This window comes from Algoriphagus sp. AK58, assembly GCF_014324365.1.
GTDB lineage: Bacteria > Bacteroidota > Bacteroidia > Cytophagales > Cyclobacteriaceae > Algoriphagus.
In genome coordinates, this window is record NZ_QEIG01000004.1 from 1 (window position 1) to 115,343 (window position 115,343).

The following is a 115,343-nucleotide window of genomic DNA, read 5'->3' on the forward strand; positions in this document are numbered from 1 at the left end:
AGACTACAAAAAAATGGACCATGCCCATCCGAGACTGGGGCATGATCCTAAACCAATTTATGATTATGTTTGAAAACCGTCTAAAACTCTAACTAACCCCAAAATCTATTTACACACTTTTCGGGATAGTGTCAAGAAGAATAATGATCCATTTCCATCCCGGTAGCCTTGGGGATCTACCTAGCGGGAGGAGATCGCCTTATTTGTTACTATCAGTTTTACTTATTCGAATTTGCCGCGGAACATCCACTAAAAATCTTCAGCTTAGGACTTCTTCCTTGGATTACTTTTCAAATCGCAGGTCTGCATGTGAAGACAAGGCCACAATTTTGTGTATAAGACTATCCAAGTTTTTGGATTCTGCTAAAATCATGGTGATAAATTCTTCTCTTTCCTGTTCGGAATCTTGGGAATAATTGATTACCAAATCACATAAGGCTAATATGTTGGCCACATACCTTCTCAATCCATGGGATTGATGCCAGGTTATTTCTTTCAACAGTTCATTCTGTTTAAGAATTCGATCTTCGTTTTCCTTCATCAAGGAAATATCCTTCATGATGTAGGATACTCCTATAATTTCACTTCGTTCACTGTCAAATACTGGCTCCATCAAAATATCCCACCATCTTGAATCCTGAAATTTTTGAAAATTGATTTTAGAACCAGCAATTACTTGCTTGAGGTAAGATGCTACCTCCATGTTGGAATTGAGATGAGGAAAATCCAAAAACGATTCTCCGATGGTCATGGGTCGCCCGAGCAGGGACTGGGTCAGCAGTTTTGCCGCCTTATTACTGGATTTAATCTTCAACTCCTTATCTAGAAAAAACCAGGCCTCAGATGTACTGTTATAGATTGCGTTCAACATCCCCTGGCTTTCCTTGAGTTCGAGTTCGGTCAGTTTCCTGGCGTTGATATCCTTGATATTCATGGCTACTCCCATCAATGAACCAGAAGCGTCTCTAACTGGAAAATAAGATACTTCAAACCAATAGGGCACTCCTCTCAAATAACGGAGTACTTCAATTTGAACCTGATTTCCTTCAAGGGCTCTCGGGAAATTCTCACGAAATCCTTCCAAACTATCCTCAGGTAGAAAATCCTCTATTGAGCTGCCCAATACCAATTCTTTCCCCTTTGTTTTCAGAGAAGTTTCATTGGCTACTCTGTTGAAATTCAATATTTCCCCTTCTAAGCCAATCAGTAGGTTGCTGTCCACCGTGCTATCATAGACCGCTTTCAGCTTGTTTTCAGAAAGCTCTATATGAGCTTTTCTTCTTTTCTCCTCAGTGATATCCCTGATAAAACAGGTGAGGCCGGCATTGGAAGGATAAACAGTAATCAAAACCCATTTTTGGGAGGGAACTAGAAATTCCTCAAAAACAGCCAACTGATTCTCCAGAAGAATGGTGGAGAACTTTTGTAAAAGATTTTCATTAAACCCCTTGTCTTCCAATTCTGGGGCAGATTTGCCGAGGATGTCCTTTCGATCCAATTCAAAAAGCCGCTCAAATTTGGAATTGATCCTTCGAATCTCCATGTTGACTCCAAGGTGTAAAAATCCGTCTGAAATTTCTTCCAAAATAGTTTCCACTCTTTCGGCTAATTCCTGGGCTTTGCGTGTGGCTTTTTCTGCATCGGTTATGTCATGACCAATACACAACACTCCGAGGGGAACCTGATTTTCATCAAGCAGGGTCGAAAACTCCCAATGAGACCAGACATGTTCTTTTTGGCCTTTTATAGGTTTTCTCAAAAAGACCGGAACTATCCTACCCGGATGAGCAAGGCATGATTTGACAGTTTCCAGGCAAATCAGGTGATCATCAGGATGAATCCCGACCATGAATGACTTTCCTATGAAATCTGACCCCAAAAAATCAAACCGCGCCTGAAAACGCTTATTGACGTATTGGTAGACCCCTTCCAAATCTGTCACTATCGCAAAATAGACCGTGGAGTTTTTGATAAAATCCGGTACAAAAATTTCAAAATTCGGACTTGCCATTTTAAACAGTGGCGATGAACTATCATTAATATAAATAAACTGAGGAAAATTAATCTAATTCAAAGAAATGTAAAAGCTGAAATTATCAATTGCAAAAATATGTAAACACAAGGGATTCCAGTTGAGGGCTCCGTTCCAATTTTATCCCCAAATTGATCGAGGCAGGATCTACTTAAAAAAGAATTTGAGGAAGAAAATCCACTTGAGCTAAATAATAAAGTCGGGAAGCCAGAGGATCGTGTTGTATTGGAGAATTGATCAATAACCTGTGCAACTATAACCGCTTCCGGAAATAGAGTCTGAAAACTGAAAGAATGCGGAATTTCGAATAGCTAAAAAATATCGAAGGTCGAATAGCGAATGATGAATATTGAAGTGGGGGGAGGTTGTTTAGCGTTAAGGGTTAAGCGTTAAGGCGTTAAGAAAGTCTGAAAAATGAGTGGAGTTTGGAGGCAGGGATGTCAGGAGGCATGGAAGATTAGGAAACATCGAATGATGAATATTGAAGTGGGGGCAGGTCGTTAAGCGTTAAGGGTTAAGCGTTAAGGAAGTCTGAAAAATAAGTGGAGCTTGGGGGCAGGGATGTCAGGAGGCATGGAAGTTTCGAAAACATCGAATGATGAATATTGAAGTGAGGGGCAGGTCGTTAAGCGTTAATGGTTAAGCGTTAAGGAAGTCTGAAGGATTTGTCAGGAAATCTGAAAACTGAAAGAATAGCGAATTTCGAATAGCGAATGATGATGATCGAAGGGATGGAAAGGGCGGATGGGAAGTGAAGACTTTCCTGTGTCCATCTGGTTAAATTGGATAGAAAAAAGGTCCGGGTAACTTCACCCGGACCTTTATGATCATGAAAGCATTTTGAGTTTACTGTAGTCTTGATCTACCACCAATTGGGAGACGGTAATCAAAACGATACCTCCTGTCAGACAATGCTGAGCCCATGTAAGAAGGATTTCCGGTAATTCCCCGGGGGCAGTTAGTACTGCCGTTCCTACCGCAGCCACCATAAAACCTACTCTCTTCAATTTTTGAAAAAAAGGAGGTGTTGGAGCCTGAGCTCTATATTTAATCTCATCTAAAGTTGACATTGATTTTGAAGTTTGACGTTGATAATTAAACACTTACTTTTTCCTAGTTACCAGACACTTGACCGTGTCACAAAGGGCTGAAATTCAGGATTGGAGCAATGGCTTTCGTTTTCCAGTTTTGTTATACAAAAGGGACTTTATTCGGCTTTGCTCATGTTCCAATCGGATCAAAGACTCTCTGAACACCAGTACTTGGTCTCTCAATTGCCTGAAATCCTGAATCAAAAGTTTTAGGAAATAGGCAATTACCGACAGCAATAGGGAAACCAGTGCCCCCAACCATCCTAATAGAACGAGGCTATCCGGCATGATTCCAACCGATAAGGAACTCCCACAGATACTACCTGCAACTCCACCACCTCTCCCCGCTCCCACCAACAGCCCAATTCATCAAGCAAGCGCTGAAAAGCCAATCGGGTAAAAAGCGGAGTACCATCTGCCCGATAGCTGGTCACAGGTGCCATGATTCTTGAGGTTGGAGGTTGATCCGGGCCCAGGGATTTGATCCCGCCCTGTTCCCCTACCCGAATCATCCAGCCCGCTTCTTCGGTATATTCCGGACTGAGCTCATACACCCCCTCTTCGAGGCAAGAATGCGCTCCGCCGAAACAGGCCTTGGGCGCTTCTCTCACAAAGCAGAGTTGGCGCTGTCCCAGATATAGCCTCCCCAGGGTGGCCCGGGGAGTATATCTTCTTTTAAGGATTAATCTCATCAGCTTGACTTAATGGCACCAAGAATTTTGGCTGCATTGTGAGCCCCATTGTTGATCGCATACTCCACACCGTTGACGATCTGGATAAATTCCACACTCAACAAGAAAACGAAGTGGGTACCGCTGAGCTCTGCCTTATTTACCGAAAGGGATTGGGCTGTGGCTGCATCCAAAACAGACTGAGCACCGGCTGTGGAACTGACCACCGTACGGGTACCCAAATCAAAATCTACCCCAACCCCTGTGGCCGAGATTCTGTAATGGGTAGCCCCCATCGGGATCGCAATCATATCTCCTGGAACAAACGCCGGAAGTTGCACCTGCCAGGCACTTGGAGAATCCAAACTCTGTATCTCAAAAAAAAGCGTACTCCTTAAAGATGATCTTGAGTTCATCTCCATGTCCTTGATCAATTCCCAATTGCCAAGTTTGACTTTTCGATCACCTCTGACACTTTCCTCATCAGACTTCAACACCTGCATCAATACCTGGGTAATCCTCAGATTGAGTCTTCTGTCTCCGATCTTCGAAATCACAGGTCTCAGCGCATCGCGAAGAAGCTTGGATGAGGTCGCATTGTCGGTAAACTCCCGGATATTTTCCCGGGTACGGGCAAATCTGGGATCATTCATGATCCTGGACTTTTCTATCCCGCCTTTTTCCCTGGCGAGGTAACCATTTCGGGTCTTGTAAAAGGACAGTCTCCCGACCGGTCCTTTAAGCGTAATTACTCCTGTTTGCTTTGCCATATTACATGGGGTTTAAGTGAAACATGACACCAAGATCAAAGGCATTGAATTGATTATCAATTGAATGTGCGGTCTGCGCCATCTATGCAAAACTTATCCTAAAAAGATCATCCGTGTATCAAAATGAAGGTTTTCGCAGATTATGCAGATTATGCATAGGCATGCAGGAACTTCCATTTCCTAGACACCTAAGTAGCCCTCATACAACTTTGCTATGCTGAATTACATCAAGGGAAACAAAAAAAGACCTGTCCGAATAGAGCTCTTCTGGACAGGTCATTGCCATGATGGATTTATTCTAAAATTCCGACAAGAGTCGATTAATTATCCAAGGCTTAATCAGTCAATTCATTTTGGATTTGAACTCCAATTGAAGCTATTCTCTTAAGGTCAAAAACCTAGTTTCAAAAAAATCCCAGGCATACAGAATCCGAAAACTCCACTCCATTTTTCTTGATTCTATAAAAGGATAAATAATGGTAAAACTTCCCTTGCAAGGGGCCGCTCCAAGGAAACTCTATCTTTAGGTTACCATTTTTCCTGTACCCCCCTTCCCTCACACTCCATTTTCTTTGGGTTAGGGGATCATAAGCAACATAAAATACGCTATCCGCATCCACCCCGTTTCCTTCAAAAGAATTGGGCCTCCATTGTATAGCAAGAGTGTGGGGAGATTCCCATTCCATCTGGCAATCAACCGGACCGAGCAGATCTCCTGTTGAAGTATAGATAAGTTCGGGATAAAGCTCGGGAACACCTTGTTCGGGAAATACGGCTTTCTTTACGGCCAGAGAAAGTGCTTTTCCAAAGCGTTTGGAGTTCTCTCCCTTGATCCCTGAAAAACCAAATTCAATCTCCTTACGGATAGGGGTCAAAAAGGTAGACACCTTGGCAAATGCCTTTCGCTGATAGATTTGTTTGGGTGATGGCGGGACGTTGATTTTCTCCGGTTTAGACCGTACACACAGCTTTCCGTTTCGCTCATATAAGATGAGTTTACCGAGCTTCCCACTCACACTCCCCAATAAATTTTCCAATCGTATAGCCATACGTATAGTTAAGGTTATTCATCCGGGCACTTTTTCTACTCCGTATTGCCTTTTTTCCGATTCAGGATAGGATTGAACCCAAGCATGATACGGCCTTGAGTCCAAGATGAGTCGAAGATGACCCGAAATTGATAGCCTGTATCCTTGTGCTGGGGTTTACTCTACTCTTTCATTAGGTGAAATGTATCCTTATTTACAGAAAGGCCAAAGGGAGCCAAAACAACCCTCTGTCTATAAAATATAAGGTTCGATTTGCTCGATAGGAATTCCCGAAAAAGCAGAGAATTCATCCAAGGTGACGTATTGATGAGACTCTTTGCGGTAAAACTTTCTGATCTTCTGAATCAGGGAATGACTGTACCGCTCGCTCCTACCTGTGATAATCTGAATGTCTTTAGGATAGATAACACAACGTTTCTTAAGCATGGTCTCCCTCCTTTCATTCTAGATACCTCGATTTACCATTGATCCCACTTGTATATCTAAAGGTCATGTTTGACCAGGCCATACAGCCACCCACCAGATACAGCAGACTATCCACCCACTGTCTGCATTCTTCGGATTTTAAACTCAACAATTCAGAGAGGTAAAAAATCTTCTTTTTGAGCATGTCAAGCTCCTGGTTGACCATGGCATCTGCTTTTTCCCCATAGAACGATCTCAGGAGTAAAAGTTCGTTGTGACGATCATTCATTTCTAATTCTTTTACCCATGATGCCAAATCGTTGGACAGGCAGATAAATCTGGCGATGGTCAGTTCCAATAGCTGGGTATCACATTCTTCTAATACTTGCCTTGGTTTAAGAAGATGGATGGCCAAAAAAACTCCCGAAGAATGGGGTCTCATCATCTGGTATTCGGTGATGGAGGGAGTATTTTTCAAAGACCGGTTGATGGTCTCCCACTGAAGGCCTTCCATGTAAAATTGCCAAACTTCCCTCCAGGACTGGCCGCCAGTAAGACACGGAGCTTGCTGTTCAAGTTGCAATCCAAGAAGAGATATTTCAAAACCCAGTCTCCCTAGCCTGGATTCCAGGTCAAAAGTGGACTGTCCGGGAACCATGAGGGAGTCCAAAAATTCCACCTGATGCTTGCCATATTCCACGTCCAACAGATCATCCAGTAAAAAAAGACATAGGAACAGCTTCATACTTACCTGAAGCTTATCCTCATTGGCTTCAGGAAAAAGAAATCCTGCAAAACTATTGATCTTTTGAGTACGTAGGCGTTCCAGTTCTTCCACATCAGCTACCAGCTTCTTTTCCCAAGCCCATCTCAAGATTTTCTCATCCAACAAATCGGTTGAGGGATTCAATTTGAAAGGGAATTCATGCTTTTTCATCGGGTTGGGATTTATAGTAGTTCCTCTTATATCTCTCAACAGTACTTAGACTAACTCCGAAATAATCAGCCAATTCCCGATTCTTCAGGATCTGATCGATTCCGGGGAAACGCTTTAAAAGCATGGGAAATCCTGTTTCAAACTTTTTAGCCTTGATAATCGACTGTTCAAAGTTTCGGTAATTGATCCGGTGAGCGACTTCTAGAGCTAAAAAAGCAAACTCGGGATTTTGAACCAATAAGGCTTGTTCGGCCTCGATAGGGAATTCAAATAAAATGGTCGGTGAAAGTGTCTTCAGTGAAAAAGAAGAAGGAATTTTCTTCCTAAATGATTGCTCATCAAATACGGTATCGGTGGGTCCATAAAGCAAAACCAGCCTATTTTCATTCTCCTCCGAATAATGAAACATGCCCACATATCCTTCACAGATATATCTGCTTCGGTCATCCGATTTATTGGATTTTTTAAGAACAAAGTTTTTAGGAAGCCTTCTAAACAACAATTTTTGAAATACTGCTCGGTAAGCTTCCTCCGAAAAAGGTCTGATTGAATTGTAATCAGCCATCAACTGGTTAAAATACATTTTCTCCATAGGTATATTTTGGTTTAGTTAAGACTCAAAATCAGATTGAAAAATGGCGCGCTATGGACCTAATATTGGGTTGTATCACAAAATACCCAGTGTTAAATTATTGTTACGAACTAAAAGAACAAATATCGATATCGGCAACTTTAATTTTTTTCAATAAAAACCCGTCAAATAAAGGCTTTTAGGCAAAATACTTTCTTCCAGTATGCAATAAAACCAATGATCTAATTACAGATCCTTTCTTACTGGCTGAAATTATCAGTTTTTTCTCCTTTGGACAGGTGGTTCAGTATCCTTGAAAGCCATGTCATTTGGAGTGGTTAATTGGATGATTTTTTTGGATTCAATGAAGGGATGAAAATTTTTGGCCTAAAAATCCTTCAAATTAAGTCGCCTGATTTAATCTCCTTTAAATGAGGGAATTGTAATTACAGAAGCAATTTAAATTTCATCACACATTTGGCCTGGGTTCTAATTTATAAACTTGGTTAGAACAGGTTTGATTAGCTCTCAGCCGAATTGGAAAAAGTATTAAGTCCATATATAAAACAAGGATTAAGGCATGAAAACAATACAAGGACATATTCCTTATAGCCTATTGATTTTCATTTGGGTCTATACCGGCTTTGAAAAACTGCTTCGATTCGAGCAAAGCCGAAAGGCATTCCATAATCAGACCTTTCCGGCAGAACTGGCAGAAATTCTTTCTTATTCTGTACCCATTACTGAGTTGCTACTCGCCCTACTCCTGCTCTTTTCGGTAACACGATGGTGGGGATACTTGGGCAGTGCTTTACTGCTGACAGTATTCGTCACTTATGTGGGACTGATTTGGGTAGGAGCTTTTCCCCGTGTACCCTGCAACTGTGCCGGGATCATCGAAAGCCTGGGATGGGGAGCACATTTTGTTTTGAATATGGTCTTGATTGGGATTTCTGTGGCCGGAATGAGGCTGGAGATGGGGAGAAAGTCAGAAAGCTGAAGGGAGAAGGCAAAAAGATTGGAATTCGAGTAGCGGGCAAGAAGAGATCTTGAAAAATGAATCTTCGGGATGCAAAATCCTTTAACTGCAATTCACCTTTCCAAAAGGCATGAAACCAGCGGATTAAGATTCTTAAGGTTTTCAGCTCTGAAAGGAAAACCAAAAACCAAAAAATGGAGCGGTGGGTGTCTCAACCGCTCCGCAGCCCTGAATTATTCTAAGGTAAAGGCTGCAAAAAAACAGAAGAGCTTTAAGACCAAAGATTAGATATGCTTCGAGTTATAAGTTAAAAAAACAAAAACATAATTACAAAGAGTCATACCGTCTTCTCCAAGGTTGGTGAGAATGGAGAAACTAACCTATCTCGACGGTGTGGGGAGTACGAACCGACTCCTCAACCGGGGCAACCCGGACGGTTCAGCCTCTGGAATGGTGTCCTTTTGGATGGCGTCCTCACGAAGGACAAAATCCGCGGACCGGATGCCAAACCAGAGGTCCTGAGTACCAATAACCGATGTGTAACCCGAGGAGCCATCCTCACAAACAACACCGTTATGAAACGAATGACAAACCTGCTCTCTGTACTGGCACTGGTACTGGGAGCAACAGCCGCCGTGGCAATGAATTTTGCCAGTCCGACTAACAACAATCCGCAATATGGAACTCCTGACGGAGGCGAAACCTGGGTAGTGGTAAACGATCCGCAAAATCCCGTCAATTACCGATGTGACATCGGCACCGAAGCCTGCCTTTACAGCCAAGAGAGCTTGATGCATCCCATTGGCACAACTGACAAGCAGTTTGTCTTGATTCCATAAATCAATTACTCAGGGCGGAGCACTACCTCCGCCCTGTTTGCTTCATTCAATTCACAAAACTCAATTCCCTGGGAGGAACGGGTAAGACATACGTTCTTGCCTGTGGGCTTATTTCAAATTCCGCTCCTTGAAAGGTTCTCCGCATCGTAATTTGGAATGCAGGTTCCCTATTGAGCCTCCTCAAGTCTGACCACCTGATTCCTCTAAATACCAACTCTTTTCTCCTTTCTTCCAATATTCTTTTCAGAAGTGCCTCTCCTTCCAAATTTTGAAGGGGCTGAAAACCGATAGCATATCTGTTGGAAAGCAAGGTATTCAGATCGACCAAGGCCCTGGTCGTTTGACCTGCTCTTGCCAAACATTCCGCCCGGATCAACAGCATTTCCCCCGTGGTCAATCCGGTAAACAAGGTGTTGCTTCCGTCATAACTTCCCCGAAAATTGAATGGGCCATTAGTTCGCCTCACAAAATACAAGGTCCTCCTGAGGTCTGTGGTTTCATACAGGGAATACAAGCCCGGATCTACCTGAAAAGCGGTCTGCGAAAAAATAAAGTTGTAACTCCCCATTCTACTCTGCCAGATAACTTCTCTGTTAACCAGTTCGAAAGGAAAGGATGCAGTCTGATTCACCATTTTGTAATCAAGCAATTGCCTGTAAGAATTCAGGACGTTTTCTGCGCCCTGCAAAGCCAAGTCATACGCTCCCCGGGCAAGGTACACCCGAGCCTGCAAAGCATAGGCTGCAATTTTTGAAGGCCTAAACAAGTATTGGGACTGGTTTGGCAACAATCCCACTGACTCTTCCAAATCCGTCTTGATCAGTGACAGTATCTCTTCTCTGCCGGCAAATTCAGCACTCAGGCCGATCGCTGTAGTCCTCCGAACCGGAATGGAAAGATTGAGATTCAAACTCTCCAGGTTTGGACCGTCCAAAAACAGGTTATACAGGTTGAAATACGCATGGGCTCTGAAAAACAGGGCTGCACCGCGGATTTCAGACCAACGGGAGTCATTTTTGGGCAACTGCTCCAGTTGCTCAAGAATTACATTGGCGTTCTGAACCTGATTGTACATGTTTCTCCAGTCAAACACCAAATCATCCACCTGAAAGGGTTCGGATTTCCACAGGTATAGGTTTTGCTGCCAAATCGGCAACGCCAGTATTCCCGCATCATCTGATACATATTCTCCTCCCAGAATAAGCGGAAGTGCGGGTTGGAAATTCATGGTGGATGAGTTGTCCAACATCGCTTGCAACGCATCAAAGGAGGTGGGGGTGTCCAATGTTTTGCTGGGTTTCTCGTCCAGAAACCCAGCACAGCCGAAAAGGAACACAAGTATGGGGAAGTAAAGTAAGTTTTTCATTCAGATTTTAGTTTTTAGAAACTTTTGAGATTTCTGTTGGTCATTTTTTGATCCGAATCATGGGACCGGTCCGTGTGGGAAAAAGCCTTTTTTAGAAATCTATTCTTAAACCCACCGCCGCAGTTCGCCGTGGCAATGCAGTCGGAAAATCAGGATCGAGCGGCTGGTCTGTGGCTTTCCAGATCAGACCGAGATTGTTGAGGTAGGTGAAAACCTCCATCCTACTGAAGGGAAATCGAGGATTGGCAGGTTTGGAAAAGGTATAGCCAAACCTCAGGTCCTGAAACCGCACATGATCGCCCCGCTCCACCAATAGGGAGGACCGCTGGTAAAAACTTTGTCGAACGGTATTTAAAGCAGTTGGCTGAGAAGGGACCTGGGTAGTCAATTCATCTCCGGGATTTTGCCATCTGATCCCATAGTCCGCATGTGAAATTTGTCCCCTCGAGAGTGCTGCATAATCCACGCTGCTTCTTCGGAAAAAATACCCCGCACGGAATGTGACATTGAACGAAAGACTGAATCCTTTGTAATCAAAGGTGTTTCTCAACGACCCAAAAACCGTGGGCCGGGCTGATCCGTGAAATCGAATCGATTCCGGTGTGGCTGTGGAAATGATCGCGCTGTAGTTTTCGGAAAGCTCCCCATCCAAAAAGCCTCTCGGATTGCCCGTGTCCGGACTCAGTCCTCCCCAAGGCAGCGAATAGATGGAAAACAAAGGTTTTCCTTCCAGGGGAACCACATTGGAAGAATTGCTTCCAAAGTACTGGGCAACGGTCCTTGACCCTTTAAATTCGGTTACCTCATCCTTCCAGCCGCTAATCAGCGTCTGGGTACTCCAACGAACCGCTTTATTCAGGTTGATGGTGTTAAGGGTAAGGTCAAAACCCCGGGTGAGTGTGGAAGAAAAGTTTCCTCTGTACTGATACAACCCGTTGGAATCCGGCACCTCGGTTTCACCGATCAGGTCCTGCCCGTTTTTGGAATAGAATTCCAAACTGCCTCCCAAGCGCCCGCTTTTGGTATCAAAGTCTACTGCCGCATTTATGATTCTTATCTTTTCCCATCTCAGACCGGGATTCGGAGGATTGGAGATAAACGCATAGCGGAATCCGGGAATGTATTCATGGAAATTGTCATACCTGATGGTCGTGAAGGCGGTTGTACTTTTGTCCACATTGCCGTTTAAGCCGTAGGTCATCCGCAACTTCACATAGGGCATGGCGTCCCATTTGTAAAATGATTCATTGCTCAGGATCCATCCGCCACCCACACTCCACAGCGGAACTCCCTTTTGGTTGGTCTCCACCCCGAAGAGGTTGGACATGTCCTTTCTGGCGCTGGCTGACAACAGGTATTTTTCTTTGTGGATGTAAGAGGCGTTTCCGAAGTAGGAAATGTAGTGGTCACTGATTCCCGTATGGCTTCCTCCGTACGGGATAGTCAGTCTGAGTCCCGGATTGAAGTATTGGGGAAAACGGGTCTGGTAATCCACCGGGGTACTGAGCCCCAACGCGTCGTTGTACCCAAAGTACTGCATGCGGTCTGACCTTGAATTGAGATCCCTCAACTCCCATCCTGCAAGGGCGTTCCATTCCCCTGTTGCTTTTTTGAGCTGATAGTTGAGATTTGCCCGGATATTGTGACTGAATGACACCTCATGGGAAGTGGTAAAGCGCTCTCCTCTGGGAATGGCATAAGTCAAAGTACCGCCCGGTCCCACTTGGGTAAAGCTGTTGATTTGATGCCTGACTTCATAGAGGTCGGGGGTCTCCAAAGACCTGCTTTCGGTGTGGTTGGTCCAATACTGGTACCTGGCTTCCGCTTTCAGTCCCGGTACCAACTGATAGGTCAGTCCGAGGTTTCCCCGAAAGTCCATGCCTGTGATATTCAGGTTTCGCTTTCCGATTTCCTCCAGCGGAATAAATCGCCAATCCAAAAGCCCCGCCTGAGCCGTGCTTTCCACATACCTGTTGCTCAGGGCACCCACTACGGGCAAGGGATTGCCTTCGGAGTCTGCCAGCAACTCGTAGGGTCGCAGGGTGGGAACGGATGTGGTAACGGTATTTTTACTCCGGGATAGGTATAGTCCTGTACTTATCTCCAGCTTGTCTTTCAACAGCTTCCAGTTTTGTCTGGCATTGAGCGTGATCCGATCATTGAGATTACCGACTACCTCTGAAGTATTTCTGTCATATCCGCCGGAAAAGTTGAAGTTATACCTGTCTCCTCCTCCTGAAATCTGAAATGCATGCTGTTGAAGCACCGCTTTTTGATAATAGTAGTTCAACAGGTCTGCTCTGCTGTCCTGATTGCTGTACTCCTGCAGGAGACGATCTCCCTCTGAGGCTGTAAGCTGTCCGTTTCTTACTTTCAGCAGGGTCTCCACCACCGGGGAAAGCGGAGTTCTTGCCGTGGAATTGATCATGGAGTTGTAAAATCCGGAATTGAACAGCCTTCTCTCCTGCTCCACAAAATCCCCAATTGCCATTTGCGGAGCATAAAACAGATCGGGCTTCTCGACCACCGTCACATTGGATTGGACAGACACCCGGATAGGCTGCTTGTATGCCCCCGTTTTCGTAGTCAGGATGATTACGCCGTTTCCTGCCTGTGCTCCCCATATGGATGCCGCTGCTGCATCTTTCAAAATGGTAATCGATGTCACATCGTTGGGATTGATGGCTTCCAGCGGGCCTTCGTAGGGCAGGTTATCAATGACGATCAGCGGCCGGGTATTGCCAAACAACGTGGAACGCCCACGGATACTGATCGGGTCCGCACCTCCTACCGTGCGGTTAAAAATCACCCCGGAGGAGACATCTTCTATCCGGTCCAAAATGGAAGTACTCACCCTCCTATCGACAAGCTGCTGGTCAATCTGCACAAAGGACCCCGTGGCCCGTTCCTTGGGAATCTGCTGGTAGCCGGTAGAAACTACTTCCACGGCACCGAGGTCAAATTCTTCGGTCAGAAGCTTAAACTCCCTGACGGTCTTCTCACCGGTGTTTACCACTTGTTTGAGTGTCTTGAAGCCCACAAAACTGATTGTCAGTTCATGGTCTCCCTCCGGTAGGCTTAAGGAAAAATTACCGAATGCATCTGTCACCGAGGATAGGGAAAGTGAGGATACCAACACCATGGCACCGGGCAGCGGAGCTCCCGTTTCGGATTCGAGAACCACTCCTGTCAGGGTGATCAATTTTGGTCTGTCCTGTGACCAGGAAGTTCCGGTAAACTGGATAAGCAGCACAGCAATCAGAAGCACTGCTTTGGGAATCAGTAGTCTGTTCATAGCTTGGGATGTGTTGGAGAGGGTTGAGGAGTAGCAGTTGAATTTGCGGGCAGGTAAGACTCGATGAGTTGCTTCCAGCCTTCATAGGTTTGGGGAAAATTTCCTGTCTGAAGGATCTTGCCTTCTGTATCGATCAGGATTTGGGCAGGAAAAGCGCGGATTTGGTAGAGTTTGAGCAAGGGGTGTTCCGGTCCTCCGGAAAAGAGGTTAATGCTCTCGGGGTGTGTATAGTTGCCACTTTTTAGGCTGTTCAGCCAAGTCTCTTGTTTGACATCTCCTGAAACGGTGACAAAAAGCAGGTCCGGGTGATCACCGAACTCGCTGAGCAAGGGGAAAAACCGGTCATGGGCAAAGGAAAGGCAAGCGCCGCATCCGGAAAGCCAAAAGTCCACCAGGACGACTTTCCCTTTCCAGGATTCGGGATAGACCGGAGTTCCGGACCGATCTGTCAGGGGCAAGTTGGCAAAAGGCCGCCCGTTCAGGTTGGAACGGTAGAGGTCACTCAGGTAGGTCCCGATGAGCGGCGAGGCGGTCAGGGCCATGGCTCTTTGAAAGAGGTCGGCAGGGTTTGCCAGTTCTTTGTATTCCCTGATGAGGTACAGGGCATTGACTTGGTCCCTCAGCGGTCCGGGAAGTGACTCAGACCAATCCAGAAACTCCAAGGGAATCAGCTTTGCCGTCAGCAAATGGTCCAGGTAAAGGGTTTCTACGAGCTCCTGCGGTGCAAATTCCCATCGGTCGAAACGCCCGAGTTCCTCTTTAGCCATGCTGTTGCTCAGGAGAAGCTCCCCCCAAGCGGGAGAATTGGGATTTGCAATACGGACAAACTCATAGGCTCCTTTTTTGAGTTTTCCTGTCCAGTATGCCTTCAGCCAGTCATAAAACTCCGGGTCCAGGCCCGACTCCGCTTCGCTTAAGGTTTTCCAGATGGGATGAGTCTTACCTGCTTCCAGAAAGAGCCGCTTTGCCCGGTTTAGCTTTTGGGTATCGGTCTGGAGCAATTCCATTTTTCGGGTCCAGGCGGGAAGGTAGTTTTCCAAGGCCTGCTTTCTGGCTGTTTGCTCTTTTTCGGAAGCAAACACGACCGAGGAATCCGACAGGATCATCACCGGATTTCGTTGTACCTGCGCTTCTTCAAATTGGCGCTGAAGGGTCAATTGGAGGTTTATTTTCGCTGCATCCGGGCCCCAGAAGATGGTTTTTCCCGATTTGGCATCGTATCGAAGCGCAAGCGAGTCCCCCTGCTGCAACCATAGGTCTTTGACCACTTGCTTTTCTCCGAGGTTTAGGGAAACCTTGCTGAACTTCTCCTCCGTGGCGAAGCGTGCCAAACCTTTTTTGAAAGCAGGAGATCCCTCCGCCATGGTGCCCGGGTTTAGGTACATGTCCAGCTCCCGAAGGTTTTCAAACCCGAATTTCGGTTCGAGCTGCCTATTGGACAGCAAAAGCGTGGGACGGATGGAATCCTGTGCATTGGTCTCCAAGAGAATCGTAATGCTCAGGTGGTCGGTTAAGGTCCTGCCTGAGTCCAAAGAAACTTGGTCCATAAAGACTGGGACCGAGGTGGAATGGAAGTTTGAGGCTTCCTTTCCTACCTCATTGTCCTGGTCGGGATTTATTAAACCAAAATTTAACTTGATGTCGGATGTCCGATGTCGGATGTCGGATGTCTGAAGAATAGGTCCACCGTCGACGGTCGACAGTCCACTGCAGTGTAGAGGTGGACTGGAGATTTCTGTTCCACTTAAATACTTAAGAAAAGTATCGGAGAGGGTTTCCCCTCCCCGATGGGGGCCGATGGAGGTAGGGAGAGAATCGGCCCCGGGTGACTGAGCAACTAGACTCAGGAAAGGTGATGAACAACATAGAAGTAGCACAATCAAGGAAACGGGACTGAGCAATACTACTTGATCCTTGAGATACGCTTCGCGAAATACACTTCGCTTCGCGAGGTAAAATACGCCTCCGGCGAAATAGGCTAGCGTAGAGTTATTCCTACCTTCGGAAGGCGGACTTAGAAATCCAAGGCGATCCTTTATCGCCTTGCGCTTAATTCTGGCTTTCTGGAAAAGGCATAGCAATGCCAGGAAGCATGTGAGTATGATTTTTTTCATGCTACTAGTGGTTTGTAATGATTGCTTGGATTGGGGAGAGATACCGCTGCACTGAGATATGCTGTGCGAGATACCGCTACGCGAAATACACTCCTCCTGCGTCGGAGTGAAATACACCTCCCTGCGGTCGGTGAAATATTGGGTTCCGAATCGGGTTCAAGTATTTCAGACGCCGAAGGCGTCTTTATTTCAACGATATTTCAATTGTATTTCAGATTAGGAAATAACTTCCCATCCTGACTCCGTATAAGTCAAGCAATCAATGAGTTAATAAATAAGTAGATCCTAGAAGGAAAAAGATACGCTGCAGTCGATCGGCTCCTTCTGGAAGCGGTACACCCTGATGATCAGTAGTAGTTCACCTTGGCGAGGCAATCAGGGGCGAAAAATGATCAGGTGGGGTTTTTGATCAGGTTTTTAAAGAGCAGCTTGGTGCTCTGGATGACTCGGGGAGTCGGGATTGAACGTGCTGACATAATTGAAGAAATTGGAATTTCGGATTGCGGAATTCGGATTTCGGTCCGTCCACTTCTTGATACTTGATACCTACCTTCGGCAGGCAGGCCAGATACTCTTAAGAAATCTTCGATTTCCACCATGCCAGGGAATACCTCTAGCGGCAAAGAATAGGTTTGAGGGAAATACAGCTATTCAGAGATTCGCTTCGCAAAATAGGCTAAAGCGAAATAAGCTCCCTGCGGTCGCGAAATACTGGAGATACTGGTGGAACCAACTATTTCAGACGCCGAAAGCGGCTTTATTTCAATAGTGTTTCCACTGTATTTCTACCATATTTCAACTGTATACCCAAGATCAGAAAAAGGGCAACTCGAATTTTCGATGGTATGTCCTTGCGCGCATAGGAGCAATCCGAGTAGAAAAGTAAATCGTGAGATCCTCAAATCGGGTTTTTCGGCTTCAGGGGATAGAGCCAATCGGAGGCGATGATCCCGGAATACGAAAATCCAAGCTTGGATCGAATAGGTTTGAAAAACAAGAAACAGGTTACCCGAGAGACGCAAGGCACAGGCAGCGATCCCTTCCGGAGAACTCCTCCCGGGAAGTGGCTTAATCCAGAAAAAATCAAGGTCTGTTCCATGATACTTAGGTTATAACTATGTCCAAGTTGAGACCAAGCCTAAAAAGGAGGCGTGGGACTCAAACTACCGCCTTAGAGGTACTGCCATACCAAAGACACGATAAAGTGAGCCCACGCCATAAGGCGTGAGCATTTTCACTTTACTTCTCGTGTCTTTTTTGAAAATTGGCAGTTTTCTAAGACGAGACGATAAAGTGCAAATGCATCGATTTCCTTTCGAAGAATTCGCAAAATAGAGAAATCAAAATTTATTTCTCTTCCCAATTCTACAAACAAAATCAATGCTATACAAATATTTTATCAATTTTTACATCACTTTTTTGATGTAAAACACTATTTAATATTCGAAATTCCTCATTTCCCATTTTTTTATATTTGAAAAAACTGGCAGTTTTCAATGGAAAAAAGGGATTTAAACCGAATTAAGGCAGTTCTAGCCGAAAAAAAGAAGCAAAATAAAGAGCTTGCCGAAAGATTAAATGTTGCTCCTACCACGGTTTCAAATTGGGCAACAAATAAATCTCAGCCTTCCATTGAGACCCTTTTTGAAATCGCTGATTACCTTCAGGTTGATGTGAGGATTTTACTTGTCTCTAATCTTGAAAAATAGGTACCCATTAAAAATTGGCTTCTTCTTAAAAATCAAAATTAATGACTTTTTCGTCCCTTAAACTGTCTAAATTTGGGAGAAGCTTACAAATCCAATCTGGGCTGCACCAGTCAGGAGCAGGATCATTTTGAAGAAGCGGAAAATCAAGAAAACCCTGAAATGCTGGAATCTCTTGGTCAGTCAAGGATTGGCAATTGACTAACTGTCAATTAGATTCTCAAGAAATGAAAAAATCTGGAACTAAAAAATACCAAAACTGGGTATTTTTAAGGTGAATCGGAAAAAGTTATCCACAAACTCACCTATTCCTCTTTTACCTAAGTAGCCCCGGAGATCCACGCGAAAGTCAAGCTTTAGGGGGTCAATATGCTCCGGAACATCCAGGGCCAATTTAGGAATAATTACTCCCAGGATTAAGGTACTTTCATCCTTTGGAAGAGTAATCGTTTTGAGCTATATTCAGAGTTCAAGGCAGACACAGAGCTTTCCTTTTTCACGCTTCGCACGCAATGAAAGCCTAGTTGTTAGCACCAGTACTTATTTGACAAGTCGCCTATATTCTAACGAATAGTTTGTCGCTTGTTCAGGGTTGTGTTCTACAGTAACATTTTCATCGTTTCTAAACTCTGCGTTATTTGACCAATTGTAGGATCCTGTTATGACTACTTGATTGTCTATTACGCAAAATTTATGATGCATTATACCACCTTTAGTTCCTTTTAGAAAATAATGATTGTAAAACATGGTTATGTCAACACCATATTTTGCGTTTATTGAATCATCAAAAATTGCAACTCTAACGTCTAGACCTTCATTTTGCTTATCAAGTAATTTTGCATAAAGTGTCTTATTTGTCAACCAGGCAGAAACAACCCAAATAGAAATTTTAGCCTTGTCTAAAGCTGTCAATATTCTATTCTGAATTTCTTGAAAATGGGCCTCATTGATTACTGGTTTAGCTTTCATTATTACTCCGCCTTGAATATTGTAAGTCCCGTCATTTTGTTCAATTACATAACCTTCATCATTTAGAAGACCTTGTATGTTGTCAATTATTTCCGGCATTTTATTAATTACAATGTTTAGTAATTCTCGTAACGAACCATCATTTTTACTTGAAAGTCGATTTAGTCTGTCTTTAACATACTCTGTTTTGCTTGGTGGTTGCCCATTCTTTTTACCGATGTAAGGAAGTCCTCCTTTGTCGGATGAGTAGATGTCTTTAAAACCGAACTGGTTGAAAAGTTTAACTAAGTCTTTTCCTTTTCCATATCCGATTATATGAGGAGAAATGTTATCAATAAAATATTCTGTCACTTTCATTGGATGTCTTTATAGTATTGGTGCTAATTGGGTCAGGCGAGGGAATTTCATCCTTACCTTCCCAAAGAACTCCGGTAAAAACGGGACTGGCTGTGCGTGAGACTCTCATCTCACACAACCTGTCACGATCCTTATCGGGAGCTCTTTATGTTTGTAAATGGCTTCGTACGAGAAGTACCTAAGGTTGAATCAATTTCAAATGTTCGAATAAGCATAGACTTATCATGCAAAAGATTGCTGCCGAAATCTAAGCCTATCACTTGCTTGGCTTCGTAGCGTTACCTCCGCGCTTAAGGGACTTTCACCCGTTGGAACGGTCATCGTTATGACCTATATCCACCATTCAAGGCACACACAGCGGTTTCATTGTTCGTGCTGCGCACGCAACGGAAACCTAGTTGTTACAAGCTGGGCTTCTCATTTAATTTCTTCAGACCTTTCATTATTAAGAAAATTATCTCATGTATATTTTGACTTTCAAACAAAACGAGATTTTCATCAACTGATAAACCATTCAAATCAGAGAACACTTCTAGATTAAATTGCTTCAAAAAGTGAATTAGTTTATCGTAGTCCATTGGGACACTTGCCTTATCTTGGAATTCCTTTTTGAAATTTTGAAGGATTTCATTATTGTACTGAAATTCATTTGTCAACTCTTTCGGAAGTTCACCGCAAATAACTTTTGATAGTGATTTTGCAGCACCGCCAAAACCTCCAATGATGTAAACTGGTTTATTCGCTTTTAATGAATAGTAAGCTTCTTCAACTATTCCTGGCATATAGCCAAGAAATTTACTTTGCTTACCACCTACTACAATTCTTGCATGGCTGTTCTTAGCCATTATGTTTCTCATGTCTGAGAAGCATTCTGAGAAAATAAATTTATCTTCAATGTTTTTAAATGGGTCATATTGACGTTGCTTGTCAATTGCACCCAAATGTTCTGGTATTTCTATAATAATTGGCTCCACTTGTTGCTTAACAAAGTCTGCTTTTATTTCTATTGTTAGGCTGATACTGTTCGGGAAAGGAAAGTAGTTTACAAAACGAAATGAAGTATCATTTAGAAATTTATATTGATAAGACAGTTCTGCAAATAGCCTAGTATATCCTTCGTTCTTCAAATGACCACCATACAAAAGAGTTCCACCATTTGCCATTAAGTAACGTGCTACCTCTATCATTATATCTTTCAGGTGCTGCTTTGACAGACCTAATTGCTCTAATTCTTCATTTTCTGAAACGGATACAGCTATTCTTATTCCATCCAGAATTCCTTTTTTTCTAGATTGGTTTTCCAGTTCTTTTTGTTCGACTATTGACTCAGCTAAATTCTCTGAAATGCCAGAAATGTTTTTTTCTGTTTCCATCTTTATAACGTTGGTAAATAAATAGGTGTGATGAACTTTATATCCTTATCTAAATCATTCAATATCCTTAGTTCTTCTGCACCTAATGGCGGTTCTGGATATAGTACTATAAGTTTCTTCTTTTCAGTCAACTTCATTTTATACAAATCGATGTAATTGAAAAGTTCTGGTGGTGATGTGATTGTAACAAACTCGACTTTAACATTTTTAAATTTTTCTTCAAATGATTTTAAAAGCTCACGTTGATAGAGAATGTTTAATACTTGATATAGAGTTAAAGTCAAAATCTCAGTAAAGCTTAAATTTTCTTCTTGCTTTAAGGTTATGGTAGGGGTATTTCCCATGTAAGGAAATGCTCTTTTTTCACCATTTTTAATATCATTTACTACAACGATTGAACATTTATTCCTTTTAGCAACTAGTACTTCAATTCTGCACCATTCTCTTGAAGAGTATTCATCCGTATGGAAAACTACTAACGCTGCATTTTCAATATTGGCTTCTATTTGCTTTTCAAACTCATAGCCATCAGCAATATCTACTGTGTCAAAGAATATATCTAGTTTTGTTTCTGATTCAACAAATACTTTAAATTTCTTAGTTGTTTCTTCACCGTCTTTTTTGGCATGGCTTAGAAATAATTTTACTGGCGATGGAATTTTGGTACCCTTCTTGTCCATCCACATAGGTTGGAAATTCATCAGCAATCTTGCACAATCATGAAGTAATTCTGATTTAATTTTTTTTAATCCTCTATCAAATTCCTCCCGAATATTGATATATCCATCGTGATACCTGATAAACTGAATTGAGTCAAGACCACAGCCAATTCCGGTAGCTTGTTTGCATAATGCAATTGGATAAACTCGGGTGTTATCATCTGTAAGTCCTACAAGTTGTTTCGTATAATCTTGAAAACCATTATCAACCATATAGTTTTCATCAATGAGCAAAATAATTGCATTACGAGTTGCAATATTTTTGTCGATAGGAATTAATGAAACACTTCTATAGTAAACTTGTATTCCGAGACCTCTAGATAATGGTTCTTCAATATCTCTGCAAAATGTGCTATACAAATCATTAGCAATTTGTTTCCCCTCAGCAAAGGAATGATGCCAAACCACGAAAAGTGATAACGGGTATTTCAGTCTGTCTTTCATTTGCAAGTGTCTTCGTGCATTTGAATACGTGAATTGGTTCTTTTATCAGTCATCGAAGACCGCTTTTCAAAAGCTTCTTCTATATAGGATTGCATTTTCACTCTATCATTCGTCCAATCTCTTATAATGGCATAACCTGATTTAAAATTGTCGGCTAGTCGGGCAGGCATTAAGTTATATGTTGCTTGACCTGTGCCGTAATCAGGATGTGATGGAAGAAGGATACCTAATAATCCTGCATTGCGGTCACCTACTTTCAAATTCAAAGCCCCAGAAATTTCCCAATCCACATGCATTCTGCATTTGGTTTTAGGTCCAATTAAAACCACTAAAACAGTTGTGTCAGATAAGTATTCTTTCTGAATCAACTGCTTGATGTATTCATCACTGTTATCGGAATCTATATCATCTTTTTCAACAGATTTACTTATAATTAAATCTCCGAATAGGTTCTCGAATTTTTCTCTGAAGGATTGATCATCATGATGATAGTAACTAACAAAAGTTTTTCTTCTAGATATATTCTTAGGGACAATAAACCAGCTAAATATTTGTCCATCGTAGCTTAAGTCGCCTATTTTGTTCCACTTTCCTAAATCGTTTCTTCTAATTGAGCAAAAGGTTTTTCCATTTTCAACTTGTTGAACCATCCAATTTCTATTTCTTTCTAATGCTTCATTGTGTAAAGATTCTCCTAAATCTTTATATATAAGTACATTGTTGATTAACCCATTTTCAGTTAATGATAGCTTTGAAATACAATAGTCTGCCCATTTCATGTCGTTAAATTTTATTGATTCCAGTCTAAATAATTATCCAACGGATGGCTACTCATAGTATGACTTTTGATTAAGTCAATACTTTCCATCATTGATTGAATTCGACCAGTTATAGAAGCAATGTATGCATTGAGAGATTTTGTTCCCCTAATAATTGTGGTAGTTTTAAGATAATCTGGTAAGGATTCGTCCTTAATCCCTTTTAAGGTGAGCACACCCAAATGGGTGTTATCATAACCATATCCAACTTCCCAAGGTACCCAACTTGAGTAAAGTGTATTAGGAGAAACCACAACCAGCATGTGGCTACTATAGTTGATTCCTTTCTTAATGCTATCAACAACTCCCTGAGGTCTGTTGGTTTGCCGATATGCTTTTAAGTCCTCATCATCTTCGTCAAAGTACACATCAATATCTGCCGCAGTTAAATAATCGGAAATTTTTCTGCAAACATCTTTATCCTTTTGTTGATGGCTTAGAAAAACACATTTTACTCCTGTCGCTTTCCTTGATTCGGAAAACATTCGAAAGTTTTTCGCTGCTCTGTTAATACCTGCCATAATTCTTAAATTCTAAATCCAAATAAATCCCAATAATCTTCTTCCATCCGTTCTCTGCTATTATCAATTTTTCTTGTGACATTAGTTCTATTCCAATAAGCATAGTTTACCTTACTTTCAAAGTCTCTTTCTAAATTTTCCCATTTCATACTTAGAGCATATCCAGATTTGATATTGTCGGTTAATCTGTTAGGCACAGAGTGACTGTCGGTTGGAAGGTAGATTGCTAAAAGTCCATTCGGTTTAAATGATTTTAATGGGTCATATGGATGTGTATAACTTCTTAGTGAAGCCCAGATTTCCCAGTCAATCCATTTACGATGTCCAGTTCGTGAACCAACTAAAACAACGGTCACCGAACAGTTCCGCATTTTCTCACGGACTTTCTTGTAAATGGTTTCATCGGTTAAGTGTCCAATGTCGTCTTTGAGTGAATAGTCGGCAACCCTCATATTTGTAATTTTCTTGCGGAGGGAGTTTTGCCAAATATTTTTGGTCGTTGTCGTGATGGTAACTCCCTCTGAGAGTAGCCAAATCATCGAGGGTGCTGGGTGGGATTTGCAATCCCACCCTAGTATCCTTACCAATTTTCAATTGGCCCCTTATTCTACCCCGAAAGCTGCCAGCGATAACGACTTCCAGCCGATACTTTTCGGGAGCATCGAGAACCTTGGTCTACCTCACCCCTCTCCCGACACACTGCGCGTCACGGGACACGCTCTCTCCTTGAGGAGAAGGCATTCATGCAGCGGAAAACTCAAGGCTAGAATCCATAGGGGCTTATCCCACAATCGATTTGGCTGATTATCAAAATCTTCGTTGTGCTAAGAAAGGGGATTTTACGGAGGAAAAAATACCCACAATTGGGTATTTTTAGGCTGAGTCGTAAAAAGTTATCCACGATCTCAGCTCTCATAGGCCATCCTGCAAGCTAAACTAAGCTTAAAGCAACCCGCTGGGCTATTTCTTAACTGGTTGTTTTGGTACTGGGTATTTTTGGTGGGAAAGTGAGAAAAGTGAGGGGGAAGAGAAGACTACAGGCTGTCGATTTTCCAAGACAACAAAAAAAAATCAAACTTCCCTAAATGGTATTTCGGAAGCTCTTATTTGAATTTTTCTAATCTTCGGATCATGCCTTATGAATTCTTCGACTCCCAATTTATGTAGTTCGCCATTTAGGGGATGTGTAGTTATATCTAAAATACATTCAGGCGCTTTTAAGCTTAGACAAACATAACTTACAAAAACTCCCGAAGATGAGATTTTAAAACTCACCCTTTCTCCTTCTTTTAGCCCAGAAGCTTCGGAAATTATCAAGCGAACTTCCTCCTCCCTAGCATATGCGGGATGTTTGAATCCAATTCTTAGTTTTTCAAGATCATCAATATATTTTTCTTGAATTCCGTCAGTCTTACTAAAAAAGTAATCATGTACCCCTTCAGTAGAATCACTTTCTAGTCTCTCTAACTCTTCGTTAAAAAATTGGGCATGTTCTTTATGTTTAAAAAACAACTCCTCTAATTGTTCAAGTTGATAGACTTTGTCATAATTGATCTCAACTTGCTGGATCGAAAAGTCAGTAGAACGATTTAAGTCCATAATTTTCTGAATATCAATTCCAAAATTATAACCATTGCCTTTAGAGTAATAATTCCACATAGATAACGAATCTCCATTCTTACTGAACGACGCAACAAATTTCTCAGTTGGGCTTAAGACTGCTTGCCGATATGATTTATTATAGAGCGTATCATGAATAAATTTGAACTCTTCATTTGCACTACATAACTCTTCAATGAGCTGTTCGAAATATGATTCCTCTGAAGGATCATTCATAAACCTTAGGTTTGAGCACTGAAGTGACTGTGAATTCAAAATACTAAAGAGACCTTGTCCTGAGGTATAATGATATACTTTCATAGCTCCGATTTATTCAATACCCCCACTATTCCCCTAAACCCATCCAAGGCAGCCTCCACGTCTTCGATAATTTCTTCAGCCAATTCATCCGGATCGGGTAGGTTGTCTAGGTCTGCTAGGCTTTTATCCTTGAGCCAGAAAATATCCAGATTGGTCTTGTCTCGGGCGATGATCTCCTCATAGGTAAACTTTCTCCATCTACCTTCTGGATTGGACTCCGAATACGTTTCAGATCGCTTGTGTCGGTTGGAAGGATTGTAGCAGGTGATGAAGTCCTGCAAATCCTCCAGCTTCATGGTACCCTTTTTCAGGGTATGGTGGATATTGGTTCGGTAATCGTAGATCCACACTTCCTTAGTCCAAGCTTCCTTGGAGGCGGGCTTGTTGTCGAAGAAGAGCACATTTGCCTTAACTCCATGGGCGTAGAAGATCCCGGTGGGCAAACGCAAGATGGTATGCAATTCGGTCGTTTTGAGCAATTCCTTGCGAACTGTCTCTCCCGCACCGCCTTCAAAGAGCACATTGTCTGGAAGGACCACTGCTGCTTCACCATTGACTTTGAGCAGAGTGCGGATATGCTGTAGGAAATTCAGCTGCTTGTTGGAGGTGGTGGCCCAGAAGTCCTGTCGGTTGTAGCTGAGGTCCTGCTTTTCCTGTTCACCTTCCTCGTTGGTGATGGTCATGGAGCTTTTCTTCCCAAAGGGAGGATTAGCCAGGACGTAATCCACTCGGTTTCCCTCATCTGAAATCAGGGCATCATTGGGCGAAATAAAGGTCTCTCCATCGATCTCTCCGATATTGTGGAGGAACATATTCATCAGGCAAAGCCTGCGTGTACTGGCCACGATCTCGTTTCCGGAAAAGGTTTTGTTCTTCAGGAAATGCTTTTGATCCCTATCCAGCTGATGGTGGGAAGTGATGTAATCGTAGGCCGCTAAGAAAAACCCTCCTGTACCGCAACTCGGGTCATGGATGGTCTTGCCCGGAACAGGCGCCAAGCATTCCACCATGGCTCTGATCAAGGCTCTAGGAGTGAAGTATTGCCCTGCACCGGACTTGGTATCGGCAGCGTTCTTTTCCAGCAATCCTTCGTAGATATCACCCTTTACATCTGCACCTACCAAGGTCCAGTTTTCCTTGTCGATCATGTCGATCACCCGAAGCAACTTGGCTGGGTCTTGGATTTTGTTCTGCGACTTGGTGAAGATCTGGCCAAGTATTCCTTTTTCCGTACCAAGGGACCGCAGCATTTGGGAATAGTAGGCTTCCAACTCGGCTCCTCGTTTCTTGGACAAGGTTTCCCAATTGCAGAATTCCCCATTGGAAATTTCACGACCTTCGGTGTCCTTGATACGTGGGAACTGAATGTTTTTGGAATAGGGAGGCTTGGACATCTCGTCAGCCATCTTGAGGAAAAGCAGGTAGGTAATCTGCTCCAGGTAATCCCCATAGCCAACACCATCATCCCGGAGTACATTGGCAAAATTCCAGACTTTTGATATTAGGGCGGATTCGGTCATATTTTGGCTTTGATTGCTTCTTTAATTAGCTCTTCTCTGCGAGTTAAAAACATGTTGAAGTTCGCCTCAACATCCTCTGAAGAACTTTCAGAGTCAACACTTTTCATTATTGAGTACATACCAGGACTTATGAAGTGTTTTTGAAGAAGTTCAACCACTTTATCTTCTCCTCCAAGTTTGTTCTCCATCACCTTCAGATATTCTCCGGGTGACTTTTTGCTAATGCTTCTATTGGTAGAATTATGGATAAGGGTTCTGTTTAAAACAGAATTGACATTGGACTTAACACCCTTCTCTTCCAAAAAAGCCTTGGGGAAAATATGATGATCATCCAATTCCATACGGGTGAATTTGATCTTATCATCCTCGTAAAAATCTTTCGCGTCATTGATAAATAGAAGGTTGAAAACTCCTTTGTAAATGGAATTTCCTGCATTCTCCTTATCTATCAATTTAAAAGTCTTGTCAAGGCTGTTTCGGAAATCAGAAATCACTTCCGGGATAGAAGCTTCATCTGTAAACCAAGTTTGAACCTCCCTAAAGTCCTTCGAAACCTTGCTTTCCACAGATCCGGCATATCGCTCACTAAACACAGAGCTCCAATACCATTTATTGATTTTTGAAACACTGAAATTTCCTTTTAGGAAAAAGGCCAGATATGGGATCAGCATTGGCGAATAAGGTAGCCACTTGTCAACTCTTGCAACACCATACTCATTGACATCTAGTAATCTTGCAAAAACGCTCGACTCTGCAACCTGAGCAAGTTTATTCCAATTCTCCTCATTCAAAATGGAATCATCTACGCCCAGCATGTCTCGTGCTTTGATGCTTTTTCCGTTTGCTAAAACAAGTGCTTGAATGAAATAGTAGGCTACAGCGGTGTCCCGCTTATTATTAAGCACATACTTTCTTATGTTTTCAGATTCATCAAAAGCAGATTCCCAAAGCATCCTCAAGTTGAGGAACTTGTACATTCTCGCCACCAATAAATCAAACACAGATAGCTTTATTCCTGTCCGGTTAATGCGCTCAAAAAGGACCGCTATGTTTTCAGCCTTCTCATTGATTGGAACATCAAGAGTTAATGCTTGATAGCCGGTAATGTTATCTATGTAATTCTGAATCAATTCACTTTCATCAGAATTGAAATGGGAATCATATTTCGAATACCAAATTTTCGAAAAATTACCAGACATGAATGTCATGGGGATTAGCTTTTGCTGAATCAACTTTTCAAAATTGAACTCTCCATCAGGGAGCAGGAGACTTGTATATTCCCGGTAAGCCTTGGATCTACTTATAACACTGTTTTCCAAATCCCCTTCTAAAAGAGCTGCAATGGAGATGAAAAATGCATAAGGTGTAGTTGCGTTTTTAAGAGGGAAATTTGGAGAGTAAATGGCATAGAAAAATGAGCTTAATCGCTGCTGTCCATCCAACACTAAAATCGAAGGTTTTTCTTGAAAATTTGGATTTAATTCCCTTGCTCCTTCGATAGGGATAGGTTTAAATGGAGGATCTAACGGGTTTACATTGTGGATCAAAAAGTTACCAATGAACATTTTCTCAAGCATAGACTTGATCAGCTCCTCGATATCTTGTCTGGCCCAAACAAAGTTTCGCTGAAAATCTGGAAGCATAATTTCTCCTTTGAATGCTCCTTTTGCCAAGTCCATTAGACTTTTATTTCCTTGGGATAATTCCATTATTTCTTGACTTTACTTTTCTCACTCTTTATCCTCTCCAACAACCTCTCCGCCGGTTCCCAATCGGCTTCCTTGCGACAGGCTTCCACTTCAACTTCCCTGAGTAGGCTGCCTTCAAATGCCTTTTTCAGGATACTCTGACGTAGGGCTTCGGATTTTTGGAGATTGGTTTGGATGGTCTCTGCCAACTTATCCGCTACCGAAAGCCGGGATTCCATTTCTTGGACGATTTGGATCTGTTCCCTTATTTCAGGAAGTTCAATTTCAAGGTCTAAAAGACGATTCTGAGTTAAATTAACTCCACTATCATTTCCTCCTGTTTTTATAGACTCAATCTTATTTATGAATTCCGCCGAATTCATTTTCAACATGAAAAATGAAAGGTTGACCGATTTCTTAAGCCTTATCCTGTAGACCTTATCACAGTTAATTAGTCTTGGTCTTACTTTCTTGACTTCACAACATACACCAACCCGTTCTCTAGGGCCGGCACGAGTTATCAGTATATCACCAATCTTGATTTCATGCTGGCTTCGAGGAACAAGTTCTTTTGGCAGAATCTTGTTCTCTTCTTCAATAAACTTTCCGTGCTGAATAGCCGAGGTTTTTATGACAGCCCACTCATTTGGATCAATTGAAGCTTGATTAATGCATTTTGGACTCCAACCTTGGGAAAGATTGTCTACAATTTCTTCAAGCTTAAATACTCTCCATTCTTCCGGAAGAGAATTTTCCGATCTGAACTCCTCAGTAAATCCCCCCTCAAACGCCTTTTTCAGCACGGCTTGGCGGTAGATTTCGAGTTTGGCTTTGGCAGACTTGAGATTGGAAACCGCATGGTCCAACTCGCTAAACAGTTCCTCGATCCGGGCGACAATGGCCCGCTGTTCGGGGAGGGGGGGAAGGGGAATGTGGTAATTTTCAAGAAATTGCTTGGGTACTCTTCTTAATCCCACTGCTCCGGTCATTTCATGTTGGGCCTCATTTCTGAATTTTGACCGAACTAGAAAGTAGAAAAGAAAGCTTTCATGAATGGCTTTTGAAGGTCTCAATACATGAAATTCAGAAGATCCAAATCCAATTTGATTCTTCAGACCCTTTGCAATGGCAATCTTTCCATTTTCCATACAAGGTGTCACTTTTGCAAAAAGAACATCACCTTCAGCAAAATAGGTATAGTTCTTCTGTTGTACCTCAGAAAACTTTCTTGTCTCAGTAAGGTGAATTTTATTGGCCACTTCTTCTACCAACGCCATTGGAAGAAATTGAACCTCCAATTCGGCTGAAATGGATTCCTTGTTTTTAAGCCTAGGATTCAGCTCACACAATTCGGCTATTTCAACTTCAATCCAATCCGCTTTCATCCTGTAATTTGTTGTAATTCATGGTATTTCTGATCTCCATGCCGATAAATAAAAACCCGGTCGAATGTTGATTGAATTTCAGGTAACCCTCTGTCAAAATTGAAATCCATGGTGATGTTAAAGGGGCTAGCAACAAAAACAAGCCAGATTTGAGAATAATCTCGCTTGTAGTTTTTGGGACGTCTATTCTTCTTTTTAATCTTCTCAATAAGCTGGGAAAATTCCAAAGAAGGAACCAAATGTGCAGAAACGGGAAAAAATGAAGCGGAATCTAACTCCTTTGAATTCCCAATATTGATAGAACTTATGAGTGGTGTTAGGAAATAGCTTCCTGTATAGGGGTCAGGGTTTTCGAAGTATTTATATTCTCCAAGGCTTGGCAAATTTTCTAAAACAAAGGATGCAATTTGTTGAGCGAGAGTAGTTTTTGAGACTTTTTTCAAGCTTGGTGGATTTTCTAATTTTCGATAAAAACTCATTGTCGAGTAAAAAGAGGCAGAAACGTGAGCTTTAAGATTGGACTTGCTCTTAAAGATATCTTCCGCTTTTTGCATGATATCATTAGCCAATCCTTCTTCCTCGACAGGATTTATTCCATTTTCATCCACCTTTTTAAACAATCGGGTGTGCTCTATTCCAATCAAGCCTAAATTGGTTTCCGCCCAAAAATCAGGCTCCGGAGGACATTGGCGATCAGATTCATAAACTTCCAGGCCTTCTACCAAGGTCAGAAATTCATCGATGTGGATTTTTTCAATTGGGGAATCTGCCATTACAAATCAGTCGTCCATACTTTCCAAACCAGAGGATTTGGAGGTGATCTTATACGAGAAGGGGCGGGATTTTTTGGAGACTACCTTGATGATTTCTTCCCAATGTTTGACCAAGAGCTTAACCATCTCCCAATAGGAAAAGCCTGATTTGGAAGGTGGGCGAAAATAAAACATGCCTAAGCCGTGCTTTTCACACAAATCCCTCTGGTGCCTGATTCTTTGGATATTGTAGTCTTGAGTCAAAACGCAGGAGTTTTCCTCGCCTGCAATCGGAATCCATTCCTCATCGGGAGTTCCTTCCCCAAATACTTCTTTGATAGATTTTATCTCAATGGGGTCTTTAATTCCCATTTGAAAATTAAGTGGGGCTTGAAGCAGGTTAAAGCCTCTTGCAAGGACTGGAGCCATATTTTCATCTACATAGATGATCATGCAGCTTCACAGAAATCAATTGCGTCTTGAACCTCTTTCTCTGTAATCTCAAAAATGTAGGCAATAAAGGGTATCGTATCGCCAGCTTTGAAGTATCCATGCAAGGTTTCGGGATAGATGTTTCTTCCGTCCAAAATCGGGTGACCGAACTTGCGCTGAGGATCTACTACGATGGAGTTTTCCTTCCCTCTTGGCCAGAACTTGGCTGCCATGTCCGATTGATCGAAGTCCAGTCGTTTAAGCAGAAGTTTGATGAAAGGAATATTCAATTGCTTTGTTCCATTGAGATTTACCGGAGTTCCGTGATCATCCCAATAGATTTTTTTAGTCTTTGGATCAAAGCTTATTCCTTCGATCACACTCTTTAGAGCAAATGGAAACTTGGTATTAAATGCCTTAGACATTTCCTGATGAGCCAACAACACATCTTTTGATTTGACTCCAGCCTCATGAAACTGCCCCATTACAAATAATTCGATTAAGGTATGGAAGCTAATGGCTCTTGAATCTTCAATCTCCCAAGAATACTTTTCTTGAAAATGCTTTCCCAGCTTACCGTCCCAAAAGTTTGTAATCCACCGATTAGCCTTTTCATAGCTAATATTCAGAATCTTAGCCACATCCCGTGTGACGTAGATTCCTTTTCCTATTTCAGGTTTGTTTTCGAAAGCGATCATTGTTTAAGCGGTTAAAAAGTTTTACAAATTAAGAATTTTAGTTTATGCTCAAATGCATTAGCTCAACCTTATTGTCAGTCATTTTGATCAAAGACTCAGCCAGATGCTTCCGATGGCATTGGCAGATATTCGCTTCAAAACAGGTTATAGCCACCCGATCGTGGGTCTTGATCAGATTCAGAATCTCCTCCTGCTGACTCAGGGTCTGAGGCAAAACGGTGTTTTTGTAATCTTCAAAAAGGATGTCGTAGTCACGCTGTGTGTGGAGTTCTCTCCGCTTGTCAGAGACAATCCCGACCTCGGGGATATGGATAAAACGGATCCCTACCCCATCGCAGGCCATCTGCAGTTGGGATTTATTGAAGCCATACTTCATGCTGTAGGAGTTCTTTCGCACATCGCAGAGCACCTTGACATCTGCTGCCAACAGCTTGTTAATGTATTCTTCCAAACTGAGTCCTTCATAGCCAATGGTAAAAAGGGCCTTTTTATTGGATCTCGGTTTCGTTGACGCAACAATTGACTTCTCCAGCGCATTCAAATACCTGTCCGCTACGGTGCTGTTGATGGCAAAGTATGGATAGTGCATATAGGTGAATCGGATCAGTTCCTCCGAAGAATGGCCTTGAAATTTTGTTTTCAATCTGGCGATAGCTTTTCTATCCTCCGGCTTCAGAGTTGACCAGTAGGCAGTTGGATCGGTCTTTTTCCAAGTTCTTTCTCCTTCCTCCACCTGAGCATATTTCTTCATGGTCGAAAGATCCGCATTGGCCTGAAAGGAAAAGCAACCGAACTTATAAGGAACAAAATGATAACTCTTATCCTCTTGGTAGGTGGTAAACAGCATCAGCAGCTTTTGTAGCTGAAGCTTTTCCAGCTCACCTCCAAAGGCTTCCAAAAGTGCGAGTACTATTTTTCTTCGGTAATACATCATAATCAGGTGCAAAGGTACACTTACCCAAGGCTAGGCAGAAAGTTCTTTATTCAATTCCTCGATAATCGAGACCATTTCTGTCCCAAAAAGATTCCACATTCCTCCTCTTCCTCCAAATTTGTCAAACGGTGTGTAATCCAAATCCTCCACATCGATATGGAAACTACTGGAGATATGATCTTTGATCATCCGCAGCCAATCCACTTGCTCCTCGGTAAAGCGGTTGTGCTGTCCGGCATTTTGCTGGAAGATCCATTTCTGGAAATTCTGATTGACCGTGCGGTCATACGGAGTCAGTTGGGTATCGATCCCGGTTACCTTGCGCACGAGTGATACCAAAGCAATCAGTTCGCTTTTGGGTGAGTTTTCCTTGACTTGATCGAGTTGCTGATAGGCTTCCCAGACATAGGTAGGAGCCAAAAGCGGTCGATCAAGTTTGAGTTGATCGAGCAGATCTTTGATCATTTTCAGGGTCAGTTCCCGTCTGCGATACGGCTGATCGTAGAAGATGCTCAGAGCAGTAATCTCATCCTTGTGCGTCTCGATGTATTCGGCAAACTCTTGCACGACTTGCTGTGCTTTGTCTTGGGTAAAAGTGTCCCACTCGGCCTTGAGGAGTAGATCGGTATTCACATGGTCAATGACCTGATCATGGGCTTTGCGCACTTTCTCCACGTATTCTGTCAGTTCTCCGGTGAATACTTGAGCAACGGAATTCCGAAGTCCCTCCACTTCCTGGGCAATGGTTTTGGAGATCTGATCAGGGGCCTGTCCAACCAAGTCCTGAGCAACTTTTGCCTCGATGCTTTCGATCACATCAGGATTGTAGGCATTCAGCAGGCCTTTGATGACAGTTTGCAGGCTCTTTCCTTGGGCCAGTTCGGAAAACTTCTCTTTCTCGGGTTCCGTCAGTTCTTTTTCCAATCGTAGAAGTCGGTTGGCCAAGGAGAGAAACAAATCCTCATCCTGAGCCCCCATTTTCACCGCTCCGAGTAGATCCTTCAGAGGAACAGAAGGCTTTCGCTCCAGAGGTCGGCTGTCTGTCTTTTTGGATTTTATCGCACCGATCGCATCCACGATCACAAAGTGTGTTTTGGTATGCTTGGCGGTACGGGTCACCTTTTGCAAGTCGTCAAACTTGATCGTGCGGGTACCCCGGCCTTTCATCTGCTCGAAGTAGTTAATGCTTTTCACATCCCGCATAAATAGCAGGACCTCCAAGGGCTTCACATCTGTGCCTGTGGCAATCATATCCACCGTCACGGCAATTCGTGGAGCCCAGGAATTACGAAAGCGGTTCAGTACCGACTTGGGATCTTCCTCGATCTTGTAGGTGACTTTCTTGCAAAAGTCATTTCCCTCGTTGAATTCCTCCCGGACAATTTGAATAATGTCATCCGCATGGCTGTCCGTCTTGGCGAAAATCAGGGTTTTCGGTACTTCAAATTCTCCCTTTTCATCAAATCGGTCGGGAAAAATAGTAGGCAAGGCTTCTTTGAAAGCTCGGATCACAGTCCGTATTTGATTGGGATTGACAATGTCCTTATCGAGTTGGCTAGGTTTGTATTCCAAGTCTTCCTCCAATTGCTCCCAGCGTTTACGACGGGTGAGTTTTTCACGCTTGTCCACAAACTCCTTTGCCTTGATAATGGATCCAGCTTTGGTGATTTCGGTCTCGATGGTAAAGACATCATAAGGCACATTCACCCCGTCCAGCACCGACTCTTCGTAAGTGTATTCGCTGACCACGTTTTGATTGAAAAATCCAAAGGTGCGCTTGTCAGGTGTCGCTGTTAGGCCCACCAAGAAGGCATCGTAGTAATCCAGCACCTGCTTCCAGAGGTTGTAAATCGAGCGGTGGCATTCGTCTACGATGATAAAATCAAACTGCTCGATGGGATTCTTGGGATTGTAGGCCACAGGAAGTGGTTCTTTTTTCTGCCAAGTCCAAGCTGATTCGTTTGGGTTTTCTTCCTCGGCTGATTCATCGAGTTCCTTTCCTTGAAGGATGGAATACAAGCGTTGAATCGTGGAAATACAGACTTGCGCATCCGAAGCGATGTATGCCGAACTCAATCGCTGCACATTGTACAATTCGGTGAATTTGCGGTTATCATCCGTAGGCTGAAACTTCAAAAATTCCTGCTCTGCCTGTTCGCCCAGGTTTTTGGTATCAACCAGAAACAAGACACGCTTTGCCTTGGCAAACTTGAGCAAGCGATAGATAAAAGTGCAAGCAGTAAATGTTTTTCCGGCACCCGTAGCCATTTGAATGAGGGCTTTGGGGCGATTTTCTTTGAAAGAATGTTCGAGGTTTCGGATTGCCCGGATTTGTGCTGGCCGAAGTCCGTCCTCATCCAGATGGGGAATATCCTGCACCCTTGCCCGAAGCGGCTTGGATTGGCCTTGCCACTCGGAAAATGTCTCGGGTCGATGGAACGTGAATACAGGTCTTGAACGAGGCTTGGGATCACGGTAGTCTGTAAATCGGGTCAAGGCTCCAGTACTTTCATACACAAAAGGAAGATCCCCGTGATTCAGGTATTTCAGTTTGCTTGTCGCATACTCAAAAGATTGATCCTCCACTGTTGTCAATCTTTCACCTTCTTCTTCACGCTTTGCTTCGATGATTCCTAGCGGTTTTCGATCTACAAAAAGAACATAGTCGGCAGGACCTGAAGAAGTTTGATATTCCCGAACAGCAATTCCCCTACCTGCTGCAAGATTGACTTCATTTTTGGATTGCACCACCCATCCTGCCTGAGCCAATTGATCATCGATCAAGTCTCTTGCGATTTGCTCTGGATTTTGGTTGGGTTGAGGAGTCATGAAAAAGTGATTTCAAAGGGTTCAAATTATGGATTTAATTTGGGAAAATTAAAAACTACCTCGCATTTTACCATTTGGAATTTGTAATCAAACCCAGTCTAAGAGTAATACCATCATCGTTAGGACTGGTTGGGATTTACCTACCCCCTCTGGGAATCTACCCGCCCTGCATCCCGGCCCAAGGCTAATATCTTTTACATAAAGATTTTTTTCCTTGTCCTACCTCGTGTCCTAGCCATCTTTCAATTGGTTTTTATCCCTTCCCGATACGCTACGCTTTTCGGTGCAGGCTGATTAAGTCAAGACGATCATGAAGTGGAAAGCTCAAGGCTAGAAATCCATATGAGCTTATTCCCGCTGGGATTTCCAAACCGAGAAGGTGGACACTGTCCTAAGGAAGCCGTATTGCCGCCAATGCCCACTCTGGGAGTAGTCAAATCATTGTTAGGACTAGGTGGAATTTGCAATACCACCTCACCCCAGCCCTTCCCGAAATCGCTGAGCTCATCGGGACAGGCTTCCTTGAGGAGAGGGCGATCGTCCGGTAGAAAATCCAAGATTAGTAATCCTTTAGCACTTCTCCCGGTTACTCTCGCTGGTTATCAAAAGCTTCGTTGTGCTGAGAAAGGGGATTTGAGGGGATTTCCTAGCCTTACAGTCTGGCCCTGAGCTAAATTCCTCCTTGCAGCCCAGCCTCCTGATCTGCTATGCTACTCAGGACAGACTTTCGCTAGATTAACCCTTAATGGGTTAATCCTTCAGGCTCACTCCCATTTCTTTGGCGCAAAAACCTGATATTCCACCCTAAAAAAAAAGCTGATCTTAAAAATCATTACTTTTTTCTTCCAAGAACCGAAGTGCAGGGTAGGCAAACTACCTTGCATCACTCATTTTATCTTTTCAAGACAACTTTCTTTCCATAGCAAACGGAACAGGTCTCCTGTCCCTCGTACGAGGACGGGGTAGTATAGCTGGTTGTTTTGATGTAATCACCCGAAACCGTGGAGCCTGATACCAATTCGGGTTTGGAATATACCGTGATTGGAGTCATTTTGAAGGTCTTGGTTACTTTTCCCGAACCCGCGCAAGCATAACAAGAGGTCATAAATTGATCTGAACTTTCATTGAGAACCTTGTAATCAGTTTCTGTCAATGGCAGATAAGTTCCATTACTCAATTCCACTCCCTTTTGAGTTCCGTGCAAAACCATGAATTTTTCACCCTTATAAAGAATTACTTGTCCATATTTCAGATTTGTAGCCAAGTTCATTTCAGACAGCTCCTCCAGTTTGTATTCGGGCAATGGACTTTGATTTGCCGAGGCCGCTCTTTTGGCAGCATTCAAATGTTCTGCTGCTAAAGTCTTGTTCCCCTCCCGAAAGGCCATTTTAGCCAGCTCAATATGGGCCCCGACCCGTGTATAGCTGGTTTGAGGGGTAGTTTTCACTACTTCTTCATAGTAAAATCTGGCGCTGTCAGGTTGGTTTTCCCAACGGAAATATTCAGCAAGTTCTAATAGGTAGGATGGGGACTGTTTTCCCGCAAGTCGATAGAGGCTACTGAGATTTAAGCCCTCTTGAGCCTGAAGGAATTCAGGATTACTACGAAGAAACTCCGCCAGTTTCACCAGTGCATATTGAGAGTCAGGAGCTTCCTGCCAACCTTGATAGAGCCAGTTAAAGGCCTCAGCGGGATTATTGTATTCTCGACTGGTGGAATAATAAGTAGTTCCCAACAGCGTTTTTTCAACCCCTTTGAGTTTTCCGGATTGCTCTAAGAGCATGAGTCTTTTACCTACCACCTGCTGATTACCCATAACGAAACAGCATGAGTTGGCAGTAGCACCAAGGTCCACCTCATTGGACAGATTGATATAAAAAGGTTCGGAATTTCTGGAAGAGGCTCTAAAAAGATGGGCCACAGGATAGAGAATACCGTTCATTTCTCCCCCACCATAGTCAAGACTGAGGTATTGAGGGGGAATCTGAACAGTTCCATCGATATGGATTATTCCCCAATTGAAATTTTCATCCTTAACCAAGAGGCTGGACCTTACACCATCGGGATTTTTAATTTCCCGGTAACCTTCTTTAGTGATCTTTTTGAGCTCAAAGTCATACACATAGTAGTTACCGTTTTGGATCAATATTAGAAAGGTATTGCCTCGAGATAAAAACAGTGGAGCCTTAAGGCCACTTTCTTGAGGCACTTTTTCTCCTGTCTGAACATCAAATAGCTCAAAGGTATAGTCCTCTTTGACCCCTATGATATGCTTTCCTTCGTTAAGGATTTCGACAGCTCGGAGATTTTTCATGACCGTTTTTCCTTTGGCATTCACTATTTCATAGCTACCCATGCTAAACCCACTTTTGGTTAGGTTTTGGGAAAAGCAAGGATTAGAAAAAAACAAACTAGCAGCCAAAAGGCTCCAAAAAACGATGGTGTTAACTTGTTTCATTGAACTAGGAAAAGGATGCAAGAAAATAGGGAACTGATTCCTGCCAAATCACTGAACAGGATGAGAAATAGCAGTTGAATTTATGTTTTTTGTTTGCTTAATCACTAGGCAACTGGAAGATTTTCAAATAGAAGGCTTCAAAACAATACCGTCCTCCATAAATATAGAGTTTCACCCTCCAAGCGTAGTCTTTCCTCAGCATCTCCGAAGTTCAGTTCGGGGCTGGGTGGAATTTGCCTTCCCCTCATCCTGGCCCAAGGCTAATTCCGATCATAATCGGAATCACATAAAGATTTCTTTACACCTAGACCTACCCTCGTATCCTAACCAATTTTCAATTGGCTTTTTTACCTCACTCTGTAAGCATCCGCAAAAATCCGGAGCAATTGATCAAGCGATCCCGATCGCATGGGGGTGGGTATAGGAGTTAAAAGGAAGAGGTCAGAAGGCTGAGGTACTCAGGCCTATAAATGCAACTGAAATTCCGATTCAATACTTGTAAGAACCTTGCCGATTTTCCCTAAATAATCGGGACAGGCAGTGCAAAAGTGCTTTCATTTTTTCCTTGTTGTCATCGGAAAGGGTTGTACCCCACACGCAATTCCTTATGACCCTGTAGGGGTCGACCTGTGAATACCTGTGCGCCGTGGCGTAGCCCCGGGTTGCACCCGGGGTTGAGAATCAAGGTTTTGAGTGAGGCGCTGGTGTAAGGTCTTGATTTGAAATACAATCCTTGGTACCAGCGCAATGGAAAAAAGGTATGGTCTAAGGAAGGATTGGGGTTGGGAAGTGGAGCTCAACCATTTGGAATTACAACTCCCTAAAATACTTGGGTCGAATTGCGTCCTGATAGCATTCGGGATCGACCCAGCGGGGTAATGGGAAGTAGTAAAGATCCTGCTTCTGGAGAAGCAGGACAACAGGAACATGCCTTGGTACCAGCGCAATAGAAAAAAGGCATGGCCCAAGGGAGGATTGAGGTTGGGATGTGGGGCTCTACCATTTGGAATTACAAATTCCTATATTCCTGTTTAAAACCCTTATTTAAGCTTTTTTGAGGGGTTTTTGCTTGCTTTTTAGGGGTATTTATTACACCTTTGATTACACCAAAGGACAAAGGAATATTAACCTGAAACTAAGCAAATAATTATGAAATCCTTATTCTACCTGAAAAATGCAGCTGCTAAAGCTTCTGATTCAAATTCAATCCTTCTAAGGTATTACCTCAAATCAACCAAGAAATATAAGGTAAAAGGACTTGGAATCACCTGCACAAAGGATCAATGGAATCAACAGGATCAAAAGGTTAAACGGTCTAATACTAGTCATACCCTATTCAATAGGCGATTGAATAAGATTGCTGAATTGATTGATGAACTTGAAGAAAAGAAAGGATCTGAAAATATCACATCAGAAGATATTGATTTGATTGTTGAAGCTGCAATCAAGAATGTTGAAGTAAAGGAAGTAATTAATCAATCAGAACATATTAATCAGGCCATTGAGATTAAGGTAAAAAGCTTAGTAGTTAATGGAAAATCTGAAGATATGCTATACAGATACAGAAGATTGAAGGATATAATGGGAGCTATAGAAAAGAAATATTCTATTAATATCAATATGGATTACATTGATAAGAATAATCTTCAAATGAAAGAATTAATTATTGAATATGGAAAATCATTAGGCTGGTCAGATACAAATGTTAAGAATATTCTTAATTATACCAATATGGCTATTAATAAGTATAATGAACTTAAAAACAAATCCATTAAGACTTTTAATATTAAATCATTTGAGATCAACCGAGAAGAAGAAAAAGATGCTGTATATATTACTCTAAATGAAATCAAAATTTTTTACAAATTTATTTTTGAACCAACTGAAGAACAATTAAAAGTTCAAAGGATTGATTTGGATTATTTAAAATATTACTTAGTAAGATGTTTTTCAGGTGTAAGATTACAAGATATGAATTCAGACAATTTCAATAATACTAGAATGCAAGATTTTTTTACCAAGAAATCTTTACTTCTATACACGAACAAAAGAAAGAAAACTGTAAATATTCCATTTATCGGTAATTATCTATTTGATCTATGTGAATCTTTAAGCTGGAATTTTCCAGAATTTTCAACAAGTAGTCAAGTTTCACATTTTGGAAGTAAAGAATCCGTTGCAGTCAAATATTATTATGAATCTTTAATCAAGCCTATTAGAACCATTCAGGTTAAGCGGAAAAAGAAAATTGTATATCCACCTATCACAGAATACTTAACAAGTCATACAGCCCGTAAAAGCTTTGCAATGCTAGTATATGATCTTACTAAATCAGTGCTTCAAGTATCAAAGATGCTTGGTCATTCAAGTACAGAAGTAACCCAAAGATATTTAGGGCTTCCTGATGATTTTGAAAAGTTTGAAATGATTGATTTGAAATTTTGATTAGTGATTAATTAACTATATTAAGTATTCCATATTAATTTTTTAAATCCTGCTGGTTCTACTGCTAGGATTTTTTTATTCGTAGTACCTAATTTTTTAAATAAAAATATTTTTTCCAGTATTTATAATTAAAAAAATAATATGGAAAAAAATTTCAAAATGTATGAGCAAAATGAATTTTCAATTGCTGATACCTTAACTAGGCTTTATCCTGTGAAGGATATTAAAATTAACCCTACAATCAATCCTTTTGAAAGAATTGATCTTTTCTTTACAAATCAAAAGGATATCAAATATGCTTGTGAAATCAAGTGTAGGAACAAATTAAGTCTTGGAATGATGATAGAACAAACCAAATTAATTGAATTGGTGAAGTACTGGAAACTGGGAAATAATTGTAAGTATGTCAATTACATTGAATCAAATGATCAATTGATAATCTTTGACCTAAATTCCAGATTTGAGAGGCTTGATTTAAAGGATATAGCTGATGATCCTTACAATTCAAACCTATATTCATCTATAATTTCAAAAGCTGCAACTGCTGAAGATCGGGGTGAATCGGTTAAGCTGATTAAATTGCTGTATTTCGATCCTAATGGAACCAATGACTTTGCGATTTCCAATTATAGTTCAACTTTAGCCAAAGAAGGAATTAAATTTAATTACAACGGAAAAATCATCAATGAAGACTTTATTTAATCTTGGGCTTATAGGGCTTTCCCTTCTTTGCGTACTATTGGGGTTAATGGCCTGGAACTTCTTCACCGTTTATTTCTTTGGGCTTGCTGTGATTCCATTGATAATCTTTTACGATTTCAGGAAAAGAATAAGTATCCAATAGAACCGATTAAATTTTCACTAAATGAGGATTTTTTATTTGTGGAGGTCATGGATTAAGGATTTTTCCTATATTGAAGAAAAAAGGGAAAGAAAATGGAAAATGAGTTTTTTAAGCCAATTTTAAAGGAAGGTTCCAAAGAGGTAATTGATCACTATCTTTTTCAAGATAATCGATTGACAAAAAATATTCCAGAAGGAATATATGAAGGATTAGATGATTCTATAAAAAAATTTAAGTTTTTTTCAATTGGATTTGATTCTTTACAGAAATTTAAATCAGTAATTAAGGAAGGAAAATTCTTAGAATTTAGTGATTGTTCTTTTGGAGAATTTGATTTAGCAGAAATATCAAATTGTCGAATAACATTTTCAAATTCAATTAGGAAAACCTCAGGTTCTTTAACTTTTTTACATTGTAAAAATCTAGAAATTTTTATCTCAGTATCTAGTAGTTTCCCAAACTTAAATTTTTTAAATTGTATTAAAAATACACTTAGAACTTTTTATACTCCAAAAATATTATTAACAACTTATTACTCTGATTGTGAGGATTGTATAATTGACGTTAATCTATTTTCAACATTTCAATTTTCATTAGATTCACGAAAATCCACTTTTGGGAAAATTAAAGTATCAAAGTGTAAAATATCCAAATTTCAGTTTGATACTGATAGCTCTTTTAATGAACTACAATTAAACAATATTTTATCAGACACAAGTTTAAATCTTGATATTTCAAATTTTGGATGCGAATTAATACAAATATATAGTTGTAAATTTAAATATATTGAAGTACATGGTAGATATTATGGTTCCTTTGAGCCTGATGATATATTGATAGAAAATAGTTATATTAGAAAGATATCAATATTGAATTCCTCTCCCTTAAAGATAAACAATCTAAAAATTTTCTTACTTACTATCGAAGGTACTGATTCAAAAGATATCAGTATATCACAATCAATTTTTAGTAATATTACCCTTAAGAATTTTAGTATTGCTGAAAATGTAAAATTTAATTCAAATTTTGAAATTGATATGGATAAATTAAAACTTGAGAATTCAATTTTAAATGGGTTAGAGATTAACCCTTCATTTCTCCATCACTTTAGCCAATTTGAATTTAAAAATAGTAGTTTAGAAGGTATTAAAATTGTCAATTTTAATCCAATATCTCAGAATTCAATTGAACGTTCTAAAGATATGACAATTAATCAAAAAATTGATTTTACTAGAGAATTAGCTGAATTAATGGTTAAACAAGGAAATAGATACCTTGCAACGGTTTATAAAGCATTAGAGCAGGATTTTAGACTTCAATCCAATAATTTCACCACTAAATCAGATAAAATCATTCTTACTCTTAATTCTCTTTCCAACGCACACGGGACAAAGCCTGAAAAAGCATTTATTCTAATGCTTGGATTGATATTAATTCATTTTCTGGCAATGAGAGTTGAATTTGCTTGGTTTAATGAAAATCTTTTAGCTTTTGATTTTTTCTGGACTAATCTTTCTTACTATATTAAACCTATTACTTTTATTTCTGACATTAATTATAAAGAATATTCTTTTAGCAAGCCTTTTGTTGTATTGGATTTCTTTTATAAGATTTCATTTGGTTATCTTCTCTATCAGTTTATTGCAGCTTTTAGGAAGTTTAATAAATAAAAATTATTTATAGTTAGACAAAAAGGTAATTGCATCTTCTTTGTTTTTAAAAATTGCATCAATTTTATCACCAGTATTATATCTTATTATCACTTCATATTTTACAAATGGATTTATGGATTCTTTTTCCTCATAAAATTCTAAATATTTTATAGCATCTATTATTGATGAATATTCTGAAGAAATCCCATGAAGACAGAATATACTAATACTTTCAATTTCTCGCTTTATTGATTTTGCTAGTTCTTTAAAAAACGTGTTAAATTCAGCTTTGTTTTCTAACAATAATTCTTGTGCAATTTCATTTTTATGCTTAAAAGTTTCCCATTGATTAATTTTTCTTTCAAATTCTTCCAATGAAGTTTCCTCATCAAAAGAAGCATCTATTCCAAACTTTGAAAAAACTTTAATGAAACTTTGGTAAGGAATATATAGAACATTAAATCCAAGTGATCTTAATTGTGTTAATGCTCCGCTAGTAAATTCTCCTGCTAAAACAACACCTATAAATGGGGAAAATTCTTTATACTTCTCAAACAAAGGAATTATAGCCCCTTGTATTTCCTGTGCTTTATTCCTAGAATGTTTAGTGTATCTCCTCCAAGCAGTTTCAATAAATGCTACTGGTTCACCAATATTTTCTTGACTCCCATTCTTTTCTAAAACAAAATCCAAATCGTGTTTATTTGCTTTTAGATCATACCAACTTACCTTTTTTCCTTTCCTACATAGTCTATCTCCTTGCTTATCTAGGAAAAGATTGTTTTGCTTTGCAAAAGTGTTTAGATGTGGGTACAATGCGATTTCTAATAAATCCCCTAAAATTTGTCCCCATTTGTGTGAATCTGATTTTGCCATATCCTAACCATTAATCCAAAGTCTTCCTTCTTTAAGAGGGACTCGATGTTTTCTGTTTTTCCATTTAACATTTCTATCTCTAAGTTTCTCAAAGGTATAGTCTGTAAATCCTGCTGAAATAGCCAATTCTCCTAACCATATATCTACTGGAACGTAAATTCCATATGGTGCTGAATCACCTATTACAAAACACATTTTACTTCCATTCCTCATTATTCTTCTTAAAGATTGAAATACTTTTGCCATATCATAAAAATAGGCTACAATCATAAAGTGATAGTTCTTTTTTCCTCCATGACTTAACCTTTCCACTTTCAATGTTTCATATACCTCCTTTAATTCTTCCCTAATAGAGTTCAATATTGGATCATCTAGAAATTCATTAACCTCTTTTTGCATACTTGAAACGTGTTGAGTGCAAGCACGTATTAATCTTTTTCGGACCTTATCCTGTAAATCAGACCATCCTTCAATATCACCCCAAAAAGTCATTTCTAATCTCGTTGCATCCGCATAATCATAATTATTTGCATAAGGAGGAGAAGTTATCACTAAATCACCCCAATTTTCGGGAATTGATTCAATGTTTCTTGCATCTTCATTATATATATTTACAACTATATCATTGTTATAGTTTTTGCTTTGCATAATTTCCATATCTTTTGCCATTTGAATTACTTTTAATTCATATGCTTGATATGGATCTAACACCTTTCCTTTTGATTTATTAGGTTGAATATATTGCCATTGGGCTGTTCCAACTGGCGATGTTGTTCTTAATATTGATGTTATTATGAACCAAGTAAAATTTTTTATTTCTTCATTATCCTTAGATTGATTCCAAGCAAACTTCAAAGATTCAAGTTTCTCTATTGTCTCAAGTGGATAACATTTTTCTATAAGTTTAGGGTATTTTTTTTCTTTGATTTCAAGACCTTCTGCAACTTTTAAAAGTTCTAAAGCTGCATCTTTGAATTCTTTTATATTATAATTCCATTGTAATTTTGTTTTGGCTATCCTGTAAATATATGGATGTGATTCAACTCCCATTGAATTAACACCTGCAAATTCTGCTTCCAAAAGTACCGTTCCAGAACCTACAAAAGGTTCAACTATATTTATTCCATCAATTTTTTTTGATTCTAAAATTAAATCTTTTACCCATTCGGCGGAAAATCCTGCTGTGTATCTATACCATCCGTGAATCGGGATACTCATATTTCCTGAAAATGTTGATGAATAGTCCTGATTATCAGCTTCTTCTAAAGGAATTAAACTTAATTGATTTTTGTTTTTGTTTCTTGCCATTCTGCAATTTAAGTCTAAAATCCTTTTTCTAAAAAAAAAGAAAATTTTACTCCAAGTATTTATATTAAAATAATTAATATGAATACTGAAGTTTACAATTACGTTTATTCTATTGCTAATAAAATAAAAAATAAATCGGACAAAGAGGATGTTGCACAAGAAGTACTTTTAATCCTTTGCAGAAAGAATCTTGTAGAAACTGAATTAACTGAAGGTCTTAAAAATTACATTAAAGGGATTGTTTGGAATTATTCGACTACTTTATATAATCAATTCAATCAAGATACTTTTTATATTAATTCTACCTTTGATCAAATTGATTCAACTGAAGATGAAATAAATGAATCTAATTTTTCTAATGAAGTTTTAAGAAAGGTGAAAAATTATGTTTATCAGAATTATTTTATTAAAGGGAGAAATCTTAACCGTTGGAGGGTTTTTTATCTTTGGTATAGAGGTTATAATTATGATTATATTTCTAACAGGCTTAAGATAAATAGAAGAAGTTGTGTTGAATATACTTATTTGAACTTGAAGGAATTGAAACAAAATTTATTGTGTCAGTAAATTTTTTTAGGGGTACGGGATCTTATAATCTATTTATGATCGATTACCTACCGACTACTGGGAGAAAAGCTTATGCATATCCAATTTCCTTTAGGGGTGGGTAATTGACCTTTTTATAATTATTGGTATAAATACAGATTATGCCAAATATTTTTATTCCAGATGAAATCAAGGCCAAAAAAGGTACACTTAGAAAATGTAGGGTTAACAAATCTAAACCCCAATTTCAAAAGCTGGATTCAGATTCATTGAAAGTTCCGTCTCACTTGAATAGGTGGGGAAAATCCTTTTATAAAAAGATTTTTGAAATACTTGTTGAATCCGATGTACTCAGTATTTCAGATTTGGATTCATTGGAAATTTTAGCTTCAGAGTATGGAAAGTATCTGGAAGCACAAAATCACCTTAAATCTGAAGGTTATGTGATTCAGGGAATCAATAAAAATGGATCATCTTATTTGATGTCTTCACCTTGGGTAAATATTGCCAATAACGCTTTTAAGAATTATCAATCCTTAATGGGAAAATTTGGGCTTAGTCCTTCTGAAAGATCCAAGATTTCAATTAATCCCAACAAACCTGAAAATGATCCATTGCAAGAATTTTTTAATAATTGAAAACCACAATAGACTTTTTAAAAATTGATACCAAGAAATATTACTTTGATGAATATGCAGCCGACAAGGTGGTTAGATTCATTGAAACTTTTTGCACTCACGTCAAAGGCAAATTGGCTGGTTCACCTTATATCCTTCAGGACTGGGAAAGGGATTTTGTAAGGAATTTATTTGGGTGGAAAATCAAATCAACTGGTTTAAGGAAATTCAGAGAATCCTATTTACAGATTCCTAGAAAAAACAGTAAAACAACTTTATCAGCTGGAATTAGCCTTTATATGATTTTAGCTGATGGGGAAAAGGGAGGTGAAGGATTTTTTGGAGCTTCTTCAAGGGATCAAGCTAGGATTGCTTTTGAAATCATTTCAGGGATGATCCGAAACAATCAGACCTTATCGAAACACTTACAAGTTTATAGGAACTCCATTGAATTCAGTCAGGAAAATTCCTTTTTCAAAGTGGTAAGTTCTGAAGCTGGAACTTCTCACGGTGCCAATCTTTCATTTGCTTTGGTCGATGAATTTCACACCCATAGAAATTCTGAATTATACGATGTCTTCAAAACTTCGATGGGTGCCAGAGAGCAACCTTTATTGTTGACCATTTCCACGGCTGGAAGTGATAAAAATTCAGCTTGCTTTGATTTGTACGACTATTCCAGAAAAATCATTGATGGAATAATTGAAGATGAATCTTTCTTACCTGTGATTTATGAAGGAATTGATTCAAGTGACTTGGATAAGGTTCTTTCCATGGAGAACGTCAAACGGGCAAATCCAAGTTTTGGAAAATCCATTAGGGAAGATTACATCATTGATCAAATAAATAAGGCTAAACAAATGCCTTCTTACCTGAATACCTTCAAACAGTTGCATTTGAATATTTGGGTGGATAGTGCTGAATCTTGGATTTCCAATTCTGATTGGATGGCCAATTCCATTGATTACGGTGAAGAAGATTTGATTGGGCAAGAATGTTGGGCAGGTCTGGATTTGGCCAATAATCGGGACTTAAATGCCTTTATTTTAGCTTTTCCCCAATCCAACGGAAAAATCAAAACTCTTTCTTATACCTTTTTACCCCTTGAAGCTGCTGAAAAAAAGGATAATATAAGTGCTGGTAAAGCTTTTTTAGGTTGGGCAAGACAGAAGAACAATCATCTTTATTTGACGGATAAGAGATCAAGGGATGACGATTTCATTTTTGAAAAGATCAAAGAACTATCCCAAAAATTTATCATCAAGAAAACTGCTTATGATCGGTGGGGAGCTGATCAACTGGTAAGCAGGATTGAAACTGAATTGGGTTTAGAATTTACTTCATTTGGACAGGGGTATAAATCAATGTCACCTGCAATCAAAAAAATGGAATCCTTGGTAATTGAGAACAAATTACTTCATAACAACAATCCTGTATTAAAATGGTGCCTATCAAATACCAAGATTGTTAAAGATGATGCTGGAAACGTCAAAGTAAGTAAGGAAAGAAGCAAAGAAAAAATTGATGCCATAGTTGCTTTGATAATGGCGGTTGGACAATATCAACTTGATTTAGCTGAAGAAATGGCCAATCAAAGTATAAATAAAAGTCCATATGATGACAGAGGTTTTTTCTTTGTTTAAATTGATTTTTTAGTAATTATGGCTAAAAGATATAATGTTTGGATTTCAAAGTTTTGGTGATTTTTTTAATGCAATTTTTAAAAATATTGATACCAATTTTATAATAAAGTATTTGGTTCCTTTCGGAATTGTAATAGATGCAGTATTCAATTTTCTATTTCAGAATAATAATGCAATCTACTTTTTGATCACTCTTTATCTAATAGATTTTTTAACAGGTATAATCAAAGCTATTTATATCAGCTTAGAAATTAAAAGGTTCAAAAATCTGAATAAACCTATCCCTGAATCTTTTCATAGTAAGAAGCTTGTAAGTAAAAAATTTCCAAGATTTTTAATGACAATGCTTGCAGCATTATTAATTCTTACTTTGGTTAAATTTGCTGGAATCCATTCAGTAATATTTTTACCACTTTATTCTTTATCCTATTCTATATTTTTAGGACAGCAATTAATAAGTATTGCGGAAAATTTAAGCGAATTGAAATTACTTCCATTTAACATAGTAAAGAAACTGAAATCAAAACTATCAGATTTTTCCAAAGGTTAAAGAATTGATTATTTTTTAATTATTCAAAAAAAGAATGGATTTCAAATCAATTTTTAGGGTTCCTTCCATGGTAATTCCAAATGTTATTACTGTTGATGATATAGTTTCAAATAATGTTGTCAATGGAAATACGGCTTTACAGATTGCCAGTTTTTATCAGGGTATTTCAGCTATTGCCAACACCATTTCTTCAATGCCTTTGAAGATTTTCCAGAATAAAACGATTGCCAAAGATCATCCTGTTTTCTACCTGCTAAAGGAAAAACCAAATCCTTTCCAGACTGCTTTTGAATTCATTAATACAATGATTCTGATTATGCTGGTAAAGGGTAATTCCTTTGCCAAAATCATTAGAGACAATCAAGGGAATCCAAAAGAATTAAGGATTATAGTCTTTACTAGCGTTCAGGCTGTTTTTTACGGGGATAAGCTTTATTTCAAATTTGACGGGCAAAAGAACAATTTAATTGCCAATGAAGATTTGATTCACTTCAAAAATATTGGGACTGGATACCTGGGAATTGATCCTGTTACCAACTTTAAAAGAAACCTTGAAATCAACTTAAACGGGATCGATTACACCAACAATATTTACAATGGTGAAGGTGGTTCAATCAGGGGTACAATTCATTACGATAAGCCTTTGAATGATAAGCAGAGGGAATTTTTAAGGGGTGAATTAACCAACAATTTTTCAGGCAGAAAGGGAAAAAGGATTTTATTCCTAGAAGATGGAATGAAGCTGAACCCAATCCAGCTTGATCCTAGCCAAACCAAATTTTTGGAATCCAGACAATTTGAGAAAGAAGAAATTGCTTCAATGCTGAATTTACCATTATTCATTTTAAATGGTAATGCCAATGAAACTAATCAGAATATTGAATTCAATAATATTAGATTCTATCAAATGACTTTACTTCCAATCATTACTAAGATTGAATCAGAGTTCAAACATAAGCTTTTGACCAAAGATGAAATCCTAAGTGATAATTATATCAGGTTTAGTATTGAAGGAATATTAAGAGGTGATTCAAAAACTAGAGGTCAATTTTATAAAGATCTATTTTATTTAGGTGCTATCAGTCCTGAAGAAATAAGGGATCTTGAAGATATGAATCCTGAAGTAAAAGGTGAATCATTTATTCAAGCTAATCTAATTCCAAAAAATATTGTGAATAGATTTTGGGATTCAAAAGCTAGGGAAACTTACAGTAAAGCAGAATTAAATGAAAATGAATTAAACAATTTAGAATAATGGAAAAAAGATATATAAATAATAGTGAATTTAGATTTACTGAAGAAGGTGATAAAAAGTATATTGAAGGATATGCTTTAGTATTTGATTCAGAATCTAAAGATCTTGGTGGTTTTATTGAAGTAATTGATAGAAGTTCAATTAATGAATCAACTGATTTATCTGATGTAGTTGCTTTGATAAACCACGATTCAAATTTTGTACTTGCAAGAAAGAATGAAGAAGCTAATACTTTATTTCTTCAGGTAGATGAAAAGGGGTTAAAATATAGATTTGAAATTGATGAAGAAATTTCATATCAGAAGGATCTTTATAGAAATGTAATGAAAGGCAATTTATCTAAATCATCTTTTGCATTTACATTACCTAGAAATGGAAGTGGTGAAAAATGGGAAAAAAGAACTGATGGTAAGTATATCAGGACAATCAAACAATTTGCTTCTATTCAAGATGTAAGTGTTGTTACTAATCCTGCTTATCACAATACAGTAAGTTTATCAAGATCATTTGAAGAAATCAAAAAGGAATTTGAAGAATCTAAGAATGAATCAAACCTTAATGAATATATGTATAAATATATTTCATTGAATACGAAATAAATTATTGATTACTTTTTAATTATTGAAAAATAAATATTGATATAAAATTTTTTAAAATATATGAAACTATCTGTTGAATTAAGAAAAAAATTAGCTGCTATTGATGCTGAATTGAAAGGAATTTTGGATTCTGCAAAAACTGAAAATAGAAGCTTGAATGATACTGAACAAAATACCTTTAATACAAAATTTGCTGAAGCTGAAGGATTGAAGAAATCTATTGAAGATGCTGAAAAAATTGAAGCTTTTGAAGTAAGAATGGCTTCTGAAAAAGGTGTTGAAGTTCCTAATGTGATTAATACTCACAAAGAAAAATATTCTATCCTTGGCCATATTAACGCTGTAAGAAGTGGTAAAGTGGAAGGAATTTTTGCTGAAGCTCAGGCAGAAGGTGAAAAAGAACTTAGAAGTGCTGGTGTTGCTGTTAATGCCAATGCTGTTTACATCCCTACTAACTACAGAGATTTTTCAGTAGGTGGTGATTCAGGTACTAAAGGTGGTAAAATGGTTGCAACTGAAAAAGGTGGAATTATTGAATCATTGTGGGAAGGTTCACTTTTGAATAAACTTGGTGCTACTTCTTTCCTTGGTCTAACTTCTAACTTGGATCTTCCAAAAGGTGGTAAAGTTACTTCAACTTGGTTGGGTGAAAATGCTGAAAATACTGCTTCTGATCATACCATTGGACAAATTGAGTTAAGACCAAACAGACTTGCAACTAGAATGAATGTAAGTAATTTGTTAATGACTCAATCAAATGAATCTGTAGAAGCTTATTTGAGATCTGAAATCGAAAAATCAATCCAGAAGGCTTTAGATGAAAAATACATTGAATTCTTGTTGGCTTCTTCTGATGTTCAAGCGGTTGAAATGGGCTTATCTGGTGGTACTTTGACCTATGAGAAAGTTCAGGAATTTATTGAGAAGGTTGGAAAAGCTGAAGCAGATGTTGCAGCTTCTAAATTCTTGATTAATTATGATGTTCATTCAGCTTTAAAGGCACTTCCAAAAGTTGTTGGTTCTGATAAGTTTGTACTTTCTGATGGAAGATTAGACGGGTTTGAATTTGTGGTATCTAATCGAGTACCTTCTAACCTTACTAAAGCAGGAGTAAATAACCTATCTGCAATGATGTTCGGAAATTGGGCAGATGCAATTGTTGCTGGATTTGGGGCAATTGAGATACTTTTAGATCCTTATTCCAGAGGTCAATTTGGACAAACAGTTCTTCAGCTTGGATCTTACTGGGATATCAAAGATATGTATGCAGAAGGTAAAGCGGTTGCAAAAGATATTGTTGCTTAATAATAAATTTGGTTTAAATAATCAAAGGTGGTTGATTAATTTCAATCACCTTTTTTATTTGATTATTTTTTAATTATTAATATGAAAATTTACAAGATTCAAATACTTAAATCCCGTACAGGTTCAGGATATTTTACAGGTAGAATTATTGAAGTTGATGAAGAATCATTAGATAATATAAAAAAATATAATGATGTATTGATTCTGGAAGAACCTGAAGTAAAGAAAAAATCTAAGAATAAATGATAGCCAAAGTTGTTAAGAAATCAAATCAAACATTAATTAGCCTAGAAGAAGCCAAAGATCATTTGAGGATATTAAATTCTTTTGAAGATATTTATATCAATACATTACTTTCAGTTGTAACAGAATCAATTGAAAATGAATTGGAAAGGGATTTGGTAGATACAACCTATGAATTTTCAATCTTTGAAAAGATTGATCTTAATGAGTTTATCTATTTTCCAAATGCACCTATTTATAATGTTACTGATGTAAAAGTATATAGTGGTACAACTGAAGTAAATTCTAATCAGGTTGAATATTCCTTTTCTGATGAATATATTTCTTTTTCAATTTTACCTGAAACTTATACTTCAATAAAAATTACCTACAAAAAAGGAATCGAAGATTCTGATGATTTACCTGAAGGAATCAAACAGGCTGCTAAAATAATGCTAACTGATTTATATCAATTCAGAGGTACAATTATTCTAGGTAAGTCAGTTGTTAATTTAGATAAGGTTGTTCAAAGATTATTGCAGCCTTATAAGAATATTAAATTTTTATAAGATGTATATCAGGTTAGAAGATTCAAGGTATTTAATCAAGGTTAATAAATTAACCAAGACCAAAGATAAATTTGGACACGAAAAAGAATCTTATTCTTATTATGCTTCCTTTTGGGCTTCAAAGTATGAATGGCAAAACAGAGAAATATTTGAAGGAAAAAATCTAATTGATAGTAATATCTTCATCTTTAAGATCTATTATGATCCAAATATTACCACTGATGATCAAATTGAATTTGAAGAAAAAACTTTCAAGATTACTGGTATCAAGGAATTAGGATATAAAGAAGGATTAGAAATTACTTCACAGTATAAATCAAATAAGTAATGGGTAAGACTGCAATTTCATTAGATATAAAAAAACTACTTGGACAATTGAAACATTTACCTGATGATATTCAAGATAAGGTGATAAAAAGGTCAGTTAGAAAAGGTGCTAATGAAATTAAAAAAGATGCTGTATCAAATGTACCTGTAGATACTGGATTTATGAAATCAAGGGTAAAGGTTAGGCAAGCAAGAAAATCCAGTGAAGCAGGACAATTTGTATTTATTGTTAATGTAAAATCACCTGCACATCATTTGATTGAATTGGGTACAGAAGATAGAGAACCAACAAAGAAAAGGGTATTGGTATTTGAAAATAAAAATGGTGAATTGATCTATGTACAGCAAGTGAAAGGTGTAAAAGCTAATCCTTTTTTAGGAAGATCTTATGAAACAAATAAGGATAAGGTATTTGATATTTTTAGAACTGAATTAATCAGGCAATTAAATAAGTTATGACAATAGAGGAAACAATTTTTGAAGTGTTGAGTGGATCAACCGAACTACAGGAAATTTTTAATAATAATATTTTTCCCTTAACTGGTAAGAAATCAAAACTACCTGCTTTGATGTACCAAGTATATCAAACTGATACAGAACATACCAAATTAACTTCAAGCCTGAAAGACCTGTATTTATTGAAGCTTCATTTGTTTTCTGAAGATTATTCTGATGTGGTTAATTCAATTGGTATTTTAAAGGATCTTTTGGATAATAAAGAATTTACTGATCAAGATGATAATATCATTATTGATCTAATTAGGTTTGAAGGTTTTACTGATGATTTTGAAGAAAAATCAGGATTGTTTTACAGAACAATGACTTTTGCAATGCACATTTATAATTGATATACTTTTAATTACTATAAATAAAATTGACTTTTTAAAATTGATATAAATATGACAAATCAAGATTCAAATAAAATATTAATCCAGCTTAAAGAAGAATCTGTTTCAGGGACAACTTTAACAACTTTGGCTGGTCAAACTTCAGCAAGTATTGAAATCACTAAAGAAATGATTGAATATACTAGCAAAACAACTGTAGAAGGTGGAGTTCCTGTAAGAAAGTATATTCCAACAAGATCTACTTCAACAATCAGTATTGAAGCTTTATATGATCCAACTGGAACTTTAACAAGTGCTGATATATTAGAAATCTGCTATAATGGTGCAAAGGTTCAATTTGCTTTGGGTGATAATACAAATGGTAATAAAGTAATTAAAGGATTTGGATATCTTTCAGCTGGATCTAATACTTATGATATGGATAGTGTTGCAGCTGGATCATTTACACTTCAGGTTGATGGTGGACTTACTTTTGAAACAGTCAGCTAATTTTTAGACTTATTTTTTTATGGACTGTTTAAGGGGTAGAAATACCCCTTTTTTATTTGATTAAATTCTAATTATAAAAAATAAGTTATATGATCGAGTATATAGAACTAAACGAAAAACAAATTCCAGTTAGAATTAATAGAAAAGTAATTATCAAATTTGAAAAGATGTTTAAGGTTGGACTTCAGGATTTAGCCAATGTTGATACTGAAGGTTTATCTAATCTTTTATATTTTGGTGTTATTGAAGGTTATTCATTTTTAAATGAAAAGAATCCATATAAGAAATATGAAGATTTTGAAGTTGAATTGGATAGTATTTCAATTAGTGAATTCTTTGAAGTTGCTACTAAAGCAATATCAAGTTTTTTTACAAACGAGAAGAAGAAATAAAATCTTCTTCTCAAATTAATGAAACTGATGTAAATGATTCTGATATTTCTTTATCATTAGCTTTTGAAGCTGGATTAGGTTTAAATGATTTTTATAATCTAACTCCAAAGGAATTTGGAGATTTTTTAAAAGGTTATAACAATAGAAGAAAAAAAGAATATGAGTTAGCAAGATTCATAAGTTATTTTGTAATTAAACCACATTTAGAAAAAAATGCTCAATCAAAAAACCTTACTGATCTAATTCCTTTTGAATGGGAAAAGAAGGTAAATAAGATTAAAAAACTTTCTGAAGATGAATTTAAAGACCTTCAAAGAAAGTGGAATTTTTTATAATATTTTTTAAATGTCAAGATTCACAGGTCTATTAAATATTCTTATTGGTGGTAATGCAGAAAACTTTTATCAGGCAATAGGTGGTGTTCAAAAGAAGTTACAAGTTTTTCAAAAAGACTTAGACCGTATTAGTAAAGATATATCAATGAATATATCCTTACCACTATCTATAATGGGTGGTGTTGCAACTAATACATTTGCTTCATTTGAAGATTCAATGTTATTGGTTAAAGCTGCAACCAATGCAACTGAAGATGAATTTAAGAAACTAAGTGAAACGGCTAAATTACTTGGTATCAATACCAAATTTTCAGCAAGTCAGGTTGGGCAAGGGATGGCAGAACTTGCAAAAGCTGGATGGAATACAACACAAATATTATCAGGGGTTGAAGGGGTTCTTAGTCTTGCTGCTGCTTCAGGTGAAGAATTAAATACAGTTACAACAATTCTTGTTGATACACTTGCTTCTTTTGGTGATGCTTCTGATAGGGCTGCTTATTATTCCGATATACTAGCTAATACAGCTAATCTAAGTACAACTGATGTAAGAGAACTTGGGGAGGGTCTAAAATTCGTTGCTCCAGTTGCAGGGGCTTTAGGCTTCAAAATTGAAGATGTTGCTTTGGCAATGGGTTTGATGGCTTCCAATGGTATCAAAGGAAGTCAGGCAGGAACGGCACTTAGAGCCACATTATCAAGGCTGGTTAAACCTACAGCTGAGAGCCAAGAAGCCTTATCTAAGCTTGGATTTTCTGCTTTGAATACAGATGGATCAATCAAGCCATTAACCCAAATAATCGAAGAATTAAGGGGTAAATTCAAAGATTTATCACCTGCACAAAAAGCTTCAACGGCTGGAATGCTTGCAGGGCAAGAAGCAATGTCAGGTTTACTATCCTTGATGAATGCTTCTGATCAATCCTTCAATGATTTTAAATCTAATCTGGAATTATCTGAAGGATCTGCAAAAACATTTGGTGATTTACTTGAATCTGGTTTGGGTGGATCTTTGCGAAGATTAAGATCTTCCTTAGAAGGTATTATGATTACCATAGGTGAAAATCTTGCACCTTACATCAAATTAGCTACTGATTTTGTAAACGATTTTTCCAATGCATTTAATAATCTGAATCCAACTGTAATTAAAATCATTACGGGATTTGGAGTATTATTAACTGTTATACCACCTTTGATAGTGGGTATAGGTGGAATAATTAAAATAATTACTTCTTCTATTGCTTCAATCAAAGTTCTTATTCCTTTATTAAGTGGTATTTCTGCACCTGTATTAGGTATTGCAGTTGCCGTTGGTGCTGCTGTATTTTTGATCATTAAATATTGGGATGAAATTAAAGCTTATTTTACTTCAGGTGAAGGAACTGTATTTATTACTGCTATTAAGGAATTATGGGAAACAGTATTAAATAATATTAAATCTTTGATATCTGAATTTACTTCATATGGCAAAAAGGTTTGGTCAGATTATGGAAGTCAGATTACAAATATTTTTAAATCACTATTTCAGGTTGTTAAAGGATCATTTGATAATATTGTTAAAATAATTGCTTTAGGCATTAGATTTATTACAACCAATATCCAAGTTTTATTGAAGTTTATCCAAGGTGATTTTAAAGGTGGTTTTGGGCTGTTAAAAAATTACGTTGTAGATGTATTTAAAACTATTGCAGGTGTTGTAATTAATTCAGTTAAATCAATTCTTGGTGTTGCAGGATCTATTGCAGATAGTTTAGGATTTGATACTATCAGTAATGGAATTGATAAAGCTGTAAAAAAATTAGAAAGCTTTAATTCAAAGATTGAAGAAACAAAAAAATTAAATGAAGCTATTGCACAACCTTTAACCGTTACATCTGCTTCAACTGTATTGCCTGATTTAAATTTAGATACAAATAATACTAAAGGTGGTGCAAAGAAATCAATAAGAGAAACTATTGATTCAATCAAGTTCGTTAAAGAAGAATTTAACAGAACAACCGATTTAATGGGTAAGAAGATAGAAGAAATTACCACTAAAGCTTTTAATGTATCGATCAAGGCAAAGGAAGTAACCAAAAATATCCAATGGAGTTTGGGCGAGTATATGGATTACTTCTATCAGTATAACCAATCCTTATTCCTATTTGGTGAAGGGGTATTGGTATTGGGTGCTTCACTTCAAAATCAATTAATGAATCTGTTTGAAACTGGAAAATTCAGCTTCAAAGGACTTATAAAAGAAGTAGGTGGATTTATTGCCAAACTTGTTTCTGCTGTTGCAATAGCTGCAATCCTATCAACTTTGGTTGGTGCTATCTTTGGCGGTGCTTCTGCAATCGGATCTGCTTTAAGCTTTGGAAATATTGCTAAACAACTTTCAGGAGGTCTATTAAATTTTGGAGGTTCAAGGGCAATGGGTGGAAGTGTTGATATTGGAAATGCTTATAGGGTAGGTGAATTTGGGGCTGAATTATTTGTGCCAAATCAATCAGGAACTATTATATCTTCTAATGATCTTCAATCAGGTTTAAATCAATCAATCCTATTGGATGGAAAATTCAGAATAGAAGGATCTGATTTGGTTTATTTGGTAAATAAAGAGAATCAAAAAAGGGGTAGAATTTGATAAATAATTAATTATTGGTAATATAAATACTTATGTATAATACCAAATATATAATTGATTATCCAAATGTAAATAATCAAAATACCCAAATATTTATTAAGGAAGTAAATTTTACAGGTCAACCAATTGTAATTCAAAAGTTTGGTTATTCACCTTTGATATTAAAATATTACGGTGAAGGAAAAGAAAAATTTCAACCAATAAAAACAAGTGAAGCAAGAATTAATTTATTATCAGAAGTTGATTTTGAATGGTTTGAATTTGCTTCATTTGAAGAAAAACAATTTCTAATTGAAATTACATTTGATCAAATTATCTTTTGGTCTGGTTATTTGGTTGCAGATAATTATAGTGAAAATTACACCTTTCCACCTTATGAAGTTACTATTGTAGCAATTGATTATTTAACTACCTTAAAAGATATTCCATTTTTAGATGAAGGAAATTTTATCTATGAAAATAAAACTGCTTTAGAAATCATCCTTTTTATTCTGAATAAATTGGAATTAGGATTAGAAGTTTGGGATGCTACAGATGTTTATCCTTTAAGCGGTAATACAAATTTTGGTGCTTTATCACAGGTTTATATTGATTGCAAAAAGTACATCAACAATATCAGAGAAGAAAATCAAGAAGCTTTTAATTGCTTTGATGTTTTAAATGATATTCTTCTATCTTATGGTTTAACCTTATCACAAAATAAAAACCGTTGGGAAATCAAACATTTTGATTCATTTGTGAAAAGATATTACAAATATAATTCAGTTGGTACTTTCATTGAATTAGAAGAAGTTGATCAAATCAGAAATCTTGATTCAATTGATTTATTCCTTTTGGAAGGATCTGGAAATATTGAAGTTGAAGGATCTTATAAAACTGTAATTCTAAACCACGATTTAGGGAGAAAAAATATAAGTGTAAGAGGTGGTGATTTTTATCCTGATTCTTGGACTGGTATATCTGTAATGCTAAACCAACATAAGTATTTTAATTTTGTTAGTGGTGGTGGTTTATTTTTCCCTAATGGAAATAGAGCTGTTTTTTCTAAGCAAAATGATAATAAAATTTATACTACACTTCCAAATAATGAGACAATAATTAATGCTGCTAAGGATAGTTATATTTATTTTGATGTACCTTTTTCAAAGTTACCTATTCCAGATAAAACCATTGATTATCATTTGGACTTTAATTTCTTTACCCAATTAATTGCCCAATATGATTTACCACCTTTATATGATGATCCAAGCTTTGATAGGGTTATATTTGAAAACTTCTTAGAACAACAATTAAATCAACTTTTTGGAAATTTGGTATTTAACCACCTTTGGAAATTGGAAATACATAATCAAACAACCAATACAACTTGGTATTTAAGTTATAATCCTTTGTTTGATAATGGTGGTGATACTGAGAAAATTGATGATAGGTATGGTTGGACTACAACGGATACAAATGATTGGGAGGAATTCACGGGTGAAGAACTTGAAGAAACTGGAAATATTGATCCTTTATTGAATAAGAAAAAATATAGACCAAATAGACGGGCGGGAAACGCAATTACTTGGACTGATCCAACTTATGAATTTAAACAAAGAATTCAGCTTTATGAATTAACTTCAAATACAAATAAATTAATCAATAAAAATGATGAAGGATTTTTAAGGGTCTATATTTCTTCACCGTACTTTTTTCAGGTTAATGATTATCATTCAGGGGTTCCAACTGATTACAGGGTAAATTTTCAAAGAGTTAATTCCTATATCCGTTTGATGGATTTTACAAATGATAATTTCAATGTTTCAAATAATGAAACTTATATTGGTGATGCAGATAAGAATATCAGAAATCTTGCAACTATTGATGTTAGGTTAGGTGGTGGTAATTCAGTTTCTCAAAATAGTTTATTTGATGCTTCTGGAAATACCTTTACCAATTTTGTCAAAGGTTTAGAAGAAGGTGATTTTTTACAGTTCACAGCAAATAGAATAATTAATCAATATGAAAATCCTAGTGTAAGATTTAGAGGTAGAATATTTACTAAAGGTGATAAGCTTGATCTAAGTCAATTAATATATATTGAAGAAATTGATAAGTTCTTTGTGATTCACGGATTAACTTATGAAGATATAGAAAATTTTTATGATGTAGAATTAATTGAACTTGCTGGATTTAGTGGATTTGGAAATAGACAATTAAGCTGGATTAAAAGTATGGCGGTTACAATAGTGAATAATGAAGAAGGTTATTCAATTGAGATTATAGAAGAAGAAAATTAAAAAATATGGCAATAACATTAAAACAATTATATGCAGGTGGTACAGAAGGTAATTCAACCAAAATAAAAGCTAGGCTTGATTTAGGTGCTGTAAACACTATAGAGAACAATATTAAAGTATATACGATTCAATACAAATGGCCAACAAGTCCAGGAAAGTTAAGGCTTTGGATAAACAATGAATTAATTCAAGAAGTGGATTCAACGGGTGTTCAACCCTATTTTGAAAACCTTTTGATCGGTGGTGATGAAGAAAATCTGGAAGGGTATATTTATGAAATTGTAGCTTTAAAGACTGGTTTTAATTCCGTTCTGGATACTGAATTACAGGCTTATAATAATTGGCTTGCTGATAAATGGCTTCCTACAGGATCAAATTTTAATGGTTATACTGTTAATTCTACTGCTGGAACTGAACCAACGTTTACAACGGGTTCAAATAGATTTTTAGCTAAATGGCTTCATTTGGATGAATCAACTATTGTTGATGATGGATCTGGATTAGTAAATCAATGGAATGATAAAGCAGGATTTTCAGGAGTTAATAAAGTTTCTTCCTATTACAATTTCCCGACTTCCAACAAATTACCACTTGAAACAACTGGTAAAGGTGGTAAAAGGGTTGTAAGGTTTAATAGGGATAACTTCTTTAAACTTGATGTACAGAATGCAGGGGTAAATGATCCTGCTGATCCTGATTATATCACCTTCTTCATTGTGGCCAAATTTGATGATTTTGATAGGTCAGGTGGATTTTCAGAATCTCAAACCCTATTGGGTTCAATTACTGATGCTGGTGCTTTTAATACTGCTATACGGTTAAAAAAATACCCTACTGATAATTTTCTATCACTAAGAATGCAAATTGGGGGAACCTTCAGAAATGGACAATTTCCAAGGAATAAGGTTTTAGATATTACCACAATTGAAGGTGCTGAATCTGCAAATCTCAGATTGGCTTATACTAAAGATGAAACCTTTTCCACTGGTATTACCTATACTTCAGGTGTTACGATCACAGAAACAAATAAAGGTGCTGCAATTTTTAATCTAACTGGATTAGATTATGATACATATTATGTAAGAGCTGAAATTGATTCAGTACTTAATCCACATACTGCAAAATTCAAAACCTTCAGAAAATCTAATCCTGAAGGGTTCAGTTTTATTTTTGGTAGCTGTAATAACACCAATTCAAACCATATAATTTGGGATGCAATGAAGGAAAAGAATCCTGATCTATTCTTTCATTTAGGTGATTTACATTACGAAGATATTGCAACACCTGATACAGATTTATTCAGAGATGCTTATAATTCTACAGTTGAACAACCTAGGCAAAAGGATTTTTATTCTAATCAATCTAATTACTATATATGGGATGATCACGATTACGGGCCAAATAACAGTGATAAAGATTCACCAAGTAGGGCTAATGCAATTGAATTTTATTTAAGTAATATCCCATATCAAAATATAATTACTGATCCTATAACTAATGGAATATCTCAATATTATGATATTGGAAGATGTAGGTTTGTAATGACTGATTTAAGAGCAAATAGAGATGATTGGATGATTGAACCTTATACTGATCCAAATAAAACTGTATTAGGTACTGCAACAAAAAACTGGTTTAAAAATTTACTTCTGGATTATAAGAATAATAATAATCTTGATGTTCTATTTTGGATGAATCCTTTTGGTTGGACGGGTGATGAAACTGATCCTTACAGCTGGTCTTATAATGTAACTACTGAAACTTGGTCTGTATATTTGTCAGAACGTCAGGAATTAGCAAATTATATGTATTATAATAATATATCCAATGTGGTTATCTGTAATGGTGATACCCATATGATTGCAATAGATGATGGAAGAAATAATTTTTATGCAACTGATAATAGTGGTAATAGAATCAAGGCTTCCAACGTTCCTGCAAATCTTCAACATTTAATAATTGAATCTTCTCCATTTGATAGGGATGGTGATAAGCAAGGTGGATTATTTCAAATTGATGATCTTGATAATAGTGGTGGGCCTTTTCCAGTGGGTAACAACAATTTCAGCTTCATTACTGTAAATGATCTTGGAAGTAATTGGATTGAAGTTATCATTCAGCAATACGGGTATTTTCAATTTTTTGAAGGTGGTAATGAATTATATCTAATTAGAGAATTTAAAAAACAATACAGAACAAAAAGAAGTATTAATTCAATTCCACCACCACCACCATTTGTATCTTCAAATAAGGTTGGTTTTGGGGTTGTTACACTACCTGAAGAAGATCATCCTATTCAGAATAGCCTAATTCAAATAGATTCACCTATACCCCTTCTAAACACTTATAAAGGGGTGATTACAGGAAGGGTAATTAATTTTGATGTTAGTGGTGGTGGAATTGTAGCTGAATTATACAGAAGATCCGATCAAGACTATTTTGTCACTTTAGGTGCTGTTAATTCCACTACAGGTACATTTACTTTAACACCACCAAATAATCAAAGTGGTACTATTATTATCAAATTAAAAGATACTGAATTCAATTTTACATTTTTTGAATTTGTAAATGATGAAAACAATCCAAACTATCACAATAATTTATCTATTGAAAGATGGGTAACAACTGATATTGATTATTTCAGTGGTCAGGCAATTAATGTACCTGAAGGAAAAGAATTTAAATTACCTTTTTCACTTACTGAAGGTAAGGTGAAATTTAAATTGAAACGTACAACGGATAATGTTTATGTTGCTGAATCACCTTTTAAAACGGATTTGGCAAGATCATTTTTAATTGATGATAATGATCCTGAAGTAATTTCTTCACCATTTCCTTCAAGATCTTATTTATATGATATGGCTTTAGTATTGATAAGCAGTACGGGATTAAAGGATTTTAAATTTGCAGATAGGATTGTAAGTGGAATCATTGAAAGTCAGTATGCAAATGGTGCTTTTGCTTTTTCGGTAAATCATATTAATCCACGGCCTGAATTACAAGATCCTTATTTTCGTACAGGTGCAATCGGTTGGGTTGCTTATGCTTTAGGGTATTACCTGCAATACAGAAGGAATTCCCCTTTGAAATCTGAAGCTGAAAATGCTTTGGTAAAGGTGCTGGATTACATTGAATCTTTAGAATCAAATCCAATCGGACTTCCTACAGGTGGAAAAGGAAGATATTACTTAGAAGGTGGTTTAGAATTATTCGATCCTGATTATATCATTCCTTGGATAAGTACAGAACATTGTATTGATTACTTCTTTGCCTTAAAACAGGCTGGAAGGGTTCTAAATGATTCAACCTATACAGCTAAATCAAATCAGGTTAAAAACCTAATGATCAATCAATTATGGGATTCAACCAATAATAGATTTTTCCAAGGTATAAGTAATGCTGCAACCAATACTAAAGATACTGCTGATGCTTTGGATTGCAATAGTTGGGGTGCTTTGATGCTATTTTCGGCAGGTGAAACCGAAAAGGCTAATCAACTTCTTCCAAGACTTGAAAATTTTTACTATGTTGAAGATACAATTACAGGGGCAAAAGGATATAAGCCTTATTCTGATCAATGGGGATATCCTGGGGCTGCTGCAACTGTCTGGTTTGAAGGATCTTTTGGGGTTGCTTTGGCCTATTGGAGGGCGAAACAGTATGAAAAATATTCTGAAATAATGAATGATCTGAAGGAATTTGAAGAACCTGATGGATCTTACAGATATGCAGCTTTACGGGATGAAGTCTATCAGATATCAAACTATCCTTCAACCTGTTCAACTAGCTGGTATATCATTGCAGCTAGATTAAAAAATTCTGTTTGGATTTAATTTTGAAAAAATTAACTGTTTAATAATTATACCTATATGTTAGTTGAAAAAGTTGTTATTAGAAAAAGGAAGAAACTGATTTTATTAGTGGTTTCAATACTTGTGATTTTAATTAATTCAATTTATTTCATCTATAAATATTATCCAGTTGATAAGGATGTACCTGATGTAACTCAAAAAACATTTGAAAATTTTCTTGTGTCGGGTTATATTGATGAAATTACTATTATCACTAATGATCCTCTAGTATTTGTTACACTGAAACAAGAATCTAAAGAATACTTTTTTGAAAACTTTAAAGAAAAAATGATTGAGGATGGGCCACACTTTAAACTTCAGGTAACACATCAAGATTCTTTTAGGAGAAATTTGGAGGATATTCTGAATAAAATAAAAATTGATGAAAATCCAAGTGTAAAGGAAGAATATAAAATTTTTGCAAGATCTTTTTTTATAATGGAATTTTTTATTGTAGAGGTAATAATAATCACATTGATTATTTTTTTAATTTTTACACCTTCTTTTATTGCATCAAAAAAAACTTTTTTCAACCAAATATTTGCTTTAAACTTTTTCTTAGGATGGACTGGTTTAGGCTGGGTAATAGCTTTAGTTTGGAGTTTAAAAAATGAATGATTTTAAAATTCTCAATAATTACAAACACATTTATTTAAGCAAATTATGAAATCATCAATTCTAGTAACACCTACTGATTCAGTCAAAGGATTGGAAATAGAGCGATATATCGAATTTATTTCAACAAATGTTGTTGTAGGCACAAATTTATTTTCTGATGCAGGTGCTTCACTTATTGACTTTTTTGGAGGAATGTCTAATTCATATCAAGAAAAATTAGATAAGATACAAAAGGTTGGTATTGACAAATTAAAACATAAGGCACAAAATCTTGGGGCTAATGGAATAATAAGCCTCAGAACTGATTTTGATGAAATATCAGGTAAGGGAAAATCAATGTTTATGGTATCAATTTCAGGTATGGCAGTAAGATTTACCCAAAATCAAAGTATAGATTCAAAAGTTGAAATTGCTTTACCTGATGATTTGGATATTGAAATTTCAAAAATAAAAATTTCAGAAGTTATAAGAAATGGAAGTTTACCTTCAGAGGAGGAATGGACTTTTTTACTTTCAAATCCAATTCCTGAAATCATTCCAGATTTACTTAATTCCTACTTGAAACGGTTTGAACATTATTCTTCCCCAATAAATGATATTGAAAAAACTGCAAGAAATTTCTTCCCATTAATTCTTAAAAATCTTGATGAAGAATTTGTTTCAGATATCCTTTATTCAAAACTTATTGAAATAACTGATCTAAAAAAGAAGGAAAATATAATTGTTATTAAAACACTTATAGAAGAATCACAAACATTTGCGGTAAAATGGATCATCAAAATGATAGCAGATGGGAAAAAATCAAGTGCGATCCTAACGTTAAATTCAAATAAAAGAAGCTTTAAAAAATCCGATAGTGAGGAATTTAAAAAGGTTCTGAACATCCTAGATAATTTGCCAGATACAGGAAAAATTGAAATGGTCAAATCATTACTTGGAACAAAGGAGAAATATATCTGTGAATCTAATCATACTAGTGATTCAAGTTCCAAGTACTGTAATAATGTAGATTGTGGAAAGAATATTAAAGGCTTAATATCCTCAGAGATTGCAATAATTGAAGAATTCAGAATTAAGGTTAAAGCTTTAGAAAATATCTTTAATTAATTCCTGTTTCTTAGAAGTTCCAGCAATCTAATCTTCTTTTCTTCAGTACAGATACTTTGAAGTTTTCCAAATTCCAAATGGTAAAGGAATTCATCTAAGGTATTTATACCCCTTGTTTGGGCTGTTTTCTGTTGGTGGTTAAGAAAATCCAAGGATTGAAGATTAAATTCTTCCAATTCAAATTCCTTGGTAATGGATCTTGGAATAATATGATCTACAATTACGGCAGGTGAAACAATTCCAAATTGAAGTTTTAATTCATCCAAGGGGTATAAATCAATATGTTTCTTCCTTAAACTTCTCCAAGATGCTGAATAGTAGAAAGGATCTGTTTCACCTTTCCAGCCTGTTTTGATTTTCATAAACTTTAAATATAATTATCCTTAAATCAATCATATGGAAGAGCAAATAAATAAAATCAAGGAATTACCAAGTATTCTTGGTGAATTGAAGGAATTAGTATTTGAAAGAATCAGAAATCCCTTCTTAGCTTCATTTTCATTTTTTTGGATTATTATAAACTGGAAAATCCCGTTCTACTTAATTGCTTCAAATAAAGAAGTTGAAGAAAGATTTGAATTTGTGTCTTTAAATTATAGCAGTATATATTATACTCTTTTAATGCCTTTAGTTTTAGCTATTGGATATTTATATTTAAAGGATATTATTTTCAATTTCCTTGAAAAAACAACCAATAATTTTTTCATCAAAAGGAAAGAGACCGAAACAGATAAAGCTGTAGAACTTATAAAATTAGAAGTAAGAAAAGTTGATGCGCTAAATGAACTTAAGGATGCTCAGGAAAGAAATAAACTGGCGCAATCTTTAAAGGATTGTGAAAGTAAATATAATGAATTAAAAAAGACAGTTTCAAAATTAACCACGGATAAAGTCAATTCAGAAAAAATGGTTGATTCACTTAGAAAAACTATAGAATATGATTTTCAATTTGATCTTATAGATGAAAAGATTCAGCGTTTTCTTAATGAAAAAAGTGAAACTGAAATTCAAACTCTTGGAATTAAATTAAGTCAATTATTAACAGAATTTGAAATGTTTGCAAATGAGGAAATTAAAAGTATTATAAATGAACTTACCAAAGAAGAATTAGGATATTTTAGACTGAATTCAGATGGTAAATTGGTAGATGTTGAATTATTTTCTACTGGAAAATTTGCCTTAAGATATTACATTTATTCTAATAGTAATTTTATTCCATTAAAACTTAACCTTAAAAAACGAGAAAATAGAATATGAACTGGAAGGAATCAATCAAAGAAGCTTTAGGAATGCTTGAAAAATCTGATCGAGGAATTATTTTCTTAGATATGTACAATAAGGTAATTCATCCTGCTGATGCTGCATTCTATAAGCAGGAAGTTTACCCAAAGGATCTGGTAAAAACCTTGGAGGATCATTTTACATCAATGGGATTACCCCTTAAAGATCCTGAAGTAAGAAAGGATCTGATTGATCTAATCCAGAAGTACGAAGAAGCCAAATTAAGAAGGCCAAAAAAACTTTTATAAATTTAGAAGGATTCTAAATAGGTTGTAAAATAATGAATATCAACCGATTGACTATTTCAAATGAATTCAATTAACTTACTTAACTTTATTGCTTGCAGGGTTTTCAGGCTTGATCTACCTTTGATGCAAGCAAACGGGAAAAGAATCAGTAAACCCATACTAAGTACTATAAATAATTTTAAATCAGTCAGTTATGAAATTCATTAGAACTTGGAATCAAAAATTTGAAGGTGCAAAAGAACACGCAAAAGTTAAACCTGCTATTCTAGCTTTATTTGAACCTGATGGATTGATTGGATCTTCAAGATTATCAAGATATGATGAAGCAAGAAATGAACTTTGTGTAACTGATACAGCTGGTAAGGATATTTTTGAAATCGTTAATCTTGGTAACGGTAATTTTGATATGATAATTACAGATAGAATTTTAAAACATTTAGATCTTGAAAAACCATTGAGTTTTAGAGATAGAATTAATGGTAGGAAAAGAGAAGTAAAAAATGATTACCAAATATTCTTGGTTTTGATGAACCTATTTTTAAGTGAGAAGAATGAAGATTATGTTTTTAACTTTACTAATTTAGATCAAAATGAATATTTTGAAATTTGTTCCAAGATTTGGGATATGGACAAAATGAATGAGATATTAGAAAAAACTTCATAATAATTTGTATTAAGGTTAAACATTGATTAATTAAGTCCTACTGGTAATGCTGGTAGGATTTTTTATTTGGTTACTGTATAGTCATATAAGAGTATTAGTAACTGTATAGTGATATAAGGGTTTTAATTACTGTATAGCCATATAAGAGTACAAGTAACTGTATAGTGATATAAGACTAAGGTGATTTTTTCAAACTGTATAGCCATAAGGTAGTATTATTCTATTTGTTTATTATTGTATTTATAGTAGTTTATGAGTATAGTAAGAATATAAAGAAATATAATAGATATAATAGTAAATGTAATGCATATTAATACTTATATTTATCATATTATTACAAGATATTAACAAATATCATTAGATTATAAGATATTCAATAAGATATCTGTATTACTTGTTTTGGCAATGTTACAGCTATTATCTAGGTTTAATTGATATCTTCATATCATTTCAATAGAAAACTTCTGTAATGGCTTAAAAATAGGTTTATTTCTAATACAGTATTTTAATTACAGATGTAAATTCTACAGTGGTTTTAAATTCAAATAAATTAATTTGAATAATTAACAATTATTTAACACAAAAACCTGTACTTTTTTATTTTATTGAGTATTTATATTTGCAGATTGAAAATATACTGTTTAAATTTGCAGATTGATAATTTCATTATTGGTTATTTAAGTGTTAAGTGGTGTTGGAGTGTTGCAAAACTTCAACACCATATTTAAATGAATCAAATGAGATTATTAAATAACACTTAAATAAAATACTTATAACCATTAATGAAGAAGCACAATGATTCAATTAAACTATTCAGTACAATTACCCCTGATGATCTAACCCAAAGATTATTAGAACTTGGAATAGAAGAAAAGCACATCAAAAACCACCTAGTAAAGTATATTTACATCATTGATAAGATTTATACCAATGATGTCATTAATAAGAATGCTGAAGTTTGCAGATTAAATTTTGATCTACTGGTTAAACTGTTTGGTGCTAGATATACCAAACCAATTATCAAAAACCTGATTGATACAGGTATTATTCAATTAGTCAGCAAACATTATGCAGGGGTTCAATCAAACGGGTATATCCTTACAGAACCAAGGGGTGCAAAGGAATATACCTTTGAAAATCAGAGGTTTGTAACAAAGATCATTGAAGAAAGAACTTCTAGGATTGAAATAGATAGCCAAACTTTGGCTAGGCTTTTTAGGGCTATGTCAAACCTGCAACTTGATCATATTGATTTAAACCAATTGACTGAAGATGAATTTAAATTTGTTCGGATGCTTCAGCACAACCCATTTCAAAAAGTAGGAAAAAAGGGTAAACGGGTTTACAACAACTTCTGCAATCTTCCTAAATCGGTTAGATCAATGGTGAAGCTTCAAAATCAGGATCTTGGTTTTGTTGATATTGTGAATAGTCAAATGGTTTTTTTGGCTGGGGTCATATCTGACTACCTTTTTAACAATGGGTTTGAATTTTCTGAATCAACCAATGATTTTATCAGATTATCCACTTCAGGTAAGCTTTATAATAGGCTAATGGAATTATCTGGTATTGAAGATAGATCTGAGGTAAAGGAATTAACCTTTCAAATCATCTTTTCAGAAAAATCCTATTCAGATATCAAATGGGTATTTGAAAAGGAATTCAATCAGGTTTATCAGGTTATCAAACAACTGAAGAAAGATGATCATAATGTATTATCTCACCTGATGCAGCAAAAGGAAGCTAAGATTGTTTTTAGGGCTTTAGATTCAATCCCGTATCAAAAAGAGATCCTTACTATCCACGATTCATTATATGCACCTGAAAGCGAATTAAACACCATTAAGGAAGCTTTGATCAATTCCTTCAAGTTTGAAAGGATTAATGCAACCATAAATGTTAATGATGAATATAATCTTACAGTATTTGACTATTCACCAAATCAAATTGAAAATATAATGAAAGAACCTACTTTACCATTATCTGAAAAGGTACAGGAAATTGAAGAATCATTTATTAATGAAAGTTCAAACCAGATTGAAGAACCTGTAAAAGAACTACCTATCAACAAATCAGAAGTATATTCATTTGATGAATATGATGAAGATTTAGCTGAAATAGATTTTATAGTATCTAAAATTAAAATGAATTAATCATTAAATATATGAACTATAATACATACAAATACATAAGGGAAATTACAGATAGATTTAAAGAAAAAATTATAGGTGCATTTACTTCACCAAGATTCAAAAATAATCCTGAATTTATGGCAGCTTTACAGGTTATTCTGAAGAACTGGGAAAGAAAGGTATTTCAAGAATATTTGAACCTTAGAAGGGGTTCCAGTACCTTCAAGGATCTGGAATTTATCAGGGTGTTTTCTGAAGATCTGATCTTCAGGATATCAGTAAAGATTGTTGGATTGGTGTAATATGGGTTGAGATAAAATTAAATTTAATATCCAATCTATTACACCAAACAATATAATCTACTGATAATCAGTATATAAAAAAGAATTACAAATCCCTAAGACACCTTGGTGGAATTGCATCCTGATAGCATTCGGAATCGACCCAGCGGGGTAATGGGAAGTGGTAAAGATCCTGCTTCTGGAGAAGCAGGACAACAAGACCCTGTAGGGGTCGACCTGTGAATACCTGTGCGCCGTGGCGTAGCCCCGGGTTGCACCCGGGGTTGAGAATCAAGGTTTTGAGTGAGGCGCTGGTGTAGGGTCTTGATTTGAAATACAATCCTTGGTACCAGCGCAATGGAAAAAAGGTATGGTCTAAGGGAGGATTGGGGTTGGGAAGCGTGGCTCAACCATTTGGAATTACAACTCCCTGAGATACCTGGGTCGAATTGCGTCCTGATAGCATTCAGGATCTACCCATCAGAGTATTGGGAAGTAGTTAAAATCCTGCTTCTGGAGAAGCAGGACAACAGAAATTATTGGATTCAATTAATGCTGCCTCGGTCACCTATCGATTTGAAAAAGTGGAAAGTTCAAGCCAAAACCCTTGAATTCTTTTTACTCCATCCATGAAGTCATCCATATTCATCGACTTTTTGACATAGCTATTGCAATGATTATCGTAAGCAAGATCAATATCCTTTTGATTTGAGGACGTAGTAAGGACCACTACCGGAATACTTTTCAAAATAGGATCTGCCTTAACTTGCCTCAAAACTTCATGGCCATTGAATATTGGAATATTAATGTCCAAAAGAACCATATCAGGCCTTTCTACTTCGGAAAAGGCACCCCTTCTAAATAAAAAATCAAGCGCCTCCTGCCCATTCCTGGCTATACTTATTTTTGTTTTTACACTGCCTTCCTCAAATGCTTCAAGCAAAAGGAAAATATCCCCTTCATTATCTTCCACAAGCAGAATGTGGTATATCCTTTCCATTATTTAGTTTTTGGTTTCATTAGGATTCTGGATTTAGGGTATTAGCCTAAACTTCTAAAATTTTGGCGGTACTTGATTCAATCAAACGTATCTCCTGCATGTAGTTTAAGGTTAATAATTCATTCAGACATTTCTTTTCTCGCTTTTCTGTAGGAGTTGAAGTAGAATATTAAAATTTTGATACACCAAATCAACCTTTAGGCAAGGTAAAATGGAAGATTGAACCCTCTCCCGGAGTTGATTCCAGCCAAATCCTGCCTCCTAAAAATTCAACGTTCTTTTTAGCAATGGATAAGCCTATTCCAGTCCCCTCAAATTCGTCCTGGTTATGTAATCGTTGAAAAATCACAAAAATCTTTTCGTGAAACTGCGGAGCAATTCCTATCCCATTGTCTTTAATTGAAAATTTCCATTCGTTTTCAATAGTTTCAAAGCCAACTTCAATACTTGGACTGACTCCAGGCTTGGAATACTTTATTGCGTTATCCAATAATGAATGAAAAACTTGGACAATACCGGCTTTATAGGTGTAAACAGTAGGCAATTCTTGGGAATGAATGGTAGCGGACTTCTCTGAAATAATTTTCTTTCGTAGCAAAAGATATTCTTGAATTACTTTATCCAATTGAATATTTTCTTTGGATACTGTTGGCTTACTGGCCCTGGAATACTCCAACAAATCTAAAACAATGTTTTTCATTCGTTTTGCTCCATCAGTTGCAAAGTGAATGTATTGATGAGCCCTCTCATCCAGTTTACTTCCATACTTCCTTTCAAGGAGCTGCATAAAGCTTGATATCATCCTTAAAGGTTCTTGCAAATCATGCGAGGCTACGTAAGCAAATTGTTCCAACTCCTCATTTGAACGCTCCAGGTCTTGAGTATATCGTTTAAGCAAATACTGATTTTCCCGTTCTGAGGAAATATCCGAAGAGATACTGATAATTCCCGAAAGTAGGTCATTCTCATCATAGATAGGGGCTCTGGAGCCCCTTACTGGAATCCACTTTTTAGCCTTATTTTGAATTTGAAATTCTCCAGACCAAGTTTTTCCACTTTTCAAAAGGTCCATGATTTCATCTTTCTGTTCTTCATTCAGGTCATTTGGACATATCCTGTCAATTTCTTGCCCGATAGTTTCATCTTCTGACCAACCGAAAATAGATTCTGCGGCCTTATTCCAAAAGCTAATCACTCCGTTAAGATCAGTTGCTATTGCAGCCTGACCTACCGTTTTTAGTAAACTTGCTTTAAACCTATTCTCCTTTTCTGATATCTTTTGTTCTGTGATATCAGTCATTGCTCCCACCATCCGTAGCGCTTTGCCATATTGATCTCTTACGATCACTCCTTGATCTACGACAAATCTAATTTCTCCCTCCGGATTGATTATCCGGTACTCGGTTTTCCATTTTTTGATAGCCGGATCACTTAGTGCATTTAAAACACTTTCTTTAATTCGTACTACATCATCGGGATGAAAAGGGTCTTTCCAAAAATTAGAACTTGAAAAATACTTCAGTGCATTTTTCCCGAAAAAACGTTCAATCATATTAGACCTATAAAACTTATCATTTTGGATATCCCAATCCCAAATTGCATCGTCAGTGGCCTCTGTTACTTTTTCAAACCGCTCATTAGCACGCAAAATTTCAAATTCTGTATTTTTTCGATCAGTGATGTCAATATTTCCTCCAATCATCCTAACAGGCTTCCCATTGATATCTCGGGATACTATCGCATTTCCCTCAATGTACCGAATGCTCTTATCAGGCCATACTACTCTGAATATGGAATTAAACTCTCGTTTTCCTTCAAGGGCATCATTTAAATCCTTATTCGCTTGTTCAAAATCGTCAGGATGTAACACCTTTTGCCATGCGCTAACTGCACCTTCGAAATCCTCTTTTTGAATTCTGTACATTTCGTACATTCTATCGTCCCATATCAATTGATTTTTTGGGATATCCCAGTCCCATATTCCCATTTTAGCAGAAGAAGTGGCAAGGCGCAGGCGTTCTGATGTGGAAATTAAATCTTGCTCTGCTTTTTTGCGCTCTGTTATATCCAGTATGATTGCCACAAAGCTTTTGGTCTTAGAGTATGTCACTAATTTAAGGTGAACTTCAACAGGATAAAGGCTTCCATCCTTACGTTTGTGATGCGTGAAAAAAATGACCTTGTCTTTTTCATTCCGTTTTAAGGGAGAAACTAATTGACCAAATGTCTGTTCGGTGAATTCAGGTTTGAGGTCAAGGGGAGTCAATTTTAATAATTCATCCAAGGTATACCCCAAATTCAGGATCGCTCCTTTATTAACATAGGTAAACAGGAGTGTCTCAGCATCAAACATATAGATTTCATTCAGACTATTCTCCAATGTTTCCTGAAATCTATTCTTGGCTAGTTCGGCCTGTTTGCGATGATCTATGTCCTGAAACCCGCCATATAGTCTAATACATTTACCATTGACTATCTCGGCATTCCCAATAGAACGAATCCAAAGTTCATTTTTCTTTGCTGTTACAATTACTGCTTCAAAATCCCAGCCCTCTCCAGTTTCGATGGTATTTACTACCGCCAAACGAACCATTTCACGGAAATCATTTCGAAAAAAATTGATTCCATCTTCCAAATTAGGCACATAGGTTTTGGGGTCAGTTTCATGCAATTGATGGATTTGTTCCGACCAAAAAACTTTATTCTCTGTCAAATCGATACTCCAACTCCCAATTTTTACCATTCTTGCAACTTCCCGGTTCAGGTCTTGCAAATACTTCTCAGCAGTAACATTTTGCAGTACCCCAGATTCCCCTATTACTTGCTGATTGGAATCATAAACAGGCTGCATGAGCATCCTGATATGGATATCTTCATTTTTAGAATTAATTAATTTCAATTCTAGATCATAAGCCTCTCCATTTAATAGTAACTCCTGTGTTGCCTGGAGAATTTTTTCTTGGGAAGGTTTATCAAAAAAGCTGATTGCTTCATTATATGTTAAGACGGGGTCATTTGGGTCCAATCCATAAATGCTAAATACGAAATCAGACCAATTGAGACGGTCTGTTTTAAAATTGTAATCCCAATATCCGATTTTCGCCAATTTACTGGCCTGAGCCATAGTCAACTGGCTTTTTTCTGCTTTTTCCTTAGCTTTTTTTAGTTCATTCTCAATTATGATTCGCTCTGAAATGTCTTGGGTTGTGCCTTTGAAGGCTATCACCTTCTTATTATTATCAAAAATCGGAGCTCCAATGGTATTAACTGTTTTGTAAGTTCCATCAGGACGAAGAAGGTCTAATTCCATCTTATATGAAATCCCATTCTCAATCGCATGATTGATCACTTCATTGAATCGATTCCAATCCTTGGGATGAACCAGTTTTTCATGATCCTTAAGATTGACAGAGGCAATGGAAGGATCCAAACCCCAGATATTGTAGGTTTCCTCTGACCATTCCGAAACCTGATTGATTACATCATAATACCAACTCCCCAAATGCGCAAGCTTCTGAGCTTCTTTCATTTTCCGCTCATTTTCTTCCGCTATCTCCTTGGCTTTTATTAGATTTTCTTCAACACCTTTTAATTCAGTAATATCCTTTTGAATGGCTATCCAATTGGTAATAATTTGCTCTTCATTTTTTACCGGAAATAACTTGAAGTGGATCAAAAACTCCTCTCCACTTTTTTTATAATTAACTGTGGTTATGGTGGACTCATTTCCATTAATTACAGCTTGTTTAAGCTTAGCCAATTCTTGGTAATTTGAATTTGGTCCTTGCAAGAATTTGGGGGACTTTCCCAATACTTCCGAAGCGGAATAACCCGTCATTCTGGAAAAGGAATCATTGACGTAAACAATTTTTAGTCCTTCCTTATGAAATGGATCTGCATCGGTAATTAAGACAGAATCATTTGTATTAGAAGCTATTTTATAAAGTAATTGTAGTTGATTTTGATCGCTTTTTTCTTTAGTAATATCTCGACAAATCGCTAAAACACACGGGTTGCCCTCTACCTCTACTTTTGCTGCATGGATTTCAAAATAAAGTGAGTTTCCATTTTTATCATTTAAAAGGAAGTTTCCTAAAAAGACACTTTCCTCTCCAAATTCGAGTGGTTTTATGGCATTTAAAAATCTATCTACCTCATTCGATGGCATTAAGTCCTCCAAACAAAGTACTTGAACATGCTTTTGTGTATTTCCCCAAACTTTCAAACCTAAGCTATTGAAGCTCAGAATAGACTTTGAGTTTTCACTATAAATCCATGATGGAAAAGGGGATAACTTAAAGAAATCAGAAGTGGCGAGATTAATTTTCATGTTAGGCACATTCAATTACAACACTACTGATAAAAAATAATTTTCTAAAAAACTTTACCACTTCATTTCCTAAATATTTTAATATGATTGTCCGCAATAGTACCACCAGCCAACTACTCTTCAATTAATGGGGCGGAAGACCGATGACCGAAGACCGAAGCATTCCGGATTTCAACCTTTTCTAGAAATTTTTTAAGCTCGCTAAGCCTTCTGATAAAAAAGCGGATATACAGAATATTTTAATATGATTGTCCGCAATAGTACCACCAGCCAACTACTCTTCGATTAATGGGGTTGGGGCCTTTCCTTTGTCAGGTAGAACCAAAGACGGATCCTGAAAAAAATCTTGACCTTAACTTACACTTTAGCACTTAGAGATATCTTTCTGTTAATGTACTTATATCCATCTATTTTTAATGAATATTAGGAACTCTGAAAGAATCCAAATCATACACTGACAAGTTTGTGAATGTCGATTGGGTATCTGTCTAAAGTTAGGTTGTTTAGTTAAAACAAAGGTATTGAATATGAATATTTTGAGGTTTGAGGAGGGTTTCCCAGATAAAAAAATCCTCGTCTGGGAGAAGTAAAAAAACGTTTGGTCTGGGTGGGAGTCGATCATGCAGTTAGAAATCCGGGGTTTGAAATCCGCGGGTATTTGAATGCTTATTTTGGCAGAGTATCAAAATCTTCGTTTTTTCAAGAAAAGGGTTATTGGGAAATAAAAATACTTGGTTTTGGAAGACAGACCCATTAACAAGAAACCAAATTTTAATCTAATCAAGCCATAACTGCAAGGATTTTAAGGAAGTGGAGCGCCAATTCTCGATTTCCATTTACTTCCAAAGATTGTTCTGCGCGAGCCGAGGGAATCCCTTTGGTGAAAATCCTCCAAGCTATCTGGTCTGGGATGGTTAGCTGAGCTTTTGGCTCAAGTTTAGAAAAGGGCACCAGTTGCCAAGCCGATTCTGTACGCTTTATCCACCAAGAATGAGCAAACTGTCCGGTGATTGTGATTTTGACCAGTGTGCCCTTGGGACTTTCTATAGATCGATAGTGGTAAGGAAGAGCCCTTAGGGAAGTTTCCAAATAGGGTAGGTAAAGGCGCTTGCTCAACAGAGATCGGTCTTCTGGATCCACCGCATGGAAAATCTGTTGGGTATGGTGCCATTTCTCGGTATACTCTCTGGCAATATGAAACCAATTTTGAGACTCCTCTTCCCCTGCCCAAGCCACACTGAACAAGGCTTTTTCAAAAGGCTTTAAACTGTTGATCAGGGTCCTATATTCCTTTCCACTTGTTTCCAATAAAGCAATCAAAACCTGGGGACTCAGTCTGTTGGTGGCAGTCACCCATTCCGCATTGAGTCGATTGAGAAATCTGACCAAATCCTGATAGGAAGATAGGGGGCCGGGATTCTCTCCAAAAAAACCATCCCGAATCATGGAAATAGCTCTTAAATTTCCATCCAACAAATGGGCAGTGATATGCTTGATGGTCCATTGCCCAGCCAAAGTTGGTAAACTCCATTGTTTTGGTGAAAGAGATTTAAGCTTGGTGATTAAAAGTTCATCCAGTTCCTGGAAAAGATGCCGAGTCCGAATAGGGATAGAAGTGTTCATGAAAAGGGTAATTTCTCCGAAATAATGCCAAACTCCAACAAAATCAAAGTCTTTGTCCATGGTCTTTCTACCTCAGTCCTCCTTTTAATCTCTTCCATCCCACCTTATTGTGCGGCCCAAGTCTACAATCCCAACTCACATTGCCACTTACCGCTATTCCTCTACCTGCTAGCTCGACTATTTCTTAATGATCTATCCTCAGCTAGTGGGTATTTTTGGGGGCAAAAGTGGGACAAGAGAGATTGGAATTTGGGTAGCTGAGAATTCAGATGAGCTCATAAAACCCCGAAAACTTGGTTCCTTTCGATGCTGGCAATGGTGTTCAGTATTGAAAGAGGGAACCCCCAAACTCCCGAAGCATACCAAGTGGATCGGTTTTTTTTCCAACTATGTCTTTGTAGTGGACAGGGCTATGGTACTTTCCAGCAAATGCCTTTCCCTGTTTTGAATCGATTTGTTTTTCCAGGCCTTCCCTTCCGAATAAGGAGGATTGCCAAACTTGTTTCTATCAGTCCTATCTATTCGAATTTGCTGTGGACCATCCACTAAAAATCTTCAGCTTAGGACTTCTTCCTTGGATTACTTTTCAAATCTCAGGTCTGCATGTGAAGACAAGGCCACGATTTTGTGAATAAGGCTATCCAAGTTTTTGGATTCTGCTAAAATCATGCTGATAAACTCTTCTCTTTCCTGTTCGGAATCTTGGGAATAATTGATTACCAAATCACATAAGGCTAATATGTTGGCCACATACCTTCTCAATCCATGGGATTGATACCAGGTTATTTCTTTCAACAGTTCATTCTGTTTAAGAATTCGATCTTCATTTTCCTTCATCAAGGAAATATCCTTCATGATGTAGGATACTCCTATAATTTCACTTCGTTCACTGTCAAATACTGGCTCCATCAAAATATCCCACCATCTTGAATCCTGAAATTTTTGAAAATTGATTTTAGAACCAGCAATTACTTGCTTGAGGTAAGATGCTACCTCCTTGGTGGAATTGAGATGAGGAAAATCCAAAAACGATTCTCCGATGGTCATGGGTCGCCCGAGCAGGGACTGGGTCAGCAGTTTTGCCGCCTTATTACTGGATTTAATCTTCAACTCCTTATCAAGAAAAAACCAGGCCTCAGATGTACTGTTATAGATTGCATTCAACATCCCCTGGCTTTCCTTGAGTTCGAGTTCGGTCAGTTTCCTGGCGTTGATATCCTTGATATTCATGGCTACTCCCATCAATGAACCAGAAGCATCCCTAACTGGAAAATAAGAGACTTCAAACCAATAGGGCACTCCTCTCAAATAACGGAGTACTTCAATTTGGACCTGATTTCCTTCAAGGGCTCTCGGGAAATTCTCACGAAATCCTTCCAAACTATCCTCAGGTAGAAAATCCTCTATTGAGCTGCCCAATGTCAATTCTTTCCCCTTTGTTCTCAGAGACGTTTCATTGGCTACTCTGTTGAAATTCAATATTTCCCCTTCTAAGCCAATCAGTAGGTTGCTGTCCACGGTGCTATCATAGACCGCTTTCAGCTTGTTTTCAGAAAGCTCTATATGAGCTTTTCTTCTTTTCTCCTCGGTGATGTCCCTGATAAAACAGGTGAGGCCGGCATTGGAAGGATAAACAGTGATCAAAACCCATTTTTTGGAGGGAACTAGAAATTCCTCAAAAACAGCCAACTGATTCTCCAGAAAAATGGTGGAGAGCTTTTGTAAAAGATTTTCATTAAACCCCTTGCCTTCCAATTCTGGGGCAGATTTGCCTAGGATGTCCTTTCGATCCAGTTCAAAAAGACGCTCAAATTTGGAATTGATCCTTCGAATCTCCATGTTGACTCCAAGGTGTAAAAATCCGTCTGAAATTTCTTCCAAAATAGTTTCCACTCTTTCTGCTAATTCCTGGGCTTTGCGTGTGGCTTTTTCTGCATCGGTTATGTCATGACCAATACACAACACTCCGAGGGGAACCTGATTTTCATCAAGCAGGGTCGAAAACTCCCAATGAGACCAGACATGTTCTTTTTGGCCTTTTACAGGTTTTCTCAAAAAGACCGGAACTATCCTGCCCGGATGAGCAAGGCATGATTTGACAGTTTCCAGGCAAATCAGGTGATCATCAGGATGAATCCCGACCATAAATGACTTTCCAATGAAATCTGACCCCAAAAAATCAAACCGCGCCTGAAAACGCTTATTGACGTATTGGTAGACCCCTTCCAAATCTGTCACTATCGCAAAATAGACCGTGGAGTTTTTGATAAAATCCGGTACAAAAATTTCAAAATTCGGACTTGCCATTTTAAACAGTGGCGATGAACTACCATTAATATAAATAAACTGAGGAAAATTAATCTAATTCAAAGAAATGTAAAAGCTGAAATTATCAATTGTAAAAATATGTAAACACAAGGGATTCCAGTTGTGGGCTCCGCTCCAATTTTACCCCCAACTTGATCGAAGTGGGATCTACTTGATAAAGAATTCGAGGAAGAAAATACACTTCGGCTAAGTAATGCTGCCCGGAAACAAGAAGACTGCGTTTTATTAAAGAATTGTCCAATCGCCCATATAACATTGCCCGGCAAAGGAGTCTGAAAACTGAAAGAATACGGAATTTCGAAAAGCTAAAAAATATCGAGTGATGAACACCGAATGATGAATATTGAAGTGGGGGGAAGTGGTTAAGCGTTAATGGTTAAACGTTAAAGTGGTAAGGAAGCCAGGAGGATTGGTCAGGAAATCTGAAAACCGAAAGGATAGCGAATTTCGAATAGTGAATGATGATTATCGAAGCCTATTCCTCGGATTTAACCCATTGCCTTTGCCAACTCAAGTCCCCAAACCAATGTCTTGGAACTGCTTAAAACTAAATCAATCTCAGGCTATTCCACCCCTAGCTTAAGGCTATAGAAAATTCTTCTTTTCAATCGGTCGATCGCGTATTTTCTCTTTCTTGGCAGCATCCCCAATTTTATCCACCTACATCCCGACTAGATTGGGTTCAGTTCTTCCTTCAAAACCCGACGCCTTTGGGTCTGGTTTGGTAAGGGGTTGGGAAAGCTATCGTATAGACAAGATTAGTGCTTCCCTTTTGAAAGCACTTTTTGTTAAGTCCCAGGTTCAAATACAGCAACTGCGCGTACCGGTGAGCCTGTTCCACCTCTGATTTTCAAAGGTAAGGCAATAAAGCGAAAACGCCCTCTATTGATTAATCGGTAGAGATTGATCATATTTTCATAGTGCGTAAACCCCAATTCCCCGCAAATTTGATGAACTTCTTTATTTTAAACTTTTGGAACACCCGGAGACATGGTTTCTACTCCAAAGGCTGAAATTTTCCTCTCTCCTAACCAACGCGCGGCGGCGGCTGATATTCCGGGACCATTACTCCAGTGTTCTGTACCGAAATATTTCCTGTAATGGTCCGTGTATATCAAAACGGTATCTCCTTTTTTAATTCCGACTTTGGCTTTGTGGCAAGCCTCTTCCATATCAGCGGGTTCTATCAGCTCTTTCAAGTTTTATGTGAAAAATCCAAACAGATCCCTTCGGTATAAAACATGGAAAGAGGCATCGTATCAATGGATTGTCCTGCAAAGGATCTCCCCATGTGACTTAGTGCATCCACGTGAGTTCCTGTGTGTTCGCTTAACTCCAAGCGATAGACGCTTGGGGTCATGGTAGTCGGATTGGGGATCTTGTCCCACTGTTCATGCGTGGCATGGATACTCATTTGAACTTCCGGAAGTCCATGATACACGGGCATTCCTACAAATATTTCCTGGCTGAGGTCAATTATTTCTACCATATTATCTATTTCTCAAGCTTACCAAAACCTTTCCGAAGTGCGGTACTGGACGGGCATCTCATTTCACACTAGCCCTTAGGATCCCTACCGGGTGGAGCTGTTGCAAAAAATCTTTATCGAGCTAAATGTACTACCGATTTCACCAAACTCCAATGTATAAGTCTGGGGAAGTCTTGCATGATTCTTATAGACCACACCCATGCTTTAGCCCTATTCTTAAAAGACAAGTGGGAAAATTTCATGCTACAAACCTTGGCTCTCATTTCTGCACATGGTACGAGTAAATATCAAACCCAAAAGACATAGGAGTAGAGCCTTGTCCTGTTTGGAATATCAAAACCTAAAGCCTTATCTTAAAAAACAAACATGAAGACCTGTCCCTTATAATATTAAAATACAAATCATCAAAAAATAATTATATTTCAAGTTTTAAAAAATTGAAAAAATAAAACAAAAATAAATAAAACAATGAAACATCCTTGTTAAAATTAAACATTAAAAAAATATAAACAAAAGTATTGAAATAAGGTTTTTTTGAAAACATTATCATTAATAACAAGGTAATTTAACCCTATATTTAAGCACAATTGATCCTATATTATTTTACTTGATTTTTGAATTTTATATACAAAAAAATGAAATCTGCTATTGACGACATTAATTTGTTGCTTTCGGCAAAGACCGAACAAGATCAATTACTGGATGAAATCACCAATCTGGCCGCTTATACCTGTGATTGCCGGGTAGGTCTGATTGTTTTGTTGGGATCTGAAAAGCAGGTTTTCAAATCTTCGTATGGCTTTGACCTCAAGGAAACACCACTTGAATATTCGGTTTGTCAAAAAATAAAACAGGAGAAATTGGATTTTTTACTGATTGAAGACCTTCATGCTGATCAGGAATTTCAAGGCCACCCCGCTTATCAGGAGCTAGGTATCAGGTTTTACGCAGGGTATCCTCTAAAATCAGAAAGTGGGGAAATTTTCGGGACATGCTGTGTATTGGACTATGAACCCAAAACATTAACCACCTATCAAATAAAAAACTTGGGGATACTAACCAAGCAGGTATCTAATCTTATTGAAATCCATAAACAAAATTACCAGGTCAAAAAAGAAAAAGAGAAACTGGAAATATGGAAAGATACAATTTATGACATAGCTAAAGTTGCTAAAATAGGAGCTATCATTATTGATTATACCAAAGAAAAAATAGTTATCAGCGACTATACCAGAAAATTTCTGGAGATTGAGGAAACCAAGTCGTATACTTTTGAATGGTTTTTACAATTAGAGCATACTTTCTCCAATGCATTTGAAGAATTACTTGTAGAAGTAAAAAGAAATATAAGGGAGCATAACTCCGGGAATGGAGTATTCAATTACCAATTGAATCGTCAGAATCGGAGCTTTCAAGTAAACTATTCCTTCAACGAAACCAACCTAACCATAACCTTTAAAGACATCTCCAGTATCAGCAAGCTTGAGCATGATTTGCTTCGGTACAAATCCTTGATGGAAGAAGTAGAGCGGCAAAGGATGATTGGTGCATGGGAGTTTAATATTAAAGAGAACTCTATCTTTTGGACTCAAAACACCTACAAAATTTATGGGATCAGTACGGATACTCCTCTTACCCTGGATTTTGTTAAAAGCTTTTATCCGGATGACAGCTACATCCAAATGGAGAATGACTTCTCAGCCTGTATTGCCACGGGAAATCCCTACAGCAATATTTATCGATTTAAGTCTTACCAAGGGGAGTTAAAATGGGTGAAGGTAGTCGCCAATCCCCTTATGGAAAATGGCGTCGTTCAAAAGGTAATTGGGAGTTTCCAGGATGTAACAGAGGATACGGAGCTGAAAATCCATCTAAACGGTACAAATGTATTGTTGGAAAAACGAACACTTCTACTGGAAAGTCTGGTAAATAATAATACCTTTTTCATCTTTAGAATGACCTCTTCCAGGGAAATTGTATTTGTAAATGAGTATTACAAAACCCACTTTGGCTTTGAGGACAATTTTGAGGCAGGTCAGATGGTTGATACTTCGGTTTTAGACGAAATCAGTCTGAAGGAATCTGAAAAAATGGCAGTCGATGCGATCAATAATCCAGGAAACATTTACCGGGCAATTCTCAAACAATACACTAAAAAGGGAAAAGAAATTTATTGCGAGTGGGATGTGGTGTTTCTTGGAGACCAAATCTCCGAAGGCTTGCTCTGGATTGGGCGTGACATTACGGAACAAATCAAGCAGAAGAAGGAACTATCCCGTATTACCAACCTCACTTCCTTTCTAAACGCAAAGTTGGTTGAGTTTAACAATATCACTTCCCATTTATTCAGAGGACAAATCGCTAACCTGGCAGGAATATACCGTCTGATTGAGCTTTCCCATTCCTACGAGGAAAAGATCAAGTTTCTGAATTTATCCAAAAGCTGTCTGGATAAAATAGAAGAAATAATTACTGACTTGGATGCTATTACGAGAATAGATTTACCTCAATCCGCGGAATACGAACCGATCGATGTCAGGTTTATGGTATTGGAGGTGATCAATAAGTACTTTCCATATTTCAACAATGAATTCAATACGTTAAAGGTATTGATCCCGGATGATTTTCTCATCTTATCTGCCCCTTACTATATTCGGCTTGCGCTCAATCAAATCTTTTCTTTTTCCTATAAAAATCGAAACAAAGAGCTTCCCTTCGATATCACGATAAAAGCTTTTCAAGAAAGTAACGACTACGCCACACTGGAGTTGAGAGTTTATTTACCTCTACTCAAAGAAGGGTTTGAAGATCAAGATTTGGGTAGCTTGCCTGAACTAGAAGCTTGGAAGCTTAAATCCTCATCCACCTTGATGGAATTAATCAACGGTCACCTTTCTATATCCTCTTTAACCCAAGGTTATATACTCTTTAAATTAACTATACCCAATGTTTTGTAAAAGTATCACTATCATTGACGATGATCCTATAAGCATTATTTTAAGCAAAAAGTTGTTAGAAAAATACAATGTATTAACTGATGGTATTCAGTTCAATTCCTTTACCTCTCCCATCGCTGGCCTTGATTTCATCAAGGCACATAAAAATGAAGAAACTTTAAACATACTTTTACTGGACATTAATATGCCGGAGATGAGCGGGTTTGAAGTGCTTAATGAACTTAGCAAGCTTAATCTGAAAAATTTTAACGTATTCATGCTTACCTCCTCAATTTCCGATTCTCATAGGGATACTGCTTATGAGTACGAACTGGTAAAAAAATTCTTTAGGAAACCTTTGCTGGAGGAGGCTATTCTTGAAATAAATAGGTACCTGGGTTTTAAGGAATGAGTGGTCATCCTGCTTCCGTAGAAGCAGGACAACCTAAGACTCGAAGAATCAGCTTTTCCTTCTTAACGCCCGTTTCCACCAAGGAAGCTGCACCTCGTCGTGATAACCGTAGGAATTGCTGCCGTAGCCATAACCATACCCATATCCGTAACCATAACCATATCCTTTGTCGATATGCAGGTCGTTCAGGATTCCATAGATTTTGGTCACTCCGCCTTTTTCTACCAGGTTGTTCAAAATCTGAGAATTACCCTTCATCGAATATCCTTGTCTAAACACGTAGAAATTGACATCCGAATACGAGAAAAGTTCCTTGGTTTCAGACACCAGACCTACCGGAGGACAGTCGAATACCACTACATCGTATTGTTCTTTGATCTCTTTGACGATTTTACCAAACTTTTCCTGAAGCAATAATTCGGCAGGGTTTGGTGGGATGGGGCCGGAAAGGATCACATCCAAATTCTCATATCCGGAAGGTTTGATCACTTCTTTCCAAGAGACCGAGCTACTTAAGCAAGTACTCATCCCCTTATCATTGACCAATCCGAAATCTTGGGCGATTCGAGGTTTGCGCAAATCCAATCCGATCAGGATAGTCTTTTTCCCCATCAGGGCAAAAACCGAGGCCACGTTCATGGATACGAAGGTTTTTCCCTCACCTGAAATCGAAGAGGTAAACAAAAGCGTAAGCTTGTCTTTTTGAGGACTCAGGTAGGTAAGATCTGCTCTTAGGGAACGGAACGATTCCGTAACGGTTGACCTTGGATTATTCAATACCGGAAGAGCATCTCCTGAATTATTTCTGCCGATCATCCCGATCAGAGGAACTTTGATTTGCTTCTCCAGTTCTTTTGGATCCTCGATTTTGGTATTCAGGAAGTCCTTCACCGTGATGAATCCTATGGGCAGGATCAATCCCAAAATCAAGCCTATCAGCAAGTTGAGCGACTTTTTAGGAGCAACGGGCAATTGCCCGGACTTGGCATAGTCCAAGATCATATTGCTCGGCATATTGGAGGCTTTGGTGATTTCTGCCTCTGCCTTCTTCTGAAGAAAATAGATGTAAATATTTTCGTTGATGGTAAACTGACGCGTGTAGCTAAGGAGGTTACGCTCCGTTTCAGGCAGTTGATTGATGTCCCGCTCGATCATCCGGATCTGAGAAGTCAAATTGGAGATCAGATTTTGGGTATTTGTGATTGCCGAATTTACGTTTTCCTGCAAGGCTTTGGACGTACTTTGAATTCGGGCATTGATGTCTCTTACCTGTGGAGTTTGGTCTGAGAAATTGGCAGTCAATCTCACCCGGTCTGCCTGCAATTCGGAAAGATTTTGTACCAATGCATTTAACAAGGGATCTGTAGTACCCACAATGGAGGGAGCGATCAAATCCCCTGTCTGACTGTTTTTCAAATAATCATTTAAGGTCTGCAGGTATTTGAGATTAATCTCATTCAGGCTTTTATCTTTCTCCAATTCCTGAAGTCTGGCAAAAATGACCGATCCCTCTTGGGAAAGGTTGAAAATCTTGTTTTCAGAGCGATACTGCTGCAGTTTGGTTTCCGAAAAGCGAAGGGAGTCCGTGATCCCGCTCAATTGCTGATCGATAAATCGAATGGTATTTTCAGCTGTCCGGTTTTTATCATCCAATTCCCGCTGAAGATAGGTTTCCATCAGCTTGTTCAGGTAATCTACTCCCATTCGGCGGAGTGGTGTTTCCAAACCCAAAGTCAGGATTGAACTCTGCTTATTGGTGGGAGCAACAGAAATATTCTGAGTCAATTGCAGCGCCAAAGAAGGAGTATCCACCAATCTGAAAAACAGGATTTCACCTGGCAGAGCGGAAACTTTTTCCACCGTAAACTCAAAAAATTCATTGCTTACCGGCTTCCCGAATTCAAACACAGACTGAACCAATTCGAGGGATTCCAGCTGGGATTTATAATTTGGGTCCTTTGGGTTAAAAAGCTGAAATTCATTTTCTTCCACACTTAATTCAAAGGTAGTTTCGTCAATTACCTCCAGACGAAATAAGCCTCCCACAGCCTGATCTTTTGTCCAGTCCACCTTGACAAAAATCGGCACATTCCCATAGACCTGCTGTTTGGAAAAAATCCCATCCCGGAAATATTGGACGTTCATCTCCAGTTGGCTAAGCGTAGATTGGGCAAGAGAATATGACTTCAGGACTCCTATCTCATTTTCAATATTACTTTTTCCCTGCAAGCCCATTAGACCCGCTGTAGCGAATAGGTCAGCTCCCAAGGAAGTGTTTTCGTCCTTGATGATCACCGTGGACTCTACCTTATAGATTGGGGTAGCAAAACGGTTGAAGAGAAAGGCCGAAACAATTCCCAAAAAGGCAAAAAGAATAATCCAGGGCCAATACTGTAGGTAGTTGAATAGAATGACTTTCAAATCAATCTCATCATCTTGGTGAATTACGAATGGATTGGAAGAATTCGTGGGATTTTGAGGAGTATTCGGATACATTTTTAATTGGTAAACAAATTAATAACCAACAAGACAGCCGTTAAAACAGAGCTAAACAAAAGAAGGGACTGGGCCGCATTTTCACCTGCGCCGACCTCTCTCACCTTCATGGGCTCGGCATAGAGTTGGTCATTGGGTTGAATAAAATAAAAAGGGGATTTAATCAAATTTCTATCGTTGAGGTTGATCCGGTGGAGCTTGGTGCCTTCCGGATACTGGCGGATAAGCATTATTTCATCCCTCTTCGCCACTACATTCAAGTCACCGGCATTGGCGATGGCTTCAAAAATGGTCATTCTGTCCTGAAGCACCACAAATTTTCCCGGTCTCCGAAACTCTCCCAAGGCCGAGTAACGAATCCCTCCAAGTTTGACTTTGACATACACTTCGGTGACCACATATTCCTTCAGGCGTTTTTCAATTTCAATTCTGGCTTCCTCGATGGTCTTGTCTTTGACATTTACTTCTCCGATGATGGGCAGACGGATATTTCCGTTTCTATCTACCGTGTAACCCGTCATGTAATAGATGTCCCCTCCGCCTTGGGCCATTTGCATTCGCATGGCATTGACATTTTCAGTAGAGGTATTGAATCCATTTTTCAAAAGATCATCCACGGTCTGCACATTCACATCGATGATATCGTTGTATTGTAGTTTGTATTCGGGAATTTCGTAGGAAATCAATTCACCCTCAGAAATCTGTTCTTTGTCTTCTAAATTTTGAAGGTAGATGATTTTTTCATTGGAAACACAGGAGATCACCAGGCCGCACAACAGGATCCACAACCCTCCTTTCAAAAGATTTTTCATAGAAATTTACTAGTCAAAACGATCAAAAACCCGACAAACATACAGGAAAAAGCTCAAATTTTCTTTGATTCCCCCAATCGGGGAAGCATTTTTTTATTGAAGGTACGAGACTTGGGATACCAGGATCTTGGGATTTGGGAACGAGTTGGAATAGGCAAGTCGGATTTTTCCTGCTTCTTCCGACATAGGTCTTCGGTAAAGTTGACTACTCTAGGATCTGTTTTCTCTCGGCCCGCTTTGGCGGGAGATTCAAGGATTCAAAGGGGAGAGGAAGTTGGCTTGGAATAGTCCATGTTTAATGAACACCTACCAAAAACCCTAAAGAATTGCTCATTCCTCCATTACCCAATCCCCTCTCCAATCCACTTCCTTCCGGAAAAAATCAAGAAGTCTATCCAGAAGTACAGAGACTTCTCTTCTGTTCAACTTTTTATCCATGGTAAACTGTCCCGGTAAACCGGTCTCTTTCCAAGTCTGGGCTACCAGGGATTCACTCAAATCCGGTCGAATGGGACTTAGAAGTTTGATCAGTCGGTCTCCGATCAGGTAATCCCCTGAGGCTCCCCAGAAATCTTTCAGCTCGGGATAAAAAGGTCTCAGACCATCTACTACCTCAAATTCTGTAGCCAGTCGCTCAGGATAATACCAGGTTTGGTTGGCCCAAAGATAGGGCACTCCCTCTCCTTTGAAGATCCCTGTGGCTCCTGCCTTTTGCATGGCCTGAAAATGGGGATCAGCAGGATTCATATCCAGGAAAGGCATAATGTAGGCCTTTTGATCCAAGAGAACTTGTTGCACTTCACGAATGGAAACCTCGGAAAGGGGCTTTTTATTTCTTAAGGCCACTGTAGCCAATACACCTGCCGCATGCCCTATGCCCAACACCACCGGTTGAAGCCGGGTAGCTCCATTCACAATATTGGATACAGAAATGCTCTTTTCGGCAAGAATCAAGGCGGGGTGATTTTGAGGAATCAGGGCACCTAGAGGAACATTGTAGGAAGGAACCCGGATTTTAATAAAATCAATGGCAGGGGCTTCGAGATTTTTCTTATGGTGGTGGTCTATGGTATAATCTCCAACGGCCACGCCGGTGCGATACAGTGGGCTGGGTGCCGAGTAAGGGTTTCGTACGTAAGGAAGTGTAAAATCCACCAATCCCCGGTATCTTCTGGATTCCCGATGGTAGGGAATCATAGGGAGATCATCCTGGGTGGGGTATTCCTCTTCGGCCAATCCTAAGTGCCTGAATCCCAATTCATGTTGAATGTAGTAGACAAAGCGAAGGGTGGTCTGTTTCGCTTTTTCGAGTTCTTTCTCCCTTTCTTCCGGACTCATTTCCACCAGATTGACATAATGGTCATTGCCGCAATTGGGCCAGTTGATCATGTATTTGCCATTGGGAAGCTTACCGTAATCCAGCATTTTACCACAGTCTAGGGTCGGCGCATCGTCAGTGGTTGGATCTGCATGGGCACAGGCACAGGCAAATTCAGCCGGATCGTAGTTGGCAGGCTTTGGGATGGTTTTATTCGCTCCCTGACCATAATCCTGAAGGGTGGCCACATAGGTCAGGTCTTGGACAATGTCATTTGCCTGTTCGGGAGCAAACTCCTCCCCTATTTCAGCTCGGGCATCCATTCCCAATCGGTAAGGCAAACCTTGGGCAGCAGCTACGTCTCCCAGCTCGGTAGCATCGATGAGCATGGGCGCTGTGATTTGGAATTCCTTGCCATTTTGCACATACACTACGGTCCAGATGCCATTGGAGTAGCTGGCTGATTTCCAATGACTTTGGAATTTCACCTGGAGGCTAGGCACGGAGGCGGCCATTTTCTGAAGGATTTGATTTCCTACTTTGGGTTCGAAAAGCGTATTGCTCACCCAACCGGTGGAGAGTTTTTCCGGTCCACCGTAATAGGTTTCCAGCTCTTTTCGGAACTCTCCCCAAATCCCCGAGGGTAATCGGTGATTGCCATCGATAGCCGAGACTCCGGCAGCTGTGAGCATTCCTCCCAGCCAAGGGGTGGGTTCGAGAATGAGCGTTTGGGTTCCCAATCGACCGGCGGCGATTCCCGCAGCGGTTCCACTCGCTCCTCCGCCGACAATGATTAACTCTACCTGCTGTTGGGCTTGGAGGTGGGTGAAGAAGAAGAAAAGAAAAAGGTAAATGAGGAGTTTTTTCATTTTAGGTTTGATTAATTACTAAGTTAAAAAAGGAGAAACGGCTCCGATCAGCGCAGCTTTCTCTCCCAACGCTGAAACTTGAATAGGAACCTTAATCCCGAATTTTTCTAAATAGCCTTGGGTAAAGGGAACAAACCGATCCCCTACAAGGGAGATTTTCCCACCCAAAATCACCTTTTGAATCTGTAGGCGAACCACATAAGGCAGAAGAAACTCCCCCAAGGTGGCTCCGAATTCCCGAAAAATCGCCTGAGCTACCCGGGGATCCCTATCGGGCTGGAGGAGATCCTTTACCCCTTTGATTTGCAAGCCATAATCGGTGTTGGCTTTTTGGACAAACCAAGCCGTACCCAGGTAATCTTCCGCGATTCCATCGCGGAATGGTGCTGTCCAAAGTTTAGCGTCCTTGGTGACGTCCTGGATTTTGATTGCCGAACCCAAGCCTGTGCCCAGTGTGATTCCGATCAGATTTTCCATACCCATCCCCGCTCCGGCCAGATTTTCACCTATCAGAAAGGCCTCTGCATCATTGGTGAAGCGGATTTTCTCAGCCGGTACGCCTAAAGAAGAAGCCAAAAGTTCTTTTACAGATAAGCCATACAGGGCTCTCATTTTGCCTTGAGTTTGGATCAGGGAAATTCCCCTTTCGTAGTCAAAAGGTCCGGGCATGGAGATTCCGAGATAGAAATCCTTTTCCCCTTGGGACACCTCCGCAATCAATTCAGCCCAGGAAGAAATAATGGAGTCTGCATCCTGAGAGGTATCTACATCCCGTTGTAAAGGAAAATCCACCCCTAAGCCTCCACTTTCCGATCTGAGCTCAGCCACGGAAATATGCGTTCCCCCAATATCTGCACCGATCAGTTTCAATTTTCTTAGTTATTTAATTCCTTGTCCATCGTTTCCAAAAGGGTTCCATCGGGATCTTCAGACAGTTCCCAAAACATGGCTCCTGCCAATCCCTTTTCTTTGATGTATTTCATCTTGATTGCCATGGAGCGCTCATCCTCATAGGTCACCCAATGTTTGTTCGCAGGCGAATATAAAAATGGAGTTTGCGAAGTAGAGTCCCAATACTTTTCATAGGAAGGATCCAATAGCAATTCCTTGATCCTAGCATAAGGCATGGACTGATCAAACTCAGCAGGCTGATACCTGCCTAGGGTCTGCCCTGCCTCCACGTTTTTCCAGCGTTTCCCATAAAATGGAACCCCTACAACCAATTTCTCGGCAGGAACTCCAAATTCTATGTGGTCCAATACTGCCGAGTGAGCCGATCTCCCTTTTTTCATTTCAGGCACCAATTCAGGTTCTCCGTCAAACAGGTTGGCATGGTGTCCGGTAAACGGATCTCCTGCCCCAAAAAAGTCATAGGCCATGATGTTAATGAAGTCTAGGTAGTGCTGTGCGCTTCTAAGATCATTGACCTCCAGGTATTGTCTGAATCCCCCGGATGCGATGGTGCTGAGGTAATGTTTCCCGTGAAGGCTGCCCAAGGAGTCCAATGCCTCACGGAAACTTTTGAGCATGGCCACGAAATTCTCTCTGTCCTCAGGTCTGACCGGATTATTGTCTCCCGGCCAGGCAGGATATTCCCAGTCAAAGTCCAATCCATCCAATCGGTGTTTAATTAAAAAATCGATGCCGGATTTTGTGAGTTTGGTAAGGCCCTCTGCTGTCAAGACTGCATCTGAGAATCCTTTGGACCAAGTCCATCCACCTATGGACACCAGGATTTTGAGGTCGGGATTTCTTTGTTTGAGTTGTTGGAGCAGGATGAAATTCAGACTATCCCGCTCGGCCAGTCCTTTGCCGGAGGTCACGATTCCATCTTCCACATTGGCAAAGGCATAGTTGAGATGGGTGAGTTTTTCAGCGGGAATTTGGTCAGGATCCACGCCCTTCCAGGAGGCAACATATCCGACGATGTAGGGTTTTTGTGCCAAAGAAGAAAAGGGAAAAGTGATGACCAAAGTCAAGGAGAATACTACGTTCCTAAACAGAGATTGATTCATGCAAAATGGGTTTTGGTTCAAAAAAACAGAGGTCTTGGACGAATCCAAAACCTCTGGAATAAAAATTATAGTTATTTGGAACTTTGCATTCAATGAGCATTTAAGGGCATAAAGCTAAAATTCCCTTACCTCCCTTTAGAAAGGGGAATTCTCTTAATCAGCACTTCAATTCCAATTTAAAACTGGTGAAATACAAACTCAGGGAACCCCATTGTACAATCTGAGGGAATTAATTACCTCCGTCCCACCAAGTTCTGGTGATCCAGTCATCGCCTCCCATTCTGGAAATAGCCCCATTCAAGGCATCCGCATTCAGAGAAGTTTCACCATTTGGAAAAGGCTGTCTTCTTGGAATCTGTCCTGAAGAGAAGTTTCCGGGGAAATTTACCGGAGTAAGGTTAGGAAAACCAGACCTCTTCCAGTTGTTCCAGGCTTCTACAAAGTTGGCAAAGAGACTGGTGGTCGCCCAGATTTGTTCATTGATCATTTTCATAGAAGCATCCATAGAACTAACGTCCAATGGATTGGCTGCCACATACGAGGCGATCGAATTGGCAGAAATGCTTGCTCCGCCAAATTTAGCCATTGAAGTAAATGCTGCAGTCACACCATTTCGGTAATAGTCTGCAGGAGAGCCGGTGGTCCAGCCTCTCAACGCAGCCTCAGCAAGTAACAACTGCACTTCGGCATAAGTCAACGCAAAAACGGGAGCATTTCTGTTTCGATAAAGTGAAGTAGGACGTGAATAGGCTCCAATAGGTGCGATGTCATTTCCTGTGCCAGTACCTCCCGGAAAATCAGGATGTCTGGAGATATCAAATTGTCCACCACGAAGGTCAAAACCATTAGGAAGGCCGATTTGAACGTTCGGGTTGCTATTACCTGGGTCACCGCTACGATTAGCCGCGAGTCCTGGGTTGGGAACTTCGGCTACCAAAGGAAGGCGAGGATCGTTGGTTGCCTTCAGGTAGTCGATCATTTTCTTTGACCATCTTACCTCATAGATATCGTCAGGTACATTTAGAGCATTGGCGCTGGAATTTGAGTATCCATTTGCTTCATCGCCCGGAATCAACGCATCATCAGCTGTGGAAGAAAATACCCCCCCTGCTACAGCCTTTTGAACCCAGGTTCTACCGGCTGCTGCATCTTTTTTCACCAGGCGCATGGCCATTTTGAGCATTAAAGAGTACCCAAATCTTCTCCATTTAGCAATATCACCTTTATAGATCACATCATTTCGGATGGCATCTCCTGTTGGGCTAAGGGCTACCAGAGAAGCCTCCAATTCGGTAAGCATTGCAATGTAAGCTTGGGATTGGCTATCATATTTAGGCTGAGTAATTCCTTCGTCACCTTTAAGTGCGTCAGAATAAGGAATATCACCATAGATATCCGAAACAAATGACAGAGTAAGAACTTTGAAGATACCTCCTACTGCCACCAGGTTATTCATTCCTTTTGTTCTGGCCAATTTTTGCATTTGCTGAATTCTCGAAGCTGTGCTGTAGCCATTATTCCAGACGTTGGCAATGTAGGAATTGGTACTTCCAGATATGACATACTTATCTGCGTTTGAATAATAGTTGGCACCACCTGTAGAAGTAGAAGCCATAGCCTGAATCCACATACTCTGAAACAAAATAGCTCCTGAGTAACCTGATATCATTCCCCCATACCCATTAGCTGCGATCGGTAAAATAAGATTGGGGTCAAAAACTGTAGCATCTGCCCTGTTAGGGTCTGTGTTAAGCTCCTCAAAATTCGAATCACATGAGGTCACCCCCAGAAAACCCGCTAAAAGAAAAGCACTGATATATTTTTTCATAGTTAATTCAATTTGAAGTTTAAGTTGAATCCAATGGATCTGGTACTTGGAAGGCTTGTTCCTTCAATTCCCAAGTAGCTGATATTAGAACCAAAAGTGGCTTCCGGATCGATGTTTTCCGCCTTTCGCATCAAAATAGCCAAGTTTCTGGCAACAATAGAAGCTGTCAAACCTTTCAGCACCGGAACTGAATTAAACATTTCACGTGGGAAAGTATAGCCAAAGGTAAGTTGACGGAGCTTTATGAAATCACCATCTACCACGCTGGTTCTGGTTACGTTTTGAACTAGACCTCTGTAGTAATTTTCTGCTGTGGCAGTGATCTCATTGGTGGTGACACCACCTTCACGACCCACCAGTGTATTTTGGTGCAAGCCTCTGAAGTGAGAATAAAATTCGGTTGCTGACAACACTTTATTTCCAAAGCTGTAATCTATCAAAACGCCGAAAGTGAAGCTTTTAAATGTGAAATCGTTATTCCAGCCACCATACACGGTAGGAAGGACAGATCCCCAGTTTTTAAGTTCACCTCTTTCAGGGATACCTGCGCTGTTGACTACGATATTGCCATTGGCATCATACTTATAGTCATAAGCACGGATTTGAGGTCCAGGAAGTCCAACCACATAGGCAGTAACTGCGTTGCCTAAGGTTGCTCTATTTTGTCCAAGGTTGATCGGATTGTTGTTTGGATCAGTACTCAATACCTCATTTTTCACATTAGTAAAGTTGAGAGAAGACTTCCAGGAGAAATTGGCAGTTTGCACTGGGATACCAGTCACCAACACTTCTATACCTTTGTTACGAGTAGAACCTGTCGCAACCACCCCCGAATTAAAGCCTGAAGAAATGGAATAGTTGGCATTCATGATCTCATTGTTGGTGGTTTTGGTAAAATAGGCCATGTCAAAGGAGAGTCTTGTCTTGAAGAAGCTAAGGTCAAAGCCAACTTCGATTTCATCGGTGGTAAAGGGCTTCAAGGAGAGATTAGGAAGGCCCAAAGGTGAAGAACCTGCTGGAACACCTGCATATGAATTGGCGGAGTTGTAATAAAACTGGGTTTGATATGCTGCAAAAGGTTCACCGCTGGTCACTGCATAAGATGCTCTCAACTTACCGAAATCCAAAGCTGGCATATTCAAAAACTTATCGAACAAAAACGCACCCGTCACCGATGGGGAGAAGATGTTGTTGTTATTGACAGGCAAAGTACTGTACACATCATATCTACCTGTGGTAGTCAAGGTCAAGAAATCCTTGTATCCAAAGCCGAGAGAATAGAAACCAGAATGTACCTCACGTTCTTCAAAGCCATAGGATCGACCAAAGTTTACTACGTTGAATGGAGAGTATAGACCTGGAATTACAAAGCGCGAACCGCTTACTCCCACTGTTTCGAAGCTATTTTTTCGGATAGTACCACCAACCAAGGCGTCTAGGGAAATATCATCTGAAAGCTTAAAATCTCCTCCTAACAATGCATCCACGTTTAGTTCGGTACGGGTAGAAAGCCCTCTACCTCCAAGGTTCCCCTGCAAGTTTGCAGTGTAAGCCAATCCTGTAGGTTCGACATTGTAGAAGTCATCGTTGGAAACGTCATTACCGACGCGAAGCATGGCATAGATCTTAGGAGTAAAGCTATACTTTGCCGAAAGAGCAGAAATAGTCCGCTTTCTTCCAAGGTTATTGATGTTTTTGTTGGCTACGAAATATGGGTTAGTTACGAAAATATCATCACTGAAGACGATTTCATTTCCTGCTTCATCATAACCGGGAGCAAAGATGCTTGGTCGAATATTCGGAGCCAAAAACAGAAAGTTGTTTGGGTTTCTAGGCCCATCACTTAGGGAAGGAATGTTGGTCTGCTCTTGATCTATATAGTTGATCATGGCAGTAATATTTAGCTTTTCTGTGATATTTTGATCGATATTGAGGTTGATATTGAGTCGATCTACACCACTATTTGGAACGATAGAATTCGATTTTAAATTAGAAAGTGACAGTCGGAAGGCGCCGTCTTTTCCCAATCCCTTAGATATAGCCACCGAATTGGTAGTATTTGTACCAGTTCGGTAGAAATCAATATATCCTTCACTAGAAGGGGCATAAGGATATTGATTTCCATCGTAGCCGATTACATTTCCACCCATTCTTTCACCCCAGGCAAATCGGCCAGAAGTTCTCGCATCAGTTGCGGTAATGGGACGTTGACCTCCTGTACCTTGACCATATTCTCTTTGGAAATTGGTGAAATCCACAGCGTTTTCAGTCATCACGTTAAGGTTGTAAGTCAAGGACCAGTCTCCTCCTTTTTGAGCACCTTTGGTCGTGATAAGGATGACACCGTTTGAAGCACGGGCACCATATAGGGCTGAGGCAGCCTGACCTTTCAATACGGTCATGGTCTCGATATCGTCAGGGCTTAGGTTACCGATACCATCCCCATTGTCACTACCACCCCACTGTCCGGCAGAACCACGCTGGGTGTTGTCCATAGGAACCCCATTGATTACAAATAGAGGTGAACCTGTACCTGAAATACTTGGGAGACCGCGAAGGACGATATTGGATGAACCTCCAGGGCCACCATTGGTACCTTTTACCACCAAACCGGCTACCTGACCTGCCAGGGAATTTGCCACGTTGGTTTCTCTGGCTTTATCAAGGACTTCACTACTGACGGTTGAAACTGAATACCCGACTTTTTCCTTTTCCTTGGTAAGACCTAGTGCTACTACCACTACTTCTCCCAATACTCTTGAATCTTCCTCAAGAACCACATCCAATTGGGTCATGTTGCCCACGGTGTATTCTTTGCTGGCATAGCCGATAAAGGAAAAAACCAAAACGGACTTATCCGTTACCGAAATCGAATACTGTCCGTCTACATCGGTAGTAGTACCCGTCTGATTACTCTTGTCCAGGATTGTAACTCCCGGCATGGGAAGACCATCTGTCGAAGCAGTGACCTTTCCCTTCAACACTCTTCTCTGGTCCTGTGCCGAGACAGAAAAGCTCAGCAATAGCACCAATGCGAAAGTAATTGATAGAAACTTTCTCATAGCTGGTAATAAAAGGTTAGAAATAAATTGATTGGATTACCCGGATTCCCGGATGCTTTGGAGGAGAAAGGATTAAGTAAACCCTGCACCATATAATGACAATTAAAACCTACCACACAATTGAAAAGATCTGAAAATGAGAGAAAAACCACAGAAAATAGTTCGATTAAACAGTCTCACCTTAGTCTATAAGTTCTAAAGCTAAATAAATTAAAAATCCCTCAAAAGAATTTTATGAGTTTTTTTTGAAAAAAGTCATAAAATTTTCTCAATTTTTTTAAAAAAGTAAAGAATTAAGACCGTCATTTTTTAGGTTTATAGCTTTACTTTTTAAACATTTCTAAAAGAATTCATCAAGAAACACAAAAAACGAAATAATTAAAATATAACTTCTTTAAACTTGGCCCTAAAAGTCATTCAAAAATGACTAGAAACTGGAAAGATTTATTAGTTTCTGTTTTAAGATTTATAAAAATTTTTAAAAATGCCTTTATAAAAAAAGCCATCCTGATTCAGGATGGCTTTTCGACGACAATCACAAAGATTATCGGATAAAGAGCATTTCACGATATTTCACCAAAGGCCAGCTTTCGTCATCCACCAGCAGCTCAAGCTTGTCAACTGCATAGCGAATTTTGTCGAAATAAGCCTCTTTTACTTCCTTCTGATAGCCTTTTGCCCGCTTAATCACATCTTCTTCTTTGTTGAGCTTCTTCCGAGCTTCTGTCATCTCGTTGACAAAGGTTCTCAAGTTTGCAATGTGCTTAGACACTTCTTTGATCGTCTCCACAGGCGCGGAATTGTCCAGTCCCAGACCTTTCAAACCGTTTGCATTTTCGATCAGTTTGTTTTGATACAAAATCGCAGTAGGAATGATGTGATTCAAAGCCAAATCACCCATCACACGGCTTTCGATCTGTACTTTTTTGATGTAGGCTTCCAATTCGATCTCATGACGGGCATGCACCTCGATGTGGTTGAGTACGTTGTGACGTTCGAAAAGCTCTTTGGTCCCTTTCTTAGTATACACGTCCAAAGCTTCAGGAGTGGATTTGAAGTTATTCAAGCCTCTCTTCTCAGCTTCTTTTGCCCACTCTTCTGAGTAGCCATCCCCTTCAAAGCGGATCTTTTTAGATTCCTTGATGTATTTTCTGAGGACATTGACGATGGCTATTTTCTTCTCTTTGCCAGCGTTCATTTCCTTCTCGATGTCCTTATAAAGCTGCTTCAGCACCTCAGCCACGATCACGTTGAGGGTCATCATCGGACCTCCACAGTTGGCAGAAGAACCTACTGCACGGAATTCGAATTTGTTTCCGGTAAATGCAAATGGAGAGGTTCTGTTTCGGTCAGTATTGTCCAGGATGATTTCAGGGATCTTAGAGATGCCCAACTTCATATACATGTTGTCACCCTTCTCGATTTTCACGTTTCCGTTTTTCTCCAACTCATCCAAGAGTTCGGAAAGCGTTGCCCCTAAGAACACGGACATAATTGCCGGAGGTGCTTCGTTTGCTCCCAATCGGAAGTCGTTGGATGCAGAAGCAATACTTGCTCTCAACAAATCGGCATGGTCGTACACTGCCTTTACCGTTGCTACAAGGAATACCAAGAACTGAAGATTTTCTCTTGCAGAATTGCTTGGCTGGAACAAGTTGACCCCGGTATCAGTGATCAATGACCAGTTGTTGTGCTTACCGCTACCGTTTACGCCTGCAAATGGCTTTTCGTGAAAAAGAACTTTCAAACTGTGCTTCTCAGCTACTTTATCCATCAAGTCCATCAACAACTGATTGTGATCGATGGCTTTGTTGATCTCTTCGAAAATCGGAGCAACTTCAAACTGTCCGGGAGCTACCTCATTGTGACGGGTGGAAACCGGAATGCCCAACTTGTGCGCCTCCACTTCAAAGTCCATCATGAAATCTTTCACGCGGGTAGGGATAGAACCAAAATAGTGGTCTTCCAACTGCTGACCTCTTGCCGGAGTATGTCCATAAACAGATCTACCTGCCATCACCAAGTCTGGACGAGCTGCAAAGAGTGCTTTATCTACCACGAAGTATTCCTGCTCAATACCCAAGGATGGAGTCACTTTTCTCACATTACGGTCAAAGAGCTGACAGATCGCAACTGCGGCCTCGTTGATCGCCTCCATGGATTTCAATAAAGGAGTTTTGTAATCCAAAGCCTCTCCTGTGTAAGACACGAAGATGGTGGGAATACAAAGGGTCTTGTCAAACACGAAAATCGGAGAAGATGGGTCCCAAGCGGTATATCCTCTTGCCTCAAACGTAGAACGGATACCTCCGTGAGGGAAAGAAGATGCGTCTGGCTCTTGCTGAACAAGAGCTGAACCCTTGAATTTCTCCATACCGGCATACATGTCAAAGAAGGAATCATGCTTCTCTGCCGTAGAACCGGTCAATGGCTGAAACCAGTGGGTGTAGTGGGTTACCCCTTTAGATATGGCCCAAATTTTCACCGCGGATGCCACTTCTTCAGCGGTTGACGGATCGATTTTAGTTCCTTTGTCGATCGCTTCCATTACTTTTTTGTAAACGGAAGGAGCGAGAGACTGCTTCATTTGCGCAGGTCCAAACACATTGGTACCGAAGTAGTCTGAAATTTTGGTGGAAGGCGGGGTTACGCCGACACGAGGTCTTGCCTGAACCATTGCCAAGGCTGATTGTCTCAATGTTGCCATATCTACGATTTGTGGTTTAAGATTACACCCACAAAAATAGAAAAATATGTTTCTGAAAAAGAGAATGGCTCATTTTTGAGGTGATTTTTCAAAAAATTTCCACTTTTTTCAAAAAATCATGGTGATTTTATAGCCTTAAGCTGAAAAAAAGTGTGTTTTCGGGCCACAATTTCGAAAATTGTAAAAAGCTGGGGATTACTTACCTTTGCAAATCCATTATCTGAAGGAGAAAATTGAAAAAAGTTGCCTTTTATACACTCGGTTGCAAGCTAAATTTCTCAGAAACGTCTACAATCAGCAGACAATTTGAAGAAAAAGGCTACCTGAAAGTCGATTTTCAGGAAAATCCCGACATTTTCATCATCAACACCTGTTCGGTGACCGAGAATGCCGATAAAAAGTGTAAAAAGATTGTCAAGGAGGCCAAAAAGATATCTCCCAACTCTTATGTAGCCATCATCGGCTGCTATGCGCAACTCAAACCCACCGAAATTTCCGAAATCGAAGGAGTAGACGCGGTACTTGGTGCTGCCGAAAAATTCCGACTACACGAACTTCTGGGCGACTTTGCCAAAGAACAGGAAGCCAAAGTTCTCGCAAGCGAAATCACCGAAGCCAAATCCTTTAATAACGCCTACTCAATTAATGACCGCACTCGGACTTTTCTGAAAGTTCAGGACGGATGCAATTACGGCTGTGCTTTCTGCACTATTCCTTTGGCCAGAGGAAAAAGCCGAAGCAATACCATCGAGTCTGTGTTGGCTTCAGCCCGGGAAATCGCCGCTACCGATGTGAAGGAAATCGTCTTGACCGGTGTCAATATAGGAGACTTCGGCATCGTGGAAGGAAAACGAGTGGAGCGATTTGCGGATTTAGTGGTGGCACTGGATGAGGTAGAAGGGATCGACCGATTCCGAATCTCTTCCATCGAACCCAACCTCCTGACCAACGAGATCATCGAGTTTGTCTCCCGATCCAAGCGATTTGTTCCCCACTTCCATATTCCTCTTCAGTCAGGCTCCAACACTATATTAAGGAGAATGGGTCGCCGTTACCTTCGTGAACTTTACGAAGACCGTGTCAGCAAAATCAAAACCCTGATGCCGAATGCCTGCATCGGTGTGGATGTGATCGTGGGCTTTCCGGGGGAGACAGATGAACTTTTCCTTGAAACTTACAACTTCCTCAACGAGCTGAATATTTCTTACCTCCACGTATTTACCTATTCCGAGCGGGCTAATACCCGAGCTGTGGAGATGGATGGCATTGTGCCCTTGAAAAAGCGAAACGAGCGATCCAAGATGCTGAGAATCCTTTCTGAGAAAAAGAGAAGAAAGTTTTATGAGGAAAATCTGGGGCAGACCTTTACCGTTCTTTTTGAAGAAGACGTGGAAGATGGCAAGATGCATGGCTTCACCGAAAACTACATCCGAGTGGCTGCCAAGTACGACCCCATGCTCGTCAACGAACTCAAGCAAGTCACCCTGGATGCTATCAACGCTGCCGGAAACGTAGAGGTAAGGGAGCCGGAGATGGTATTCGAAAAGCATTAATTCCCAAACCATTTCAAATTTCACCCCTTCGAGACTCCAAGTCTGTGATATTTTTTTACCTCGGCACATGGGTATTGGGAGAAGTTGGATTTTATTGCTGAGGTAAGGAAATGGTGTTTTTCTTGGTCGGATTAGAAATCCTATCATATGACCTCGGAATTTCAAATTCCGAGGACCGCAAGGAAAGTAAAGCCTTACCGGGAATTCAAACCTCTTTCCTACTCGACAAACGTGAAATAATACCAAAAGGGCCTGGTCAAAGGGTTTGGTGGAACCCTAATTGTACAACTTTCTCATCTCCTGATTATTGGGCTTTTGTAATGGCCGGAGGAGCCCAAGAACCATCCATGGCTGCTTGCTCAGGACCATACACCCTCAGCACCAGATAAAACGGTTCCTTTGGGGCGGGCAGCCAGTTTGCTTTTTGCTCTGAACCGGCAGGCATATCAGGTTGGATGTAAATTGTAAACCCACCGTCCTTGTCATAAACCAAGCCTTCTGTAGTTGAATTTATCAGAAACCGATTGATCGGGTTTTTGACCATGTATCCGGCCACACCATCCGCTTGCTTATTGTACATGGTGATCGACCAGAAATACTTAGCTGGAGGGATATCCGACTTGTTGAAGTGGACCTTGTAGTTATGTTTGCTTCCGTCCAGAACTTCATTATCTGCATCCACATAGGCTATCGGATAGAACGCTTCCGCCTTATCGTTGGCATAGATACCCACCATCACTGCTGCTGCACGCAACAACCAATCTCCTTTGTAAAATTCCCTTGGCCCAAAGGCTTCCATCATATTCCAGCCATTTACCCGCTGGGCAATATTTTCGGCCTTATCCTGAATGTCCGTAATGGCAGCCTTTATCCCTTTATCAATGGCTGCAAGTACTTCTGGGGAATACTTGGTTGAATCGAAATCAGCACCAGGTGTTATGCCTATTTTCTCAAAGCGCTGAAGCGCCTCGCTGTCTTCGGCATGAAAAGGCTGTACCATGCTCAGGTAAAAATTGACATATTTAATAAATCTGGCGTCTCCAAATTCTTCAGGATTGAGTGGCACCCAATCTATTTTGGGAACCGGTAAAGGCTCCTTGCCATTGAATTCGTTTAGAGATTGAAGTTTGTATCCTTTTTGGATCTGCAGCACATTCGGAAGGTCGTCATTTCCTTTGAGCTGGGTCCTTCCTATAATGGTGACGAACTGGCTCTCACTGTAAAAAACAGCCTTAAACTTATCTGTTGGTATTTCACCCGTGTAACCCGGTCCCACAAACAGGTAATCCCCAGCTTCTGTGCCCGTGGTACGGGTGCCTATGAATGCAAAATTGTGGGTAAAAAGGTCTATGCATTGAAACACATAGTATCTATCCTTTATTTCCGGGATGGAGAGTACCATGGGTTCAGCCCTTAAATCCAGACCGAAGGGAGTATAAGGTGTATCTCCATTCATGGTGACCACATCCTTTCGGGTATCATCTGCAGGAATGGTATCATTCGTAATCCGGTTGAGGGGTCCGCGATAACCCGGGCTTTGGGGAGCTGCGGAAAAGTATTGGGCCTGGTACCCCATCAGCAATGGATAGGAGAAAATATAGGCTTCTTTGGCAATCGATTCAGCCTCATCGATATCTGTGGTAAGGATGGACTGTTTTTCGGGAAAGCATGATTGAAACATCCATACCAAACCCAAACAAAGGGTAAGAGAAAACTTTTTCATTGCGTGCTTTTATTAATTGTTGGCAATCATTTTCGGGTTCACCCATTTTCCCTGCAATACCTCTTCCTTAGGCCCATAAAGCCTCATCACAGCATAAAAAGGACCTGAGGGAGCAGGCAGCCAATTTGATTCAAGCGCCTTACCCGGCGATTCATCCTGAATGTAGAAGGTGATAGAGCCGTCTTGGTTTTTGACAAAACTATTGGCATGGGTAGAGCTGATCAGGTATTTGTTTAAGGGGTTGTCGACCAACAGTTGAGTTTTCCCGTCGTACATGGTCAGTGACCAAAACGATTGCACGGGTGGCAATTGACCCGGTTCAAATGTGAGGGTATACTTATGTTTGGAGGCATCGAGGGACTCCCCAAGGTGATCGGTTAGATACATGGGATAAGTCGCCTCCTGGGCTGAATTCCCATAAATCCCCAAAAAAGCCCCGACAGCCCTGAGCAAATAGAAATCGTCGAATCCGTAATTTTCTTTTGCACTTTTTTCCAGGAATTCCCGGGTTCCAAATATTTTGGAGCTTCCCAATGGATCGGATGACTGGGATTTAATAAAGGCATTCATCTCCTCAAATCCTTCGCTCACGCCCTTCTTGATTGCCTCCTGTATTTCCGGATTGAAAGAAGTCAGCTCAAATCCCTGCTTAGTTCCAATCCCCAATTTTGCAAACTCCGCAAATAAAGAATCCTCCTTTTCAATAGGTTCAATAAACTGGACAATGGCATCAAAGTAGCGGAATGAGGCTTCGGTAAATTGATCTCCCTCTACCCATTCTGGAAACACATTCTGGAATTTATTTTCCACAGCTGCTTTGCCCAGATACTCGTTGAGCGTCTGTACCTGATAGTCATTCTGCAGTTTTTTTACATTATCCAGATCGTTGGCATCAAAGAGCTGGGTACGGATAATCGTAAAAAAAAGCCCTGTTTCGCAGCGCACTACCTGGGTAATCCCTTTCGGAATTTCACCCTCCCAATCCTGGTTTGCGATCAGGTAGTTTCCGGCTTTGTGGCCCGTGGTTAAAGAACCGATGTAGAAAAAGTTGTGGGTATATAAATCGATCAACTGGAAGCTATAGTATCGGTCCGGGTCAACTTCAGGAACAGACAAAACGAGGGGCTCATTTCGAATGTCACTCCAAAACATACAATAGGGGGTGTCGGAATTTGGGGTCACGATTGCTTTATCCTGTGGGGAGAATAGTCGCGCTTCACAAGACTTTTCATTGAACTCCCCCTTGTAATCGCCGGAATTTTTATCGATGGTATTCGCATAGAGCGCCTTATAATTCATGACCATGGGAAATCCATAAATAAATGCTTTTTTGGCTATTTCCCGGGCTTCGGAAGGATTAAGTTCTCTGTTTTTTTGGCATTGGGTAAAAAGAAGGATGCCCAAAATCAGGAAAAGGAAAAATCTGGATGTATGTACCATTTAGTTCGTGTTGGTTGAATTGAAAAACTGATTTCAAAAAGAACTTGACTAAAGGAAGAATTAAAAAAAACCTCCTCAAAAACATGCAACCTAAGACCTGACAAGCATGGCTGAAATAGCTAAAACTAAGCTAGAAAGAGCCGATTTCAGGAATATTGATCCACCGTAAATGGTTTCAATGACTTAATTAACTTATCTTTTTGATTTTATTCAAGAAAAAATGTAATTATTGTGCCTATCAATTTATCGTTTCTTTATTAAACTGATTTTTATTTTTCCTTTAATGCTATTGAAAATAGGTTTTGGTTGTAAGTTTTCAAACTAGAAAACGCTTGGCTAAATCCCAGCAATTCTTCTACCCTTTCTGAATAGGAATTAGATATAAGTGAGGGGTTGATGAGTAATTTTTTAAGAATTTAAAGGGTAAGGATTCCGGCTTAGTCAGATCGTCGAGTCTCGGGTTAAAGTAGCCGAATTTAGCTTAAGCCATGAGAGGGGATTTTGAGGGAAGGTTTCTCAACAGAAATGATCAAGGGAGAATTTGGATACCGGGGTATAGAACTGATTTTTTGGTCGGATTGAAAATCCTACCAAAGATGGCCCAAACACCAAATGTCTAGTATTAGGAAATCACTTTACACCCTCTTTAAAATGACTCCGAGTAGAAGGGCATTTTGTGAGTCCTTAAAAATCCAGTCCAAATTTTCAACATTCGAGTAACAAGGGCTTTTGAAAATATCCAAAGACCTCTTTGAAGGTGGAGGCCCTTTCTTCCCCTTTGGGGTCCAGGCTCAACCCCCTTAAATATCCTCAGCTCCAGCGGAGGTCATGAAGAATCACGATCCTTCGGATCTCCTTTAAAGACAATTCCTCTATCCTAACCAGTGAAATCTTGGAACACGCAACTCCCAAGAAGCAACGATATCCATCACCGCAGGCGGGAGCCCGTGGTTGCCACATCCCTTCCAACTTTAGCCACGCAGTGGTGAAACTTTTCTTCCCCACTTCCATTCCTAACATTTTTTTTTAATTTCATCCTAGGCAAAAAACCATTTTTTGTGAAAGACCCAATGCAATTACCACTGATCGCCGACGAACCCTGGCTCAAACCTTTTGAAGCCGTAATCAAAAAGCGATACGACAATTTCCAATCCGCCATCCGTACTATCAACGATTTCTCCGGTAACATCCTGGAGTTTGCCCGAATGCATGAGTACTATGGAATCCAATTCGATAAAATCCGCAATGGCTGGATCTATCGGGAATGGGCACCGGCTGCCAAGGCCCTTTTCCTCATGGGCGATTTCAACTGGTGGGACCGCAATTCCCATCCCCTTCGCCGCAATCACCGGGGAGATTGGGAGATCTTCCTGCCTTTAGAGCAATACAAGCATACGTTTGTCCATGGAAGCCGAATCAAAGTCCGTGTCATCGGTGCCAATGAAACCGATCTGGACCGTATTCCGGCCTATATACGTCGGGTGATTCAGGACGAGTCCACCCATGACTTTGCCGGGCAACTCTGGTTTCCAGAAAGCGAATTTGGCTGGACCGATCAGGAATTTTCCCTGAAAGAAGCTGCCCAAATGCCCTTGATCTACGAATGCCATGTGGGCATGGCCCAGGAAAAACTCGGGGTCGGCACCTATAAAGAATTCGAGGAACTCATCCTCCCCCGCATCAAAGCCGGGGGCTACAATGCCATACAAATGATGGCGGTCATGGAACACCCCTATTACGGTTCCTTCGGCTATCATGTCTCCAATTTCTTTGCGCCTTCCTCCCGATTTGGGACACCGGAAGAATTGAAAAGCCTGATCAATACTGCCCACCGCATGGGCATCGCCGTCATCATGGACATCGTGCATTCCCATGCGGTGAAAAACGTGCTCGAAGGCCTCAATGAATTTGACGGAAGTGCCGATCAATACTTTCATCCCGGACCCAGAGGGTATCACGAGGGCTGGGACTCCAAGCTTTTCAACTATGGCAAGTGGGAAGTGCAACAGTTTCTCCTCTCCAATATCCGCTACTGGCTGGAGGAGTTTCACTTTGACGGATTCCGCTTCGACGGGGCCACTTCCATGCTCTACCATCACCACGGACATGTGTCTTTTGATTCGGCGGAGAAGTACTTCGATGCAGGAGTGGACGAAGAGGCCGTACTCTATTTTCAGCTGGCCAATACGCTGATTCATGGACTCAAGCCCCAGGCGATTTCCATAGCCGAAGAGGTCAGCGGCATGCCGGGACTGAGTCGAAAAGTGGAAGATGGAGGTCTTGGTTTCAATTTCCGTCTGGCCATGGGGATTCCTGATTTCTGGATCAAGACACTGAAGCACAAGCTGGATGAGCAGTGGGACATGTTTGAGCTATGGCACGAGTTGACCAACCGACCGCTTCGGGAAAAATCCATCGCCTATGCCGAGAGTCACGATCAGGCGCTGGTCGGGGACAAAAGCATTGCCTTCTGGCTGATGGACAAGGAGATGTACTTCTCCATGTCCGTCTTGGAGCAAAACTTGGTGGTGGATCGGGGCATCGCCCTGCACAAACTGATCCGCATGATCACGCTCACGCTGGGCGGTGAGGGCTACCTCAACTTTATCGGCAATGAATTCGGGCATCCCGAGTGGGTGGACTTCCCCCGACTGGGCAACGACTGGAGCTACCAATACGCCCGTCGGCAGTGGTCACTCGTGGATACGCCTCACCTACGCTACCGCCAACTCGACGCCTGGGATAAGGTCATGATCCAACTCGCCACCGAACACCGACTCCTCTCCACCCCTCCTGCCGAGCAACTCTTCCTCGATCCCGACAAGAAGATCCTAGCCTATACCCGTGGGGGATTGATCTTTGTATTTTCTTTCCATCCTACCGAGTCCTTTTTCGGTTTCCCGATCCGTATGCCCGAGGCAGGAACTTATCATATCCTGCTCAATTCCGATGAAAAAATCTACGGGGGCTTCGAGCGCCTTGAAAAGTCCATCGCCTACCCTACGGACAAAGACCAACAGGTGCATTTGTATGTGCCGAACCGGGTGGTGATGGTGATGGAGAGGAAAAAATAAAGGAATAAAAGTGGATTAATTGATCCAAATCTGAATCGAAATTACTTTTGAAGTACTTTAAAATAAAAGTTAAGGAAAGTTGCGTCTAGATTAAACTTCTCTTTTTATAGTCGAGGTTTGTGACCACACCTCCGTATTCCTTCAAATTTTTAATTTGCTTTCCTTAGAAATCACGGTTTTATGGAAGAACGACATACAAAAGTACTTGGGAAAATTTTTGATGCAGGTCCTGAGGGTTTCCAAGGCAGCATGAGTGCAAAAAAATACATGTCCATCACCCAAGTTTCCAATGCAACAACTACCAGATACCTGCAATACCTCTATGAGCGGGGTATGCTGACCAAATCGGGGCAGGGTGTCGGTGCGGTATGCGTTGAACTTTTCTTTGTAAAAAACAATAATGAGAAGCATTTCTGGTTGGCTTCTAAGAGGTGGGTGAGTATCAGCTTCGGTTCAGGATTTCATATTTGAATCACTTTTCCATAATAAATAAGCATGTAGTCCTATCCAAAAAAAGTACATCCCAAAACCAATTCGCTGACCAACTCCTGGAATTTCAGGAAAAATAAAAGTCCAATTGCCACAAACAATGCTAAGCCAAGTAATGATTAATCCAATCCATCGGCCATTATTCCAATAGCTGATTTTATTCATTAATCGTGGGAAGGTGAAGGCACCTATCAGAAAGAAAATGTAAGAACCAACGCTTCCAATACTGTGCAAAATCATAGTGGTGGAATTCCTATCTTCAAAATCTCCCGGAAAAATCCCTGCCAAAGCCATGAATAATCCGCTCCCGACAATGCCTATAAGAGGCCATTTGTTGGAATTGTTTTCTTTCAGGTATTGGAAAAGTCCATAACCAAACAGAGAAATCATCAAACCGGGCAGTATATAGCCAAACAAATTAAATACCCAGCGGTTGGCCACATCCATTGACCCCAATTCACTGACAGCTTTGGTCAGATGACTGTATTCTGGTCTACCACTGCTAATTGACAGGTAGGTCATGACAAATAAAGCAGGTGCCAGAAGTCCCAACAAAGCATATACTTTTTGTGGATGCTTCATAATGCAAAAAGTCGATAGATGAAGCTCAATGGATTGTAGTACTTATGAGTTTGTTGCCTTTTTTGATGGTAGTGGTTTCTTTCGACTTTAAACTTTTCTTTTATTGACTTTTTCGGAATAACTGCTGAATCAATCTTTTGCAAGACCGTGTCTACTTTTACTGAGTTTTGCTCTAGATCATTGCCAGGCAAATTGTTAGCCTGTTGTGCTTGGATTGGCAGGCAAGATATCCAACAAATAGAGAAAATGAGGATTAGTTTTGTTAGCATATTGAATGAAATTCTGTGATTTGCTTGCAAAACTTGTGTAGGGTTTTCAATAAAAATTTGATCTATATCAAAAAGGGTCTTTTTCAGCCCTTATACGACTCAGGGTTTCTTGTGTTATCCCTAAGTAGGAAGCGAGCATCCCTAAGGGAACTCTTGAAACTTTGCTCTTAGAGGTCTTATTAAAGTACAGGTAGCGTTCCTTTGCACTAAAAAATTTAAAAGAGAGCGAACGCTCAGAATGTTCTAAGAAATAAGAAGAAATTAGGTTCCTTCCAAATCGCTCCATTTCATGGTAGGTGGCAAAACAGTTTTCAAGGTCTTCAACCCTTATGGCAATAAGTTCGCAAGGTTCGAGCGCTTGGATGAAAAAGTTATCTGGAATATTTCTCATGAAGCTATACACGGAGGTAATCCATTCTCCCTCAGCTGCAAAGTTGTCCGTGATTTCCTTATCGTCTTTTTGGTAATAAATACGAAGGAGTCCGGTATGGATAAAATAGGTGTGAGTACAAATTTTCCCCGGCTGATGCAGAAATGTTCCCTTAGGTACAATGATTTCTTTGCATATTTTTTGGATAGACTCCCGCAATGAATCTGAGACAGGTATATACCTTTCTAAGTGTTGGATAAGATGAGTGAGCATAGGAATCCTTGTTAAAATTGAACAGTTGGGTATTAGAAAGAAATTTTTTTTTAGGGAAAGATAGTTTTTTAGGTTTTAAAAAAAACCAAAGGCAACTATTACCAAATGGTAATTGAAATCATCTAGCCTTGCGCTTTTTTTGATACTCATATTCTACAGAAAATATTATATGTATATCCGCAATGACACCAGTAGCCAAATAAGTTCTTACTGACAGTTAGTGACAATTGCTTTAGTTGGGTTTCAACTTGCTTTTAATTAGGTCAAAATAGACGGTTTTGACCATGAACATTATCAATTTCATTAATCGGTTTCCGGACGAAGCTTCCTGTGTTGAATTCATCAAAGAACAAAGAATCCGGCAAGGGATCATTTGTAAGAAGTGCACTGGTCTCAAACACTATTGGCTTGAAAACAAGCTTTCTTTCCAGTGTGCCGCCTGTGGGTTCAGAACCAGCATCAAGAGCGGTACAGTCATGGAGAGCAGCAACTTACCGATTAGGATCTGGATGATGGCTATCACATTCATTACCGCTACCAAGAAGGGATTCAGTGCGGCTGAACTCCAAAGACAACTGGGGATGAAGCGTTATGAACCGATTTTCAGAATGTATCACAAGCTCAGGGCAGTCATGGGAAAACGTGATGACCGCTACAGACTTGAAGACATGGTTGAATACGATGAAGCTTTTGTGGGAAAGTCCACCAAAGTCCAAGTCCGAAGCAAACTCAAGCGAGGCCGAGGTACTCAAAAACAGTCAAAAGTGGCTGTGATGGCCGAATCGACTGTTTTAGAAGACCCTGAGTCGGGAAAGTTTGCTAAGAGCTGTAGGTACTTCAAAATGAAGAAAATAAAGAACTTGGAGGCAAAAACAGCACAGACTTTAATCAAGGAATACATTGATTCAAACGCTGTACTTCAAACAGATAAGAGTACCACCTTCTCAGATCTGAGTGATTGTATAGATGTCCATGTCAGAGAAATCTCTGGAACCAAAGAGGGCAATTTTAACCTCAAGTGGGTTCATATTGCCATCAGTAACTTAAAGAAACACCTGCAGACATACCATATGATAAGCGAACGAATGATGCAGAACTACCTGGATGAGTTTTGCTACAAGCTCAACAGAAGATACTTTGGTCAAAAACTCTTTGACCGACTCATCATTGCTTCGATTTACCCTTACTGGTATGATTGCGGATAATCATAAAATATTAAAAAATGACTTAAGCTTGGTTCTTTGGTAGTATTGGATTTTCCAAAAAAAAAAAAAATAAAAATGTTTATGTCATATTCAAGAATTACCATGACCTCCTCAGCTGCTTTTTTAGTTATCATGGGAATGGTTTTTTCATTTTTCCCACAGGAAATTTTATCAGATTTGGTTCAAGAACCAACCACTGCCTTAATACTCATATTCCAACTTCTCGGAGCTGTTTATATAGGATTTGGAGTAATGAACTGGATGTTGAAAAATACCAAAATCGGGGGAATTTATGCCAGACCCTTAATACTGGGAAATTTTGCGCATTTTTTTATTGGAGGATTGTCTATTCTTCGGGTGATTATGACAGGAGAAGTCGGTTCCAATATCTTCTTCCTAATCCTTGGGCTTTATATACTCTTCATATCATTGTTTGGCAGATTAATTTTTGTTGAGAGTAATTAGAGAATAACTTACCTATTTTATTAAAAAATGGTAATGAAAAAGATTTGGTTGTGCCTAATCTTGGCTTCCGGTAACAGCAACCATCCGATTGGAGCAAATATTTTTTTTAAGAAAGCCTAACATTGATGTTGATTCTTCACGATAATTAAAAAATTGGTAAGCTTAAAACTTCCCAAGACTAAGGCCCTTTCAATAAAACAAATTTTGCTATTTTCGATAAATCGGAGCTTTATTCATCATTAAAATAAAGGATACTGATAATGAAAGGTTCAGATTTGCTCTTGGTCTTGATGAGTGGATTGGGAGTCCTACATGGGATATTTTGTGTGATTTATCTCCTGTTTTCTACCAAATCAAGAGGTTTTTCTTCCCAAAAGATTTTAGCTATTTTGGTGTTATTCCTTTCATTGAGGGTAGGAAAATCCCTTTGGTTATACTTTGCTGACTTCATTCCACTGAAGGTCATTTTTGTAGGACTAACTTTTATGCTTACCATCGGTCCATTATACGTTATGTATATGGATAAACTTATTCATGGGAACGAGTGGAGGACTAAGGAAAGCTTCCATTTTATTCCCTTTATTATGTTCTTTTTGTTTGGAATCAGTATGGAAGAAGCTTTTCTAAAAGCACTTCCTACAGCGGGTGTCCTTTTATTTTTTATAATTTTTTACGGTCATTATATTGGCTATATAATCTTTGGATTATTCAGGGTAAAATCATCAAGTTCTACTGCTGTAAAAAAAGAGTGGTTAAACCTGATTGGGATTGCGCTTGTCTGTATTTGGTTTGTCTATGTCTTGAATCTTTTTGAAGAAAAAGTCCCTTATGTCATTGGGCCTATAGTGTATTCGGCCGTAGTTTACAGTACGACACTGATAGCTATCAAGAAATCTTACCTGACCTCAATCGCCCATCAAAAATATAAGAGTACCCCATTGGGAGATCCTGAGATTTCTTCATTGTATCAGGCAATTCTTGCCTATTTAACTACCCATGACGCATATACTAACCCTGATTTGACTTTAGATAAATTGAGCGAGGCCGTCCATGCCACTCCACAAAAAGTTTCAATGGTAATTAATCATCAATCAGGGAAAAATTTCAATCAGTTTATCAATGGATTCAGGGTTGAACAGGCAAAAAAACTCTTAAAGAGTTCAAACCATTCCCATTTTACGGTTGCAGCCATCGGTATGGAAGCTGGATTTAACAGTATCAATACCTTTAATCAGGCATTTAAAAAAGAAACGGGAATTACTCCATCTGAATTCAGAAAACAGCAAGATTAAATTTCAGGTTTTATTTTTTATTTCAACTGAATGACCATTTGGTATAGCGGAATGACCATTTTGACAGCTTTGGGTTATTGAATTTCAGTCATTTGCAGAAAAAAAAGCAAATGAAAACATTATTCTTTTTCTTTCTTACAGTATGTGTAGTTGGGACAGTCCAAGCACAGGTAAAAGGTGTCAAAGTTGAAGACGAGCGGAGGAGGTACCTGGTTTACCTTCCAAAGGCTTATCATGAAAACCCCGAACAGTCTTTCCCATTAGTGTTCAATTTCCATGGCGGGGGGATGACTGCGGCCGAGCAGATGTTCTATACCGGGATGAATAATACAGCCGATAAATATGGGTTTATCGTGGTATATCCTACCGGAATCAACCAAGATTGGAATGTTGGTTTTGATATGTCCTATCAGCATGGGCATAAGGATGTTGAATTTGTACAAGCGATGCTGACGTCTTTGAAAAAAGAATACTCCATTGATGAGAAGGCTATTTTTGCCTGCGGATTATCCAGAGGAGGCTTTTTCACCCATAGGCTAGCATCCGAATTGCCAGATACCTTTGCGGCTATTGCCTCCATATCTGGTCCTTTACCGGATTCTGTTCAATTTTTTCATAAACAGGCAAATCCTATCAGTGTCATGCAGGTTCATGGAACCGAAGATAGGGTAGTCAACTTTGACGGGAAACCCAACGCCTATGCATCTGCCCAAGATACCTTTCATTTTTGGTTAAAAAACAACGGTTTAAATCCAACAGGGGCAATTTCACAGGTGTTTGATAAACATCAGGAAGATTCAACTTCACTTGAGTGGATTCAAGTTAAGGGAAAGGTTGTGTCCGTACATTTGCTTTCGATCACAGGAGGAGGACATACATGGCCGGGTGCGGACCCTTTTAATATTGGTTTTCCACTAGGGAAAACCTCCAAGGAATTGGATATGAATGAAGTGCTCTGGGATTTTTTCAGTAAAAATAAAAAGCCTTAAGGGTTTTATAGAGGCTTTGTAAGAAAAGCACATTCATAAGAATTTAAAAAGAGCTCATATGTTCCAAGTTAGAAAAATTCTTGCTGTGATAGCTGTCATTATTGGTGGTAGCGTGTTGCTTTTAGCCCTATTGGTGGTATTGCCCGTTCGCCCAATCCAGCTAGACTATCCAAAGGGAGAACACCTGTTGATAAAAAACATTGCCGTAGTAGATGTTAAAAATGACACGATTCTTCCAGAGAGAAATGTATGGATTGTTGGAAATAAAATTCAGTCAATTGATACAAATGAAATTGCTGTCCCCAATGATACCAAAATCCTAAACGGCTCCGGGAAATTTCTGATGCCTGCCTTATGGGATATGCATGTTCACTTGATGCAATTATCTCCAGCCATAGGATACCCTCAGTTTATGGCTCATGGAGTAATGCATGTACGGGATATGAGGGGAGCACTGAACAATCGGGATGTATTTGCGAGTAGGAAAGCAAGTCTTGAGAAATGGAACCGACAAGTACAAAAAGGAGAATGGGTTGGACCTTTGGTCCATTCCTATTCTACCCCCGCATTAGACGGGCCTCATCGCATGTATAGGTCATTACCGGATTACTTCAATTGTGCTACCCCTGAGGATGCCATCAGGCTTGTTAAGCATGTCGTGGAAGCAGGCTATAACCAAATCAAAATTTACAACAACCTATCCCGCGAGTCTTTTTTTGCCCTAGCAAAGGAAGCCCAAGCACAAGGAATAACTATAGCGGGCCATAAACCATATAGGGTTACAGCCATAGAGGCATCCAATGCCGGTATGAAAAGCTTGGAACATGGCAAGTTTTTGCTATGGGAAAGCACCGACCGGAGAGATAACATCATCAGGCATGAGAATCCCGAGCGTCTGGATAATACAAATTTCCGAAGGCACCTGATTGATGACCACGATACGGTTTTGGTAAAGGATATTTTCAAAACCATGGTGAACAATGGTACCTATTACTGTCCAACTCTTTTGACGCGCAAGGCAGATGCCTTTGCAGATGATGATCAGTTCAGAAGCCGTTATGATAAAATCAACCCGATTTTTCGTTTTCTTTCCTTTGAAGATTTGGACCAAACGATTTCAGAAGACACATCCAAACTTGGGAGAAAAACCTATAGGGACTTTTATTTCAAAAGCAGAGAGGTAACCTATCAAGCTTACAGAAATGGGGTAAAAATATTGGCAGGCACGGATGTGCCTGAATTGCCGGGCTCTACTTTGCACGAGGAACTGCAGGAATTATCCGATTCAGGAATTCCTGCAGGGGAGGTTTTACGTACGGCAACTCTTTATCCGGCACAGTACTTCAAACTTGAACATCTCCACGGAAGTGTAGAAGAAGGAAAGCTTGCAGATTTAGTGATTTTGCATGCCAATCCTCTGGAAAATATATCCCATACCCAACAAATTCAGTCGTTAATTGTACAGGGAAGGTATATCAATGAACCTCAAAGGAAGGATTTATTAGAGCAATCGGTCAAAAAATCAAAGAGTATCCAAGTCACAATCAAATTGATTTGGGGAATGCTGTTATTTCTTACTGTCTAATCAACTGGGATGTTAACTTTCTGCAATTAAGGTAAAATCTCCCCTAACTCGTAAAAAAGAGCAGGCCAAGAAAGCGTAGCAGGCGTAAACAATCCATATTCGAACCCAAGCCTTACAATAACAAGGTTCTTGGAAGGTATGATGTAAATGTATTGCCCTTTATTGCCCATTGCAAAGAAATCAGATGACGCAGTGGGCCTTTTTTTACCCCACCACAGATACTGATAATAAAGATTGTTTTTTACAAAGAAATCGCCTTCGGGTTTGTTATCCATACTTGGCTGTGTGGAAAATTCAACCCAATTAGGAGAAATGATTCTTCTATTATCAACAAAGCCTTGATTCAGCATCATCAATCCTAATCTGGCATAATCCATAGGAATCGCATTGAATCCACTTTCCATTTTTTCGAACCCCTCCTCATCCAAACTCCAGCTTGCATCGGATTCACCTATGAAATCCCATAATGAATACTTTAAAAAATCAGATACATTCTTTCCGGTAGCACGCTCCAAAATCATACCCAAAAGAATCAGGTTATAATTATTGTATTTCCAAGTTTTTCCAGGGGATTCAACGAGTTCAATCTTTTCCAAAGTGATGCTTCGAAGGTCAGGAGCTATATAGGTATAATCATCATCAGAAGGAAACCCACTATCGTCGTAGCGTAGCCCAGAGCGCATGGTCAATAAATCTTTGAGGGAAATTGTATTGAACTTCGGATCTTTTTCGGCTAATTCCGGAATATAGTCAGTTAATTTATCATCCAAACTTTTAATTGAGCCTTCCTGAACGGCCAAACCTACCAGGATACTTGTAATTGATTTAGCAACAGAAAAAGAAGTAACCACTGAGTCTTTGTTATAGCCATTGTAGTAACGCTCCAAGAGTACAGTATCTTTATGCAGAACTATTAAAGCGGTAGTCTGACTTCGCTCCATTAAGTTATCAAAGCTGTGAACTTTTGGATAGTAGGTCTTCAGAAAATTGGTATTCATAAAAGCTTTCTCAGTTCGAATAGCTCCATTGACTGAGTAATTCAGTGGATTTTTAGAAATATCAGATTTAGGAATCGTTCGTTTCTTGAATAGGTAGTAATCCATGATGGAAGCATCACCCCCTTGGGCTCTTCCAACTAATGTAGAAAAATCCTGAATTTTATCTTTTTTGTAGGCCAGGCGTTTGGATATATCTATACCAGAAGTAGAAGTAATCGGTTTAGGTTCCAACCCAATCAATTCGATGGGATGGAACTGGTCTA

The 115,343-nt window shown here is 39.0% G+C and carries 92 protein-coding genes (1 of these 92 running past the window's edge); 41 read left to right on the top strand and 51 right to left on the bottom strand.

The genetic code is table 11. The features are described from left to right. Positions 1-283: 283 nt before the first annotated feature. From DDT91_RS02970 to DDT91_RS03010, 9 genes are all read right to left on the bottom strand, one after another. Positions 284-2,011, bottom strand: coding sequence for a PAS domain-containing protein (locus DDT91_RS02970; RefSeq protein ID WP_187174648.1), 1,728 nt, complete (start codon positions 2,009-2,011; stop codon positions 284-286). 848 nt (positions 2,012-2,859) lie between these two features. After that, a complete protein-coding gene (locus DDT91_RS02975; protein WP_187174649.1) occupies positions 2,860-3,102 on the bottom strand; it encodes a hypothetical protein in 243 nt (80 codons plus the stop codon). Between the two features lie 84 nt (positions 3,103-3,186). Then, positions 3,187-3,411 carry a hypothetical protein gene (locus tag DDT91_RS02980; RefSeq protein WP_187174650.1) on the bottom strand — a complete coding sequence of 75 codons (225 nt, stop codon included), beginning with the start codon at positions 3,409-3,411 and terminating at the stop codon, positions 3,187-3,189. Further along, positions 3,387-3,815 carry a DUF5675 family protein gene (locus tag DDT91_RS02985; RefSeq protein WP_187174651.1) on the bottom strand — a complete coding sequence of 143 codons (429 nt, stop codon included), beginning with the start codon at positions 3,813-3,815 and terminating at the stop codon, positions 3,387-3,389. Before DDT91_RS02985 ends, DDT91_RS02980 begins: the two co-directional genes overlap by 25 nt. Beyond that, positions 3,815-4,564 (bottom strand): hypothetical protein, encoded by a 750-nt coding sequence (locus DDT91_RS02990; protein ID WP_187174652.1) that lies wholly within the window; start codon positions 4,562-4,564, stop codon positions 3,815-3,817. The genes DDT91_RS02985 and DDT91_RS02990 overlap by 1 nt, the downstream gene beginning before the upstream one ends. 404 nt (positions 4,565-4,968) lie before the next feature. After that, positions 4,969-5,613 (bottom strand): DUF6266 family protein, encoded by a 645-nt coding sequence (locus tag DDT91_RS02995; RefSeq protein ID WP_187174653.1) that lies wholly within the window; start codon positions 5,611-5,613, stop codon positions 4,969-4,971. A 231-nt stretch (positions 5,614-5,844) separates the two neighbouring features. Further along, positions 5,845-6,039, bottom strand: a complete 195-nt coding sequence (locus tag DDT91_RS03000; RefSeq protein WP_187174654.1) for a hypothetical protein — start codon at positions 6,037-6,039, stop codon at positions 5,845-5,847. A gap of 13 nt (positions 6,040-6,052) precedes the next feature. Next, complete coding sequence (locus DDT91_RS03005) at positions 6,053-6,955, bottom strand: terpene synthase family protein (RefSeq protein WP_187174655.1); 903 nt, start codon at positions 6,953-6,955, stop codon at positions 6,053-6,055. Further along, complete coding sequence (locus tag DDT91_RS03010; protein ID WP_187174656.1) at positions 6,942-7,547, bottom strand: Crp/Fnr family transcriptional regulator; 606 nt, start codon at positions 7,545-7,547, stop codon at positions 6,942-6,944. The genes DDT91_RS03005 and DDT91_RS03010 overlap by 14 nt, the downstream gene beginning before the upstream one ends. A gap of 559 nt (positions 7,548-8,106) precedes the next feature. On the opposite strand from DDT91_RS03010, the gene DDT91_RS03015 reads away from it, so the two are divergent. Further along, positions 8,107-8,526, top strand: coding sequence for a MauE/DoxX family redox-associated membrane protein (locus DDT91_RS03015; RefSeq protein WP_187174657.1), 420 nt, complete (start codon positions 8,107-8,109; stop codon positions 8,524-8,526). A 554-nt stretch (positions 8,527-9,080) separates the two neighbouring features. Continuing rightward, on the top strand, positions 9,081-9,344 hold the full coding sequence (locus DDT91_RS03020) for a hypothetical protein (RefSeq protein ID WP_187174658.1): 264 nt from the start codon (positions 9,081-9,083) through the stop codon (positions 9,342-9,344). A 46-nt stretch (positions 9,345-9,390) separates the two neighbouring features. On the opposite strand, the gene DDT91_RS03025 is transcribed toward DDT91_RS03020, so the two are convergent. The 3 genes from DDT91_RS03025 to DDT91_RS03035 form a co-directional block, all read right to left on the bottom strand. Continuing rightward, positions 9,391-10,710 (bottom strand): RagB/SusD family nutrient uptake outer membrane protein, encoded by a 1,320-nt coding sequence (locus tag DDT91_RS03025; protein WP_187174659.1) that lies wholly within the window; start codon positions 10,708-10,710, stop codon positions 9,391-9,393. A 91-nt stretch (positions 10,711-10,801) separates the two neighbouring features. Further along, on the bottom strand, positions 10,802-14,005 hold the full coding sequence (locus DDT91_RS03030; RefSeq protein ID WP_187174660.1) for a SusC/RagA family TonB-linked outer membrane protein: 3,204 nt from the start codon (positions 14,003-14,005) through the stop codon (positions 10,802-10,804). After that, complete coding sequence (locus DDT91_RS03035) at positions 14,002-16,119, bottom strand: TlpA disulfide reductase family protein (protein WP_187174661.1); 2,118 nt, start codon at positions 16,117-16,119, stop codon at positions 14,002-14,004. The genes DDT91_RS03030 and DDT91_RS03035 overlap by 4 nt, the downstream gene beginning before the upstream one ends. A gap of 889 nt (positions 16,120-17,008) precedes the next feature. Here DDT91_RS03035 and DDT91_RS03040 point away from each other — a divergent pair. Together DDT91_RS03040 and DDT91_RS03045 are read left to right on the top strand one after the other, a co-directional pair. Further along, positions 17,009-17,191, top strand: a complete 183-nt coding sequence (locus DDT91_RS03040; RefSeq protein WP_187174662.1) for a hypothetical protein — start codon at positions 17,009-17,011, stop codon at positions 17,189-17,191. A gap of 424 nt (positions 17,192-17,615) precedes the next feature. Then, entirely contained in the window at positions 17,616-17,828 is a 213-nt protein-coding gene (locus tag DDT91_RS03045; protein ID WP_187174663.1) for a helix-turn-helix transcriptional regulator, read from the top strand. A 537-nt stretch (positions 17,829-18,365) separates the two neighbouring features. Here DDT91_RS03045 and DDT91_RS03050 read toward each other — a convergent pair. From DDT91_RS03050 to DDT91_RS03130, 17 genes are all read right to left on the bottom strand, one after another. Further along, the gene (locus tag DDT91_RS03050; protein ID WP_187174664.1) at positions 18,366-19,151 is read right to left on the bottom strand and encodes a phospholipase D-like domain-containing protein; all 786 of its coding nucleotides are present in this window, start codon (positions 19,149-19,151) and stop codon (positions 18,366-18,368) included. A 401-nt stretch (positions 19,152-19,552) separates the two neighbouring features. After that, the gene (locus DDT91_RS03055; RefSeq protein WP_187174665.1) at positions 19,553-20,524 is read right to left on the bottom strand and encodes a hypothetical protein; all 972 of its coding nucleotides are present in this window, start codon (positions 20,522-20,524) and stop codon (positions 19,553-19,555) included. Between the two features lie 2 nt (positions 20,525-20,526). Further along, positions 20,527-21,687 carry a toll/interleukin-1 receptor domain-containing protein gene (locus DDT91_RS03060; RefSeq protein WP_187174666.1) on the bottom strand — a complete coding sequence of 387 codons (1,161 nt, stop codon included), beginning with the start codon at positions 21,685-21,687 and terminating at the stop codon, positions 20,527-20,529. Beyond that, a complete protein-coding gene (locus DDT91_RS03065; RefSeq protein WP_187174667.1) occupies positions 21,684-22,466 on the bottom strand; it encodes a TIR domain-containing protein in 783 nt (260 codons plus the stop codon). The genes DDT91_RS03060 and DDT91_RS03065 overlap by 4 nt, the downstream gene beginning before the upstream one ends. 11 nt (positions 22,467-22,477) lie before the next feature. After that, a complete protein-coding gene (locus tag DDT91_RS03070) occupies positions 22,478-23,026 on the bottom strand; it encodes a toll/interleukin-1 receptor domain-containing protein (RefSeq protein ID WP_222718588.1) in 549 nt (182 codons plus the stop codon). Between the two features lie 5 nt (positions 23,027-23,031). Next, positions 23,032-23,565, bottom strand: a complete 534-nt coding sequence (locus DDT91_RS03075) for a TIR domain-containing protein (protein ID WP_187174668.1) — start codon at positions 23,563-23,565, stop codon at positions 23,032-23,034. Positions 23,566-24,097: 532 nt separating this feature from the next. Then, positions 24,098-24,862 carry a DUF2971 domain-containing protein gene (locus DDT91_RS03080; RefSeq protein ID WP_187174669.1) on the bottom strand — a complete coding sequence of 255 codons (765 nt, stop codon included), beginning with the start codon at positions 24,860-24,862 and terminating at the stop codon, positions 24,098-24,100. 80 nt (positions 24,863-24,942) lie between these two features. Beyond that, positions 24,943-26,466, bottom strand: coding sequence for a class I SAM-dependent DNA methyltransferase (locus DDT91_RS03085; protein ID WP_187174670.1), 1,524 nt, complete (start codon positions 26,464-26,466; stop codon positions 24,943-24,945). Beyond that, positions 26,463-28,175 (bottom strand): DUF262 domain-containing protein, encoded by a 1,713-nt coding sequence (locus tag DDT91_RS03090; RefSeq protein WP_187174671.1) that lies wholly within the window; start codon positions 28,173-28,175, stop codon positions 26,463-26,465. The genes DDT91_RS03085 and DDT91_RS03090 overlap by 4 nt, the downstream gene beginning before the upstream one ends. Then, complete coding sequence (locus DDT91_RS03095; protein WP_187174672.1) at positions 28,175-29,539, bottom strand: restriction endonuclease subunit S; 1,365 nt, start codon at positions 29,537-29,539, stop codon at positions 28,175-28,177. Before DDT91_RS03095 ends, DDT91_RS03090 begins: the two co-directional genes overlap by 1 nt. After that, complete coding sequence (locus DDT91_RS03100; protein WP_187174673.1) at positions 29,536-30,183, bottom strand: hypothetical protein; 648 nt, start codon at positions 30,181-30,183, stop codon at positions 29,536-29,538. The genes DDT91_RS03095 and DDT91_RS03100 overlap by 4 nt, the downstream gene beginning before the upstream one ends. 135 nt (positions 30,184-30,318) lie before the next feature. Then, entirely contained in the window at positions 30,319-30,744 is a 426-nt protein-coding gene (locus tag DDT91_RS03105) for a hypothetical protein (protein ID WP_187174674.1), read from the bottom strand. Further along, positions 30,741-31,421, bottom strand: coding sequence for a DUF433 domain-containing protein (locus DDT91_RS03110; protein WP_187174675.1), 681 nt, complete (start codon positions 31,419-31,421; stop codon positions 30,741-30,743). Before DDT91_RS03110 ends, DDT91_RS03105 begins: the two co-directional genes overlap by 4 nt. 37 nt (positions 31,422-31,458) lie before the next feature. Then, positions 31,459-32,355 carry a DUF488 family protein gene (locus tag DDT91_RS03115; protein WP_187174676.1) on the bottom strand — a complete coding sequence of 299 codons (897 nt, stop codon included), beginning with the start codon at positions 32,353-32,355 and terminating at the stop codon, positions 31,459-31,461. 30 nt (positions 32,356-32,385) lie between these two features. Next, on the bottom strand, positions 32,386-35,184 hold the full coding sequence (locus tag DDT91_RS03120; protein ID WP_187174677.1) for a DEAD/DEAH box helicase family protein: 2,799 nt from the start codon (positions 35,182-35,184) through the stop codon (positions 32,386-32,388). Positions 35,185-35,492: 308 nt separating this feature from the next. Beyond that, on the bottom strand, positions 35,493-35,741 hold the full coding sequence (locus DDT91_RS03125; protein ID WP_187174678.1) for a hypothetical protein: 249 nt from the start codon (positions 35,739-35,741) through the stop codon (positions 35,493-35,495). 335 nt (positions 35,742-36,076) lie between these two features. Next, positions 36,077-37,540 (bottom strand): lipopolysaccharide assembly protein LapB, encoded by a 1,464-nt coding sequence (locus tag DDT91_RS03130; RefSeq protein WP_187174679.1) that lies wholly within the window; start codon positions 37,538-37,540, stop codon positions 36,077-36,079. A gap of 1,251 nt (positions 37,541-38,791) precedes the next feature. Between DDT91_RS03130 and DDT91_RS03135 the strand changes: the two genes are divergently transcribed. From DDT91_RS03135 to DDT91_RS03145, 3 genes are all read left to right on the top strand, one after another. After that, on the top strand, positions 38,792-40,087 hold the full coding sequence (locus tag DDT91_RS03135) for a hypothetical protein (RefSeq protein WP_187174680.1): 1,296 nt from the start codon (positions 38,792-38,794) through the stop codon (positions 40,085-40,087). Positions 40,088-40,228: 141 nt separating this feature from the next. Continuing rightward, entirely contained in the window at positions 40,229-40,789 is a 561-nt protein-coding gene (locus tag DDT91_RS03140) for a hypothetical protein (protein WP_187174681.1), read from the top strand. A gap of 234 nt (positions 40,790-41,023) precedes the next feature. After that, the gene (locus DDT91_RS03145) at positions 41,024-42,601 is read left to right on the top strand and encodes a hypothetical protein (RefSeq protein ID WP_187174682.1); all 1,578 of its coding nucleotides are present in this window, start codon (positions 41,024-41,026) and stop codon (positions 42,599-42,601) included. A 3-nt stretch (positions 42,602-42,604) separates the two neighbouring features. On the opposite strand, the gene DDT91_RS03150 is transcribed toward DDT91_RS03145, so the two are convergent. Further along, positions 42,605-43,459 (bottom strand): DNA methylase, encoded by an 855-nt coding sequence (locus DDT91_RS03150; protein ID WP_187174683.1) that lies wholly within the window; start codon positions 43,457-43,459, stop codon positions 42,605-42,607. Between the two features lie 3 nt (positions 43,460-43,462). After that, the gene (locus DDT91_RS03155; RefSeq protein ID WP_222718589.1) at positions 43,463-44,767 is read right to left on the bottom strand and encodes a site-specific DNA-methyltransferase; all 1,305 of its coding nucleotides are present in this window, start codon (positions 44,765-44,767) and stop codon (positions 43,463-43,465) included. Between the two features lie 78 nt (positions 44,768-44,845). On the opposite strand from DDT91_RS03155, the gene DDT91_RS03160 reads away from it, so the two are divergent. The 19 genes from DDT91_RS03160 to DDT91_RS03250 all read left to right on the top strand — a co-directional run bounded on the left by DDT91_RS03160 (position 44,846) and on the right by DDT91_RS03250 (position 64,942). Beyond that, complete coding sequence (locus tag DDT91_RS03160) at positions 44,846-45,334, top strand: sigma-70 family RNA polymerase sigma factor (RefSeq protein ID WP_187174684.1); 489 nt, start codon at positions 44,846-44,848, stop codon at positions 45,332-45,334. A 140-nt stretch (positions 45,335-45,474) separates the two neighbouring features. Further along, complete coding sequence (locus tag DDT91_RS03165; protein WP_187174685.1) at positions 45,475-45,951, top strand: phage terminase small subunit P27 family; 477 nt, start codon at positions 45,475-45,477, stop codon at positions 45,949-45,951. A 68-nt stretch (positions 45,952-46,019) separates the two neighbouring features. Beyond that, positions 46,020-47,573 carry a terminase large subunit gene (locus tag DDT91_RS03170; protein ID WP_370539286.1) on the top strand — a complete coding sequence of 518 codons (1,554 nt, stop codon included), beginning with the start codon at positions 46,020-46,022 and terminating at the stop codon, positions 47,571-47,573. A 34-nt stretch (positions 47,574-47,607) separates the two neighbouring features. After that, complete coding sequence (locus tag DDT91_RS03175) at positions 47,608-48,123, top strand: phage holin family protein (RefSeq protein ID WP_187174687.1); 516 nt, start codon at positions 47,608-47,610, stop codon at positions 48,121-48,123. 34 nt (positions 48,124-48,157) lie between these two features. Beyond that, positions 48,158-49,378, top strand: a complete 1,221-nt coding sequence (locus DDT91_RS03180; protein ID WP_187174688.1) for a phage portal protein — start codon at positions 48,158-48,160, stop codon at positions 49,376-49,378. Next, on the top strand, positions 49,378-49,977 hold the full coding sequence (locus tag DDT91_RS03185; RefSeq protein WP_187174689.1) for an HK97 family phage prohead protease: 600 nt from the start codon (positions 49,378-49,380) through the stop codon (positions 49,975-49,977). The genes DDT91_RS03180 and DDT91_RS03185 overlap by 1 nt, the downstream gene beginning before the upstream one ends. Before the next feature lie 60 nt (positions 49,978-50,037). Further along, positions 50,038-51,282, top strand: a complete 1,245-nt coding sequence (locus tag DDT91_RS03190) for a phage major capsid protein (RefSeq protein ID WP_187174690.1) — start codon at positions 50,038-50,040, stop codon at positions 51,280-51,282. 81 nt (positions 51,283-51,363) lie between these two features. Then, complete coding sequence (locus DDT91_RS03195) at positions 51,364-51,528, top strand: hypothetical protein (protein ID WP_187174691.1); 165 nt, start codon at positions 51,364-51,366, stop codon at positions 51,526-51,528. Next, on the top strand, positions 51,525-52,073 hold the full coding sequence (locus DDT91_RS03200; protein ID WP_187174692.1) for a phage head-tail connector protein: 549 nt from the start codon (positions 51,525-51,527) through the stop codon (positions 52,071-52,073). The genes DDT91_RS03195 and DDT91_RS03200 overlap by 4 nt, the downstream gene beginning before the upstream one ends. A gap of 1 nt (position 52,074) precedes the next feature. After that, positions 52,075-52,401 (top strand): head-tail adaptor protein, encoded by a 327-nt coding sequence (locus DDT91_RS03205; protein ID WP_187174693.1) that lies wholly within the window; start codon positions 52,075-52,077, stop codon positions 52,399-52,401. Further along, positions 52,401-52,859, top strand: coding sequence for an HK97-gp10 family putative phage morphogenesis protein (locus DDT91_RS03210; RefSeq protein ID WP_187174694.1), 459 nt, complete (start codon positions 52,401-52,403; stop codon positions 52,857-52,859). The genes DDT91_RS03205 and DDT91_RS03210 overlap by 1 nt, the downstream gene beginning before the upstream one ends. After that, positions 52,856-53,248: a hypothetical protein gene (locus tag DDT91_RS03215; protein WP_187174695.1), complete on the top strand. Its 393-nt coding sequence runs from the start codon at positions 52,856-52,858 to the stop codon at positions 53,246-53,248. The genes DDT91_RS03210 and DDT91_RS03215 overlap by 4 nt, the downstream gene beginning before the upstream one ends. 51 nt (positions 53,249-53,299) lie before the next feature. After that, positions 53,300-53,737 (top strand): phage tail tube protein, encoded by a 438-nt coding sequence (locus tag DDT91_RS03220; RefSeq protein WP_187174696.1) that lies wholly within the window; start codon positions 53,300-53,302, stop codon positions 53,735-53,737. An 89-nt stretch (positions 53,738-53,826) separates the two neighbouring features. Continuing rightward, positions 53,827-54,129 (top strand): hypothetical protein, encoded by a 303-nt coding sequence (locus tag DDT91_RS03225; protein ID WP_187174697.1) that lies wholly within the window; start codon positions 53,827-53,829, stop codon positions 54,127-54,129. A gap of 345 nt (positions 54,130-54,474) precedes the next feature. Next, positions 54,475-57,087 (top strand): phage tail tape measure protein, encoded by a 2,613-nt coding sequence (locus tag DDT91_RS03230; RefSeq protein ID WP_187174698.1) that lies wholly within the window; start codon positions 54,475-54,477, stop codon positions 57,085-57,087. Positions 57,088-57,119: 32 nt separating this feature from the next. Beyond that, positions 57,120-59,366 (top strand): hypothetical protein, encoded by a 2,247-nt coding sequence (locus DDT91_RS03235; RefSeq protein WP_187174699.1) that lies wholly within the window; start codon positions 57,120-57,122, stop codon positions 59,364-59,366. Between the two features lie 5 nt (positions 59,367-59,371). After that, on the top strand, positions 59,372-63,199 hold the full coding sequence (locus tag DDT91_RS03240; protein ID WP_187174700.1) for an alkaline phosphatase D family protein: 3,828 nt from the start codon (positions 59,372-59,374) through the stop codon (positions 63,197-63,199). Between the two features lie 36 nt (positions 63,200-63,235). After that, positions 63,236-63,835 (top strand): superinfection immunity protein, encoded by a 600-nt coding sequence (locus DDT91_RS20480; RefSeq protein ID WP_222718590.1) that lies wholly within the window; start codon positions 63,236-63,238, stop codon positions 63,833-63,835. Positions 63,836-63,880: 45 nt separating this feature from the next. After that, the gene (locus tag DDT91_RS03250; RefSeq protein ID WP_187174701.1) at positions 63,881-64,942 is read left to right on the top strand and encodes a YbjQ family protein; all 1,062 of its coding nucleotides are present in this window, start codon (positions 63,881-63,883) and stop codon (positions 64,940-64,942) included. Here DDT91_RS03250 and DDT91_RS03255 read toward each other — a convergent pair. Beyond that, positions 64,939-65,304: a hypothetical protein gene (locus tag DDT91_RS03255; RefSeq protein WP_187174702.1), complete on the bottom strand. Its 366-nt coding sequence runs from the start codon at positions 65,302-65,304 to the stop codon at positions 64,939-64,941. The genes DDT91_RS03250 and DDT91_RS03255 overlap by 4 nt on opposite strands. A gap of 34 nt (positions 65,305-65,338) precedes the next feature. Here DDT91_RS03255 and DDT91_RS03260 point away from each other — a divergent pair, with 34 nt between their 5' ends. The 5 genes from DDT91_RS03260 (at position 65,339) to DDT91_RS03280 (ending at position 69,569) form a co-directional block, all read left to right on the top strand. Next, positions 65,339-66,199 carry a hypothetical protein gene (locus DDT91_RS03260; protein ID WP_187174703.1) on the top strand — a complete coding sequence of 287 codons (861 nt, stop codon included), beginning with the start codon at positions 65,339-65,341 and terminating at the stop codon, positions 66,197-66,199. Beyond that, entirely contained in the window at positions 66,196-66,471 is a 276-nt protein-coding gene (locus DDT91_RS03265) for a hypothetical protein (protein WP_187174704.1), read from the top strand. The genes DDT91_RS03260 and DDT91_RS03265 overlap by 4 nt, the downstream gene beginning before the upstream one ends. 193 nt (positions 66,472-66,664) lie before the next feature. Next, positions 66,665-67,135: a hypothetical protein gene (locus tag DDT91_RS03270; protein ID WP_187174705.1), complete on the top strand. Its 471-nt coding sequence runs from the start codon at positions 66,665-66,667 to the stop codon at positions 67,133-67,135. 782 nt (positions 67,136-67,917) lie between these two features. Next, positions 67,918-69,288 carry a hypothetical protein gene (locus DDT91_RS03275; protein ID WP_187174706.1) on the top strand — a complete coding sequence of 457 codons (1,371 nt, stop codon included), beginning with the start codon at positions 67,918-67,920 and terminating at the stop codon, positions 69,286-69,288. Between the two features lie 11 nt (positions 69,289-69,299). Continuing rightward, positions 69,300-69,569, top strand: coding sequence for a hypothetical protein (locus DDT91_RS03280; RefSeq protein ID WP_187174707.1), 270 nt, complete (start codon positions 69,300-69,302; stop codon positions 69,567-69,569). 547 nt (positions 69,570-70,116) lie between these two features. On the opposite strand, the gene DDT91_RS03285 is transcribed toward DDT91_RS03280, so the two are convergent. The 6 genes from DDT91_RS03285 to DDT91_RS20580 form a co-directional block, all read right to left on the bottom strand. After that, on the bottom strand, positions 70,117-70,548 hold the full coding sequence (locus tag DDT91_RS03285) for a response regulator (RefSeq protein ID WP_187174708.1): 432 nt from the start codon (positions 70,546-70,548) through the stop codon (positions 70,117-70,119). 190 nt (positions 70,549-70,738) lie between these two features. Then, entirely contained in the window at positions 70,739-74,878 is a 4,140-nt protein-coding gene (locus tag DDT91_RS03290; RefSeq protein ID WP_187174709.1) for a PAS domain S-box protein, read from the bottom strand. A 780-nt stretch (positions 74,879-75,658) separates the two neighbouring features. After that, complete coding sequence (locus DDT91_RS03295) at positions 75,659-76,561, bottom strand: maleylpyruvate isomerase N-terminal domain-containing protein (protein WP_222718591.1); 903 nt, start codon at positions 76,559-76,561, stop codon at positions 75,659-75,661. Positions 76,562-77,080: 519 nt separating this feature from the next. Then, complete coding sequence (locus tag DDT91_RS03300; RefSeq protein ID WP_187174710.1) at positions 77,081-78,808, bottom strand: PAS domain-containing protein; 1,728 nt, start codon at positions 78,806-78,808, stop codon at positions 77,081-77,083. A gap of 986 nt (positions 78,809-79,794) precedes the next feature. Continuing rightward, entirely contained in the window at positions 79,795-80,028 is a 234-nt protein-coding gene (locus DDT91_RS20575; protein WP_255502007.1) for a cyclase family protein, read from the bottom strand. Then, positions 80,025-80,318 carry a cyclase family protein gene (locus tag DDT91_RS20580; RefSeq protein WP_255502008.1) on the bottom strand — a complete coding sequence of 98 codons (294 nt, stop codon included), beginning with the start codon at positions 80,316-80,318 and terminating at the stop codon, positions 80,025-80,027. Before DDT91_RS20580 ends, DDT91_RS20575 begins: the two co-directional genes overlap by 4 nt. Before the next feature lie 635 nt (positions 80,319-80,953). Here DDT91_RS20580 and DDT91_RS03310 point away from each other — a divergent pair. Together DDT91_RS03310 and DDT91_RS03315 are read left to right on the top strand one after the other, a co-directional pair. Continuing rightward, a complete protein-coding gene (locus DDT91_RS03310; RefSeq protein WP_187174711.1) occupies positions 80,954-83,275 on the top strand; it encodes a PAS domain S-box protein in 2,322 nt (773 codons plus the stop codon). Next, positions 83,265-83,666: a response regulator gene (locus DDT91_RS03315; RefSeq protein WP_187174712.1), complete on the top strand. Its 402-nt coding sequence runs from the start codon at positions 83,265-83,267 to the stop codon at positions 83,664-83,666. Before DDT91_RS03310 ends, DDT91_RS03315 begins: the two co-directional genes overlap by 11 nt. Positions 83,667-83,714: 48 nt before the next feature. Here DDT91_RS03315 and DDT91_RS03320 read toward each other — a convergent pair whose 3' ends face one another. The 8 genes from DDT91_RS03320 to DDT91_RS03355 all read right to left on the bottom strand — a co-directional run bounded on the left by DDT91_RS03320 (position 83,715) and on the right by DDT91_RS03355 (position 98,773). Beyond that, positions 83,715-86,162: a polysaccharide biosynthesis tyrosine autokinase gene (locus tag DDT91_RS03320; protein ID WP_187174713.1), complete on the bottom strand. Its 2,448-nt coding sequence runs from the start codon at positions 86,160-86,162 to the stop codon at positions 83,715-83,717. A 2-nt stretch (positions 86,163-86,164) separates the two neighbouring features. After that, a complete protein-coding gene (locus tag DDT91_RS03325; protein ID WP_187174714.1) occupies positions 86,165-86,974 on the bottom strand; it encodes a polysaccharide biosynthesis/export family protein in 810 nt (269 codons plus the stop codon). A 330-nt stretch (positions 86,975-87,304) separates the two neighbouring features. After that, entirely contained in the window at positions 87,305-89,161 is a 1,857-nt protein-coding gene (locus DDT91_RS03330) for an FAD-dependent oxidoreductase (protein ID WP_187174715.1), read from the bottom strand. 18 nt (positions 89,162-89,179) lie between these two features. After that, positions 89,180-90,031 carry an ROK family protein gene (locus DDT91_RS03335; RefSeq protein ID WP_187174716.1) on the bottom strand — a complete coding sequence of 284 codons (852 nt, stop codon included), beginning with the start codon at positions 90,029-90,031 and terminating at the stop codon, positions 89,180-89,182. Positions 90,032-90,036: 5 nt separating this feature from the next. Further along, positions 90,037-91,176 (bottom strand): glycoside hydrolase family 18 protein, encoded by a 1,140-nt coding sequence (locus DDT91_RS03340; RefSeq protein ID WP_187174717.1) that lies wholly within the window; start codon positions 91,174-91,176, stop codon positions 90,037-90,039. 229 nt (positions 91,177-91,405) lie between these two features. Continuing rightward, a complete protein-coding gene (locus DDT91_RS03345) occupies positions 91,406-93,004 on the bottom strand; it encodes a SusD/RagB family nutrient-binding outer membrane lipoprotein (RefSeq protein ID WP_187174718.1) in 1,599 nt (532 codons plus the stop codon). Positions 93,005-93,006: 2 nt separating this feature from the next. Beyond that, positions 93,007-96,066 (bottom strand): SusC/RagA family TonB-linked outer membrane protein, encoded by a 3,060-nt coding sequence (locus DDT91_RS03350; RefSeq protein ID WP_187174719.1) that lies wholly within the window; start codon positions 96,064-96,066, stop codon positions 93,007-93,009. A 544-nt stretch (positions 96,067-96,610) separates the two neighbouring features. Continuing rightward, positions 96,611-98,773, bottom strand: a complete 2,163-nt coding sequence (locus DDT91_RS03355) for a glutamine synthetase III (RefSeq protein WP_187174720.1) — start codon at positions 98,771-98,773, stop codon at positions 96,611-96,613. A gap of 233 nt (positions 98,774-99,006) precedes the next feature. Here DDT91_RS03355 and mtaB point away from each other — a divergent pair, with 233 nt between their 5' ends. Next, a complete protein-coding gene (gene mtaB / locus DDT91_RS03360) occupies positions 99,007-100,326 on the top strand; it encodes a tRNA (N(6)-L-threonylcarbamoyladenosine(37)-C(2))-methylthiotransferase MtaB (RefSeq protein ID WP_187174721.1) in 1,320 nt (439 codons plus the stop codon). Positions 100,327-100,630: 304 nt separating this feature from the next. Here mtaB and DDT91_RS03365 read toward each other — a convergent pair whose 3' ends face one another. Together DDT91_RS03365 and DDT91_RS03370 are read right to left on the bottom strand one after the other, a co-directional pair. Then, complete coding sequence (locus DDT91_RS03365) at positions 100,631-102,049, bottom strand: DUF1254 domain-containing protein (protein ID WP_255502009.1); 1,419 nt, start codon at positions 102,047-102,049, stop codon at positions 100,631-100,633. Between the two features lie 12 nt (positions 102,050-102,061). After that, entirely contained in the window at positions 102,062-103,489 is a 1,428-nt protein-coding gene (locus tag DDT91_RS03370; protein WP_187174722.1) for a DUF1254 domain-containing protein, read from the bottom strand. A 1,058-nt stretch (positions 103,490-104,547) separates the two neighbouring features. On the opposite strand from DDT91_RS03370, the gene DDT91_RS03375 reads away from it, so the two are divergent. Continuing rightward, positions 104,548-106,563, top strand: a complete 2,016-nt coding sequence (locus DDT91_RS03375; protein WP_370539284.1) for an alpha amylase C-terminal domain-containing protein — start codon at positions 104,548-104,550, stop codon at positions 106,561-106,563. A gap of 180 nt (positions 106,564-106,743) precedes the next feature. Next, positions 106,744-107,034 carry a hypothetical protein gene (locus DDT91_RS03380; RefSeq protein WP_187174723.1) on the top strand — a complete coding sequence of 97 codons (291 nt, stop codon included), beginning with the start codon at positions 106,744-106,746 and terminating at the stop codon, positions 107,032-107,034. Here the strand turns inward: DDT91_RS03380 and DDT91_RS03385 are convergent. Both DDT91_RS03385 and DDT91_RS03390 read right to left on the bottom strand, forming a co-directional pair. Next, positions 107,017-107,634 carry a DUF998 domain-containing protein gene (locus DDT91_RS03385; RefSeq protein WP_187174724.1) on the bottom strand — a complete coding sequence of 206 codons (618 nt, stop codon included), beginning with the start codon at positions 107,632-107,634 and terminating at the stop codon, positions 107,017-107,019. The genes DDT91_RS03380 and DDT91_RS03385 overlap by 18 nt on opposite strands. Before the next feature lie 336 nt (positions 107,635-107,970). Next, positions 107,971-108,546, bottom strand: coding sequence for a Crp/Fnr family transcriptional regulator (locus DDT91_RS03390; protein WP_187174725.1), 576 nt, complete (start codon positions 108,544-108,546; stop codon positions 107,971-107,973). A 284-nt stretch (positions 108,547-108,830) separates the two neighbouring features. On the opposite strand from DDT91_RS03390, the gene DDT91_RS03395 reads away from it, so the two are divergent. The 5 genes from DDT91_RS03395 to DDT91_RS03415 all read left to right on the top strand — a co-directional run bounded on the left by DDT91_RS03395 (position 108,831) and on the right by DDT91_RS03415 (position 114,082). Continuing rightward, positions 108,831-109,751: an IS1595 family transposase gene (locus DDT91_RS03395; protein ID WP_187174726.1), complete on the top strand. Its 921-nt coding sequence runs from the start codon at positions 108,831-108,833 to the stop codon at positions 109,749-109,751. A gap of 36 nt (positions 109,752-109,787) precedes the next feature. Beyond that, positions 109,788-110,216 (top strand): hypothetical protein, encoded by a 429-nt coding sequence (locus tag DDT91_RS03400; protein WP_187174727.1) that lies wholly within the window; start codon positions 109,788-109,790, stop codon positions 110,214-110,216. A 518-nt stretch (positions 110,217-110,734) separates the two neighbouring features. Beyond that, positions 110,735-111,508 (top strand): AraC family transcriptional regulator, encoded by a 774-nt coding sequence (locus DDT91_RS03405; protein ID WP_187174728.1) that lies wholly within the window; start codon positions 110,735-110,737, stop codon positions 111,506-111,508. Between the two features lie 110 nt (positions 111,509-111,618). Then, the gene (locus DDT91_RS03410) at positions 111,619-112,497 is read left to right on the top strand and encodes a PHB depolymerase family esterase (protein WP_187174729.1); all 879 of its coding nucleotides are present in this window, start codon (positions 111,619-111,621) and stop codon (positions 112,495-112,497) included. Positions 112,498-112,555: 58 nt separating this feature from the next. Beyond that, positions 112,556-114,082 (top strand): amidohydrolase family protein, encoded by a 1,527-nt coding sequence (locus tag DDT91_RS03415; RefSeq protein ID WP_187174730.1) that lies wholly within the window; start codon positions 112,556-112,558, stop codon positions 114,080-114,082. A gap of 26 nt (positions 114,083-114,108) precedes the next feature. On the opposite strand, the gene DDT91_RS03420 is transcribed toward DDT91_RS03415, so the two are convergent. Next, positions 114,109-115,343 carry the 3' portion of a serine hydrolase gene (locus DDT91_RS03420; RefSeq protein ID WP_187174731.1) on the bottom strand. 640 nt of this gene lie beyond the right edge of the window, so 1,235 of the gene's 1,875 nt are visible here — the last part of the coding sequence; its start codon lies off the right edge, out of view; the stop codon is at positions 114,109-114,111.

Excerpts from the sequence above, each read along its gene's own strand:
- DDT91_RS02970 (WP_187174648.1), bottom strand. The coding sequence starts at position 2,011 with ATGGCAAGTCCGAATTTTGAAATTTTTGTACCGGATTTTATCAAAAAC.
- DDT91_RS02975 (WP_187174649.1), bottom strand. The coding sequence starts at position 3,102 with ATGTCAACTTTAGATGAGATTAAATATAGAGCTCAGGCTCCAACACCT.
- DDT91_RS02980 (WP_187174650.1), bottom strand. The coding sequence starts at position 3,411 with ATGCCGGATAGCCTCGTTCTATTAGGATGGTTGGGGGCACTGGTTTCC.
- DDT91_RS02985 (WP_187174651.1), bottom strand. The coding sequence starts at position 3,815 with ATGAGATTAATCCTTAAAAGAAGATATACTCCCCGGGCCACCCTGGGG.
- DDT91_RS02990 (WP_187174652.1), bottom strand. The coding sequence starts at position 4,564 with ATGGCAAAGCAAACAGGAGTAATTACGCTTAAAGGACCGGTCGGGAGA.
- DDT91_RS02995 (WP_187174653.1), bottom strand. The coding sequence starts at position 5,613 with ATGGCTATACGATTGGAAAATTTATTGGGGAGTGTGAGTGGGAAGCTC.
- DDT91_RS03000 (WP_187174654.1), bottom strand. The coding sequence starts at position 6,039 with ATGCTTAAGAAACGTTGTGTTATCTATCCTAAAGACATTCAGATTATC.
- DDT91_RS03005 (WP_187174655.1), bottom strand. The coding sequence starts at position 6,955 with ATGAAAAAGCATGAATTCCCTTTCAAATTGAATCCCTCAACCGATTTG.
- DDT91_RS03010 (WP_187174656.1), bottom strand. The coding sequence starts at position 7,547 with ATGGAGAAAATGTATTTTAACCAGTTGATGGCTGATTACAATTCAATC.
- DDT91_RS03015 (WP_187174657.1), top strand. The coding sequence starts at position 8,107 with ATGAAAACAATACAAGGACATATTCCTTATAGCCTATTGATTTTCATT.
- DDT91_RS03020 (WP_187174658.1), top strand. The coding sequence starts at position 9,081 with ATGAAACGAATGACAAACCTGCTCTCTGTACTGGCACTGGTACTGGGA.
- DDT91_RS03025 (WP_187174659.1), bottom strand. The coding sequence starts at position 10,710 with ATGAAAAACTTACTTTACTTCCCCATACTTGTGTTCCTTTTCGGCTGT.
- DDT91_RS03030 (WP_187174660.1), bottom strand. The coding sequence starts at position 14,005 with ATGAACAGACTACTGATTCCCAAAGCAGTGCTTCTGATTGCTGTGCTG.
- DDT91_RS03035 (WP_187174661.1), bottom strand. The coding sequence starts at position 16,119 with ATGAAAAAAATCATACTCACATGCTTCCTGGCATTGCTATGCCTTTTC.
- DDT91_RS03045 (WP_187174663.1), top strand. The coding sequence starts at position 17,616 with ATGGAAAAAAGGGATTTAAACCGAATTAAGGCAGTTCTAGCCGAAAAA.
- DDT91_RS03050 (WP_187174664.1), bottom strand. The coding sequence starts at position 19,151 with ATGAAAGTGACAGAATATTTTATTGATAACATTTCTCCTCATATAATC.
- DDT91_RS03055 (WP_187174665.1), bottom strand. The coding sequence starts at position 20,524 with ATGGAAACAGAAAAAAACATTTCTGGCATTTCAGAGAATTTAGCTGAG.
- DDT91_RS03060 (WP_187174666.1), bottom strand. The coding sequence starts at position 21,687 with ATGAAAGACAGACTGAAATACCCGTTATCACTTTTCGTGGTTTGGCAT.
- DDT91_RS03065 (WP_187174667.1), bottom strand. The coding sequence starts at position 22,466 with ATGAAATGGGCAGACTATTGTATTTCAAAGCTATCATTAACTGAAAAT.
- DDT91_RS03070 (WP_222718588.1), bottom strand. The coding sequence starts at position 23,026 with ATGGCAGGTATTAACAGAGCAGCGAAAAACTTTCGAATGTTTTCCGAA.
- DDT91_RS03075 (WP_187174668.1), bottom strand. The coding sequence starts at position 23,565 with ATGATTTGGCTACTCTCAGAGGGAGTTACCATCACGACAACGACCAAA.
- DDT91_RS03080 (WP_187174669.1), bottom strand. The coding sequence starts at position 24,862 with ATGAATGATCCTTCAGAGGAATCATATTTCGAACAGCTCATTGAAGAG.
- DDT91_RS03085 (WP_187174670.1), bottom strand. The coding sequence starts at position 26,466 with ATGACCGAATCCGCCCTAATATCAAAAGTCTGGAATTTTGCCAATGTA.
- DDT91_RS03090 (WP_187174671.1), bottom strand. The coding sequence starts at position 28,175 with ATGGAATTATCCCAAGGAAATAAAAGTCTAATGGACTTGGCAAAAGGA.
- DDT91_RS03095 (WP_187174672.1), bottom strand. The coding sequence starts at position 29,539 with ATGAAAGCGGATTGGATTGAAGTTGAAATAGCCGAATTGTGTGAGCTG.
- DDT91_RS03105 (WP_187174674.1), bottom strand. The coding sequence starts at position 30,744 with ATGATCATCTATGTAGATGAAAATATGGCTCCAGTCCTTGCAAGAGGC.
- DDT91_RS03110 (WP_187174675.1), bottom strand. The coding sequence starts at position 31,421 with ATGATCGCTTTCGAAAACAAACCTGAAATAGGAAAAGGAATCTACGTC.
- DDT91_RS03115 (WP_187174676.1), bottom strand. The coding sequence starts at position 32,355 with ATGATGTATTACCGAAGAAAAATAGTACTCGCACTTTTGGAAGCCTTT.
- DDT91_RS03120 (WP_187174677.1), bottom strand. The coding sequence starts at position 35,184 with ATGACTCCTCAACCCAACCAAAATCCAGAGCAAATCGCAAGAGACTTG.
- DDT91_RS03130 (WP_187174679.1), bottom strand. The coding sequence starts at position 37,540 with ATGGGTAGCTATGAAATAGTGAATGCCAAAGGAAAAACGGTCATGAAA.
- DDT91_RS03135 (WP_187174680.1), top strand. The coding sequence starts at position 38,792 with ATGAAATCCTTATTCTACCTGAAAAATGCAGCTGCTAAAGCTTCTGAT.
- DDT91_RS03140 (WP_187174681.1), top strand. The coding sequence starts at position 40,229 with ATGGAAAAAAATTTCAAAATGTATGAGCAAAATGAATTTTCAATTGCT.
- DDT91_RS03145 (WP_187174682.1), top strand. The coding sequence starts at position 41,024 with ATGGAAAATGAGTTTTTTAAGCCAATTTTAAAGGAAGGTTCCAAAGAG.
- DDT91_RS03150 (WP_187174683.1), bottom strand. The coding sequence starts at position 43,459 with ATGGCAAAATCAGATTCACACAAATGGGGACAAATTTTAGGGGATTTA.
- DDT91_RS03155 (WP_222718589.1), bottom strand. The coding sequence starts at position 44,767 with ATGGCAAGAAACAAAAACAAAAATCAATTAAGTTTAATTCCTTTAGAA.
- DDT91_RS03160 (WP_187174684.1), top strand. The coding sequence starts at position 44,846 with ATGAATACTGAAGTTTACAATTACGTTTATTCTATTGCTAATAAAATA.
- DDT91_RS03165 (WP_187174685.1), top strand. The coding sequence starts at position 45,475 with ATGCCAAATATTTTTATTCCAGATGAAATCAAGGCCAAAAAAGGTACA.
- DDT91_RS03175 (WP_187174687.1), top strand. The coding sequence starts at position 47,608 with ATGTTTGGATTTCAAAGTTTTGGTGATTTTTTTAATGCAATTTTTAAA.
- DDT91_RS03180 (WP_187174688.1), top strand. The coding sequence starts at position 48,158 with ATGGATTTCAAATCAATTTTTAGGGTTCCTTCCATGGTAATTCCAAAT.
- DDT91_RS03185 (WP_187174689.1), top strand. The coding sequence starts at position 49,378 with ATGGAAAAAAGATATATAAATAATAGTGAATTTAGATTTACTGAAGAA.
- DDT91_RS03190 (WP_187174690.1), top strand. The coding sequence starts at position 50,038 with ATGAAACTATCTGTTGAATTAAGAAAAAAATTAGCTGCTATTGATGCT.
- DDT91_RS03195 (WP_187174691.1), top strand. The coding sequence starts at position 51,364 with ATGAAAATTTACAAGATTCAAATACTTAAATCCCGTACAGGTTCAGGA.
- DDT91_RS03200 (WP_187174692.1), top strand. The coding sequence starts at position 51,525 with ATGATAGCCAAAGTTGTTAAGAAATCAAATCAAACATTAATTAGCCTA.
- DDT91_RS03205 (WP_187174693.1), top strand. The coding sequence starts at position 52,075 with ATGTATATCAGGTTAGAAGATTCAAGGTATTTAATCAAGGTTAATAAA.
- DDT91_RS03210 (WP_187174694.1), top strand. The coding sequence starts at position 52,401 with ATGGGTAAGACTGCAATTTCATTAGATATAAAAAAACTACTTGGACAA.
- DDT91_RS03215 (WP_187174695.1), top strand. The coding sequence starts at position 52,856 with ATGACAATAGAGGAAACAATTTTTGAAGTGTTGAGTGGATCAACCGAA.
- DDT91_RS03220 (WP_187174696.1), top strand. The coding sequence starts at position 53,300 with ATGACAAATCAAGATTCAAATAAAATATTAATCCAGCTTAAAGAAGAA.
- DDT91_RS03225 (WP_187174697.1), top strand. The coding sequence starts at position 53,827 with ATGATCGAGTATATAGAACTAAACGAAAAACAAATTCCAGTTAGAATT.
- DDT91_RS03230 (WP_187174698.1), top strand. The coding sequence starts at position 54,475 with ATGTCAAGATTCACAGGTCTATTAAATATTCTTATTGGTGGTAATGCA.
- DDT91_RS03235 (WP_187174699.1), top strand. The coding sequence starts at position 57,120 with ATGTATAATACCAAATATATAATTGATTATCCAAATGTAAATAATCAA.
- DDT91_RS03240 (WP_187174700.1), top strand. The coding sequence starts at position 59,372 with ATGGCAATAACATTAAAACAATTATATGCAGGTGGTACAGAAGGTAAT.
- DDT91_RS20480 (WP_222718590.1), top strand. The coding sequence starts at position 63,236 with ATGTTAGTTGAAAAAGTTGTTATTAGAAAAAGGAAGAAACTGATTTTA.
- DDT91_RS03250 (WP_187174701.1), top strand. The coding sequence starts at position 63,881 with ATGAAATCATCAATTCTAGTAACACCTACTGATTCAGTCAAAGGATTG.
- DDT91_RS03255 (WP_187174702.1), bottom strand. The coding sequence starts at position 65,304 with ATGAAAATCAAAACAGGCTGGAAAGGTGAAACAGATCCTTTCTACTAT.
- DDT91_RS03260 (WP_187174703.1), top strand. The coding sequence starts at position 65,339 with ATGGAAGAGCAAATAAATAAAATCAAGGAATTACCAAGTATTCTTGGT.
- DDT91_RS03265 (WP_187174704.1), top strand. The coding sequence starts at position 66,196 with ATGAACTGGAAGGAATCAATCAAAGAAGCTTTAGGAATGCTTGAAAAA.
- DDT91_RS03270 (WP_187174705.1), top strand. The coding sequence starts at position 66,665 with ATGAAATTCATTAGAACTTGGAATCAAAAATTTGAAGGTGCAAAAGAA.
- DDT91_RS03275 (WP_187174706.1), top strand. The coding sequence starts at position 67,918 with ATGAAGAAGCACAATGATTCAATTAAACTATTCAGTACAATTACCCCT.
- DDT91_RS03280 (WP_187174707.1), top strand. The coding sequence starts at position 69,300 with ATGAACTATAATACATACAAATACATAAGGGAAATTACAGATAGATTT.
- DDT91_RS03285 (WP_187174708.1), bottom strand. The coding sequence starts at position 70,548 with ATGGAAAGGATATACCACATTCTGCTTGTGGAAGATAATGAAGGGGAT.
- DDT91_RS03290 (WP_187174709.1), bottom strand. The coding sequence starts at position 74,878 with ATGAAAATTAATCTCGCCACTTCTGATTTCTTTAAGTTATCCCCTTTT.
- DDT91_RS03295 (WP_222718591.1), bottom strand. The coding sequence starts at position 76,561 with ATGGACAAAGACTTTGATTTTGTTGGAGTTTGGCATTATTTCGGAGAA.
- DDT91_RS03300 (WP_187174710.1), bottom strand. The coding sequence starts at position 78,808 with ATGGCAAGTCCGAATTTTGAAATTTTTGTACCGGATTTTATCAAAAAC.
- DDT91_RS20580 (WP_255502008.1), bottom strand. The coding sequence starts at position 80,318 with ATGGTAGAAATAATTGACCTCAGCCAGGAAATATTTGTAGGAATGCCC.
- DDT91_RS03310 (WP_187174711.1), top strand. The coding sequence starts at position 80,954 with ATGAAATCTGCTATTGACGACATTAATTTGTTGCTTTCGGCAAAGACC.
- DDT91_RS03315 (WP_187174712.1), top strand. The coding sequence starts at position 83,265 with ATGTTTTGTAAAAGTATCACTATCATTGACGATGATCCTATAAGCATT.
- DDT91_RS03320 (WP_187174713.1), bottom strand. The coding sequence starts at position 86,162 with ATGTATCCGAATACTCCTCAAAATCCCACGAATTCTTCCAATCCATTC.
- DDT91_RS03325 (WP_187174714.1), bottom strand. The coding sequence starts at position 86,974 with ATGAAAAATCTTTTGAAAGGAGGGTTGTGGATCCTGTTGTGCGGCCTG.
- DDT91_RS03330 (WP_187174715.1), bottom strand. The coding sequence starts at position 89,161 with ATGAAAAAACTCCTCATTTACCTTTTTCTTTTCTTCTTCTTCACCCAC.
- DDT91_RS03340 (WP_187174717.1), bottom strand. The coding sequence starts at position 91,176 with ATGAATCAATCTCTGTTTAGGAACGTAGTATTCTCCTTGACTTTGGTC.
- DDT91_RS03345 (WP_187174718.1), bottom strand. The coding sequence starts at position 93,004 with ATGAAAAAATATATCAGTGCTTTTCTTTTAGCGGGTTTTCTGGGGGTG.
- DDT91_RS03350 (WP_187174719.1), bottom strand. The coding sequence starts at position 96,066 with ATGAGAAAGTTTCTATCAATTACTTTCGCATTGGTGCTATTGCTGAGC.
- DDT91_RS03355 (WP_187174720.1), bottom strand. The coding sequence starts at position 98,773 with ATGGCAACATTGAGACAATCAGCCTTGGCAATGGTTCAGGCAAGACCT.
- DDT91_RS03365 (WP_255502009.1), bottom strand. The coding sequence starts at position 102,049 with ATGAAAAAGTTTTCTCTTACCCTTTGTTTGGGTTTGGTATGGATGTTT.
- DDT91_RS03370 (WP_187174722.1), bottom strand. The coding sequence starts at position 103,489 with ATGGTACATACATCCAGATTTTTCCTTTTCCTGATTTTGGGCATCCTT.
- DDT91_RS03380 (WP_187174723.1), top strand. The coding sequence starts at position 106,744 with ATGGAAGAACGACATACAAAAGTACTTGGGAAAATTTTTGATGCAGGT.
- DDT91_RS03385 (WP_187174724.1), bottom strand. The coding sequence starts at position 107,634 with ATGAAGCATCCACAAAAAGTATATGCTTTGTTGGGACTTCTGGCACCT.
- DDT91_RS03390 (WP_187174725.1), bottom strand. The coding sequence starts at position 108,546 with ATGCTCACTCATCTTATCCAACACTTAGAAAGGTATATACCTGTCTCA.
- DDT91_RS03395 (WP_187174726.1), top strand. The coding sequence starts at position 108,831 with ATGAACATTATCAATTTCATTAATCGGTTTCCGGACGAAGCTTCCTGT.
- DDT91_RS03405 (WP_187174728.1), top strand. The coding sequence starts at position 110,735 with ATGGATAAACTTATTCATGGGAACGAGTGGAGGACTAAGGAAAGCTTC.
- DDT91_RS03410 (WP_187174729.1), top strand. The coding sequence starts at position 111,619 with ATGAAAACATTATTCTTTTTCTTTCTTACAGTATGTGTAGTTGGGACA.
- DDT91_RS03415 (WP_187174730.1), top strand. The coding sequence starts at position 112,556 with ATGTTCCAAGTTAGAAAAATTCTTGCTGTGATAGCTGTCATTATTGGT.